The sequence below is a fragment of the Blastomonas natatoria genome (genome assembly GCF_003201955.1).
GTDB classification, from domain to species: Bacteria; Pseudomonadota; Alphaproteobacteria; order Sphingomonadales; family Sphingomonadaceae; genus Blastomonas; species Blastomonas natatoria.
In genome coordinates this window covers 115081-228915 of sequence record NZ_QJJM01000008.1, presented here as the reverse complement: position 1 = coordinate 228915, position 113835 = coordinate 115081, and the positions used below count along the sequence as shown (strand labels likewise).

Genomic DNA, 113835 nt, shown 5'->3' with positions numbered 1-113835 from the left:
TCTCTCCCTATGAATGGGTCGACGACATGGGCGAATTTGCCACCCGCGAGGATATCGATGTCGTCGTCGAGCTGATCGGCGGCGCGGATGGCCCGGCCCTGACGCTCGCCAAGGAATGCCTGAGCGGCGGCAAGGCGTTCGTCACCGCGAACAAGGCGATGGTCGCGCATCACGGGCTCGATCTTGCCCAGCGCGCAGAGCAGGCTGGCCTGGCATTCAAGTACGAGGCGGCGGTCGCAGGCGGCATCCCGGTGATCAAGGGCCTGCGCGAGGGTGCGGCGGCGAACCGCTTGAGCCGCGTCTATGGCATTCTCAACGGCACCTGCAATTTCATCCTGTCGGCCATGGAAAAGACCGGTCAGGATTTTGCCGAGGTGCTCGCCGAGGCCCAGGCGCGCGGCTTTGCCGAGGCGGACCCAAGCTTCGACATCGATGGCGTCGATGCTGCGCACAAGCTGTCGATCCTTGCGGCGCTCGCCTTCGGCACCGAGCTCGATTTCGACGGCATCGAGCGCAGCGGCATCCGCAAGATCCTTTCCGCCGACATCGCCCAGGCAGCGGCCTTGGGTTATCGCATCCGCCTGATCGGCATGGCAGAGCTCGACGGGTCGAATGGCGATGCGCGGCTGTTTCAGCGCGTCCACCCCTATCTGGTGCCGATGCACCATCCGCTGGCGCATGTCGAAGGATCGACCAATGCGGTCGTGGCCGAGGGCAATTTCTCAGGAAGGCTGCTCTTCCAGGGTGCAGGCGCTGGCGATGGCCCCACCGCCAGCGCCGTCGTCGCCGACCTGATCGATATTGCGCGCGGCGAGATCGGCCCCGCCTTCTCGATGCCGGTGCGCGAACTCGACAAGGTCGCGCGCGCCGAAACCGGCCACCGTATCGGCAAGTGCTATCTGCGCTTCGAAGTTGCCGATAGGCCCGGCGTGCTCGCCGAGATCACCGCAGCCATGCGCGATGCGGGCGTCTCGATCGAAAGCCTGATCCAGAAGGGCCGCAGTCCCGATGGCAGCGTGCTTGTTGCCATGGTAACGCATGAAGGCCCGGAAAGTGCAGTCGCGGCAACCTTGTCCGCGCTCAAGGGTTCCCCCAGCTTGCACGCCGATCCGCTGGTCGTGCATATTCTCGGAGACTGATCCATGCCTTCAGGCCTTGCCGCGCTGCTCGATGACGTTGCCGCGCTGACCCGTCTTGCCGCCGTGTCGATCGATGACGTCGGCGCAGCAGCAGCCAAGGCGGGCACCAAGGCGGCGGGCGTGGTGGTCGATGACGCGGCGGTGACCCCGCAATATGTCACCGATTTCACACCCGATCGCGAACTGCCGGTCATATGGCGGATCGCCAAGGGATCGCTGTTCAACAAGTTCGTCATTTTGCTGCCCATCGGGCTGCTGTTGAGCGCGTTCCTTCCCTGGGCGATCACGCCGATCCTGATGGCGGGCGGAGCCTTCCTATGCTTCGAGGGCGCGGAAAAGGTCATCCACAAGCTCAGCCACAAACAGGATACTGCCGAAGTCGTCGAACAGGTGCAGGACATGTTCGCGCTGGAAAACGAGCGGGTGAAGGGCGCGGTGCGCACCGACCTCATCCTGTCCGCCGAGATCATGGCCATTGCGCTCGCCGAGGTCGCCGACCGATCCATCCCGATGCAGGCCGGAGTGCTGGCTGTGGTCGGTCTGCTCATCACCGCAGCGGTTTATGGCGCGGTCGGGCTGATCGTGAAGATGGACGATTTCGGCCTGCACCTCGCCAGAAGGCCGTCTGCAGCCCTGCAGGGTTTTGGCCGCGGACTGGTCAAGGCCATGCCGATCGTAATGTCGGCTCTGGGAATCATCGGCACGGCCGCGATGATCTGGGTGGGTGGCCAGATCGTCGTGCATGGCCTTGCGGTCTTCGGCGTCGCCGGCCCCGAGCATCTGATCCACGACATAGCGGTGGCCGCAGGAGAGGCTGTCCCCGCGATCGGCGGGTTGGTCGAGTGGCTGGTCGGCGCGATCGGTGCCGGCATTGTCGGCCTGATCCTGGGCGGTATCATCGCAGCCATCTACAATGCGGTGAAGGGCAAGAAGGCCGCCTGACGAGGCTAGACAGCCCTAGACCATGGCGCAGGGCCGGGCATAGACGTTGACCGGCGTACCGGCATGGGCGCCCTGACCGATGGGTATGAAGCCCAGCTTTGCGGCGACTTTCTCCGAGGCGCCATGACCTGGCTCGATGATGCAGCGTACTGCAGGTGCTTTCAGCACGGTATCGCTCCATGTCAGCACCGCGCGCATCGCTTCGGTCACCAGTCCCTGGCCCCAGTGATCGGGGGCCACCGCCCAGCCGGCCTCGGGCATGCCCTCCAGAAAGGCGATGCCGCGTTCGAAATTGGCCAGACCGCCGACCCCGACCAGCGCATCGGTACGACGGTCGGCAAACAGCCAGTAGCCGAAACCGCACAGCGCCCACAGACCATGCATGCCGATGAAACGGGTCCAGCTTTCGTTGCGGGTGCGCGGTGTGCCGCCGATAAAGGCGGTCACCCTCTCGTCGGCCCACATGCTGGCATAAGCCTCGAAATCGGCCAGCACCGGCGCGCGCAACCGCAGGCGCTCGGTCTCGATCACCGGAATGTCGGTCATTGCGGAGCCCCCTTGTCCGTCTCGCGCGTCTTTTCCGCTGCCTCGGCCTCGCGCGCCCTGGCCAGATATTCCTCATCCACTTCCGGAAGCTTGGAAAAGTCGATCATATAGGCCTTGGGCGGCGGGCACGGAGGGACGATGCAGCCCAGCCCCATGGTCGCCTTTCCCTTGAAGATACCATCGCCAGCAACATCCGGCGCCGGAGGTGGTCCGCCGGTAGCCAGTCGGCCCTCGGTGTCGGCTGGAACGCGGAACTTCGCCCCGGCATCGGCCTCGCCGCAAACCACGATATCGCGCCCTGCAGCACTCGGTTGGCAGCGCTTGGCGCGTTCCTCCTTGCCGGTCCACTCATCGGCCTTGCGAATCAGCTGCTTTACCTTAGCGTCAACCGGGTCAGGTTCGCGCTGTTCCGGCTCGGGCAAGCGGGTGTCGTCCTGCGCATCCTGACCGAGCGCAGGGGATGCGAAAACCCCCGAAATGGCGAGCGCGGCGGCCACCAACAGCATTCTCGACAATGCAATAATGCTCCCTTATGGACCGGGCGCAACGCACCAGGCCGAGAATGCAACTGGTGCCCTACAGAAGAAGGATGACCCGCCTGCCATGTCCAGCGCAAGCCTGAAAGCGACGCCCAGCTCAGAAACCCCGCAGCTCGACCGCGTGCTCGTGCTCGAAATGGTCCGCGTGACCGAAGCTGCAGCCATTGCCGCATCCAACCTGATCGGCAGGGGCGATGAAAAGGCGGCGGACGCAGCGGCTGTCGAAGCGATGCGTGCAGCGCTCAACGGTCTGGATATCGACGGCACCGTTGTGATCGGCGAAGGCGAACGTGACGAGGCGCCTATGCTCTATATCGGCGAGAAAGTGGGCCTCGGCAATGAAGGTGCACCTCGCATCGACATCGCGCTCGATCCGCTGGAAGGCACCACCATCACCGCCAAGGCCGGCCCCAATGCCCTCGCAGTGCTGGCCATCGCCGAAAATGGCTGCCTGCTGAACGCACCTGACGTGTACATGGACAAGATCGCCGTCGGCCCCGGCTATCCCGAAGGCGTGATCGACCTTAACAAGACCCCGACCGAAAATGTCCAGGCGGTCGCCGCCGCCAAGGGTGTCAAGCCGGGCGAGATTATCGTGTGCGTGCTCGACCGCCCCCGCCATGCCGATCTGATCGCCGAGCTGCGCGGGCTAGGCTGCGGCATCATGCTGATCCCCGATGGCGACGTGGCCGGCGTGATCGCCACCACCAACCCCGAGACCACCATCGACCTGTACATGGGCTCGGGCGGTGCACCGGAAGGCGTGCTCGCCGCAGCAGCGCTGCGCTGCGTCGGCGGCCAGTTTAAGGGACGCCTGCTGTTCCGCAACGACGACGAGCGCGCCCGGGCTCGCAAATGGGGCATCGAGGACCTCAATGCGGTCTATGACCTGACCGACCTCGCCAAGGGCGACTGTATCTTCGCTGCGACGGGGGTTACCGATGGCTCGCTGTTGCAGGGCGTCAAGCGCCGCCGCGACGGCATCATGACCACCGAAACCGTGGTGATGCGTTCGGCCAGCGGCACCGTGCGCTGGGTCAAGGGCGAGCACCGCATTCACCGCTGATCGCCGCAAGGGATCAGGCGCGGGCTCCGATCATCCAGACAACCCGCGCCGCCCCCTTGTGTGCCCACTCATGAACGGGGCAAGGCCCATGCGCTTTTCCATCGATGGTTTCGACCTTGAACGGTTCGTAGCCGATACTCTGGCCGAAGACCTCGGTCCCGATGCCTGCGATGTCACGTCGCAGAGCGTGATCCCTGCCGATGCACGGTTCGATGGCGTCATGGACGCGCGCCATGCCATCGTGGTGGCAGGCCTGCCGATCGCAGCGGCGTTCTTCCGCGCACTCGATCCAGAGTGCACGATCGAATTGCTTGTCGGCGAAGGCGACCGGGTCGAAGCAGGGACCGACCTGCTGGCGGTGTCGGGCAAGGCGCGGGCCCTGCTGACAGCAGAGCGCTCCGCGCTCAACACCGTCCAGCATCTGAGCGGCATTGCCACGCTCACCCGCCAGTATGTCGATGCGATCGCGGGCACCGGCGCGGTGCTGCTCGACACCCGCAAGACCATTCCCGGCCTGCGCAGCCTCGAGAAATACGCAACACGCATGGGCGGCGCGAAGAATCACCGCATGGGTCTGTGGGATGCGGCGATGATCAAGGACAATCATGTTGCGGTGGCGGGCGATATCGGCGAGGCGGTGCGCCGCGCAGTTGCTGCGGGCATCGGCCAGATCATCGTCGAGGTCGATCATGTCGAGCAGATCGAACCGGCGCTGGCCGCCGGCGCCACCCATTTGCTGCTGGATAACATGACACCCCCGGTTTTGCGCGGCGCAGTGACGCTTGTCGGCGGACGCGTGCCGTGCGAAGCCTCGGGCGGCGTGACGCTCGAGACGATCCGTGCCATCGCCGAGACCGGGGTCGACTATATCTCGGTCGGCCGCATCACCCAGTCTGCGCCCGCCGCCGATATCGGGCTCGATTTCAAGGCAGCCTGATGCGCCGCGCCGTCGCCCTGATCGCCCTGGGCGTCGCGGCGGCTCCCGCACCGCTGCTGGCCCAGGCCTATCAGTGCCGCATGCCCGAAAAGCTCGCGCTGCTGCCGCAGGAAAAACGCGGGCGCGATGCGGTGAAGCGCGTGGTGCCGGTGGCGGGCTATACGCTGGCACTGAGCTGGTCGCCTGAATTCTGCCGAGGGCGGGAGGAGGATCGCGGCCAGGCGCTGCAATGCAGCCGCCGCTTCGGAGAATTCGGTTTCGTGCTGCACGGCCTTTGGCCTGAGGGCAAGACGGCAGTCTATCCGCAATATTGCGCGACCCCGCCCTCGCCCGTGCCGCTGTCGGTGGTGCGCCAGAACCTGTGCGCCATGCCATCGCAGCGGCTGATCCAGCATCAGTGGGACAAGCATGGCAGCTGCATGACGCGTGATCCGGCACGCTATTTCCAGACCGCACGGCAACTTTACCAGTCGGTGAAGCTGCCCGATATGGAACGGCTGTCGCGCAGGCCGCTGACGCAAGGCATGCTGAGGCGCGAGATCGCCAGACTCAACCCCGGCATGCCCGCAAGCGCCATTGCGATCAGGGCGAACGGCCGCGGCTGGCTGCAGGAGGTGCGGCTGTGCCTGGGAATGGAGTATCGCCCGCGCGCCTGCCCGGCGCATGTGCGCCAGCAAAGGGGAGATACGCCGCTCAAGATCTGGCGCGGCCTTTGATCGGTCAGCCGGGCTGCACCAGCACCTCGTCCGCCTGCAGCGCCTTGCGCCCCCAGACGAGCACGAACATGCACAGTCCGATGATGATCGCGAACGATTCGAGCGGCGCGATATTGTAGAGCCACACTCCGATCGCAGGCGCGACGATATAGGCGGCACCGTTGACCGAAGCCACGATGCCGGCGACCTGACCCTGTTCGGCCCGCGTCACGGCCAGTGAGGCGCCTGCCGTAAAGCCCGGACGGAAAAGGCCAAACCCCAGCGAGGCAATGGCAAAACCCAGCGTGATGGCATTGAGGCTCTCCGAAAACGCGACCATCGTGCATCCGCCAGCGGCCAGCGCAACGCCCCAGAGCGTCGAATTGCGCGGGCCCATCTTGAGATAGGGGATGAGCCCCCATTGCGCGAGCAGGGTGGCGAATGCGCCCGCCATCAGCACCAGCCCGGTCGGACCGGCAGCCAGCTCGGGCGTCGCGCGCAGATCGAGCCGGTCGAGCAGCATGAAGCCGACCAGCCCCAGGATCATCGCATTGGCATGGCCGCCGACCAGACCCGCAATCAGCCAGGGGCGCAGCCGGGCATCGCGCCACGACAGACGCTGTGTCAGGGGTGCCGGTGCTTCGCGTTCGGCGTCGTGCTGGTCGGCATCATAGACCTCGCCCGCTGCACCCGAGCTCATCGGCTCGGACACCAGCCGCCCGCGCGCGGCATAGCTGGGGGTATCGTCGGGCAAGCGCAGCTTGAGTGTGACCACCACCAGCAGGCCGAAGGCCGCAAAGACGAAGAACGGGCTGGGCAGGCCCAGAAACGGCAGGATGATCAGCGGCGCGAGCGCGGGCCCGATCACCGTGCCCAGGCCGAACGAAGACGAGATCATCGACAGCGCCTGGGTGCGCTCGGCCCGGCTGGTGCGCGCGGCGACATAGGCCTGGACCGCCGGCGGCCCGGCCGATCCCAGCCCGCCATACAGGCTGCGGAACAGTGCGAAGATCAGCATCGTCCACAGCGCGGAGAGATAGCCGTGCAGCCCCGCCATGAGCGTCAGCCCGCACAGCGCAAAGGACGAGATGAAGCCGATCAGCCCGAGATTCATCAGCGCCTTGCGCCCGCGCCGGTCGGACATGCGCGCCCAGCGCGGCGCGCAGACCATCCACAGCAGGGCCGACCAGCTATAGGCCAGGCTCACCCAGAAATCGGCGACGCCCAGCCGTGTACCGATGGCAGGCATGACCGATTGCATCGCGGTATTGCCCGCTGCCGTCACCAGCATCACGGTGAACAGCAGCGCCATGCGGTCGGCAGGCAGTTTCTGGGTGGCTTCGATCGCCGGTTCGGGGGTCTGGTGCACGTTCATGGCCAGGCATAGCCCCGTTCGATCTTCGCCACATGCAGCGTGTAATGCTCGTACCAGCGGTCCCGCCCCGCCTCGCGCGCGGCGCGATGTTCGGGATTGTCGCGCCAGGCCCTGGCGCTGCCATCATCGGCCCAATAGCTCACGGTCATGCCGAAACCGCCCTGCACGCCTGCATGGTCCATGCCCAGATAGCCCGGCTGGCGCGCCGCCAGCGCGTCCATCGCATCGGCCATCATGCCATAGCCCTCGGCATCGCGCCCACTATGCTGCGCAGCAAAGATGACCGCGATTGCGCCGACAGGATGAATTCGGGAATCCGCTTTTCCGCTCATGGCCGATGGTCTAGGCGCTGACGGCACGGTTGCAAAGTACTGCTATGCAACACTGACACACATGATTGCTTTGGCCGCATCAATCTGCAATTGTGGCACTTCGTTGACAGCCATTTCGAGGGGTTTTGCATGCATTCGACGGACCTGGCCCAGCTGCCCTTGCGGCAGCGGCTAAAAGCACGCGCAGAGCGGGTTTTCGGGGCTTGGGGCGTGTTTGCGAGGGAATTCTTCAAGCACCCGCGCATGGTGGGCTCGATCGTCCCCTCCTCCGACCGCACCATCCGCAAGATGCTGGGCCCGGTGGACTGGCAGAACGTGCAGCTGTTCGTCGAATATGGCCCCGGCGTCGGCACCTTCTGCCGCGCGGTGCTCGACCGTCTGCCGCGCAACGCGACCTATATCGCGATCGACACCAACCCGGATTTCATCCGCTATCTGCGCAAGACCATTCCCGACAGCCGCTTCGTCGCGGTCCACGGATCGGCAGCGGACGTCGAGGCGATCATCGCCGCGCATGGCTTCGACCATGCCGATTACGTGCTCTCGGGCCTGCCGCTTTCCACCCTGCCCGATGGCGTTGCCGATGCGATCGCGCAAGGCACCTATCGCGCGCTGCGCCCCGGCGGTGCCTTCCTGGTCTATCAGTTCACCCGCTTCACCAACCAGCTGATCCGCCCCTATTTCGACCGTGTCGATCGCGGCTTCGAAAGCTGGAACGTGCCCCCCTGCTACCTGTTCTGGGGCTGGAAGGCGGGCGGCGAGAGCGAGCAGCAGCTGACCTATCATTGACTCTGCGGCCCGTAGCCGCTAGGGGCCGCCTTTCCCTCATATTCGCACAGAGTCTGGAGCCCGTTCATGGCGCGCGTTACCGTTGAAGATTGCATCGACAAGGTCACCAACCGGTTCGACCTGGTTCTGCTCGCCGCGCAGCGCGCGCGCGAGATCAGCGGCGGTGCCGAACTGACCATCGACCGCGACCGCGACAAGAACCCGGTCGTAGCGCTGCGCGAAATTGCCGACGAGACGATTTTCCCTGAAGACCTCAAGGAAAGCCTGACCCAGTCGATGCAGAAGGTCCAGGTCGACGACGACGACGATGCCGACGAAATCGGCTCGCTCAGCCTGTCGGCAGAGGCGCTCCGCCTCACCGCCTCGGCCCCGGCCCGCACCAGCAGCATGGGCGGCGATTTCGACGCCTGATCTGGCTGGGACAACAGTTGCAAAAGCCGCGCGATCCGGAGGGTTCGCGCGGTTTTTTTTGGCGCAACGCACCACCCCCGCTGAGAAAACACCCGTCACCCTGAACTTGTTTCAGGGTCCATTTCTCCACACGCAGCTTCGGCGGCTGGGGCACGATGGATCCTGAAACGAGTTCAGGATGACGAAGGGAGGTGGTGTACGCCACCTCTGCACGCCCGGGGCAGTTCAAGTCTGTCGACAGCCTTTCGCCACCCGCCCCACCCCCGCTCGTCCCTGAAACAAGTTCAGGGCAGGCTCTGAGCCGCGGGCTTCAGCCCGCGAAGTCGAAGGACCCGCGCCCACGCTGGCCAAATAGCGGGGCCTTCGACAGGCTCAGGCTGAGCGGGCGTGGGGCGGCTTTGGAACCGTGGAAGAAAAAGCCTGCCGTTCTGCAAACGACCCCGTTGCTGCCGGTTTGCGAAAGCGGTATCGCTGACCCGATGCGACCCTTCACAACCCTGTGGGCGGCTTCTCTTTTTTTGCTCTTGGCTAGCTGCCAAACTCGTGATCCGTCGCCCTCAACTTTGCAGGTTCCTCCGGCCGAACAATGCGAAGCCTCGGGAGGTTCAATGCAGCCGGTGGGATTGACTGGCTCGCCTGCTTGCGTTGTCCCCACAAGCGACGGTGGGAAGAGATGTAAAGACAGTTCCGAATGCGACGGGCGCTGCATCGTGGACGACTGGGACGGTGATCGGCCACCTTCTGTCGGAAACAAAGTTGGTGGGACTTGTGAAGCTTCAAACCTCACCTTTGGCTGCTTCGCCGAAGTCCGACGCGGAAGGATAGCCAGCCACTTTCTTTGCGTTGATTAAGTGGCAGCTTCCCAACCAATCTCAGACATTCACGCAGAGCGAGGCTTCCTCCAGAAGCGGGCATCGCCCTGAAGCAGTGCTGTCAGTGCATAGATTGATTGGCGGCACTACCCGACGCGGTCACCCCCACCCCATCCTCCCCCATCGAAGGGGGAGGGCTTTCAGGGTGGCACCATTATCAGCGCGTGAGCTTCTTGTAGCTCATCCGGGTCGGGCGGTCGGCCTCGTCACCGAGACGACGGCGCTTGTCTTCCTCGTAGCTTTCGAAATTGCCTTCGAACCATTCGACATGGCTGTTGCCCTCGAACGCCAGGATGTGCGTGCAGAGGCGATCGAGGAAGAAGCGGTCGTGGCTGATGACCACGGCGCAACCGGCAAAGCTCTCCAGCGCCTCTTCGAGCGCGCGCAGCGTTTCGACGTCGAGATCGTTGGTCGGTTCGTCGAGCAGCAGCACGTTGCCGCCCTCTTTCAGCATCTTGGCCATGTGCACGCGGTTGCGTTCACCGCCCGAGAGCTGGCCGACCTTCTTCTGCTGGTCCTGGCCCTTGAAGTTGAACGCGCCAACATAGGCGCGGGTGGGCACGTCGTGCTTGCCGAGCTTGAAGAAATCGAGCCCGTCGGACACCTCTTCCCATACGTTCTTGTTGGGATCGAGGTCATCGCGGCTCTGGTCGACATAGCCGAGCTTTACCGTGTCGCCGATCGCGATCGTGCCGCTGTCGGGCTGTTCCTTGCCAGTGATCAGCTTGAACAAGGTCGACTTGCCCGCGCCGTTCGGCCCGATAACGCCGACGATCCCGCCCGGCGGCAGCGTGAACGACAGGTCCTCGAACAACAGCTTGTCGCCATAGGCCTTGGACAGGCCGTGCGCCTCGATCACCTTGCCGCCCAGGCGTTCGGGCGTCTGGATGACGATCTGCGCCTTGCCGGGGGCGCGGTTTTCCTGCGCCTCGACCAGCTCGTCGAACGCGCGGATACGCGCCTTGGACTTGGTCTGGCGCGCCTTGGGGCTCTGCCGGATCCAGTCGAGCTCGTCCTTGATCGCCTTCTGGCGTCCCTCGTCCTCGCGCGCTTCCTGCTCGAGGCGCTTGGCCTTCTTGTCGAGATAGGTCGAGTAATTGCCTTCGTAGACGAAATACTTGCCGCGATCGAGTTCGAGGATCCAGTTCACCACATTGTCGAGGAAATAGCGATCGTGGGTGACGAGGATGACGTTGCCCGGATAATCGACCAGGTGCTTTTCGAGCCAGGCGACGCTTTCCGCGTCCAGGTGGTTGGTCGGTTCGTCGAGCAGCAGGATGCTGGGCTTTTCGAGCAGCAGACGGCAGAGCGCGACGCGGCGGCGTTCACCGCCCGACAGGTTGGTGACATCGGCATCGCCCGGCGGGCAGCGCAGCGCTTCCATCGCGATCTCGAGCTGGTTGTCGAGCGTCCACCCATCGACCGCGTCGATCTTTTCCTGCAGCGTGCCCATTTCCTCCATCAGCGCGTCGAAATCGGCGTCTGCCGGCGGATCGGCCATCAGCGCGCTGATCTCGTCGAAACGCTCGACCAGATCGGCGACGGGGCGCACGCCGTCCATCACGTTCTGCTTGACGGTCTTGTTGGGATCGAGCTCGGGCTCCTGCGCCAGATAGCCGACGGTGATCCCCTCGCCCGGCCAGGCTTCGCCGGTGAAATCCTTGTCGATCCCGGCCATCACCTTCATCAGAGTCGACTTGCCCGATCCGTTGGGGCCGACAATGCCGATCTTGGCATCGGGATAGAATTGCAGGTGGATGCCGTTGAGCACCGGCTTGTTCGCGCCGGGAAAGGTCTTGGTCAGACCCTTCATCACGAAGGAATATTGAGCAGCCATGCGGGAGTACGCCTTTATGCGGGTATGAAAGATTTGCCCCGCGCCTTAGCGGCGAGCGCGCTTTGCGGCAAGACGGCATTGGCAAAGCGGAGTGCGGTGGTTAAGCCATGCGACCATGACGAAACGCACCCTGCTGGCTCTCGCCGCCCTCGCCCTGCCCTTCCCGCTTCTCGCTCAGCATGATCCCGCTGCGATCCAGCAAAAGGCGCTGGGCGACGATACCGCCTATGGCATCGTCGAGGACCTGACGACCGAGATCGGCCCGCGTCTGGCCGGCACCGAGCGCGAGGCGGCGGCGCGCGCCTGGGCGGTCGAGCGCTTGAAGGCCATGGGATTCAGCAACGTGCGCATCGAGCCGTTCGACATGAAGACCTGGGTGCGCGGCATCGAGACGGCGGAGATTACCGGGCCGTTCACTGGCAAGATGCATATCAGCGCGCTCGGCAATTCCGCGAGCACCGGCGACACCGGGCTGGAGGCGGAGGTCGTCTATTTCCGCACGCTGGCGGATCTGCAGGCCGCACCGGCGGGGAGCCTCAGGGGCAAGATCGCGTTCGTCAGCCACAAGATGACGCGGACACAGAATGGCGCGAGCTATGGCCAGTTCGGCGGCGTGCGGCGCGCAGGCCCCAGCCTCGCCGCTCAAAAGGGTGCAGCGGCGATCGTCATCCGCTCGGTCGGCACCGATTATCACCGCAACCCGCATACCGGCGGCACCAATTTCCCCGAAGGCGTCACACCGATCCCGGCGGCGGCGATCTCGATCCCTGATGCCGAAAATCTCGAACGGATGATCGCGCGCGCGGCGAAAAAGGGGGAGGCAGTGAAAATGAAGCTGGTGCTCACCCCGCGCCAGATCGGCACCACGCAATCGGGCAATGTCATCGCCGAGGTACCGGGCAGTGACCCCAATGCGGGCATGATCCTGGTCGGCGGGCATCTCGACAGCTGGGATCTGGGCACCGGCGCGATCGATGACGGCGCGGGCGTCGCGATCAGCGCGGCAGCGGCCAAGCTGATCATGGATGCAGGAACGCCCAAGCGCACCATCCGCGTCGTCTGGTTCGGAGCAGAGGAAGTCGGCCTGTTCGGCGGCATCGCCTATGCGAAGAAGCATGGCGCGGCGGGCCACGCGCTGGCGATGGAATCGGATTTCGGCGCGGACCGCATCTGGCAGGTCGATTTCAAATTGCCCGACGGCACCGACGATCTGAAAACGCGCATCGCCAATGCGCTCGCCCCGCTCGGCATCGGGCGCAGCAACCAGCCCGCAGGCGGCGGCCCTGATGTCGGCCCGACCGTGGCCTTGGGCGTCAACGCCATCGACCTGCAGCAGGACGGCACCGACTATTTCGACCTGCACCACACGCCGGACGACACGCTCGACAAGATCGACCCGAAAAAATTGCAACAGAATGTCGCAGCCTGGGCGACGGTCCTGAGCATCGTGGCGAACGATCCTGCGGATCTGCTGCCGAAGGGCAAGGCGGGGGACTGATCGCCGACCTCGATCCCAGCCTCTGCCGTCACCCTGAACTTGTTTCAGGGCCCATTTTCTCACCACGCGGCTTCGGCTGTTGGGGCAGAATGGATCCTGAACCAAGTTCAGGATGACGGGTAAGGGGAAACCGGGGGCGTTGGCCAGCCCATCCCCCGTTACACCTTGCGACAACATTTCCTGAAAATGAGCGGCATATTCGCAACCCGTTCAGCTAGACAAGAGTATTCCTGAACATGTCCAGAGCAGCCCCCACTGCCCAGGCCATGACAGGAGTAAGAACCATGAAGACCATTTCGAAAGCCCTGATCGGCACCCTGATGCTGGCCACGACGCTTCCGGTCGCGACCGCCCCCGCCTTTGCCCAGTCGCGCGGCGAGGTGAACCGTTCCGAACGCGAGCTGCGCCAGGAGCAGCGCGAACTGCAGCGCGATCGCCGCGATCTGCAGGAAGCCCGCCGCTTTGGTGACCGCCGCGACGTGCGCGAAGAGCAGCGCGACCTTCGTGACCAGCGCCGTGACGTGCGCGATGCCCGTCGCGAATATCGCGAGGACCTGCGCGACTATCGCGACTACCGTGCCCGCAACCGCCAGGCATTCCGCGGCCCCGCCTTCCGGTCGAACTTCCGCTATCAGCAGTTCCGCCCTGGCGTCCGCATCGCGCCCAACTATTACGGCCAGCGCTATGTGGTGAACAATTATCGCAATTACCGCCTGCCGAACCCCGGCGTTCGCCAGACCTGGGTGCGGCACTATAACGACATGCTGCTGGTCAACACCCGCACAGGCCGCGTGGTTCGCGTGATCCCGAATTTCTACTGGTAACTGTCCTTTCGCCAGTAGGAAGCAAGTCCGCCCATCGTTCCCCCAAGAACGGTGGGCGGGCCCATTTGTGCCGAAGCGAAAACGGCGTCAGGGTTCGCCCGCGCCCCAGATCTGGTCCTGCCGGACCCATCCTGCGCGCTTGTCGACCGCGAATTCGCACCAGCCCTTCTCGCAGTCGCCAAGCTCGCCGACCACCCCTGGCTCGGCGCGCCACATCAGCCTGGCGGCGTCCTGAGGTTCGGCCCGGATTGCGATGACCAGGCCGGTCACGATCGCGGTGCGCTTGCGGCTGAGCATGTTGGCATGCATCCACCCGCTCCAGCCCGAAGGATCGACGATCTGCCGCCAGACGCCATAGCGCTTGATCACCTTGACCGGCAAATGCTTGCGCCGGAAAACCCACTCGATCTGATAGGTCGCCATCGGTCCGGCGCGCGCAAAGGCTTCATCCTTCTGGATTGATGCCCAATAGGGCGTCTTCACCTCTGCCTGGGCGCGGGCCGCGTCATGCCCGGCCAGCAGGGACAGGACGCCCATCCCCATCAATACCAGTCCTGAAAAGCCTTTAACCTGCATCGAACATCCCCCGTCGGCATAAATATAGCATCGCGTCCGACGATCCCTTGTAAACATTCGCTTAAGCCAAAAAACCGTTGCCAAGCAAGTGCCGCAGCTTGACCTTTGAGGCGGTTGAGGCATAGCACAGATATGCCATCCAGCCCCGCATCCAGGCCGTCTCAACCGCCGCACGAACCGGGCAGCCGCCCGCGCGTGATCGTCACGCGAAAGCTCGCCCCCGCTGTCGAAGCACGCATGGCCGAACTGTTCGACGTCACGCTCAACGTCGACGACCATGCCTTTACCCGCGACGAACTCGCAGCGGCGATGGCGGATTGCGATGTGCTGGTGCCCACCGTGACCGACGTGCTTGATGCGGAACTGATCGCAGGCGCGGGCGACCGGCTGAAGCTGCTCGCCAATTTCGGCGCGGGCGTCGACCATATCGACCTCAAGGCCGCGCGCGCCAGGGGCATCATCATCACCAACACCCCGGGCGTGTTCACCGACGACACCGCCGACATGACCATGGCGCTGATCCTCTCGGTCCCGCGCCGCCTTGCCGAGGGCGAGAAGCTGGTGCGATCGGGCCAGTGGGAAGGCTGGAGCCCTTCCGGTATGCTCGGCCACCGCATCGGCGGCAAGCAGCTGGGCATTGTCGGCATGGGGCGCATCGGTCAGGCAGTCGCACATCGCGCGCGCGGTTTCGGCCTCAACATCGTCTATCACAATCGCCGCCGCCTGCCCGAAAGCCTCGAACAGATGCTCGGCGCGACGTTCGAGCCCGATCTCGACGCGTTGATCGCTGGGTCCGACATCATCACCCTGCACTGCCCGCGCAGCCCGGAAACGCGTGGCATCATCGACGCGCGGCGTATCGGCCTGATGAAATCGAGCGCCTATCTCATCAACAGCGCGCGCGGCGAACTGGTCGACGAGGCGGCACTGATCGAGGCTCTCGAAGCAAGCCGGATCGCAGGGGCCGGGCTCGACGTCTATCCGCGTGAGCCACAAGTCGATGCGCGGCTGCTCGCGCTGAAGAATGTCGTGCTGCTGCCGCATGTCGGCAGCGCCACGTTCGAAGGGCGCGAGGTTGCCGGGCACAAGGTAATCGCCAATATCCGCTTCTGGTTCGACGGCCACAGGCCGCCGGATCAGGTTCTGGAAGGCTGGATGTAAACCCTCCGTTCGCCGCAGAAACGGGCGCGCGTTAATCGATTATTTGCCAAACTGCGGCATGAGGCGGCAGATACGCTGTCCCATTTGTGGACAGGTGGGATTTGGGAAAGTCGAGAGCATGATCGCAAGGCTGGTGCGCGTTTTCATCCTGGCAACCGCCGCCATGGCTGCGCCTGCATGGGCAGCCCCCGCCTTGGTCGATCCGTCGACGCTCGACATTTCCAACTCAGGCGATACTGCCTTCATGCTGATTTGCGGCGCGCTGGTGATGCTGTTCGCGCTGCCGGGCTTGTTGCTGATACAGGCTGGGCGCGGCACCGCGCGCGCCGCGCAGGGCGTGTTCCTGCAGGGCGGCGCGATCACTGCGCTGGTGTCGCTCCTCTGGGTCATGGTCGGCTATACCCTAGCTTTTGGCGACCCCGGCGGTGGCATCATTGGCGGCGGCAATGCCTGGATGCTGATTGCGCTCGGCAATGTCCGCTTCGGCACTGCCGTGCCTGAAAGCGCGTTTGTTCTCTTCCAGATCGCAGGGGCCATGCTCGCGGCGATGGTTGTCGCCGGGGCCTGGGCGGGCCGGGCCCGCTTCGGCTGGGCGCTGGCCTTTGGCGGACTGTGGAGCCTGATCGTCTATGCGCCGGTCGCGCACTGGATCTGGGGCGGCGGCTGGCTCTACGGCTTTGGCGTGCTCGATTATGCCGGCGGCATCGCGCTGCATTTCTGCGCAGGGGTTTCGGCGCTGGTCGCCGCCGTGGTCATCGGCCGCCGCACCGGCTGGCCAGGCGCCGCGGCCGCAACGCACAGCCCGATCATGGTACTGGCCGGTGGCATGCTGCTGTTTGCAGGCAATTTCGCACTCACCGGCGGCTGGACGCTGGCGGCGACCGACGATGCCAGCAGCGCGATCATCAACGCGCATGTCGCCGCCTGTGTCAGCGGCCTTACCTGGCTGCTGATCGAGAAACTGCGCACCCGAACTGTTACCGCGATGGGCCTGGTCAACGGGCTCATCACCGGAATGGCCGCGATTGCGTCCGCCTCGGGCCTGGTATCGCCGGGAGCTGCCATCCTGATCGGCCTGATCGCCGCACCGGCGGGCTATTTCGGCCTGCGCTTCGTCACCGAGACGCTGGCGATCGACGACAGCAACCACGCCTTCGCCCTCCACGGCATCGGCGGCCTGACAGGCGCCCTGCTCGTCGCGATATTCATCAGCGAGAGCTTCGGCGGCGTAGGCTATGGCGAAGGAAGCGGCATGATCGGCCAGCTGATGGCACAGCTGATCGGCCTGGCAGGTGTCGCAATGTGGTCGATCCTGGCGACGCTGATCATCAGCTATGGTATCGCCCTGGCCATGCCGATGCGGATCTCGCCAGCCGAGGAAGCGGGCGAAGCGATAGCCCCTGCTTACCCGCAGCCAGCAGCGACCGATCCGTCAGCAATCGAGATGCAGCCCGCCGCGCCGAAGGGCTAGCACAGCCGATCGGCGCGGGCGCAGGTCATTCCTCGCCCATTCTGAGCGCGGCGATGAACGCTTCCTGCGGGATGCTGACCGAACCATATTCGCGCATCCGCTTCTTGCCCTCTTTCTGCTTTTCCAGCAGCTTTTTCTTGCGGCTGATGTCGCCGCCATAGCATTTGGCGGTGACGTCCTTGCGCATCGCGGCGATCGTCTCGCGCGCGATCACCTTGCCGCCGATCGCCGCCTGGATCGGGATCTTGAACAGGTGGCGCGGGATCAGGTCCTTCAGCCGCTCGCACATGCCGCGTCCGCGCGATTCCGCGCTGCCACGGTGGACGATCATGCTCAGCGCATCGACCGGCTCGGCATTGACCATGATCGACATCTTGACGAGATCGCCCTCGCGATAGCCGATCTGATGATAGTCGAAGCTGGCATACCCTCGGCTGATCGACTTCAGGCGGTCGTAGAAATCGAACACCACCTCGTTGAGCGGCAGCTCATAGGTCACCTGCGCACGGCCGCCGACATAGGTGAGATTTTTCTGCAACCCGCGCCTATCCTGGCAGAGCTTGAGGATGCTGCCGAGATATTCGTCGGGGCAATAGATCACCGCCTCGATCCACGGCTCCTGGATCTCGTCGATCTTGGTCGGATCGGGCATGTCGGCCGGGTTGTGCAGCTCGATCTCGCCGTTCCCGTGGGTCAGTTTGATCTTGTACACGACCGAAGGCGCGGTGGTGATGAGGTCGAGATCGTATTCGCGCGTCAGCCGCTCCTGAATGATCTCGAGGTGCAGCAGGCCCAGGAACCCGCAGCGGAAGCCGAAGCCCAGCGCGGCGCTCGATTCCATCTCGAAGCTGAACGAGGCATCGTTGAGCCGCAGCTTTGAAATGCTGTCGCGCAGCTTGTCGAAGTCATTGGCATCGACCGGGAACAGCCCGCAGAACACCACCGGCTGCACTTCCTTGAAGCCGGGCAGCGGCGCGGGCGCGGGGTTCTTGACCGTGGTGATGGTATCGCCGACGCGGGTCTGGCTGATATCCTTGATCTGCGCGGTGATGAAGCCGATCTCGCCCGCTGCCAGCTCGGGCAGGTTCTCGATCTTGGGCCGCATGCAGCCGACCCGGTCGACCAGATGCTCGGTGCCGCCGGCCATGAACTTGATATTCTGGCCCTTCTTGATCACGCCGTTGACGACGCGCACCAGGATGACGACGCCCAGATACGGGTCGTACCAGCTGTCGACCAGCATCGCCTCGAGCGGCGCATCGCGGTCGCCCTTGGGCGCGGGGATTTTCTGGACAATCTGTTCGAGAATCTCCTCGATGCCGATGCCCGACTTGGCGCTCGCGAGCACCGCTTCGGAAGCGTCGAGGCCGATAATGTCCTCGATCTCCTTCTTCACCTTTTCCGGCTCGGCGGCGGGAAGATCGATCTTGTTGATCACCGGCAGGATCTCGTGGTCATGCTCGATCGACTGATAGACGTTCGCCAGCGTCTGCGCCTCCACGCCCTGCGCCGCATCGACGACGAGCAGCGCGCCCTCGCACGCTGCAAGCGAGCGCGAGACCTCATAGGCGAAGTCGACATGGCCCGGCGTGTCCATCAGGTTCAGCTCATAGAGCTGGCCGTCCTTGGCCGTGTAGTTCAACCGCACCGTCTGCGCCTTGATGGTGATGCCGCGCTCTTTCTCGATATCCATGTTGTCGAGCACCTGCGCAGACATCTCGCGCTCGGAAAGACCGCCGGTCCATTGGATCAGCCGGTCGGCAAGCGTCGATTTGCCATGGTCGATATGCGCGATGATGGAGAAATTGCGGATGTGCTTGAGGTCGGTCATGCCGCGCGATTAGCAGGGGTCTGCGCACCTGTCAGCAGGGAATAGAGGCCCTGCAAAACCGACATGGATCAAGAACCAAATCCGCGCTGGCGCGTAGGCCGCGCATGACCAAGACCTGGCTTATCGTCAACGAAGCGAGCGGCAGCTATGACGCAGCCGTGATCGCCGATATCGTCACCTGGTTCGCGCAAAGCGACCAGCCCGTGGATTGCATCGTCCGCTGCCCTGATGAGGACTTGCCCGACCCCGGCAAGCTGGTGGCCAATGGTGTCGATCTGCTCGCCATCTATGCAGGCGACGGCACCACCAACAGCGCCCTGAAAACGGCATCGGGCTGGGATGGCGCTGTTCTGATCCTGCCTGGTGGCACGATGAACCTGCTCGCGCGCGCATTGCACGGGGAGCAGTCGTGCCAGTCGATCATCGGCGAGGCGGCAAGAAACCGCCGGACGGTCCAGCTGAACACGGTCGAGATCGGCGAGAGCACCGCTTATGTCGGCGTGATTGCGGGGCCGACCACCAGCCTGGCGCAGGTGCGCGAAAATGCGCGCCATGCCCGCTTGTCAGAATTGGTGCTGGAGGCCATTCCCGCCGCGATCAGCGACAGCCTGGCCGGGCCGCAGGTGGGGATAAAGGGCCATGATGACCGCTTCCCCGCCATCTTTGCGGCCCCGCGCGATGACAGCATGGCCTTATGCGGCTTCACCGCATCGACCATCGGTGAGGTGCTGAGCCACGCGGGCGCCTGGCTGAACGGCGACTTCCGCGACGGCCCGCGCGTCGATCTGGGCAGCGCATCCACCGCAACGCTGGTGAGCGAGGCGGACGAGATCGGACTGCTTATCGATGGGGAACAAGCCAAAGCGGTGCCGGGTGACGTGCTGCGCCTCGCCCGGGCGCCGCACCATTTTGTCGAAACCCGCCCGTCGGCTGCGCCATGACGCTGCTGTTCCACGCCAGCGACCTTCATTTCGGTGCGGAAGACAGCGCGGCGCTCGCGTGGTTCGCGCAGGAAGTGTCCCGGCAGCAGCCCGATGCCGTCATCATCACCGGCGACCTGACCATGCGAGCGCGGTCGGCCGAATTCGCTGCCGCCCAGACATGGCTGTCAGCGCTTGGCCGGCCGGTGCTGATCGAGCCGGGCAACCACGATCTGCCCTATTTCAATCCGGTGCGCCGCATCTGGCGGCCCTATGGCCGGGTCATGCGGCTACAGGAACAGTTGCATGAAGGCGTGATGCTCGACAATGTCCATCTGGTTTCGCTGCGGACCACCGCGCGCGCGCAGCTGCGGCTCAACTGGTCCAAGGGCCGGGTGGGCAAGCGCGCGCTGCATGAAGCGTTGCTGGCGCTGCAGGATGCCGACCATGCCACCAGGCTGCGGATCGTGCTGACGCACCACCCGCTGATCGAGGCGGAGACCCAGTCCAGCGGTCGCACAAGGGGTGGACGCACCGCGCTGGAGGCGATCCGCGGGGCGGGCGCCAATGCAGTGCTCTCCGGTCACGTCCATGACCCGTTCGACCTGAGCGTCGAGACACCTGCGGGCGAGATCCGACTGATCGGCGCAGGCACGCTGTCCGAGCGGGTTCGCGCCACCCGCCCCTCCTTCAACCGGCTGCAGGTGTCGGAGGGCAGCCTGGACGCGCAAGTCTGCGCGATGGAGTGAATCGGATCATTAACGCGGCATAATCTGCGGATTCTTACAATTCGCCGATCCTCTGCTACCCTATTCTTCGGGTGCAGGGGGGATTCGCGAAACATGATGAGAAAGCCGTTCAATCCGTTCGAGTCCGCAATCTGGAAGCGGCTGGCGGAAACCATGCTGGTCGAGCCGTCAAAGATGGCGATCACCCCTGCCCAGGTCGTCGAAAACCTGCAGCGCGTGTTCGGCAACATGGAAGGCGACAAGCCAAGGGAAATGGCACTTTCGGTCATCGGTACCTGGCTCGTGCTGGGCGGTCCGATCTGGCATTTCGCGCCGCGCAGCTTTCGCATCTGGCGGATCGAGCGGCGGCTGAAATACAGCCGCATCGACATTTTCCAGGACATGGCCCGCATCCGGGGCATCGTCTATGCAGGCTATTACGGGCACTGGATAGATCAGGACGACGCGAATATCTCCGACGCTGCGGCCGAGGATGCCAATCGCGCCAACCCGGTGTTCAACGCGATCGGCTTTACCCTGCCCCGTCACCGCAGCCGCGCTGGCACGCCCGATGATCCCGAAATCGCCGAATATACCGGCAACGATCTGCCCTATACGGTGTTCGTCGGCGAGGATGCGATTCCCGACAGCGTCGAGGTGGTGGTGATCGGATCGGGTGCTGGCGGAGCGGTTGCCGCATCGAACCTTGCCGATCAGGGTTATGAGGTGCTGGTCGTCGAGGCCGGGCCGTATCTGCCCAGCGCGCGGATGACGCCCAACGAGGCGCACATGTCGTCCACGCTGTTCAAGGACGGTGCGATCCAAACGACGCACAACCGCGATATCATCGTATTTCAGGGACGCACCGTCGGCGGATCGACCGTGGTCAACAACGGCATCTGCCTACGCCTGGCGCGCGAGGGCGAAACGCATCCGGACGCGCATGACGTGCTCGCGCACTGGCGCAGCATCGGCGCGCCAGTGGACGAGCAGGCGCTCGAAGCCGCCTATTGCCGGGTCGAGACGCGGCTCGGCGTGCACGAGATCGACCGGCGGCTGGGGCGCAACAACGGCACGCGGCTGCTCGCCGGATGGGATGCCTATGCTGCAGGCTCGCATGACCCGCTCGACACGCGCGCGGTCACCGGCTGGTTCCGCAAGAACTGGGGACAGAAGCACGAACCCAATGCCTGCGTGTCGTGCGGCTATTGCAACACCGGCTGCCCTTATGGTCGCAAGAAGGCGATGCCCGAAAGCTTCCTGCGTCACGCGACGCTGCACGCCCCGCGCAAGGCGCGCATTCTGGCGCATGCCGCCGTGTCGCACATCGGCTGGTCCGGGCGCGACGATCAGGGGCGCAGGATAGCCTCATCGGTGCAGGTGGTGCTGCCAGATGGCCGCGCAAAGACGATCCGCGTGACCAAGGGCGTGGTGGTCGCGGCGGGCACGATCGCGTCAAGCAACATCCTGTCGGCGAGCGGCATCGAGGGCACCGGGCGCGACATCTCGCTCAACATCGCCTGCCCGGTCCCCGCGCTGATGCAGGGTCCGGTCAACGCCTGGGACGAGGACCAGATGGCGACCTTTGTCGACCGCGCCGATTTCCTGATCGAGAGCCATTTCCAGCCGCCGATGAGCATGGCCTCGCTGGTTCCCGGCTGGTTCGACGAGCATTTCCGCCGGATGCTGAACTATAACCGCCTCGCTTCGGCGGGCGTGCTGTTCCCGGCGGATCGGCGCGGCACGATCCGGAAGGGCAAGCTCGCCTTCGAGCTCGAGCAGAGCGATCTCGCCGTGCTCCGCCGCGCGCTGGCGACGCTCACCAAGGTGCATTTCCGCGGCGGCGCCGAGGAAGTCTATCCCGCCTTGCTCCATGGCGAGACGCTCTCCCGCGGGATGAGCGATGCGGAGATCGACCGGTTCTTCGAGGAGCATATCGAGGAACCCGACGATGTGGTGCTATCCTCCAGCCATCCGCATGGCGGCAACGGAATCAACAGCGATCCGCGCAAGGGCGTGGTCGATCTCGACCAGCGCGTTCACGGGGTTACCAATGTGCTGGTCACCGACGCGAGCGTGATGCCCAGCTGCATCCGCGTCAACGCGCAGCTGACGACGATGGCCATGGCAGACAGGGTCACCTGCGGAAAAAGGGTATTCGGCTGATCAGTCCTTGCCGCAAACGCCGGTCTGCGGCGCGCTGATGGCGCGCCTCGGCCTGAGGCTGCTCTAGCGGGACGCAAGCTTGCGTGCGAAGAACACGGTGACCGCCTGGCTCACCGATTCCCCGATGCGCTTGCGATAGCTGGCGGAGTTGAGCAGCGCGATGTCATCGGCGTTGCTGACATAGCCGGTTTCCAGCAGCACCGAGGGCACGTCAGGCGCCTTGAGCACCATCAGCGAGGCAAAGCGATGGGAGTCGGTGCGAAAGTTCATCTTTGCATCGCCCTCGCGCCGCAGCAGGCGGGCAAAGTCGGCGGACAGGTTCATCGTCTCGCGCTGGGTAAGATCGATCAGGATCGACGATACGTCGGAGGGCGCATCGGCAAGGTTCACGCCGTTCAATATGTCCGCCTTGTTCTCGCGCGCAGCCAGCCGGGCCGCCTCGCGGTCAGAGGCGACCTCGGACAGCGTGTAGATGGTCGCCCCCCGCGCCGTCTGCGACGCGGCGGCATCGGCATGGACCGAGATGAACAGGTCCGCGCCCAGACGTCGCGCAATCCCATAGCGTTCCTGAAGCACGAGGAAGGTGTCGCTGTCGCGGGTCAGCGCCACGCGCACCCGGCCGGTCTTGAGCAGTTCGTCGCGGATGGCGCGGGCGATCTGCAACGTGACCTTGCTCTCGCGGGTGCCGTCGTGCGGGCTGATCGCACCGGGATCATGCCCGCCATGCCCGGCATCGATGACCACCAGCGGTCGGCCGTCATCCTTGGGCCCCTCGATCCTGGGCAGTGGCGGCGCCTTGCTGGGCTTGGGCAGCGGAATGCGAACGCTGTACCGGCGCGGTGGCGGCTCTGCGCGAAATCCGGCGGGCGGCACGAAGGACTGGCGCGGCGCGCTCAGCACACCGGTCAGTTCCGACGATCCCAGTTCCTTGACCGACAGGGTGAGACTGCGGCCGTCCTCAGAGAAAGAGCCTCCGCTGACCATCGCCGGGCGATCGAGATCCAGCACGATACGCGCGGTATCGCTATCGAATTGTGCCATGCGCACCGTGCGGAACAGGCCCTGCTGGACCAGCGCATCGGACCGCGCGGTGGCCCCCTTGATATCGATCGCGATGCGGTCCGGTCCGCTAAGGACAAAGCTGCTGGCACCCTCGATGGCGTCGTTGAAATGCAGCACCACCTGATTGGCGCGGATCTCCACATTGGAAACCTCCCCCGCGTGGACGGGCGCGGCGCATGCCATCGACGCGCAGATGGAGGAGAGCCAGAGCATGGCCATGTTATGCCCCCGGCGCGAATGTCCGGTCCAGTGCATTTTCATGATTCCCGGATTCCTGCCTGATCACTTGATGAAGGCAGGATTAGGGTTAAGCGGGAAAAACCCTGTGAAACGACCTGGTTAACAGGAATTTCAGCATGAATCGGAAGAGCGCGGACCGCAATGGAAACGGCATTGCGCGCCCGCTATCTGCAGTAACGGCAGACGAAAGTGCCGATTGAGCTTTTTGTTGCTGTATTGCGTCAGCGATGCTAGCAAAGCTTTGCGGCTCATGGGCTTTACCAGCCATCGCCCGCACTCACTGACAGCATTTCGGCGCAATCTGCCGGGAATGCTGTATCACCAGGTTGACGCTTTATGGGTTTGAATACCGCCTTTTCCGCCACCCCGCTTCCGGGCGGTTGGCTGCGGAAAAGCGACGCGGCCAGTGCGCTTGACGCCCTGCAAACCCGTTCAGCAGACACAATCCTTATCGAAAAAACCCGTTTGCGCACCGCCCCCATTATCGGGAGCGGCAGCGCCATAACAGACAGAAGCGCTGCGACCCGGCCGGTTCCGCCCGGTGCGCGCGCACGGAGAATATTGAATGACAACGCGCATGTTGATCGATGCGCGCCACCAGGAAGAAACCCGGGTGGCGGTGCTCAAGGGAAACCGGATTGAGGAATTCGACTTTGAATCTGCCGAACACAAGCAGATCAAGGGCAATATCTATCTCGCCAAGGTTACCAGGGTAGAACCCTCGCTGCAGGCTGCTTTCGTCGATTACGGCGGTAACCGGCACGGCTTCCTCGCCTTTTCGGAAATCCATCCCGATTACTACCAGATCCCTCGCGAGGACAAGCTGGCGCTGCTGGCCGAAGAAGCGCGGCACGCCAAGGAAGAAGCCGATGCGCTGGCCGCAGAAGAAGAGGCGGATGATGCCGCTGGTCGTGGCGGTGAGGAAGGCAGCTATGATGACGGTCTGTCCGAAGACGGGCTGATCGAGGCCGACGACGAACCGATCGTTGCGGAAACCCTTTCCGGCGACAGCGAAGGCGATCCCGACAGCGAAGACAGCGAGAGCGACGGCGAAGCCGAGGAATCGCGCGAATCCAGCGGCAACGGCCGCGGCAATGGCCGGCGTCGCCGCCGCGATGGCAGGGGCGGCAAGGCCAAGGCCAGCGACGAGGCGCGCACCAACCGCATGGCCCTGCGTCGCCGCTACAAGATCCAGGACGTGATCCAGCGTCGTCAGGTGATGCTGGTGCAGGTCGTCAAGGAAGAGCGCGGCAACAAGGGTGCGGCGCTGACCACCTATCTGTCGCTCGCGGGTCGCTATTGCGTGCTCATGCCCAACAGCGCGCATGGTGGCGGCATCAGCCGCAAGATCAGCAACGCGTCCGACCGCAAGCGCCTCAAGTCGATCATAGCCGAGATGAAGCTTCCCGCGACCATGGGCTGCATCGTGCGCACCGCCGGCCTTTCGCGCACCAAGCCCGAGATCAAGCGCGACTTCGACTATCTCGCACGGCTGTGGGACGAAATCCGCGAAAAGACGCTCAAGGCTTCGGCCCCGGCGATCATCCATTCGGACAGCGACCTCATCAAGCGCGCGATCCGCGACATCTACAATCGCGACATCGAGGAAGTGCTGGTCGAGGGCGAGGCGGGCTATCGCGCTGCCAAGGATTTCATGAAGCTGCTGATGCCCAGCCATGCGCGCCGGGTGAAGAGCTATTCGGACCCGGTACCGCTGTTCCAGCGCTATGGCACCGAGGATCAGCTTTCGGCGATGTACGAGCCGGTCGTGCAGCTGAAATCGGGCGGCTATCTGGTCATCAACCCGACCGAGGCCCTGGTGTCGATCGACATCAATTCCGGCCGCTCCACCAAGGAGCACGGTATCGAGGCGACGGCACTCAACACCAATCTGGAAGCGGCGCGCGAGATCGCCCGGCAGCTGCGCCTGCGCGACATGGCGGGCCTGGTCGTCATCGATTTCATCGACATGGAATATGGCTCGAACATCCGCAAGGTCGAGAAGGCCATGCGCGATGCGCTGAAGAGCGACCGGGCGCGCATCCAGGTCGGCCGCATCTCGGGCTTCGGCCTGATGGAGATGAGCCGCCAGCGCCTGCGCACCGGCGTGCTCGAGGCATCGACCCGCACCTGCCCGCATTGCGACGGCACCGGTCTGGTCCGCACCGCATCGTCGGCGGGTCTCTCGGCACTGCGCCTGCTGGAGGAAGAGGCCGCGCGCGGCCATGGCAGCATCATCACGCTGCGCACCAGCCAGGAAGCATCGATCTACGTCCTCAACAACAAGCGCCGCGACATTGCCGAGATCGAGGAGCGGTTCGGCGTGCGCATCGAGATTCTGCCCAATGGGGAGAATGAAGGCGCGAAGATGGAAGTGACCGCCAGCGGCCCGCGTCCAGAAAAGGTCGTCACCTTCCAGCCGATCATCGATGAAGACGATGACGATATCGAAGACGACATCGACGAGATCGAGGAAGAGGAAGAAGTCACCGAAAAGCGCGGTGGTCGCGGAAATCGTGGCGAGCGCGGTGAGCGGAGCGAACGCCCAGCCGAGCAGCGCAGCAGCGAGGAAGGCGAAGGAGGCGGCCGAGCCAAACGTCGACGTCGCCGCCGCGGCAAGCGCGGACGGCGCGACGGTGACGTGACGCAGGGCGAAATCGGCAGCGAGTCCGAAGCAGAAACCGGTGTTCAGTTCGAGGAGCCGGACGCAGCGGCAGACGCCGACGCTCCGGTCGAGGTCGAGGTCGAGGCGAGCGAAGCCGTCGAGGCTGCCGAAGATGGCGGCGAGGCCAAGCCGAAGCGTGCGCGTCGCGGTCGCCGTGGCGGACGCAATCGCAAGAATGGCGAGGCTGGTGAAGACGGCGCCGAAACCGCTGGTGACGAAGCACCGGCGGAAGCTCCAACCGAGCCGGTGAGCGAGGAAGCCGCCGCGCCTGCCGAAACCGCGGCAGAGCCCGAAGCCGAGCCGGTGGCCGAAAAACCCAAGCGCAAGCGGGCTTCGCGGGCAAAAAAGCCGGTTGCCGAAGCGGAGGGCGAGGCCCCCGCAGAAGCGCCCGCTTCCGAAGTGGAGCCTGCTGCAGAGGCCGAGCCTGCGGCCAAGCCCAAGGCCAAGCGCGCGCCGCGCAAAAAGGCTGCACCCAAGGCCGAAGCGACCGATACGGTAGCAGCGGAACCTGCAGCCGAACCCGTGGCAGAAGCTGCCGCAGCCGACACGGCCAAGGCCGCCGAAGCACCCGCCGAAAGCACCGAACCGCCGCGTCGCGGCTGGTGGCAGCGCACTTTCGGCAACTAAAGGGTCTCAAGTCGCAACAAAAAGGGGTGCCCCGCCAGACCGGCCGGGCACCCCTTTTTCGTCTTGGTCCGAGCTGCCAGGCTCAACCGGCAGCGATCGCCGCCTCGAACGCGTCACCGATCACGGCCATGTCAGCATCGAGCTGTGCTTCGGCTGCATCCCCCATGCCCGCCAGCGCCACCATCTGTGGCATCGAGATGCCGATGCGCAGCGTGCCGCGCACCTTTCCGGCCATATCCGGTCCCTGGAAGCGGGCGCATTTGACCGGCTGGCCCAGCCGCACGCCCGATTGCATCATCTTGAGCTGGATCGCGGTCGCTCCATCGAAATCGATCGCGCGCCCCTCCCCACTGAGGTCCACGGTGGTCAGCGTGCGCATCTCGATCGGATGGGCGCCAGCGGACTCGCGATCGGCAAAGGGATAAGGCGTCACGCGCGTCCCGCCGATGCGATCGACCAGCGCCAGTGATGCGGTGCGGAACTGCTCGACGACCCGAGCGATCGTATGGAAATCGAGCGCCTGGAAACGCTCAAGCTCGAACAGCGCCGCAGCCAGCCGCAGTGTCAGCCCGGCATTGCCACTGTCGGGCAGGGACACATCGCTGGCCCAGCTTTCGGGAAGCTCGGCGCGGCGGAAGATCGTCGCCATCCCTTCACCGAGCGGCGCGATGCGCTGCGCTGTCGCGCGCGGCACCAGCGCAAAGCCGGAAAAGGGCGGACCACCCATGAACTTGGAACCGGTCAGCAGCACGACGGCACCGCGCATCAGATAGGCACCGATGGCCGGGCTAGTGATCCGTGCCTGGCAGGCATCGACGACAAACCCGACCGAATCGCCATATTGCGTGATCAGCGCATCGATATCGTCGAGATGCGGCAGGATGAGACCGGTCTTGGAGCCGTGCACCACATGCAGCAGCGGAAATTTGCCCGCCAGCAAGGCGCGCTCGATCTCGCTGCGCATGGCAGCAACGATGACCGCGCTATCGAACGCTTCCCCGAATCCGTTGCGTACCGATATCTCGGACAGCGATACCGGCGACAAGCCGGGAACGGGCTGGGCCTTGGCGGTCGGCAGGCTCAGCGCGGTCTGCGCGGCAAAATACTGGCCCGCAGCGCTGAGGATGCAGCCGCTGCCCACCTCATCTGCACCCAGCAGCACGTTGTGGATGCCGTTGGGCGCTCGTCCGGAAAAAGCATGCAGCGCAATATATTCCAGGTCTGTGCCCGAGGCGGAAAACGCGATCTCGGTACCCTGCGGCAACCCATAGGCCGATGCGATGCGGGAGCGAAGCACCGACAGATGGCCGGCATAATCGGTTCCGGGCATGTCCGGCGTCATCTCGTGATCAGCGACGAACTGGCAAAGATGGCTGAACGCGGGCTGCGAAATGTCATTGGCCGTCGACGACGCATATGTCACCGTATGGCGCGGAAACGGAGAGCTGAAATATTTGTTCGTGCCGTCCTCGTGTGCAGGGACGATGCGCTCGTCTCCACCCAGGGTGAGAAGGTGGCTGACGGCCTTGTGCAAATCCTGTTGCATCAAACTTTTCTTTCGCTGCGCCCCCGAAGCGGATAAGGGCGCGCCTATAGGGTTGCTGGCCATAATGGCAAGCTGCTTTGGCCTCGACCCGTCATTTAGCCCGAATGCCCCTGCGGACCATTGCCGCTACGGACACCAACGAAAGTACGCTCTGCCGTGACCCAATATCCTGCCCCGCAGACCATCGATGCCAAGACCCGCGCAACGTTGAAAGTACTGTTCCTTGCAAAGCACGCGCTGGGGGACGGATCGCTGCACCCCGAAGATGGCAACCATGCCGTCTACCACAATGAGGTCCGCACGATCCTCGAGGGCCTTTTCGACAATCTTGTGGTGGGCAACCAGTACGCGATGCTGTTCGACCCGCCCGAGGTGGATTTCGTTTTCTCGCTCCTGAACCGCGGCGGCTTCGTCAATTCCGAGATGCTCGTCCCGCTGCTGTGCAACCGCAAGGGCCTGCCCTATCTCGGCGGCAGCCCGATCCTGCGTGGCCTTTCGGACGACAAGCATCTCTCCAAGCTCGTTGCGCGCGCGCGCGGCATTCCGACCGCAGACTGGGCGATCTATCGCAAGGGCGGCCCGGTCGACGAGAAATTCTGCCCGATGGCCGAGCGCATGGTGATCAAGCCCAATGCCTCATCCGCAAGCTGGGGCGTGCGCGACGCTGGCGACTGGGCGGCTGTGAAGGACGCCGTCGCCGCCATCCACGAGGAAGGCCATGACGCGATTGTCGAGCCGTTCCTGACCGGCAGCGATGTCGAAGTGCCGGTGGTGACGATGCACGGCCGTCCGCTGACCCTGCCGATGATGCTGTTCGAACAGGCTGACCCCACGCATCTGCGCACCTACTGGGAAAAGCGTGATCTGGTCGAACGCGCCAGCAAGTACGAGCTGGTCGATTTCGAAGGCTCGCCGTTCGAGGCCGAGATCGCCGCGCACACCGCCAATCTGGCGCAGGAATTCGTGCCCTTCGATTACGGACGCTACGAATTCCGCCTGGACGAGGAAAAGGGCGAGCTCAACTTCCTCGAGGTCAATCTCAACTGCAACCTGTGGAGCCAGAAGGTCTTCGGCCGCTCCGCCGTCCGCGCCGGCTGGACCCAGGAACAGCTGATCGAGACGATCGTCGCGGAGAGCCTGCGCAGCCACGGGTTGATGGATTGAAAATCCTTTTCGCTTAAGGGCGCCATATGCAATTGAGCCTCGGCGCCAAAATGACTATCTAGGCTCCGGACGCATTGAAGGACGAGGGATTTTCCATGGCTACGTTTACGCTCCCGGCGAACAGCAAGATCACTGGCAAGGGCCAGGCGTTCAGCGCGAAGACTGGTGGGCGGCTGAAACGTTTCAAGGTTTATCGCTACGATCCCGACAGCGGCGAGAATCCCCGCTATGACACGTTCGACATCGATCTGGACGATTGCGGGCCGATGGTGCTCGACGCGCTGATCAAGATGAAGTCGGAACAGGATTCGACGCTGACCTTCCGCCGTTCGTGCCGCGAAGGCATCTGCGGATCGTGTTCGATGAACATCAACGGCCGCAATGGACTGGCCTGCACTACCGCGATCGAGGATTGCAAGGGCGAGGTGCGCATCACCCCGCTGCCGCACATGGACGTTATCAAGGACCTGGTCCCAGATTTCAGCCATTTCTACGCGCAATATGCCTCGATCCGCCCCTGGCTGCAGACGGTGACGCCGGTGCCTTCGGGCAAGGAGCGGCTGCAGTCGCCCGAGGATCGCGCCAAGCTCGACGGGCTGTACGAGTGCATCCTTTGTGCCTGCTGCTCGACCAGCTGCCCCAGCTATTGGTGGAATTCGGACAAGTTCCTCGGTCCCGCCATCCTGCTGCAGGCCTATCGCTGGCTGGCCGACAGTCGCGACGAGATGACTGGCGAGCGACTCGATGAGCTGGAAGATCCGTTCCGCCTCTATCGCTGCCACACCATCATGAACTGCGCCAATGTCTGCCCCAAGGGCCTGAACCCGGCGCGTGCCATTGCCGAAATCAAGAAAATGGAGGTCGAACGGCACGTCTGATCGGCCCGTTAGCTGACAGACCCGTTCGATACCCCCGCAGAGGTGGACGCAACCGCTCTCGACATGCCCGATGATTTCGCGTTCGGCCCGGACCCTGACCGTCCGGGCTGGATGCGCTGGGCACTGCGTGAACAGAACCGCTACAACAGCACGCTCGGGCCCATGTGGGTGATGAAGCGCGATGACGGCATCGTCGTGGTGCGGACCGAGCCTGGGCACCTGCAGGGCAACCTTGCCAATAACGTGCATGGCGGCGCGATCCTGACCCAGGTCGATATCGCGCTGTTCGTCTGCGCGCGGCTCCATGGCGCGCTGCGTCACGGCCCCGGCGTGACTCTGGATCTGAACAGCCATTTTGTCGGCGCCGGCAAGGTCGGCCTGCCGCTCGATGCCGAGGTGGAAGTCATCCGCGAAACCGGACGGCTGATGTTCCTGCGCGGGCTGGTGGTGCAAGCAGGCGAGACCGTCTGCGCATTTACCGGCACCATCCGCAAGACCCCTGCCCCGCGCGAGCAACGCAATTGACCTGCACGCTTGCCCGCTATGACAGATTGGTCAGCGCGGGCGAATTGCGGCCCGACGAGGATCAGCGAGCGGCAGCCGTGCGGTTGCAGGCGATGCAGGATGCGCTGGAGGCCGTCCCGCCCCGCGGATCGCTGCTCTGGCGGCTGATGGCGCGCGAGCCAAAGCCCGATCCGGTGCGCGGCCTGTACATGTTTGGCGGGGTGGGGCGCGGCAAGTCGATGCTGATGGACCTGTTCTACGAATCGGTCGACATCCACCGCAAGATCCGGGTCCATTTCCACGAGTTCATGCAGGACATTCACGCCCGGCTTCGGGTCGAGCGCGACAAGATGCAGGGTGACCCGATCCCGCCGGTCGCGCGCCAGTTCAGCGACAATTACCGGCTCATCGCGTTCGACGAGATGGTGGTCAACAACAGCGCCGACGCGATGATCATGTCGCGGCTGTTCACCGCGATCATCGAGGCCGGTGTCACCATCGTCACCACGTCCAACCGACCGCCCGACGACCTGTACAAGGACGGCCTCAATCGCGAGCATTTCCTCCCCTTCATCGCGCTGATCAAGCAGCGGCTCGATGTGCTCTCGCTCAACGGCCCGGTCGATTACCGGCTCGAGCGCCTGTCCGGCACCAGCACCTGGCATGTGCCGAACGGTCCGGAGGCGACCGCTGCGCTGCGGGCCGCGTTCTTCCGCATGACCGATTACTCGCCGGATGATGCGGCGCATGTGCCGAGCGCCGATGTGCCGATCAGCGGCGGGCGGACGATCCATGTGCCCAAGTCCTTGAAGGGCGTCGCGGTCTTCTCGTTCAAGAAGCTGTGCGGCGAGGCGCGTGGTGCACCCGATTATCTTGCCATTGCCCGGCGCTATCATACGGTGTTCCTGGTCGGCATCCCGAGGCTGGGGCCGGAAAACCGCAACGAGGCGGCGCGCTTCGTCACCCTGATCGACGCGCTGTACGAGATGAAGGTCAAGCTCATCGCCGCTGCCGACGCCGAACCGGCGGAGCTTTACGCGAGTGGCGATGGCCGGTTCGAATTCGACCGCACGATCTCGCGGCTGATGGAGATGCAGTCGGACAGCTATCTGGCGCTAGGGCACGGTTCCCGCTCGGCGGAAGATTAAACTGCTACCGTGTCGGGATGAATTCCCGCAACGCCATGCAATCCCAACATAAGTTTGCGTGTGGCAGGCTAACGTGTTTATCAGGATGACGTTTTCCGAACGGACACCAATCCATGCTGAAACGACTGGCCATCGCAACCGGATGGGCGCGCCGGACGCGCAATTCACCGGTCGCGCGGATCGCTATTGCGCTGGGTGCCTGTGTTCTTGGCGTTGGGGGGCGACTGGTCCTCGATCCCTATCTGACCGGCACGCCCTTCATCACCTTGTTCGGCGGTATCGTCATTGCTGCCTTTTTCGCCGGATTCTGGCCCGCCATGCTCACGACAGCCCTGGGGGCCATTGCGCTGGAAATCCTGATCATGCCCAGAGTCGCCATCGCACGCCCGCACGACATGGACTGGCTGCCCACCACCTTTTTCCTGCTCACCAGCCTGATGATCGCGCTGATCATCGAAAGCGTGTTCCGCGCACATGAAGACCGCCTGTCAGTGGTCGAGGAACTGGCGCGGTTGAATGCCGATCTGGACAGCCAGGTGGCCGAGCGCACCAGGCAACTCGAGCAGCAGGTGGCAGAGCGCCAGGTCGCCGAGGCACGCTTGCACCAGGCGGAAAAGATGGACGCCATCGGCCATCTTACCGGCGGTATCGCGCATGACTTCAACAACATGCTGGCGATCATCACTGGTTCGCTGGATCTCGCCAAACGCCGCATGGGAGCGCAGTCGGACGCCAGGATCGTCAGTCATATCGACAATGCGGCCAACGCCGCGGATCGCGCTGCAGCGCTGACCCACAGGCTGCTGGCTTATGCCCGCAAGCAACCGCTGGACCCTCGCAGACTGGATGTGAATGCGCTCGTCGGATCGGTGCATGCCCTGCTCGAGCGAAGCCTCGGCGAGCAGGTTATCGTCGGCCTTCATCTCGACCCTGCAGTCTGGCCGTGCCATGCCGACCAGACACAGCTGGAAACCGCGATCATCAATCTGGCGGTCAATGCCCGCGATGCCATGCCCGATGGCGGACACTTGATGATCGAAACCGGCAACATCGCATTGGACGAGAGCTATTGCGGCCAGCAAGACGATCTGACCCCTGGCGACTATGTCCAGATCGCGATCAGCGACACCGGAATTGGCATGTCCCCGGAGGTGCAGGCTCGTGCGCTAGACCCCTTCTTCACCACCAAGGATGTCGGCAAGGGCACCGGTCTGGGGTTGAGCCAGGTTTACGGCTTTCTCAAGCAGTCGGGCGGGCATCTGAACCTCTATTCGGAAGAGGGCAAGGGCACCACGGTCAAGCTCTATCTGCCGCGCGCGACTGTGCGCGAGGGCCGCGATGCAGTCGATCCGGACACGACCTTGCGTTTCGTGCCCCCGCAGAACCTGACCGTGCTGGTCGTCGAGGATGACGACGGAGTGCGCGCGATGGCGCGGGCCAGCCTGACCGAGCTTGGCTTCATCGTTCACGATGTCGACAGCCCGTTCGAAGCGTTGCAGCTGATCGAGGCCGGACTGGCCATCGACCTGCTGTTCACCGATGTGGTCATGCCGGGCATGAACGGCAGGCAGCTTGCCGAACGCTTGCGGGAGATCCGCCCGGACCTGAAGGTGCTGTACACCACGGGCTACACCCGCAACGCCATCCTGCACAACGGCGTGATCGACAACGATGTGGTGCTGCTGGTCAAGCCGTACAGCGTCGATGATCTCGCCAGGAAGATCATCGACGCCCTCGGGCCATCGCTGAACTGAGCGGTTACAGCTCGAACCGGACGCCTTGCGCCAGCGGCAGCGCACGCGAATAGTTCACCGTGCTGGTCTGGCGCCGCATATAGGCCCTCCAGCTGTCCGATCCGGACTCGCGACCGCCGCCGGTTTCCTTTTCGCCGCCGAATGCGCCGCCGATCTCTGCGCCGGATGTGCCGATGTTGACATTGGCGATGCCGCAATCGCTGCCTGCCGCCGCGACAAAGGCTTCGGCCTCGCGAAGATCGTTGGTGAAGATCGACGAGGAGAGCCCCTGCGCCGCCGCATTGTTGAGTGCGATCGCCTCGTCCAGTTCATCATAGCGCAGGCAATAGACAATGGGTGCAAAGGTCTCGCGCAGCATCGGCCCGGTCTGCGCCGGCATCTCGACCACCGCAGGGCGGACATAGACCCCCTGGCCCGGCCCCGCGATGCGTTCGCCGCCATGGATCGTCGCCCCCAGGGCCCGTGCATCCGCCAGCGCATCGCGCATTGCGGCATAGGCGGCCCCATCGATCAGCGGACCTGCCAGATTGGCAGGATCGCGCGGGTCACCGATCGGCAGCCTTGCTGCGGCGGAGATGATCCTGGGTACGAAGCTGTCAAAGACCGAACGGTGCACCAGCAGCCGCCGCAGCGACGTGCAGCGCTGGCCCGTGGTTCCCATGAAACCGAACGCGCAACCGGTAAGCGCCAGCTCCATGTCCGCGCTAGGGGCCACGATCGTGGCGTTGTTGCCCCCCAGTTCAAGCAGGCTGCGGGCGAAGCGCTTCGCGGCTGCCTGGCCTACCGTCCGCCCCATGGCGGTGCTGCCCGTGGCGGAGATCAGCGCCATTCTGGGATCGTCGACAAGTGCTGCGCCGGTGGTCGCATCGCCCAGCACGAGCTGCGCCAGATCCCGAGGGGCATCCGGACCAAAATCTCGCGCCACCCGATCGAAAAGCGCCTGCACGGCCAAGGCCGTAAGCGGTGTCTTTTCCGATGGCTTCCACACAACGCTGTTCCCGCAGACAAGTGCCAGCGCGGCGTTCCATGCCCAGACCGCAACCGGGAAATTGAACGCGGTGATGATGGCGACCGGTCCCAGCGGATGCCAGGTTTCGCTCATCCGGTGCCCGGGCCGCTCGCTGGCAATGGTCAGGCCGTGGAGCTGGCGGGAAAGTCCGACGGCAAAGTCGCAGATATCGATCATCTCCTGCACCTCACCCAGCCCTTCGGACAGCGGCTTGCCGCAGTCGAGCGTCACCAGCAGTCCGAGCTCGGTCTTGCGCGACCGCAGCGCCTCGCCGAACCGGCGAACCAGCTCGCCGCGACGGGGGGCTGGAATAATCCGCCATTGTGCAAATGCCGATTGCGACCGCTGGGCAATATCTGCAACGTCAGGCAGTCCTGCAGAATTGAACCCTCCAATGTCCATACCATCGACGGGACTAGATATGAGATTCCTGCCCTCCGGAATATTTAATCCGAAAATGGACAGAACACGATCGACATCATTTTTGCTGGGATTCATCTTTTCCTCAAATAGTCGTTACAGCAGTTAATTTTGACCTATTGGGCATCAAGTTTGACCGGTCGGACCTAGGATGCGTGTAAAGCTATGTAAAAACGTATACTGGGGACTCGCCAAACAACGCAAAAACAGGCATTTGGCGTACTTAACAATATGTAAATTCAACCGGGCCGTACGTCGGGGGAGCCAATGCGCATCGCAATCGCGGACGATGACGGAGACAGTCTAGCCTTTCTTGAAAACGTTGTCACAAGCCTGGGGCATGTGAGCGCCAAGTTTGCAGACGGTGAGAGGTTATCGGCAGCCTTGCTGCGTGACACATTCGATCTTGTCATGCTGGACTGGAACATGCCTGGCAAGTCCGGTTTTGAAGTGCTGCAGTGGATGCAGAGCACGATCGACAATCCGCCGCCCGTCGTCATGCTGACCGCGCGCACGGCCAAGCGCGATGTGACCGACGCGCTCAACGCGGGTGCGGACGACTATATCTGCAAGCCGGAGGACGAGGAGGTCATCGCCGCGCGCATCGCTGCCGTGCTGCGGCGATCCAATGGCAGTTCCTCGATGGACAAGATTGCCGAATACGGGAATTACCGGCTCGATCGCATGGCTCAGACGATCCGTCACAATGGTGCCGATATCGTGCTGACCGCCAAGGAGTTCGAACTGGCCGATCTGCTGTTCCGCAATCGCGATCGCACCTTGTCACGCGCGTACATCATGGAAACGATCTGGCGCACCAGTGCCGACCTGGCGACGCGGACGCTCGACATGCACATTTCGCGCGTCCGGTCGAAGCTCAGCCTGAAGCCCGAGAACGGCTTTCGCATTTTCACGGTTTTCGGCTATGGCTATCGCTTGGAAACGATTGATCCGGCCAAGGACCCTGCTGCCACCGAATGACTTTGCGTTATGCGCCGCCTTTCTGGCTGATATTGCTGGCTCTCATGGGTGCGGCGGTTGCGATGGCCGATCCGGTCAGGGCCGAGGTGCGCGACGATGACACGGTGATCTACACCGTGCGCAAGGGCGATACGCTGATCCAGCTTGCGCGCGATTACATGCTTCGCGAAACCGACTGGAAGGAAGTGCAGCGGCTTAACCGGGTGGCAGACCCATACAAGCTTGCGATTGCCCGCCGCCTGGCGCTGCCCATCCGCCTCTTGAAATCGCGCGCGGCGAGCGCCACCGTGGCGGCCTATCGCGGCCAGGCGCTTGCCATGTCCGGCGGCACGCCGCCTCGGCCGGTGGCGATGGGGCAGACCCTCGGTGAAGGCGCCCGGGTCAGTACGGGGCCCGCCTCTTCATTGTCGCTGGCGCTTACCGACGGCTCGGTCATCACCCTTCCTTCCAACAGCTCCCTCAGGATCGGTCGGCTGCGGCGGTTCCTGATCACCGACAGCATAGACTATGACCTGATGCTCGAGAGCGGGTCGGTCCGCAGCCGGGTCACACCGTTCCGCAACCCGGATGATCGCTTTCGTCTGCGCAATCCGATCGCCGTCTCTGCCGTGCGCGGCACCGATTTCCGGACCCATTTCGACACGACGAGCGACACGGCACGGTCCGAGCTGCTGGAAGGAGGCATCGGCCTCTCCACCGCGACCCAGTCCGAATCCGCGTTGCGCCCAGCGTTCGGCGCGGTCATCGGCAGAGGCAATGCCATCGCGATCGAACCCTTGCTGCCCGCACCGCAGGTCGCAGAGGGTGCAGGTGCCCAGCGTCTGCCGATCGTCGCCTTCACCATCGCGCCGGTTCCAGGCGCCGTCGGCTACAAGCTGCAGATCGGGCGGGACAGCAGCTTTGTCGACGTGGCTGAGGAAATCACCGGAACGCAGACCGCCTTCTTGCTGCCTGGGCTGCCTGATGGCGATTATTTTGCGCGGTTCACGGCTATTGCGAGCTCTGGCCTGGAAGGCCTGCCCGGCACGATCGCCTTTCGCCGCCGGCTGGCGACGGCGACCGAGGGGGCTGTTGCAGGCCCCAACGGCTATGTCTTCCGCTGGGTCGGCAGTGGCGAAGGTACGCAGCATTACAGGTTCCAGCTTCGCCGCGAGGGGGCGAATGAGTTTCTGGTCGATGAAGCGGCTCTGACCGGCTCGTCGATCATCCTCAGCACGCTCACGCCGGGCCGATATCTGTGGCGCGTCGGCACGACGACCCACAGCGCCTGGGGAACAGAAACCGACTGGACCGCATTCGAAAGCTTCTCGCTTGATGAGTGAACGCAGCGGGGCGGCGAGCCTGCAACGCCGCTTTCGCGCCGAATGGGCATGGGCCACCGCGCTTGCCTCTGCCATCATCCTGGCCGCGACATGGGGCGGCTGGACCCGACCCGCCGATAATCTGCTGTACGATGCCGCCATGCGCATCGTGCCGGCCGAGGCCGACCCCAGCCTGCTGATCGTCGCGATTGACGAGCCAAGCCTGGAGCGGATCGGGCGCTGGCCCTGGCCCCGCACGATACATGCTCGGCTGATCGAGCAGCTGGCTACCGCAAGACCCAGGTCGATCACGCTGGATCTTCTGCTGACCGAATCCAGCGACGATGACGCGTCACTGGCTGCCGCGATGCGTCTTGGCGCGCCGGTCGCCCTGCCCGCGCAAATCCTGGTCCCCGGCCGCAATGGTCAGGCGTTCGAAAGGCTCGATCCGGCCCCGCTGCTCGCCCGGGCAAGCTCACGCATCGGTCATGCGAATACCCGGATCGACAGCGATGGGACCGTTCGGTCTGCCGCGCTGTGCTTCCACCCGGATCGCAAGGCCCAGCCTCTTGCGCATCTCATGGCGATCGGCGCCGAAGGTCAGGCAGATTGCGGAACGCCCATGCGCTTGCGCTTCGCAGCGCAGGAGAGTTTCGCCACGATATCCTTTGCGAGCGTATTGCGCGGGGAAGTGCCTGCCGCGCTGATCGAGGGCCGCCGCGTGCTGATCGGCATGACCGCACAGGGCCTGGGCGACCGCTATCCGGTGCCGGTTGCCGAAGGCGGCACCATGCCCGGGGTAGAGATCAATGCCAATGTGCTGAACGCCCAGCTGCAGGACGGCTGGGTTCGCGAACCCTCACCGCTTGCAAGCATACTGTTCGGCCTCGCTCCGACCTGGCTGCTGATGGGCGCATTCTGGTGGATCAGGCCGCGTGCCGCAAGCCTGATCGCCGTCGGCCTCATGCTCGCCGTGCTCGGGCTCAGTATCGCGGCGCTGGCCGTCCAATGGTGGGTCGCCCCTGGCCCGGCACTGCTTGGCCTGGCTCTGGCCTATCCCTTGTGGGGCTGGCGCAGGCTGCAGGCGACCAGTGATTTCATGGCAGACGAACTGGCCCATCTGGAACAGGAAGCCGCGCCGTTGCTGGCCCGGCAGGACGCACTGGACAGCGACCATGTGACCCGGCAGGCCCGGCAGCTGGCCGGTGCGATCGACCAGCTCCGCGACCTGAAGCGCCAGGTCGGCGATGCCCTGGCGGGCCTGCCCGATCCAGCCCTGGTCAGCGATCTCAGCGGGCGCATCGTCCTGACCAACGCCGCTGCAGAGCGCACCTTTGGCCGAGCGCTCACCGGCCTCGACGCGGCAGAGGCTCTGCTCGATATTGCCGAGCCGCAGGCCCGGTCACCGCTGACGGCCTATCTCGGTAATATTGGTCAGGGCCATATCGAGTTTGAAGCACGCGATGACCGGGTCTTCGTGTTGAGACGTGCAGCCATCATCAGCGCCGATTCCAGCCCTCGCGGACAGATCGACTATCTGACCGACATCAGCCCCATTGCACGTGCGCGACGCGAACGCGAACGCGTGCTGCAGTTGCTGTCGCACGACATGCGCGCGCCGCAGGCGGCCATCCTAGCCCTGCTCGCGCAGCCGCAGCCAGACATCGACCGTGCACGGATTGCGCGCCACGCGCGGCAGACGCTCACCCTGGCAGACAATTTCGTCGATCTCGCACGCATGCAGGAGCGCCCCTTCAATCCCGAACCGGTCATCGCGTCGGACCTGGCCAGCGAGGCTGCCGACAGCCTGTGGCCGATCGCCCAGCAGCGCGGCGTGCAGATCACCATTTGCGACGACAGCGACTGCGCCTTTGTCGCCGCAGAACGCGAAAGTCTCTTCCGCGCCTTCGTCAACCTGATCGACAATGCCGTCAAATACAGCCCTGACGCAGGCGAGGTATCGGTTCGCATCGACGGCAAAGGCGAGACGGTGCATCTCGTCATAACCGATCAGGGCAAGGGAATCGACCCTGCGATCCTGCCGCATGTGTTCGAACGCTTTACCAGCGACGGCGCCGGCCAGGCTGTCAAGGGTGTCGGGTTGGGGCTGAACTATGTCGCGGCTGTCATCGATCGGCATGGGGGCAGGATTGCAGTCGCGAACAGCGCCGAAGGTGGAGCGCAGTTCACTATCGTCCTGCCAGTCGCCGGGCCTGTCTAGCGCAGCCCCTTGCGGGACAGTGCGACCCGGCCGCTACCGGCATCCAGCCCCTCGACTGCGGCCGTCACCAGGTGCGGAAGGCTGTCGTTCAGCCCCGCCTTGCAGTGGAATTCCGATGCTGCACTGGAAAAGGCCATGCTGCCGGACGGACGGTCGGTCAGGGTGAAGACGAGACGATGATCGCGCTCGGCACAGCCGCGACTGGTTCTGCGGTCGGCCGCCGGGGCCAGAATTTCCGCTGTCGTGCCCTCATCGTTGCCTGACTTGAGCGCGATAGTGGCCGGGCGGTCCGCCAGCGTGACCGCCAGCACATAATCGGCGTTCTCGATCCCGGTCTGACGCCAGCCGCGCTGACGCAGGGCGGCGGCCACCATATCGCGCGCCTGACCGTTCAGTATCGAAGCATCATCGGGCACCGGCGCCACTGCAAAGCTGGCGTTGCGGGGCAGTGCCAGCGGCCCCACGGCATCCACCCGCGTCACGACAGGTGCGGCACAGCCTGCCAGCACGATGACCGCCGCTGCAAGAACAGCAGCGCGAATCACCTGGAGGGCCAGTCCAGATTGGCGATCGCAATGACCAGCGCCAGCCCCGAGGAGAGCCCGCCGATGAAGGCATTGCGCTCTATATTGACATATTCGTCGACCGAATGCGCCCGGCCACTGCCGCCACCGCTGCCGATCGTGATGGCCGGGATGCCGAGACTCATCGGGATGTTGGCGTCGGTCGACGAAGCCTGGAGCTGCGTTTCAAATCCGTGCTCGGCCAGCACCCTGCGGCTGGTGACGACGAGCGGGTGCGTGTCCGCCGTGCCGCCTGCGGGGCGATCGCCGATCCGGGTCTTTTCTGCTGCTACCATACCCACATTGGTCGATCGCGCGTAATTTTCGGCCGTGACCGCTTCGTCGACGATCTGCAGGAAGCGCTTTTCAAGCCGGTCCAGCGCCTTCGGGTCGGGCGAGCGCATATCGACCTGCAATTCTATGCGGTCGGGTATCGAATTGACCGAAGTACCGCCCGAGACGACACTGGCGGCATAGCTGGTGCGCGGATTGGCCGGCACATCGGTCTCGTACAGACGGCGGACGGTATCGGCCATCGCGACCATCGGGTTGACGATCCCGAACGCGCCATAGCTGTGTCCGCCGGGGCCGGTGAACGCGACATTGTAACGCTTCGAGCCGACCGCCTGGTTGACGATGCGCGAGGGGTCCGATCCGTCGACCGAGACGAACGCGGCGATCCGGTCCTTGTAGCCGTTCCTGGTGAACAGGTGGCGCACGCCGCGCAGGTCACCCGGCCCTTCCTCACCCACGGTCGCAACGAACAATATGTCATGCTTCGTCTGCACCTTGGCGGCGTTCATCGCGCGGATCCAGGCGAGCAGTCCGGTCAGCCCGACCGTATCGTCGCCGACACCGGGGGCGTTCAGCGTATTGCCTTCCCGCCGCACTGTCACATCGGTGCCCTTGGGAAAGACGGTGTCGAGATGTGCAGTGATCGCGACCAGCGGGCCGCCAGCCGGGGCCGTACCACGCCTTATGCCGGTGACATTGCCCTCGGCATCGATGGTCGCCTCCGTCAGACCCAGAGCCTTGAACTGCTGGAGGAAATATGCCGCACGCGCCTGTTCGCCGAATGGCGGCGCGGGGATTTCGGTGATGGTGATCAGTTCCTTGACGATCCGATCATAATCGCCCGCCAGCGCGGTCTTGGCGGCGCCGGCATCCTGCGCGATCGCGGGTGCGAGGAGAGTGGCGCTCAACGCAAGCGTGGCAACAAAACGGCGGATGGTCATGCGTTCCCCTTTTATTTATCTTGCGCCCCTCCCTTCATGGGAGGGTCTGGGGGTGGATGAAGCTTCCAGATGCACCGCTGGTGCAGACGACCCACCCCTTGCCCCTCCCTGGCCAGGGAGGGGAACAGATAGGTCTAATCCCGTGTCAGCAGGAAATAGACCACATAGAACCACGAGAAAAAGCCGTGGATGATCGCCCAGAGCACCGACTTGTGCGCGGTATAGCTGATCGCGATGGCGAGCGCGCTGCCGAAGCCGACGCCATTGCGCACGACCTCCTTCTGGACGATGACCCGCCGCTCGCTCATGCTGCCTTGCGCGCCGAGGCAGAGACTTCCGCATTGAGCATCTCGGCCACCTCGAAGGCGACTTCCAGCGACTGCGCCGCGTTGAGGCGCGGGTCGCAATGCGTGTGATAGCGGTCGCCCAGGGCCTCGTCGGTGATCGCGATTGCGCCGCCGGTGCATTCGGTGACATTCTGCCCGGTCATCTCGATATGGATGCCGCCGGCATGCGTGCCCTCGGCGCGGTGCACGGCGAAGAAGCCGCGCAGTTCGGCCATGATCCGCTCGAACGGCCGCGTCTTGAAGCCGCTTTCGGACTTCACGACATTGCCGTGCATCGGGTCGCACGACCAGATGACCGGATGGCCTTCCTTCTTCACTGCGCGGACCAGCGGAGCCAAGCCCGCCTCGACCTTGTCGTGCCCGAAACGGCTGATCAGCGTCATCCGGCCCGGAATGCGCATGGGGTTCAGCGTGTCGAGCATGTTCAGCAGCGCGTCGGTGCTCAGGCTAGGCCCGCACTTGATGCCGATCGGGTTGCCGATGCCGCGCAGGAACTCGACATGCGCAGAGCCTTCGAAGCGGGTGCGGTCGCCGATCCACAGGAAATGCGCGCTGGTGTCATACCAGTCGCCGGTCAGCGAATCGCGCCGCGTCATCGCTTCCTCGAACGGCAGCAGCAGCGCCTCGTGGCTGGTGTAAAAGCTGGTGCCCTGCAACTGCGGCACGGTATCGGTGCTGATGCCGCAGGCGCGCATGAAGTCCATCGCCTCGCTGATCCGGTCTGCTGTCTCGGCATAGCGATCGGCCCAGGGGCTGCGGCCCATGAAATCGTGCATCCACTGCTGCACCTGCTGCAGGCTGGCGTAGCCGCCGCTGGCAAAGGCGCGCAGCAGGTTGAGCGTCGCCGCACTCTGCGAATAGGCGCGGACCATGCGCGATGGATCCGGCTCGCGCACGGCGGGGTCGAACTCGATTCCGTTGATATTGTCGCCGAAATAGCTGGGCAGCTCGACATCGCCCTGCTTCTCCGTGGGGGCCGAGCGCGGCTTTGCGAACTGGCCCGCCATGCGGCCGAGCTTCACCACCGGGCGCTTCGAGGCGAAGGTCATCACCACCGCCATCATCAGCAGCACGCGGAAAGTATCGCGGATGTTGTTCGGGTGGAACTCGGCGAAGCTCTCGGCGCAATCGCCGCCCTGCAGCAGGAAGGCCTCTCCCGCAGCGACGCGCGCGAGTTCCTTTTCCAGGCTGCGTGCTTCGCCTGCAAATACCAGCGGCGGATAATTCTTCAGCGTGGCTTCGGCTTCCGCCAGCGCAGCAGCATCGCGATACGCCGGGATATGCCGCGCCTCTTGGGTCCGCCAGCTATCAGGTGTCCACTTCACTGCCACGTCATTCACTCCAAGAAATCAATCCGGCAGGATAAGCCGGGCCGAGCCCCATAGCAATGTCGGGGGCAAAATGCAGCAGGCAATCGGCATTAATGTTCCAATGCGGGCCGCCAAGCCTTGCCTTTGATGTCGCAAAGACTCTAAGCGGTTGGCCATGGTTCCGCCCGACATCATCCCGTTCAGCGGCAGGTTCGAGGGGCGCACGCACTATTTCGCGCTGCGCGTCTATTTCGAGGACACCGATTTTTCCGGCATCGTCTATCACGCCAACTATCTGCGCTATCTGGAGCGCGCGCGATCGGACATGCTGAGCTGCCTCGGCATCGACCAGCGCAGCACGTTCGAAACCGGCAGTGGTGTCTATGCGGTCGCCGACATGGCGCTCAAGTTCGTCCGCCCGGCGAAAATGGACGATGCGCTGATCGTGATGAGCCAGGTCACACGGCTGCGCGCTGCGGCGTGCATCATTCATCAACGAGTCATCCGGCGCAGCCAATCTGTCGTCGAATCGTTCGAGACACTGCTGGAGGCAGAAGTTACCGCTGCCTTCATCAATCCCGAAGGGCGTCCCATCCGCCAGCCGCGCGCTTGGGTGGAGGCGTTCACCACTATCCTTGATACCGACCAGAAAGACCCGTCCCCGCTATGATCGATACCATGGGCCTGACCCCCGACGCCGTCACCCTGTCGCCGCTCAAGCTGTTCATGGAGGCCGATCTTGTCGTCAAGGCGGTGATGATCGGGCTGGCCCTCGCCAGCATCTGGACCTGGACGATCATCATCAGCTTCGGTCTGAAGATCGGCAAGATCGGCAAAGATAACGCGGCCTTCGAGCAGGATTTCTGGAAGGCGGGCGATATAGATGCATTCTACAAGGCGCGCGGGCATGAAAAGCTGCCGAGCGCGCGCGTGCTCGCCGCCGGCGTCACCGAATGGCGGCGCACCACCAAGGGTCGCGTTACCGACCGCGATGGCGCTCGCCAGCGGCTGGCGACGGCGATGCAATCGAGCGTGGGGCACGAGATCGACACGCTGTCCGACCGGCTGAACTTCCTCGCCACGGTGGGGTCTGTGGCGCCGTTCGTCGGCCTGTTCGGCACGGTCTGGGGCATCATGCGCAGCTTCACCGCAATTGCGGCAGAGCAGAACAGCTCGCTCGCAGTTGTCGCGCCCGGCATTGCCGAGGCGCTGTTCGCCACGGCAATCGGCCTGTTCGCCGCGATCCCGGCGGTCATCGCCTATAACCGCTTTTCGCACCGGCTGAACAAGCTGGAGGGCAAGCTCTTCCGCTTCTCTGATGCGTTTCATGGCGAACTCAGCCGCGAGCTGGAAAAGGACAGCTTCTGATGGGCATGTCGGTTGGACCTTCGGGCGGCGGTGGCGGGCGGCGGCGCGGCGGATCGCGTGCGCCGATGGCGGAAATCAACGTCACGCCGTTTGTTGATGTGATGCTGGTGCTGCTGATCATCTTCATGGTCACCGCGCCGCTGCTGGTCGCGGGCGTGCCGATCGACCTGCCCGACAGCCGCGCCAATGCGCTGGAACAGGAAAAGGAGCCGGTGCAGATCTCGCTCGATGCCGAGGGACAGGCGTTCATCGATGACGCCCAGGTCAGCATGGACGATCTGCCCGCTCAGCTCGAGGCTCTGCGCAAGCAGCGCGGCGAGGACAATGGCGATGCGCCGCAGGTGATGCTGCGCGCCGACCGCTCGCTCGACTATGGTAAGGTCATGCTGGTGATGGGCGAGTTGAACCGTGCCGGCCTCAACCGCGTATCTCTGGTCACCACCGGTTCATCCGACCGTCCATAACCGGTTGAAGACGAAAGGCTGACGAGCACAGGAATGGAGAAGAGCGAGCGTCTTGGGCTTTCGGTAGCGGTGGTCGGCCATGTCGCGCTGTTCGCCGCGCTGTCGCTGGGTATCGCCAGCCGCAGCGAACTGAAGATGCCGGTCAAGCCGATCGAGGTTCAGCTGACCGACGAGGTCGGGCTGAAGTCCGAATCCCCCACGCCCAATGTCGAGGCGGCAACCGCGACCGCGCCGGAGATCGCGCCGCAGGTCGAGAAAGCCGCGCCTGCTGAGGCCAGCGAGCCCGAGCCTGCGCCTCCACCCCCGGTCAAGCGGCCCGAGCCGCCCGCGGCCAAGGCGATCGAGCGCCCCTCCCCGCCCAAGCCCAGGGCGGCGGAAAAGCCGCGCCCCGCGCCGGTGCCCAAGCCCGCGCGCAGCACCCCGCCGCCACCCGCCAAGCCGCAGCCCAAGGCCGCCGAAAAGCCCAAGCCCAAACCGCCCGCCGACACGTCCGAGCGTCGTCGCCCGGATCGTCCCAAGACAACGCCGGCGGCAAAGCCCTCCACCTCGTCGCCCGCCAAGGCCAGCCCCAACGCGGCCGCGCGCGCGCCGCGTATCGGCAAGGATTTTCTGGAAGGGGTCACCGACAAGCCCTCGACCAGCCGCGCGCAGACGCCGCCTGCTGCCACGATCGGCCCGGCGGTCGTCGCCTCGTTGCAGCGCGAACTGCTGCGCCAGGTCAAGCCGCACTGGGTGCCGCCGACCGGTGCTGACGCGGAACTCTTGCGCACGCGGGTCGTCGTGAAGCTCGATGAAAGCGGCAATATCGTCGGCACCCCTCAGGCCACCACCACCGGGGTCAATGCCAGCAACCGTGCGCAGGAAGCGCTGCACAAGGAACGCGCCATCGCCGCCGTGCGCCGCGCCGCCCCGTTCAAGTTCCCCGCGCAATATTATGCGGAATGGCAGACCATCGAGCCAACCTTCTATCTGGGATTGTAAGCTATGCGAATTCCTAACCCCTCCCGCACCCCTTCCCCGTTTGTCCCGAGCGAAGTCGAGGGACGTGATCGGAACGGTAGCGCATACGTCCCTCGACACGCTCGGGACAAACGGAAGTGGGTGCTGGGATTGTCTGCTGCGATTGCAGCGCTGCTCACCACCACCCCCGCCCACGCCCAGCTCGCGGTGGATGTGGACAATGCCGGCAACGCAGACCTGGTCATCGCGGTCCCCGCACTTCCCACCCCGCAAAGCGAGAATACGCTCGCAGGCACCACCGAGGACCTGGGCAACCGCATCAGCGACGTCATCGCCTCGGACCTCGACCGCTCGGGCCTGTTCAAGCCGATCGGCCGCAATGCGGTGAAGCGCATCACAGTGGATGAGGTGACCGCGCCAACCTTCCCCTATTGGCAGGGCCGCAGCGCCGCCGCGCTGATCCAGGGCTTCGTCAAGTCCAACGGCGACGGCAAGATCACAGTCGGCTGCTATCTCTACGACGTAGCGCTGGGTAGCGAGCTCACCCGCCAGGGCTTTGTCGTCGAACCGGCGGACTGGCGCCGCGCCGCGCACAAATGCGCCGACAGCATCTATTCGCGCCTGTCGGGCGAGAGCCCGTTCTTTGACAGCCGCATCGCCTATATTGCCGAGACCGGCCCCAAGGGGAACCGCACCAAGCGCCTCGCCATCATGGATTCGGATGGCGCCAACCACCGCTTCATTACCAACGGCCAGTCGACCGCGCTGACCCCGCGCTTTTCGCCCGACTACAAGCAGATCGCGTATCTGAGCTATGTCGACGGCAATCCGCGCATCTATGTCTATGACGTCGGCACCGGCCGTCAGCGGCTGGTGACGCAGAGCCGCAACCCCACCTTCGCGCCGCGCTGGTCGCCCGACGGCCGCTATCTGCTCTATTCAATGGCGATCGGCGGCAATACCGATATCTACAAGATCCCGGCCGAGGGCGGCACGCCGGTGCGCCTCACCGACGGTCCAGGCATCGATGTCGGCGGCAGCTTCTCGCCCGATGGCAGCCAGATCGTATTCGAAAGCGATCGCAGCGGCGGCCAGCAGCTCTATGTGATGAACGCCGACGGATCGAACCAGCGCCGCATCAGCTTTGGCGGCGGGCGCTATGCGACGCCCGAATGGAGCCCGCGCGGCGATTTGATCGCGTTCACTAAGATGCAGGGCAATTTCCGCATCGGCGTCATGAGCCCATCGGGCGGCGGCGAGCGGCTGCTGACCAACAGCTGGCAGGACGAGGCCCCGACCTGGGCGCCCAACGGCCGCGTGATCCAGTTCTTCCGCACCGGGCGCGGAGCGGTCAGCTCTACGGTGTGGCAGGTGGACCTGACCGGCGCCAACGAACGCCGCCTGCCCACCCCGGTGGATGGCTCTGACCCGGCCTGGGGTCCGATTCTTCCCTGATGGAGCCTTTTGCGGCTTCCAAGGGTTTACCCTTGCGATGAATGGAGTCAGACTTCCTTCAGGTTAACATTGGTTATGTTTCATCATGGGGCCCGACCGGCATTCTGCCAGACACCCCGCAAATTCCCCACAGGGCCAAGTCTGTGTCGTCTGTATGGCCCCACACAAGAAGGAGACGATCGATGAGAACTGTCCGCAACACGCTTGTCCTGGCCACCGCCGTCATCGCATTGGGCGCCTGCGCCAAGAAGGCCCCGCCCGAGCTGCCCCCCGCGCCGGGTCCGGCTGTCGACAATTCGGTCGGACAGGACAATTCGGGCGTCAGCAACGTGCCCGTGCCCGGTAGCCAGGCCGATTTCCTGGCCAAGGTCCGCTCCGACCGCATCCTGTTCGATCTCGATCGTTACAATGTCGATGCCGACGACCAGATGACGCTGCAGAGCCAGGCGCAGTGGCTGGCACAATATCCCAACAAGCAGGCGATCATCGAAGGCCATGCCGACGAGCGCGGCACGCGCGATTACAACCTCGCACTCGGTGAACGCCGCGCCAATGCCGCCAAGAACTATCTGGTGTCGCTGGGCGTCAGCGAATCGCGCCTGCGCGTGGTCAGCTATGGCAAGGAACGCCCCGCCGCGATGGGTTCGGATGAAGCAAGCTGGGCGCAGAACCGCCGCGCGGTGACGGTGACGATCGACTGATCGTCCGCATCAATCCTGAAATGCCAAAGGGCCAGCCGTGCGGAACGGCTGGCCCTTTTTCTTATTCGCCGACAGGGAGATCGAGTCCGCGCTTGCCATGCTCGGGCGTGTCGTGCGGTGCATGGGGAAGCTCCATTTCCGCTGGCTCGGGCACTTCCAGCATGCCTTCCCATTTGGTGATGACGCTGGTGGCGACCGCGTTGCCGACGACATTGGTCGCGGTGCGGCCCATGTCGAGGAACTGGTCGATGGCGAGGATGATCGCCACGCCCTCGACCGGCAGGCCGAATTGCGCCAGCGTACCGGTGATCACCACCAGGCTGGCGCGCGGCACGGCGGCGATGCCCTTGGAAGAGACCATCAGCGTGAGCAGGATCAGGATCTGCGTGGTGATCGACAGTTCGATGCCATAGGCCTGCGCGATGAACAGCGTCGCAAAGCTCATGTACATCATCGACCCGTCGAGGTTGAAGCTGTAGCCCAGGGGCAGCATGAAGCCCGAGATGCGGCGCGGCACGCCGAAGCGGTCGAGCTGTTCGAACATCTTGGGCAGCGCGGCCTCGGACGAGGCGGTCGAGAATGCGATGAGCAGCGGTTCGCGGATATAGCGGATCAGCTGCCAGATCTTGGCCCGCAGGAAAATCCAGCCCATCGTCAGCAGGATGATCCACAGCAGCACCAGCGAGAGGTAGAATTCCACGAGCAGCTCGAAATAGGTGCCCAGGATCGCCAGCCCGCTTCCTGCCACGACCTTGGCAATGGCGCCGAATACCGCAACCGGTGCAAAACGCATCACATAGCCCGTGATCTGCAGCATCATTTCGGCCAGGGCTTCGGACCCGCGCACCAGGGCCGCGCCCTTCTCGCCGATCGCCGACAATGCCACGCCGGCGAAGATGGAAAACACCAGAATCTGCAGGATGTTGTTGGTGGCCAGCGCCTCGAGCGCGTTCTTGGGAAAGATCGACAGCGTGAACTCCCAGGCGTCGAGCTTCTTGACTTCGCCCACCATCTTGGCGGCTTCGGCTGCTTCAGGGATCGGTGCGCCGATGCCGGGCTGGAACAGGTTGACCATCAGCAGGCCCAGCGCGATCGAAATGAAGCTCGCAGTGATGAACCAGGTCAGTGCGCGCACGCCGATTCGGCCCAGGGCGCTGCTGTCGCCCATATGCGCGATGCCGACGACGATGGTCGAGAGTACCAGCGGCGCGACCAGCAGCTTGATGAGATTGAGGAAGATGTCCGAGAGCAGCTTGAACGTCTTGGTGATATATTCGAACATCGGACTGTCCGCCGCGACGCCGACATGGACGGCATAACCGACCGCCACGCCGAGCACCATGCCGGCGAAAATATACCAGGTAAGTTTGCGGTCCATGATCCTGCCCTTATGCTCCCTGGGAAGCGTCCTACCGGGCTAACGGAAATGCGCAAGCCCGTGCATGGCCTGGCGCCCCCGCTGCTGGCGGGAGGGCCAGCCGCCAAGGGCTATTTCAGGTCCCTCTGCAACCGTGCAACCAGGCTCGGCGTGGAGGGCGTGGTGATATCGGAGACGAACCACTTGTCGTTGCTCAGTACCAGATCGACTGCATAGCGCACCTTGCCGAAATTGCGCATTTCGACCATTACCCTTGCGCCCGACCGGCCCTTGGCCATCACGGCGCTGCGCAGCAGCCGATAATCGGCGCTGGTGTCCTGACAGTCGCAGAACGGCACGGAATCGATCGCGCAGATCCCGCCGGCCTTTCGGGCGCAGGCATCATCCCTGGCGATCAGGGCTTTCAGCGTCGGGGCGTAACGGACCGTGCGGTAATCGAAACTGCCCGGCAACCGCTTGTAGATGGTTTCGACATAGCGCTGCGCTTCAGCCAATTGCGACGGTGTTGCAGCCAGTACCGGGCTGGCGTGTGCGGCGGAAACAAGGGCCAAGGCGCAGGCCGCAAGGCGGTAGCCGATCATCAGGCACATCCCCAGGGTTCAATCGTGCCTTGGGAACGGGAATGGACCTCATGTCTTCGATACAGCATGTCCCGCCCCCAGGACGGTTAACATAGTATATCGGCTGGCGCCCAACCGCAACGGAATGGCACACTGTTCTGCCCGGGCCGAAGGAGCGCTTCGCCCGATGGCGAAGCCGACAGGCGAGACCCGTGACGCGACGCGCTTGCCCGGACCTCGACGCAAAACGGGGGCCGACATTGCTGTCGGCCCCCACTGCGCCTGATATGGCTATCCGGATCACTGATCCGACGCCCATGAAAGCGGTTTCCCGCCTCAAGATGGTCTGTCCGCCGCGCCGCAAGCGGTGGGGCTGACATATCCGGTCCAGGCTGTCGATGGTTCGCGCCAGCATCGCTGCTTCGGCTTCCCCTTCGATCCCGATCACCCTTTCAGGCGTCCGGCTTCGCGCGAGGCTTGGGTTCGCCAGTCCGAAGACCTTTTCCCCAAGTCCGCGCTCTGCCTGACACCTCTGGCTTGCGCCCTCCGGTCCAGACCACCCGGCTCCAGCAACATCACTCCGAAAAGCGATGCGCGTTAACCGTCTGTCCTGAGCCTTAAGGCCCTGCCCTGAGGCATCGCACCGGCTGACCGCTCCATCCAGGTCTTGCGACCTGCATCTTGCCTGTTCGCCGGTCATCGTCCGTCCATCCGAACCTTTTCAGATCGCCCCCTGCACTCCCTTGCATCGCTACTCCGGAGCCCTTGGGACCATCTCTTCCAGCCTGTGCATAACACCGGCCTTGCTTCCGCACCGCTCCCCGTTGCCAGTTCCTGGTCCGGGCGGTCTCTCCGGCTCTCAAACCTGCGCTCTACATCTCTGTATTCGCTTGGTTTTTCCTTCCTTCAGCTCGCCGTTCGTCTGTCCTTCCGACCTCTTGAAGGTGTCACGAGACCCGAGTCGCGACCAGCGAAAATGCAGAAGTTATCCACAGACCGCGCAGCTTACCTGTGGATAAAATGGTGGATAGCAAGGGATTAAGGTCGCCCGGTTCGATTGTTTCATTGGGGTGTAACAATCAAGATTTCAGAGGGTACGCCAAGCCGCACGAATCGCGCGTACGTCCCTCGACTTCGCTCGGGAATGCCGGAAGGATTGAGGCGCGACTGAGCAAAATCCGTTTGTCCCGAGCGAAGTCGAGGGACGCACGCGCCAACCTGTCAGCCGATAGCCCCCATCGGCACGACCGCGAGCACGACCAGACACGCGACTACGATACTGGTTACCCGGCTGCGCATGGCGCCATAAGCCGCATCGGTTGCTCCGACACGCACCGCCTGCCTGTCCAGCCACCACAGCACGCCAAAGCCCAGCGCGAAGAGCAGGGCCGCCTCGTTGAACGGCACGAACCACAAAGCCGCACAGGTGCCCAGCACCACTGCATTGCTCGCGATGAACAGATTGGGCGCCACCTGCTCGGGCGCGACCACCTGGATGCCCCAGAGCGTGCCCGCCATGAACATCAGGATGGCAAACGCCCAATAGCAGGTGAGGTTCGCCGCGTTGACGTCGCCAAAGCCGACGACATGGCTCAGCGCTCCTGCGATGAACGGCAGCGCGCCCGAATAGGTCAGGCCCTGCACCAGCAGGCGTTGATCCTCCGCTCCGCGCGCCGCCATCGACCGACCTCAGCCCTGACGGCGGCCCAGCAGCCGCAGGCGCAGCGCGTTGAGCTTGATGAAGCCTTCCGCGTCCTTCTGGTCATAGGCGCCGGCATCGTCCTCGAACGTCACCACCTTCTCGCTGTACAGCGAATAGGGCGACTTGCGGCCCACGACCCAGGCATTGCCCTTGTACAGCTTGAGCCGCACCGTGCCGGTAACATGGCTCTGGCTATGGTCGATCGCCGCCTGCAGCATCTCGCGCTCGGGGCTGAACCAAAGGCCATTGTAGATCAGCTCGGCATAGCGCGGGGCGAGTTCGTCCTTGAGGTGCGCCGCGCCGCGATCGAGCGTCAGCTGCTCGATGCCGCGATGCGCGATGTGGTAGATGGTGCCGCCCGGCGTTTCGTACATGCCGCGCGACTTCATGCCGACGAAGCGGTTCTCGACCAGATCGAGCCGCCCGATGCCGTGCGTCTTGCCCAGATCATTGAGCTTCGCGAGCAGCGTCGCCGGGCTCATGCCCTCGCCGTTCAGCGCGACGCCATCGCCACGCTCGAAATCGATGGTGATATATTCCGGTGTATCCGGCCCCTCTTCGGGATGATTGGTGCGCGAATAGACATAGTCGGGCACTTCATCCCAGGGATCTTCGAGCACCTTGCCCTCGGACGATGTGTGCAGCAGGTTCGCGTCGGTCGAGAACGGCGCTTCGCCGCGCTTGTCCTTCGACACCGGAATCTGGTGCGCCTCGGCAAATTCTATCAGCTTCGTGCGGCTGGTCAGATCCCATTCGCGCCAGGGAGCGATGACCTTCACATCGGGCTCGAGCGCATAATAACCGAGCTCGAAGCGCACCTGATCGTTGCCCTTGCCGGTCGCGCCATGGCTGACCGCGTCGGCGCCGACCATTTTCGCGATCTCGATCTGGCGCTTGGCGATCAGCGGCCGCGCGATCGAGGTGCCGAGCAGATAGGTGCCTTCGTACAGCGCATTGGCGCGCATCATCGGGAACACGTAATCGCGCACGAATTCCTCGCGCAGGTCGTCGATGAAGATGTGCTCCGGCTTCACGCCCATCATCTGCGCCTTGGCGCGCGCGGGCTCCAGCTCCTCGCCCTGACCAAGATCGGCGGTGAAGGTGACAACCTCGCAACCATAGGTCTGCTGCAGCCATTTCAGAATGACGCTGGTATCCAGACCGCCCGAAAAGGCCAGAACGACGCGCTTGACACCTTGAGCCATGAAGCCACTTTCCTGCTGAACGAGATTGCGCGCCGCCTAACAGCGCGGGGGCATGGGGGCAAGGGTCATCACACCCAACCGGCGGTCTGCGCAGCGATCCACACGCCCAGCCCGGCGAACATCAGCGCCGCGCCGATCTGCAGCGCGCGGATCGGCAGGATGCGCTCTATGCGGTGGCCCAGCAGCACCGCAGGTACATTGGCGACCATCATGCCCAGCGTCGTCCCTGCGGTGACCGCGACGACATTCTGGTAATGCGCGCCCATCGCGACGGTGGCGATCTGGGTCTTGTCGCCCATCTCGACCAGGAAGAAGGCGATCAGCGTGGTGACGAACACGCCCGCCCCGCGCCTTTTGGGCTCGTCATTCTCGTCGAACTTGTCGGGGATCAGCGCCCACATACCCATGACAATGAACCCGCCTGCAATGGCGAAGCGGAAGGCGGGGCTGTCGAGCAGGCCAGCGACCTGCTGCCCGACCAGCGCCGCAAGAAAATGATTGGCGAGCGTCGCGGCGAATATCCCTGCGATGATCGGCACAGGCTTGCGCATGCGCGCAGCGAGCAGGATTGCGAGAAGCTGGGTCTTGTCGCCCATTTCGGCGAGCGCGACCAGCGACAGCGAGGCAAGAAAGGCTTCCATCCGACGAGACTTTCAGGGCCGGGCAGCGAGCGTACACAATGGCACCATCGCCCCTGCCCGGCCGGACAATGGGTTCAGGTGTCATCGGTCTTGCCGGAAGCCGGACCCCAAAGGTCCGGAAACCCGCGCGCCATGGCCTCTCGGCCAAGTGTGTTGACGCACGGACCGGCATGGCGCCGGTTGGCTACTCCCCATCAGACGTGCTAGCCTTTAGGCGGTCGCCAGAGGGGATGCAAGATGGGGCAAGTGAACAAGACCGTGGCGACCGATGTCGATGTCGCTGCCTATATCGCGGCGCTTGAGCCCGAGCGCCGGCGCGAGGAAACGAGTGCGCTGGTCGCGCTGTACGAGCGCATCACCGGCGAACCCGCGAAGATGTGGGGGCCGAGCATGATCGGCTTTGGCGAATATCATTATACCTATGACAGCGGGCGCAGCGGCACATCGATGCGATCGGGCTTTGCCCCGCGCAAGGGCAAGCACAGCATCTACCTGATGTGCGACACCGGCGACGAAGCCGCAGCGCAGAACCAGGAAGCCCTGCTGGGCCGGCTGGGCAAGCACAAGATGGAAAAATCGTGCCTGTGCATCAACCGGCTCGATCAGGTGGACATGGATGTGCTCGAGGAGATCATCGCGAACAACGTCGCCGAGATGAACCGGCTCTACCCGCCCGCATGAAAATCCCGCCCGAAGACCTGTTCCACGGCCCGGTCAAGCGCAGCATCCAGATTGCGGGGCACATGACCTCGATCAGCCTGGAGCCACTGTTCTGGGATCTGCTGAAAGCCGCTGCAGAGGCACGCGGCCTGCCACTCAACGCCCTCGTTGCGCGGATCGATGTCGAGCGGATTGCGGTGGAGCAGCCGCCCAATCTGGCGAGCGCGATCCGGCTGTGGCTGGTCAGCGATGTGCTGGCCCAGGCATCGACCTCACACGACTGACCGTTCTCCGGCAAAGGCCGGAGCCCAGGAGTCGGATTGTGCCATCCCCCTCTGGATTCCGGCTTTCGCCGGAAAACGTGGCGCGATGATCAATCGCCGCCGACGCGTTCGATGTCCGCGCCGACCGCCTGGAGCTTCTCTTCCAGCCGCTCATAACCGCGGTCGAGATGATAGACGCGGTTGACCTCGGTCTCGCCTTCAGCCGCCAGACCCGCGATGATCAGGCTCATCGAGGCGCGAAGGTCGGTTGCCATCACCGGCGCGCCGACCATGCGCTCGACGCCGTGCACCACCGCCGTGCGGCCCTTGACCTCGATATGCGCGCCCATGCGGTTCAATTCGGGCACATGCATGTAGCGGTTCTCGAAGATCGTCTCGGTCAGCACGCTGGCGCCGTCGGCCAGACACAGCATCGCCATGAACTGCGCCTGCATGTCGGTGGCAAAGCCGGGGAACGGCGCGGTCGACAGCGTCAGCGCCTGCAGCTTGCCATTGGGACGCACCGCAATGCCATCGGCAATTTCCTCGCAATGCACGCCTGCCTGGCGCAGCGCAGCGATGGTCGCCTCCATCTCGTCGAGCTTGGCGCCAATAAGGTCGAGCGCGCTGCCGGTGATCGCGGCGGCACAGGCATAGCTGCCCGCCTCGATACGGTCGGCCATCACGCGATAGGTCGCGCCGTGCAGCCGGTCCTTGCCGTGGATGACCAGGGTCGATCCGCCGATGCCCTCGATATTCGCGCCCATCGCGACGAGCAGATTGCACAGATCGACAATCTCGGGCTCGCGCGCGGCATTGCGCAGCGTCGACGTGCCCTTGCAGAGCACGGCGGTCATCAGCGCGTTCTCGGTTGCGCCGACCGACACCACGGGGAAACCGAAATCGCCGCCGGGAAGGCCTCCCTTGGGCGCGCGCGCGGTAACATAGCCCGCGGTGATCTCGATCTCTGCGCCCAGCGCTTCCAGCGCCTTCAGGTGCAGGTCGATCGGACGGTTGCCAATCGCGCAACCGCCGGGAAGCGAGACGGTCGCCTCGCCCGCGCGCGCCAGCAGCGGGCCCAGCACCAGGATCGAGGCGCGCATCTTGCGCACGATGTCATAGGGCGCGACGGTCGAGGTCACCCTGCCTGCGCGCAGCGTCATCACCCGGCCGAAATCCTCTGGCCGAGCACCCTCGATCATCGTCGAGACGCCGAGCTGGTTGAGCAGATGGCCGAAACTGTCGACATCGGCCAGCCGCGGAAGATTGCGCAGCGTCAGCGGCTCATCGGTCAGCAGCGCGCAAGGCAGCAGCGTCAGCGCGCTGTTCTTGGCTCCGGAAATGGGAATACGGCCCGAAAGCGGCTTGCCGCCGCGAATGATGATCTTGTCCATCGCCGCTGTTTAGCGTCTGGACGGGCAGGTGCAAGAGGGCGCGGGCGTCCTGCCCTTACCGGAGGCGCAACGCTGCTGCGATCGAATATCGCACCACCCCATTGCCTCATCGCCAGCCGCTTCACGCTTGTATAAATACAGGAATGGACGCACCATTATTTTTTCTTTTCTACGCGGGGGTAGAATGATGAAATATACAGCCAAATGCACCGTCGGCCTGCTCGCGCTGATGACTGCTGGTTGCGCAAGTCTCGGCATCAAGTCCGTGCCGTGGCCGACTTACACGGCGGTGGTCGACAATCTCGACGTGAAGTTTGCGCGCAGCAACCCGCCAATCGACCCGGCACTTGCCCCCGGGCTGCACACCAGGGACATGGCTGCCGATGGCAAGCTGATCGGCCTTGCCGTCTCGGGCGGCGGCGCCAGGGCGGCCAGCTATACGCTCGGCATTCTTGCCGAACTGCAGAAATTGCCTGCAGGATCGCAGGGCAGTGCGCTGGACCAAATCGACTTCATCTCCTCGAACTCGGGCGGAAGTTGGGCGGTCGCAACATGGCTGGCGCAGGCTTCGGTCAACGGCGGGGCGTACAATCTGGCTGACAACAAGCTCACAATTCTGAAACAATTCAAAACGTCGACCAGGAATAGAGTAACCTGCCTCAGCGCCATGCTCGCAGAAACGGCCATTGGCACCGGCAATTTCGGCGATGTCTACAAGGCCGGCGCGTCCAAGAAATTGCCCGCCGTTTTCTTCAACGCTGCGCTGCTTCCCGCTCAGGCGCCGTTTGTCTTCACCGAAGGTTTTTTGAAACATTATCAGGTGGAGAGCATCACGACCTGCAAGCAGAGCGGCAAAACCCCTGCCCGTTCGCTGCAGCAAGTGCCGATCGCAGTGGCGGCCGCGTCCAGCGGATCGGTGCCCGGCTTTTATGCTGCATTTGCCGAGACCCGGCTCTGCCAGAAGCAGAGCCCATGGCAGGGATCGTCATTCTGCCGCAGCAGGGCGGTTCCCGAACCTGTCGCCTACATGCGTATTGCCGATGGCGGCATCTACGACAATATCGGCTACAAAACCGGCTACGAGATCATGCACAGCCAGAAAAACGACGCGAACGTTACCCATCGCGGCATGATCATCGTCAATTCCAATACATCGATTGACGAGAAGATCGTGAAGAAGAGCGATCGAACGAGCAATTTCCTGGCCTCGATGGCCACCAATGGCCTGTTTGCTGTTCAGGACGCGACCTTCGACAGGATGCGGCATCCGCTGTTCGACGCGGTGGGCGTATCCGATATTGCCTTGCTCGATTTCTTCAGTGTTTCAGGATTCGGCAGGTCGCTGGAGGACGTCAGGATGCTCCAAGGCCTGAAATTTCTCGCCTTTTACGCTGCCAGAAATGTGAGTTGCCTGAAAGCGGACGGCCAGCTGGACAAGGGAGACCAGTCCGACTGGCCACGCGATGAGGAAATACCCGGAGTATCCGCCAGCCTGCAACGGCTGACAAACCGGCAGGGGGATTGTTATTCGGAAAATTTCTATCGGGCCGGCAATCGCAACAAGACGACCTATCAGTTCAACTGGGTGCTATCGAACGCGATGTGGGAACTGGGCCAGCTGACCGTCCGCAACAACTGCCCCGCGATCCTGAAAGCCACCGGCACGCCCGACGCCGATATTGCACCGGCTTGCGCAAAGCTGATCGCTTAGACCTTCTCGAGCGTGCATTGCAGCGGGTGCTGGTTCTGCCGCGCGAAATCCATCACCTGATTCACCTTGGTCTCGGCGACCTCGTAGGTGAAGATGCCGCAGACGCCGACGCCCTTCTGGTGGACGTGGAGCATCACGCGGGTCGCCTCGTCCATGTTCATGCTGAAGAAGCGCTTGAGCACTAGCACCACGAATTCCATCGGGGTGTAATCGTCGTTCAGCATCAGCACCTTGTACTGGCTCGGCTTTTTCGACTTGGCGCGGGTCTTGACCGCGATGCCGATATCCGGCGGGCCATCATCGTCTTCGCGATCGGGCCCGGCGCGCACGACCGAGCCTGTATCGCCTGCCATCAAGGCGGCGGGGCGCCGGAGCGACGCAATGGGGGTGATCGTGCTGTGCATAGATGTTCCCGAATATCGTATTTCTGAGGCGTCAGGCAAGGGGCTGCGCGCAAAATGCGCCGCGCTGCCCGCTCGCCCTGCCCCGGCTTCATAGGCTCGATTCGGTTACTCTGGTGTTTCGCACCGCTTTCCGTTAGGGGCGCGGCCATGCATTTTCTCGATCAAGCCAAGATTTTCATACGTTCCGGTTCGGGCGGTCAGGGCGCAGTGTCCTTCCGCCGCGAAAAATATGTCGAATATGGCGGCCCCGATGGCGGCAATGGCGGCAAGGGCGGCGACATCATCTTCGAAGCGGTCAGCGGCCTCAACACGCTGATCGACTTTCGCTATACCCAGCACTTCAAGGCGAAGCGCGGCACCGGCGGCATGGGCCGCAACCGCACCGGCGCGGGCGGCGACGATCTGGTCATCAAGGTACCCGTCGGCACGCAGATCCTGTCCGAGGACAAGGAAGATGTGCTTGCTGATTTCACCCATGCCGGGCAGCGCATCACGCTGCTGCGCGGCGGCGATGGCGGGCGCGGGAACCTCAGCTATGCCACCAGCACCAACCGCGCGCCACGCCAGCACGGGCCGGGCTGGCCGGGCGAGGAAATGTGGGTGTGGCTGCGGCTCAAGCTGATGGCCGATGCGGGGCTTGTCGGCCTGCCCAATGCGGGCAAATCCACCTTCATCAACCAGGTGACCAACGCGCATGCCAAGGTGGGCGATTATCCGTTCACGACGCTGCGCCCGCAGCTGGGCGTGGTGAGACACCGCAACCGCGAATTCGTTCTCGCCGACATTCCCGGCCTGATCGAGGGCGCGGCGGAAGGCGCAGGGATCGGCGACCGGTTCCTCGGGCATATCGAGCGCTGCCAGGTGCTGATCCATCTGATCGACGCGAATGGCGACGACCCGCTGGAAGCGATGCGGATTGTCGATGGCGAGCTGGAAAATTACGGCGCTGGCCTCGATGAAAAGCCCAAGCTGGTTGCGCTCAACAAGGGCGATCTGCTCGACGACGAGCTGATGCAGCATTTTGCGAGCGAACTTGTGGCAGCGGGCGCGGACCGGGTGTTCCCGATATCAGGCGCGACCGGCAAGGGCATCCCCGAGCTGTTCGACGCGCTGCTCGAATATCTGCCACACGTGACCGCGACCGAGCAGCCCGAAGGGGTCGATCCCGACCGGGATGACGAGCCGGGCACATGGTCGCCGGTTTGAGCGGGAGGCACTGGTTGCAGAACTCGGCTCGCACAAATCTGATCGTCACCCCCGCGAACGCGGGGGTCCCGCTTTGTGCGCGAAAGTCAGAGAGCAAGCGGGATTCCCGCTTTCGCGGGAATGACGAGGATGGGTTCACTGGGAAATGACCCCCTCCCCCCTCTCCCCTGCCACCTGCCCGGTCCTCGTCGTCAAGGTCGGCTCGGCGTTGCTAGTCGCGCCCGAGGGCAAGGTGCGGCGCGAATGGCTGGCCTCGCTGGTCGCCGATATCGCCGCGCGGATCAAGGCAGGCCAGCGCATCGTCATCGTCTCTTCGGGCGCGATCGCGCTTGGTGCGCGGCGGCTTGGCCTGCCCAAGGGCGGGCGTGCGAGTCTTGAGGATGCACAGGCGTCCGCCGCGACCGGACAGATCGCGCTCAGCCAGTGCTGGGCCGAACTTCTAGGCGAACACGGCATCACCGCCGCGCAGATGCTGGTGACGCTCGACGACCTCGAGGATCGCCGCCGTTTCCTCAACGCCTCGGCAACGCTGCGCCGCCTGATCGCGCTCGATGTCGTGCCGGTGATCAACGAGAATGATTCGGTCGCAACCGAGGAAATCCGCTTCGGCGACAATGACCGGCTCGCCGCGCGCATCGCCCAGGCGGCCGGCGCAGGCGGCGTGGTGCTGCTCTCGGACGTCGACGGGCTCTACACCGCCAATCCGAAGAACGATCCCGACGCCCGGCTGGTCGAGAACGTCGCGCGCATCGATGCGCGCATTCGCAGCATGGCCGATGGCGGCTCGGCCTCGGGCATGGGATCGGGGGGAATGCTGTCCAAGCTGGAGGCCGCGCGAATCGCCACCAGCGCGGGCGCGCATCTCGCCATCGCCAACGGCACCCACGACCACCCCTTGCAGCGCCTGGACGAGAGCGGGCGCTGCACCGTGTTCACCGCCGGCAAGCAGGGCAAGGGCCGCAAGCTCTGGCTGGCCGGACGCATGACCGTGCGCGGACGGATCATCGTCGATGCGGGCGCAGCAGAGGCGCTCGCCAAGGGATCGAGCCTGCTGCCAGCGGGTGCCACGGCGATCGAAGGCCGGTTCACCCGCGGCGACGTGATCGAGGTGGCGAATGGGTCGGGCGAGATCATTGCCCGCGGCCTCAGCGAATATGATGCTGCCGATGCTGCGCGCATCATCGGCCTGCGCAGCGATGCGATTGCGCCAGTGCTGGGCTATGCACCGCGCAGCGCACTCGTCCATCGCGACCAGATGGTGCTGCTATGAGCGTGATCGCGATGACCGGCGGCACCGGCTTTGTCGGCGGCGTGACGATCGACCAGGCGCTCGCGGCGGGGCACAGCGTCCGCGCGCTCGCCCGCAAGCCGCAGCGCGAGCGCGACGGCGTCATCTGGGTGCGGGGCGCGCTCGACGATCCTGCCAGCCTTGCGCAGCTCTGCGAAGGCGCGGATGTCGTGCTGCACATTGCAGGCGTGGTCAGCGCGCCCGATCGGGCTGGCTTCATCGCAGGCAACATTACCGGTACCGAGAACGTGCTCGCTGCGGCAAAAACGGCGGACGTCGATCGCTTCGTTCATGTGTCGTCGCTGGCAGCGCGCGAGCGCGCCCTGTCCAATTATTGCTGGTCCAAGGCCGAGGCCGAGGACAGGGTCACCGCTTCCGACCGCGAATGGATCATGGTGCGCCCACCGGCGGTCTATGGTCCTGGCGATACCGAGATGCTCGACCTGTTCCGCCTGGCCGCAAAAGGCTTGGTGCTGTTGCCGCCGAGCGGACGCATGTCGGTGATCCACGTTGCCGATCTGGCGGCGCTGCTGGTTCGGCTCGCGGGCGGCGCAGGCGAGCCGCGAGCGATCTACGAGGCGGATGACGGCACCCCGCAGGGCTGGAGCCATGAGGACTTTGCCGATGCGCTGGGCCGCGCAGTGGGGCGCAAGGTGCGCACTGCACGGGCGCCAAAGCCGGCCCTGTTCATGGCAGCGCGCGCCGACCGGTTGCTGCGCGGCAAGAAGGCCAAGCTGACCCCTGATCGCGCACGCTATATCGCGCACAGCGACTGGACGTCCGACCCGCTGCGTCGTCCGCCGCGCGACCTTTGGCGGCCTGAAATCGCGACGCCCAAAGGTCTGGTCGATACTGCGCGCTGGTACCGCGCGCAGGGCTGGCTCAAGCTCTGATGATGGGGTGGCCCAGCACCATCTCGATCAGGAACAACGCGAAGGTGATGGTCAGTCCGATCAGGAACAGCCGATAGGCGAGGCCGAGATAGCGATATTTCTTGTGCTGCAGCACCATGCCGTTCTGGTGGACATCGCGCAGCATGGTGCGGAAGATCGTCTCGTCCATGTGCAGCTGGTCGATCACCAGATCGGCAAAATCATCTTCGGTCATCTGCGAGAAATTGCCGAAGAACATGAAGTTGGTCGATCCCGGCGGCACGTCGCCCTTGGGCTTGGGGGTCCCGCGCACCGAAGGCAGGATGGCGAACACCGCGCACATGGCCGAAAGAAACGCGAACAGCGCCAGCACCATGAGCGGCAGGCTGACATTGCCGCCACGCGCCTGGCCTACCGCGATGGTGAACACCACGAAGGTAGCGCCCATCAGGATGCTCGCCTTCTGGTCGGCCATCTGGCTGAGCGCGAGATTGGTCTGTACCGAAGTACGGATCAGGTGAATGGCGTGCGGCGAGAAGGTGTGCGGCGTCTGCGGCCATGGGCTGGGGATTGCCGGACGCGGCGTTTCGATTCGTGCGTTCTTGGCCCCCTGTTCCATGACAAACGCATGACACAGCCGGACCGCGCTTGACAAGCACCGCCACACTGCCCTTCTGGCTGCAACAAGCTGCCGCGATTGTGCCGCATTCGCGGGGCATGGGCAGAGACAACCGTTACGGACGAAAGCAAGACATGACCGACACCGCCATTTACGACCGGATCGCCGCGCAGATCGAACCCTTCAACAAGAAGGGCGTCGCGCTGACTGAGAGCACCACCTTTGCCTCCGATCTGGAATGGGACAGCCTCACCGTCATGGATTTCGTCGCGGCAATCGAGGACGAATTCGACATCATCATCACCATGAACATGCAGGCCGAGATCGAAACCGTCGGCCAGCTGGTCGCCGCGGTCGAGAAGCTGACCGCCTGACCCCGCGCTATCCTGCGCATTTTCCCCAACCTTGTAGAGACCCCGAATGACCGACCTGTTTTCCAAGTTCGACGCCCTGATCGGCGAGCGCGAGGCGCTGCTGTCTACCGGCGTGCGCGATCCCTTCTCGCTGGTGATGGAATCGGTCAAATCGCCTACCGTGGCGATGTGCAACGGCAAGGAAACGATCCTGCTGGGCACCTACAATTACATGGGCATGACCTTTGACGACGATGTGCTCGAGGCGGGCAAGCAGGCGCTCGACAATTTCGGATCGGGCACCACCGGCAGCCGCGTGCTCAACGGCACCTATGCCGGGCACCGCGAATGCGAGGAAGCGCTCAAGGAATTCTATCGCATGGACCATGCCATGGTCTTTTCCACCGGATACCAGGCCAATCTCGGCATCATCTCGACCATGGCGGGCAAGGACGATTACATCATCCTCGATATCGACAGCCATGCCTCGATCTATGACGGCTGCGCACTCGGCAATGCGCAGATCGTCGCCTTCCGCCACAATGATGTCGAAGCGCTGGAAAAGCGGCTGAAGCGCCTGCCCCCCGAAGCGGGCAAGCTGGTCGTTCTCGAAGGCGTCTATTCGATGCTGGGCGACATCGCCCCGCTCAAGGAAATGGTCGCGGTATCCAAGGCCGCCGGCGCGATGGTGCTGGTCGACGAGGCGCATTCGATGGGCTTTATCGGCGAACATGGCCGCGGCGTCGCCGAGGCGGCGGGCGTGATCGACGATGTCGATTTCATCATCGGCACGTTCAGCAAGTCGGTCGGCACCGTGGGCGGCTTCTGTGTGTCCAACCACCCCAAGTTTGAGGTGCTGCGCCTGGTCTGCCGTCCCTATGTGTTCACCGCCAGCCTGCCGCCCAGCGTCGTCGCCACCGCCGCGACCAGCATCCGCAAGCTCATGCACGCAGGCAACAAGCGCGCGCACCTGTGGGAAAACTCAAAGCGCCTGCATCAGGGTCTGCGCGATCTGGGCTTTGCGCTCGGCACGCCCGAGGCGCAGAGCGGCATCATCGCGGTGATCATGCCCGATATGCTCAAGGGCGCGCAGATGTGGCAGGCGCTGCTCGAGCGCGGCCTTTACGTCAACCTCGCCCGCCCGCCGGCGACGCCCGCCGGCATGACGCTGCTCCGCTGCTCGCTCTGCGCCGAGCATTCGAGCGAGCAGGTCACGCAGATTCTTGGCATCTTCGAGGCGGCGGGCAAGGAGGTCGGGATCCTCTGATCCCGGCCCGGCCGATCAGCCCCAGATCGTCGTCAGCCAATAGAATAGCGCGCCCACCGCGGCCGAAGCCGGGATGGTGATCAGCCAGGCTATGACCACGCGCCCGGCAACGCCCCAGCGCACCGCCGAGGCGCGCCTCGCCGCGCCGACGCCGACGACGCAGCCGGTGATCGTGTGCGTCGTCGAGACGGGAATACCGAACGCGGTCGCCGCGAACAGCATCACCGATCCGCCCGACGAGGCGCAGAAGCCCTGCTGATGCGACAGCTTGGTGATGCGCGTGCCCATGGTCTCGATGATCTTCCACCCGCCCGACAGGGTGCCCAGCGCGATCGCGACATAGCAGCTCAGCACCACCCATTCGGGTACCGCGAACTCGCCATCCAGCATGCCCTGCGAATAGAGCAGCACGGTGATGATCCCCATCGTCTTCTGCGCGTCATTGGCGCCATGGCCTAGCGAATAGGCGGCGGACGAGACCAGGTGCAGCTTCTTGAACACGCCTTCGGCGCGCTTGGCGGTGGCGCGCAGGAAGATCCATGATGTCAGCACCACCAGAAGGATCGAGAGAATCATGCCGATGGTCGGCGACAGCACGATCGCCGACGCGGTCTTGAGCACGCCCGACCAGACGATGCCGTCCAGCCCCGCGCGCATCACGCCTGCCCCGATCAACCCGCCGACGAGTGCGTGGCTGGAGGATGAGGGTATACCCTTCCACCAGGTGACGACGTTCCAGAACATCGCGCCCACCAGCGCGCCGAAGATCACCTGCGGATTGACGATATCAGCGTCGATAATGCCCTTGCCGATCGTTTCGGCGACCTTCAACCCGAAGATCCAATAGGCCGCGAAGTTGAAGAACGCGGCGAACAGCACCGCATGCACCGGCTTGAGCAGCCGCGTCGAGACCACGGTCGCGATCGAGTTGGCGGCATCGTGCAGGCCGTTCAGGAAGTCGAATGCCAGCGCGAGCGCGATCAGCGCGATCAGCAGCGGCATGGCGATGATGGTGGTTTCCATGAGAAGCGCAGCGTTGCGTCAGGCGTGGTCGATGACGAGACCGTCGATCTCGTTGGCAACATCCTCGAACCGGTCGACCACGCGCTCGAGATGCATGAACAGCTCGCGCCCGACCGTGAACTGGATCGGGCTCGCTGCACCATGCTCCTTGAACAGCGCCTTGAGACCGCGCGCATGGATTTCGTCGGCATGGCCCTCCATGATGACCAGACGCTCGGTGAGCTCGTGCAGGCGATGGGCGTTCTTGTTGACATTGCGCAGCAGCGGCAGTGCCTCGACCGTGATCCGCGCGCAATCGACGATGATCGCGGCGATATCCTTCATTTCCTGCTTGAACTCGGTCACCTCATAGAGGTCGATCGCGCCTGCGGTCTTCTGCATCTCGTCGATGGCATCGTCCATCGCGCCGATCAGGCTGGTGATCGCGCTGCGGTCGAAGGGCGTCAGGAACGTGCGGCGCACGGTCTGCAGCACCTCGCGGGTGATCTGGTCGGCCTCGTGCTCGCGCTCGACCAGTTCCTGGACATGATCCGCCATGCCCGGCCCGCCGTTCAGCAGCCGCGCCAGCGCATTGGAGCCGGAGAGCAGCGTCAGCGCATGCGCCTCGAACAGTTCGAAGAAATTGCCCTGTTTGGGCAGCAGGGCCTGGACCCAGGAGAAGACCGCCATTTTCGGAGAAGCCTTTTGCGTATCTGGAAGAAAGCCGCCCTTGGCGATGCGACGGTCGGCGTCGCTCGCCCGGAAGCGGCGGATGAGTTCGGACAGTTCGGGCTCGTCGACCAGTTGCGCGGCCTCTTCGAGCGAGAACCACTGCCGGTCGCGCTGGTCCTGCTCTTCCCATTCGTCCAGAACATCAGTGACCGAGAACGGGAAAACCTCGACCGCGACGTTCAGCATCGCGCCGTTCTTGCGCTTCTTGCGATAGCGATAGCTGCCGAGCGAAGTCGGGCAGGCCGCGCCCTTGACTCCTGCCTCTTCCTCGGCCTCGTGTGCGGCGGCGGCATGCGGTTGCAGGCCATCGATCATGTTGCCCTTGGGCAGCACCCAGCGCCGCGTCTCACGCGAGGTGACAAGCAGGATCGTCACCGGCGCGCTCACATCGTCGCGCGCGGTGCGATAGGGCAATGCTGCGATCTGGCGAATGTCGGACCCCTTTGTAACAAAAGCGCCGCATATCTGTAACAATTGCCCGTGCAAAGCGATTTCTGCGGGTTTCGCGGTGGCGCGGTGCGACTACCCACGGCTTTGTTGCGCCGGGCCTCTTGCAAGGCTTCAATTGCCCGCAAATATCTGTAAGGGCGGCGCGATGGTCCTCCCCGGAAAAGGCCGACACCCATGACCGAATTGCTTGCGCTGCGCGATGCCGTGCGCGCTCACCATCGTGCCGATGAGGGCACGGTGCTCGATTATCTGATGGCGAACTACGCCCCTTCGCCCGAACTGCGCGCGCGCATCCGTGCACGCGCCGTGCGCGTCGTCGAGGATGTGCGCGCCGCCTCAGGTCCCACGCTGATGGAAAGCTTCCTCGGCACCTATGGCCTGTCGAGCGACGAGGGCCTGGCGCTGATGACCCTGGCCGAGGCATTGCTGCGCGTGCCCGATGCCGAGACGATCGACGAGTTGATCGAGGACAAGATCAGCCCGGCCAACTGGCGCGAGCATTTCGGCAAGTCGGAAAACACGCTGGTCAACGCCAGCACCTTTGCGCTTTCGATGACGCAATCGGTGCTCGAAGGGCCGTCGAGCAAGGGGCCATTGGATGCGCTGCGCGGCGCGATCAAGCGGCTGGGCGAGCCGGTCATCCGCGCCGCGGTGCGCCGCGCGATGAAGGAGCTGGGCAACCAGTTCGTGCTCGGCGAAGACATGGACGAAGCGCTCAAGCGCTCGCGCAAATGGGCGGCCGAGGGCGCTACGTTCAGCTATGACATGCTGGGCGAGGCGGCGCTCACCTTCCCCGATGCAGACCGCTATTTCGCATCGTACATGCAGGCGATCCGCGCGATTGCCGATGCCGCCAAGACCGACGACATGCGCACCAATCCGGGTCTGTCGATCAAGCTCTCGGCGCTCTATCCGCGCTACGAGATGAGCAAGGCCGACGAATGCGTCCCCGCGCTCGCCGACCGGGTGCTGGAGCTCGCCCGCGCCGCGCGCGATGCGAAGATCGGGCTGAATATCGATGCCGAGGAAGCCTATCGGCTCGGCATGTCGCTCGACATCATCAAGCTGGTGATGAACGATTCCACGCTCGCCGGATGGGACGGGCTGGGCGTCGTTGTCCAGGCCTTCGGCCGGCGCGCCAGCTTCGTCATCGACTGGCTCTATGGGCTGGCCGAATCGCTGGACCGCAAGATCATGGTCCGGCTGGTCAAGGGCGCCTATTGGGACAGCGAGATCAAGCGCGCACAGGTCGATGGCGTGCCCGACTTCCCGGTCTTCACCAGCAAGGCCGCCACCGACATCTCGTACATCTGCTGCGCCGCGCAGCTGCTGCGTCTCACCGACCGCATCTACCCGCAATTTGCCACGCACAATGCGCACAGCGTCGCGGCGATCCTGGAAATGGCGGGCAACCGCGACGATTTCGAGTTCCAGCGCCTTCACGGCATGGGAGAACCGCTGCACAACGCGCTGCTGCGCAACGAGAAGGTGCGCTCGCGCATCTACGCGCCGGTCGGCAAGCACCGCGAACTGCTCGCCTATCTGGTCCGCCGCCTGCTGGAGAACGGCGCGAACTCCTCGTTCGTCAACCAGCTCGCCAACCATGCGGTGCCCGCCGAGGCGATCGCCGCCGATCCGTTCGAACAGCTGGAGGCCGCGCGCGCCGAAGCCGATGCGAAGATCATCCGCCCCGCAGCGATCTACGCCCCATCGCGCGTCAATTCGCGCGGCTGGGACCTCGCCAACCGCGCCGATCTCAACGAATTCCTCGAATCGCGCGGCGCTTTTGCCGAGCATCAGTGGCAAGCTGCACCGATCCTCGCGGTCGAAGCGGGTTCGGGCACAGCGCCGCGCGAGGTGTTCAGTCCCGCCCAGACCGACCGGCAGGTGGGCACCGTCACCGATGCGGGAGAATCCGAGGCGAAAGCCGCCATCGCCGCCGCGCGGGTCTGGGATGCAACGGTCGCCGAGCGCGCTGCCGCGCTGACCCGCGCCGCCGATCTGTTCGAAGCGAACCATGGCGAGATATTCGCGCTGCTGGCGCGCGAGGCTGGCAAATGTGCGCCCGATGCGATCGCCGAACTGCGCGAGGCGGTGGATTTCCTGCGCTATTATGCCGCCGAGGCACTCGCCGCGCCCGCATCGAGCCCACGCGGAATCATCACCTGCATCTCGCCCTGGAACTTCCCGCTGGCGATCTTTACCGGCCAGATCGCGGCTGCCCTCGCCATGGGCAATGCCGTGCTGGCGAAGCCGGCGGAGCAATCGCCGCTGATCGCGCATCTGGGCACCCGATTGCTGCACGAGGCAGGCGTGCCGGTGAGCGCGCTGCAGCTGCTGCCGGGGCCGGGCCGCGTCATTGGCGCCGTGCTGACCAGTGATCCGGCGATCGCGGGCACCTGCTTCACCGGATCGACCGCGACCGCGCAGACGATCAACCGCGCGATGGCCGAAGGATGCGCACCCGATGCCATGCTGATCGCCGAGACCGGCGGACTCAATGCGATGATCGTCGATTCGACCGCACTGCCCGAACAGGCGGTGCGCGACATCGTGGCGTCGGCCTTCCAGTCGGCGGGGCAGCGCTGTTCGGCGCTGCGCATGCTTTATGTCCAACGCGACATTGCCGAATCGCTGAAAGAGATGCTGTTCGGCGCGATGGATGCGCTGACACTGGGCGATCCGTGGTGGCTAGCCAATGATGTCGGCCCGGTGATCGACCATCAGGCGCGCGAGAAGATTGTCGGCCATATCGAGACGGCGCGCCGTGAAGGGCGGCTGCTGAAACAGCTTGATGCGCCCGAGACCGGCTGGTTCGTCGGCCCCGCCGCGATCGCGGTGAACGGCATCGAGGATCTGGCCGAAGAGATTTTCGGCCCGGTGCTGCATGTCGCAACGTTCGAGGCGAGCGAGATCGACACACTGGTCGAGCGGATCAATGCGCGCGGCTATGGCCTGACCTTCGGGCTTCAGACACGCATCGACAGCCGCGTCGACGAGATCACAGCGCGCGTCCATGCCGGCAATATGTACGTCAACCGCAACCAGATCGGCGCGGTAGTTGGCGCACAGCCGTTCGGGGGCGAGGGACTCTCGGGCACCGGCCCCAAGGCAGGTGGCCCGCGCTATCTGCCGCGCTTTGCCGCTGCCGAAGGGATGCAGCTCGATCTGCCGCCGCTGACCCGCATTGCCGGTCGCGCCGAGGTGGAAACCGCGCTGGCCGCCCTTCCCCGCGTTACCGAACTACCGCTGGGCAGCATGACCATGCCCGGACCCACGGGCGAATCCAACGTGCTTTCGACATTCGCGCGCGGCCGCGTGCTGTGCCTGGGTCCGACAGTCGACGCAGCCATGCAGCAGGCAGACATTGCCCGAAAGCAAGGGTGCGCGACGCTGATCGTTGTTCCCGGCGCCAAGGGACCGCACAGCATCGACGGCTTTATCGAGCGCGCCGATCTGGCGCATATCGAGGGCTTCGATGCGGTCGCCATCTGGAGTTCCGCCGACGACCAGCGCGCCATCTGCAAGGCGCTGGCCGCGCGGGATGGGGCAATCCTGCCGCTGTTCACCGAGGCCGATTTCGCGCCGCGCTGCGTGCACGAACGGCATGTCTGCATCGACACGACCGCTGCCGGGGGGAATGTCTCGCTGCTGGCTTGAACTCGTTTCACGCTCATCACCGTTTTCCGGTGAAAGCCGGAAATCCAGAGCGATGTTGGCTCGTTCTCGCTCCCGGGCTCCGGCGTTCGCCGGAGAACATTTGCAGTAGAGTTTGCCCTCCCCCATCAAGGGGGAGGGCTTATCGGCTCACGCGATTACAGCCGCTCGATCTTGCGTGCGGCTTCGTCGAGGATTTCGGCGACCTGGTGCTTGAACTCTGCGTCCACCTCTCCGCTGGCGAGGCGGTGCGCCATCGCCGCCATCAGATTGCCGACCGCGCGGCCGATCTGCGGCCCCCCGGCACGCTGCTCGCGCTCCTCACCCGCTTCGGTCAACCGCGCTAACAAGGCGTCGGCCTCCTCGCGCTTTTCGGCCAGCTCCGCGACGCCCGCATCGGTGATGCGGAAGGCCTTGCGCGATCCCTCGGTTTCGACCGACGCGATCAGGCCGCTGTCCTCCAGCAGGCTGAGCGTCGGATAGACCACGCCGGGGCTCGGCGCATAATCGCCGCCGGTCATCTCCTCGATCGCCTTGATCAGGTCATAGCCGTGGCGCGGCTCCTTTTCGATCAGCGCCAGCAGCACCAGCCGCAATTCGCCGCTGTCGAACATCCGCCGACGTCCGCGCGGTCCACGACCACCGCCGCCGCGCCCGCCCCGGCCACCGCCGTCAAAGCTGAAATTGCCGAAGTCCCAATCGCCACCCCAGCCGCGACCACCGCCACGCCCGAAAGCCATGGCGATAAACGGATCCGCTCCGCCGAAACGGCCACGCGGGCCACCGCCCATCTTGAAACGCATACTCATATCGATTCTTGCTCCTGTGTATCCCGATAGCTACAAGATATATCTTATTACATCTTGGTCAAGAGGCGAAATGCGACGACCTGCCCTTTCGCGATTCCGCTCCAGCCGCTAGCGTTGAAACGATGAGCGATCTGTTCGATACCTTGCCCAGCGCTGCCGCCGCTGGCGAAGCTGCACCCGGCCCCGATGCGCCGCTCGCCGACCGGCTGCGCCCGCGATCGCTGTCTGAGATCATCGGCCAGGGTCATCTGACCGACCCCGATGGCGCGATCGGGCGGATGGTTGCGGCAGGCAAGCTCTCTTCGATGATCCTCTGGGGTCCGCCCGGCACCGGCAAGACCAGCATGGCGCGGCTGCTGGGCGAGGCGACGGGCATGCGCTTCGTCGCCATCTCTGCCGTATTCTCGGGCGTTGCAGACCTCAAAAAAGCCTTTGCCGAAGCGGAAAGGATGGCGGGCGCAGGCCAGCGCACGCTGCTGTTCGTGGACGAGATTCACCGCTTCAACCGCGCGCAGCAGGATGGCTTTCTGCCATTTGTCGAGCGCGGCACGGTGGTGCTGGTCGGCGCGACGACCGAAAACCCCTCATTCGAGCTCAACGCTGCGCTGCTCAGCCGTGCGCAGGTGCTGATCCTCCGCAGGCTGGACGAGGCGGCGTTGGGCGAACTGATCGCACGTGCCGAACGGCTGACGGGCAACACGCTCCCGCTGACCGATGACGCCCGCGCCGCGCTGATCGCCTCGGCCGATGGCGATGGCCGCTTCCTGCTCAATCAGGTCGAGACCTTGCTGTCGATCCGCGTCGAAGCACCGCTCGATCCAGCAGGGCTCGCGGCGCTGCTGCACCGCCGGATGCCCGTTTACGACAAGGATCGCGAGGGGCATTACAATCTCATCTCCGCGCTGCACAAGGCGATGCGCGGTTCCGATCCCCAGGCGACGCTCTATTATCTCGCGCGGATGCTGGTGGCGGGCGAGGAGCCGCTTTATGTCCTGCGCCGCATCACACGGTTTGCCAGCGAGGACATCGGCATGGCCGATCCGCAGGCGCTCGTGCAATGCCTCGCCGCCAAGGATGCCTATGCGTTTCTGGGTTCTCCCGAGGGGGAGCTGGCAATCGTGCAGGCGTGCCTCTATTGCGCCACCGCGCCAAAATCGAATGCCGCTTATGCCGCGCAAAAGGCCGCGTGGAAAAGCGCCAGGGCCACCGGATCACTGATGCCGCCGCAGAACATACTCAACGCGCCGACAAAGCTGATGAAGGACATTGGTTACGGCAAGGGCTATGCCTATGACCATGACGCGGCGGACGGATTTTCCGGCGCGAACTACTGGCCTGACGAGATGGAACCGGAGCGTTTCTACCAGCCGGTAGAGCGCGGCTATGAAGCCCGAATCGCGGAGCGCATGCGGGTATGGGAGGATTTGCGGAAGAACCGGGGTTAGGCGGCTTTTGAAATATTCTCGAAAAGGTCTCGCACCGCCGCGATGGCATCGCCCTTGTAGCGATAGGCGACGGTGCTCTGCCCGATCACCAGGCCCGACTGGTCACTCAACAGCCAGCGCCACTGGTCGTCGGGTCCGCGAAACAGCGAGAAGCCCGCTCGCTTTTGAAGGTCCGAAACATCGTTGAACGCCGCCCATTCGGGATCGCCCTCGATCGCGCGCTCGATATCGTCTTCGGTCATCGCATCGAGCCGCGCCCAGTCGGTTTCGTCCGATTCAAACACCGTATCCAAACTGACTCTGGTAATCTTGCCGCTCATAATGTCTTGCTCGCCGCGCGCTGATGATCCGCCTTTTACCGTTTCGTAGCGTGTATACCACAGCAATGAACTTCGCGTCATGGCCAATCATTCCCAGCGCAATGTGCCGAATCTCTGTGCCTGTCACGCTGTCTTCGTAAGGATCGATGACGCGGCGCTCCCAGATCTTTGTCGCACGGCGGAAATCGATCCCGTGCTTTTCCAGATTGATCAAGCGCTTGGCTTCGTCCCATTCAAATTCCATAACGCTGTGCCCACGCTGGAGTTCTTGATGATGCCAAAGCTCTTCCGCCCCGCCCGCCGTTGCCAGACTATCGCAGGATTTGTCCTGGCTCTAGGCATGATGAGCGCTCCCGCAACAGCGCAGCAGACGCCGCCGCCGGCCGGTCCCACCCGCGCCACCTTGGCCGAGGCGGCGGGCTACAAGGCGCAGTTCCTGTGCTCTGGCCTCTGGAACGGCAACAAGACCATCGCCGATATCGAGGCCGACGAGCTGACCGGTATTTACCCGCACATTGCGCCGATCGTGCCCGGTCTGAAGGCCGAGATCGACGAGGCGGCGCGTCAGGTGAGCGTGGGTTTTGCCGAGGACATGCCGCCACGCGTCGCGCGGCACAATCCGGTCACCGGCTGCACATCGATGCCGATCGGGTGGAAGAATGACGGCCGCCGCCTGCCCGCCGAGGACATGGAGCGTGCGCCCGCGGGCAGCCTGGATGACCGGCCCTGGCCGATGGGCGATGCCAATGCCAGCGACCCGCGCATCATGATGATCACGCCATTTGACTTGCTGATCGAGAGCGCCTTCGAGGAAAAGGCCTTTGGCGGCAAGACCAGCGGCGTCGTGATCGTCCACAGGGGGCGCATCGTGCAGGAGCGCTACAAGCAGGGGTATGATCTGCACACTGCCCAGCGCACCTGGTCGGTCGCCAAGTCGATGGCGGGCACTTTTGCGGGCTTCGTCCGGCAAAAGGGTTTCAGCATTCCCGAGACGCCGGTGCGCGAATGGAATGTCGGAGGCGATCCGCGCCGCACGATCACGGTCGATCACCTGTTGCGGATGGCCAGCGGGCTGGTGAGCGACACGCCCGGCAACCGCACCGACGCGGTGTACATGAGCGCGGGCGAGGTCCGGCAATGGACGACGCAATGGCCGATGCTGCACCAGCCGGGTTCGACTTTCCGCTATGCCAATAACGACATCCTGCTTGCCATGCTTGCCGCGCGCGACGCCGCGCCCGATCTCCACCCGCACCAGATGTTCGATGCCATCGGCATGACCCGCACCTGGGCCGAGACAGACTGGCAGGGCAATTACATCCTCTCTAGCCAGGTCTGGACCACCGCGCGCGACATGGCGCGCATGGGGCTGCTCTACCTCAATGACGGTCTATGGGACGGCAAACGCATCCTGCCCGCCGGCTGGCGCGATTATGTGACCAAGCCCGGCGGGCCGCAGCCGGACGGGCCGTTCGGCTATGGCGCGAGCTTCTGGCTGATGAACAGGAGCGAGGGGGTGCCCGCCGATGCCTTCGCCGCTTTCGGCAATCGTGGCCAGTATCTGGTGATCATCCCCAGCCGGGATCTGGCGATCGTCCGCCGCGGCTATGACAATGCCGGCGACCAGTTCGACATAGCGAAATTCACGGCCGAGGTGCTGAAGCAGGTCCGCTGACGTCCGATGCGCCGTTTCCAGCATTATGCCTGTTTCGACTGGTCGGGCCAGGCAGTGGCTCGGCCCAAGGGACTCGCGCTGGCGACCATCGCTGCCGCGCCGGGCGCGCAGCCCGTTCTGGTGCGCCCGCCAGGCGGCTGGTCTCGCGCCGCCGCACTGGAATGGCTGCTTGATCTTGCCCGGGCCGGGACCGACATTCTGATCGGCCTGGACCTGTCGCCCACCTTCCCCTTTATCGACGCGGACGGCTATTTCCCGGGCTGGGATCATAGTCCCGGGGATGCACGCGAGCTTTGGGCTCTGGTCGATCGTCTGTGCTCGGGGGACGATCACCTTGCAGCCAGCAGCTTCGTCCAGCATGCCGAAGCGCGGCGCTATTTCCGTCATGGAAAGGATGACACCGGCGACAGGTTTGGCAGCCTTGGCACAGGAAGGCTGCGCGCGGTGGAACACCACCAGCGGAAGACCAGACAGGCGAACAGCGCAAGCTGTTTCAATCTCGTCGGCGCCGCGCAGGTCGGAAAGTCGAGCCTTACCGGCATGCGCGTGCTCAACCGGCTGGCGGGACGGATACCGATCTGGCCGTTCGATCCGGTTCCACAGAACGGCCCGGTGATCGTCGAGATCTATACCAGTATTGCCGCGCGGGCAGCAGGGATTGCGGGCGGCCGCAGCAAGGTCCGCGATGCTGCGGGGCTGCACCAGGCGCTCGCCGCGCTCGACACGGCGGCGCCTGCCCCGCTGGCGGCGCACGATGATCACAGCACCGATGCCATCATCACCGCCGCCTGGTTGCGCCATGCGGCACGCGATCCGGAACTGTGGCAGACTTTCTGGCATCCTGCAGCGCTGGACGACACAATTCGGCGCACTGAAGGCTGGACCTTTGGCGTCAAATAGCGCATGGCACCCGGCGCAATCGCGATGGGTAAGCCGCTTTAGCTCAGCTGGTAGAGCAACCGCCTTGTAAGCGGTAGGTCGTTGGTTCGAATCCGACAAGCGGCACCATCTGCGATGCGCTCAGGGGCCGGGGGGCCGCAACCGCACGAAAGCTGACCTGCCGCTGATGGACCCTGCCCCCGCTGAAATTCTTCCAGAACCCGCATCGAGGATATGGCGCTTGCGCGAGGCCTTGCGCTCGCGGTTCGGGGAGCGCGCCGGCGGCATCATTCTGGCGCTTGTTGCCGAGCTCCTGTTCGTCCTCGCCCTGCTGTCGCTTTCCATCGCGCCACCCGCAGAGAAACGCGAGGAGTCGCTGATGACTGTATTCGGCGTCACTCCCGAACCGAGTGCGGAAAAGACCGAGCAGGACAGCCCGAAGCCTGCCGAAAATGCATCGCGCTCGCCCGAACCGACCGAAAGCGAGGAGAGTCCGGTCGAGACACCCAGTCCGGTGGTTTCGCCGCAACCTTCGCCCACCCCGCCACCCGTTGTGTCTCTTCCGTCGCCCATCCCGGCGCCTGCAGCACCGCCCGCCGCCCCGAAAGCCAGGGCGGTGATCAAGCCCGGCCGGGTCTATGGTCCGGCCGACAAGGGTGTTCCGGGCGATAGCGAGCGTGTCGGTTCGGGGCCCAATGGCGAGCCGCTCTTTGCCGCCGCATGGTACCGCGAACCCTATGACGACGAACTGAAAGGGTATCTGTCGACCGCGCGAGGTCCTGGCTGGGCCCTGATCGCATGTCGCACGGTTTCCGATTTCAGGGTCGAGGATTGCTACGAGATTGCGGAATCGCCGCAGGGGTCAGGCATCGCGCGTGCAGTGCTGGCGGCGGCCTGGCAGTTCAGGGTTCGACCCCCGCGTGTTGGCGGGGTGTCGAAAGTCGGCGAGTGGGTGCGTATCCGGATAGATTATGGTTTGCGGGATCGATGATCAGCTGCGGGCGAACACTCCGCAAGCCACGCGGTCACCGCTGTCGCCCGAGGGATCGGTGATCTGATCGTCGGCCTTGGCATGAACCACCAGGGCAGCACCGTCCGCATCGAGCATCTCATCCAGCTGCGCCTCGCTCAGAACCGTGTCCATCTTGCCGCTGCCGTCACTGGCCACGACCAGATTGGGCATGTCGCCGTGATGCTGGCCTTGCGGGTTGCTGAGTCCGTGCTTGGCACCCATCGGATTCCAATGGCCGCCTGCGCTTTCGAAACTGGGCCCTTCGCATTTGCCCGTCGTGTGAACATGAATGCCGTGCTCGCCCGCACTCATGCCACTGGCGCTGATCGTCAGCTTTATCCCGTCATCGCCCTGTGTAGCCGTGACCATGCCTGCGTCAGCACCGTCAGCCGTCTTGAGCATCGCCGTTGCCATGGCAGGGGCCGTTTCCGCGGACATATAGGCGCGATCGGCTTCCTCCTGAGGTGCCGGTTCGGGTGTTTCATTCCCGCACGCAGCCAGCGCAAGGCTGCAGGCAAGGGCTGACACGGTGAAAAACTGGTGAGGCAAGGTCATGATAGGCTCCTGTCTTTCATCATTTACCCGGAAGGGCACGCCAGGGTTCCGCCGATGCGACAGGCGGCCAATCAGCCAGCGGAAAGTCCGTTTGACTTTGCTGCCGCTTGCCGATTGTCTGGCGGCAAGTGCCCCAAGATGCACAGGAGTGGATTCCGAATGAGCCTGACCATTGCCAGTAGCCCGCCAACCGAACTCAACCAATCACTCGGATTCGTCCGGATTGTCGAGCTTGATCCGGAAGGCCGAGCGGCCATCGAATATCAGGCCGGCATGCACATGTGCCATTCGGGCGGCGTCGTCCAGGGCGGCTTCGTGACCGGCTGGATCGATGCTGCGATGGCCCATGCCGCCATGGCGATGACCGGGCCGGACATCGTGCCGATGTCGCTCGAACTGAAAGTGAGCTTCTTTGCGCCAGCGCGGCCCGGGCTGGTCATGGCCAGGGCGTGGGTTGAACGGCGCGGACGCAGCACCTGCTTTTTCGAGGGGCAATTGCTCGACGACCAGGGCAAGGTGCTGGCAAAGGCCAGTTCGACGCTGATGCTTGCCGACCGAAGCCGGGTCGAGCAGGCCTCCAGCGCAGCACTGGGGAGCGGCTGACGCTTCAGTTCTTCGGGGCTGCGGCCTGCACGTCCTTGAGGAATCCGCGAATCCGCTTTGCGTTGACGCCCAGATCGCTGCGCCCGACACGCGAGACGCTGCGCACATCGACTTCGCTGGTCAGTCCCCCCGGACCCGGCTGGACCCGCACCACGACATCGTCCTTGAACTTGAACAGCGAGACCGTGTCGGTCGCCTCCAGCCGTCCTTCCCCGGGCTTGGACAGGGCAATGTCCCATCCGCGCTCGCGCGCCACCTCGGTCGCCAGGGTGACCGTGCGATCGACCGGCAGCCTGATGACGACGGTCTTCAGATCGCCATAGGCGCCTCGATGCAGCACCTTCCAGCGCTCCTTGGCGTCCATCCCGGAATATTTCGGATCGCCGCGCCCCGGAATGTCGGCAAAATCGTCAGGCCGCAGCTTGAGCACCTGGAACTGCGGCGGATTGTCGAGATTGGTGGTTATATCGTGAATGGCCGGAACGCTGCGTCCGACATTGATCCAGTATCCCATGAATCCAAGATAGGCGAGCGAACAGACGAGCCCCATGACGGTGAGTTCGCGGATGCGCTTGCCCTTCTTGCGATAGAGCAGCAGCACGATCAGCGAGAAGGCAAGGCCGACCAGCGCAACCACCAGGGCAGCCGCAACAACGCTGACACCGGTCAGCTTGGCCCACCAGTCCTGCCCGGCACCGACGGCGCCGATCAGCGCCATGATGATCGAGCCCGCGCCGAGCAACAGACACAGGCGTGCCAGCCAGATCGATCCGTGCGGTTTTGCGGTTTCGTCCATGAACTCCCCCTGTTGCCTGCAAGCCACACATAGAAAAGCCCTGTCGCTTTGGCAAACCCTTAGCGCCGGGACCTCCAGTTGCGAATAGCGCTCGACTCGCCGCCCCCCCGCCCCTAAGGGCGCCAACGTATACGCACATGCCCCCTTTAGCCGTCTGGAACGATGACTGAATTCGACATTATCCCGCTGGATCAGGTGGATAAAGCCTGGGTTGAAGAGCTGCTCGACCTGGTGTTCGGGCCGGATCGCCACAGCCGCACCATCTACAAGGTCCGCGAGGGTCTGTCCTGCCTGCCGGGGCTGAGCTTTGCCGCGATCGATGGCGATGGCTATCTGGTCGGCACCATCCAGTGCTGGCCCGTGGCGCTGACCGATCCGGACGGGCTGGCCTATCCGATGATCCTGGTCGGCCCGGTCGGCGTCGCGCCCGATCATCAGGATCAAGGCATCGGCCGTGCCCTGATGGCAGCCGTATTCGGCGCGATGGGCGTGGGCGAGAAGATGCCGCTCGTCCTGCTCGGCGATCCCGAATATTACGGGACACGCTTCGGCTTTTCCGCCGAGCGGACCGGCGGATGGACGCTTCCCGGGCCGTATGAGCAGCACAGGCTGCTTGCCCTGGCACGGCCGGATTCGCTGATGCCGGAACGCGGGCTGCTGGGCCCCTGGCGTCTGACCTGAGGCGCGCGGTAGCCGCATCGCCCTTTGCATCGGCAGCCACCCATGCTTATCTGACGCCCGATGCCCTACGATCCGCCCCCTGAACTGCAGGACCTTTCGCTCGCCGATATTGCGGGGCTGGTCGCCGCGCGCAAGCTGCCGCCGGTCGAGCAATGGAGCCCGGCGCACGAAAGCGACAGCCAGATGCGGATCGCTGCCGATGGCCGCTGGTATCACCAGGGCGGTCTGATCTCGCGCCCGGCAATGGTCCGGCTGTTCGCCAGCGTGTTGCGCCGCGAAGAGGACGGGCGTCATGCGCTCGTCACTCCGTTTGAACGGCAATGGATCGCGGTCGAGGATGCGCCGCTGCTGGCCGTCGAGCTGAAATCGGAAGGGACCGGCGACCAGCGTCGCCTCGCCTTCCGGCTCAACACCGACGAACTGGTGGTCGCCGGTCCCGATCGCCCGATCATCATGCGCGGCGATGCGGACGAGCCGCGCCCGTATCTCGGCCTTTGGCGGGGGCTCGAAGCCCGGATCGAACGCGCGGTCTATTATGATTTGGTCGAGCTGGCGCTGGAGGAAACCGAAGCGCCCGAGGCCGGCCTGCCCATCTGGAGCGACGGTGCGTGCTTCCGGCTCGACACGATAGAGGTCGCATGAGCCTGTATGATCGCCTGGCCGAGGCGCTTGCCGCAAGCCAGGGCATGACATCGATCGACGAAGCGCACATCCGTCCGGATCGGGGCGTGCATGTTCCCGCTGCCGTGCTGATTGCGGTGACCGACAGGCCGCAGCCCGGCGTCATCCTGACCCAGCGACCCGATTATCTGCGCAGTCATCCGGGCCAGGTGGCGTTTCCCGGCGGCAAGATCGACCCCGAAGACGAGGACGCGATTGCCGCTGCGCTGCGCGAGGCAGACGAGGAACTTGGCCTCGCGCCGGGTCACGTCCGCGTGGTCGGGACGGCAGATGTCTACCGGAGCGGCAGCGGCTTTGCGATCACCCCGGTGCTGGGCGTGATCCCGCCGGATCTCAGCTATTCACCCAATCCCGGCGAGGTGGCCGACTGGTTCGAGGTCCCTCTCGATTTCGTGCTCGATCGTTCCAATCACCATGCGCATTCAACCTTCTGGAAAGGAGCTGAGCGCAACTATATCGAAATTCTATGGGGGCAGAGGCGCATCTGGGGTGTGACCGCAGGCATCATCGCCAACCTGTCGCGCCGGCTGGAAGGGGTTCTGGCATGACACGCATCGCCGCCGCCTGGAGCCAGCGCGAAGATCTGAAGGCCATGCTGGCCGCGCTCGACCCCGATGGTGGCCAGTGCCGCTATGTCGGCGGCGCCGTGCGCGACGCGCTGCTCGGCATCGAGGCAACCGATATCGACATCGCCACCCGGCTTCTGCCCGAAGAGGTGATCGCCCGGCTGGAGCAGGCCGGATTGCGTGCCGTGCCGACCGGGCTGGCGCATGGCACGGTCACGGCCGTGCTGCCCGGCGGGCCGGTAGAGATCACCACGCTGCGCCGTGATGTCACCACCGATGGCCGCCATGCCGAAGTCGCTTTCACCGATGATTGGCGCGAGGATGCGGCGCGGCGCGACTTCACCATCAACGCGCTGTTCGCGGACCCGGCCACGCTGGACGTGACCGACTTTTTCAACGGCCTTGCCGATCTCGAGGCGCGGCTGGTCCGCTTCATCGGCGATGCAGGCGAACGAATTCTCGAGGATCATCTGCGGATCCTGCGCTATTTCCGTTTCCATGCCCGGTTCGGCGGCGCAGTCGATGCCGATGCGATGGCGGCCTGTACCCGGCACGCGCAACGCCTGAAAGCCCTGTCACGCGAACGCATAGCGCGCGAATTGCTGCTGCTGCTGGGCAGCGCCGATCCGCTGAGGTCCGTGCGGCTGATGGAGCAATGCGGGATCTGGCCGGTTATCCTGCCGGAAATGGCGCAGGACGGTCTGGACCGGCTTGCGGACCTGCTGTCGCGTGAGCAAACTGTGGGGGCGGAACGCAATGCGCTGCTGCGGCTCGCTGCCCTTCTGCCCGAGGACCCGCTGCTTTCCGATACCGTCGCAGCGCGGCTGCGGCTCTCCAAGGCGCAGCGCCTTGCCATGGCGCGCTATGCGACGCCATGGCCTGCTGGCGGGACCGCGCGGCAGATCGCGGCGCAGGTTCAGCCCGAAGACCTGATCGCGCCCTGGTTGCTGCTGCGCGCGCCCGAGACGTTGCTGCAAGGCGGCTGGCAGAGCCTTCAGGGCTGGCAGGTACCCGCATTTCCGCTGGGTGGGCGCGACATAATCGCGCTGGGCATCAATGCAGGCCCCGATGTCGCCAGAGCTCTTGGCGAGATCAGGCGCCGCTGGATCGCCGAAGATTTTCCTGACAGCGCAAGGCTTGGCGAGATTGCCAGCGAGGTGGTGGTCCAGGCGGGCTGATCAGCCCATGCGCTCCATCATGAATTCATAGGCGCGCGAAGCAGGCACCGGCGGCGAATAGAAATAGCCCTGGCCATACGAACAGCCGAGTGCCGCCAGAGTATGCGCAATCTCGAGCGTCTCGATGCCTTCTGCCGTGGTTTCCATGTTCAGCGCCGAGGCCAGCGAAAGGATGGCGCGGACGATCGCCACCTTGTCGCGCTCCTGCAGCATGTGCGTGACAAAGCTGCGGTCGATCTTGAGCACGTCGATGGGCAGTTGCTGCAGATAGGCAAGGTTCGAATAGCCGGTGCCGAAATCGTCCATCGCGAGCGACACGTCGAGCGCGCGCAGTGCATTCATTACCTTGACCGCGCGGGCGGGGTCGCTGACCACGACAGACTCGGTCAGTTCCAGCATGATCCGCTCAGGCCTGGTCCTGTTGGCACGCAGAATGCCGGAGACCATGCTGGGAATGTCATCGCGCGCGAACTGCGCGGCCGACACGTTGACACTGATCTTGAGCGGCAGTTCCTCGCCGGCCTTCTGGTCCCATTCGCCCAGCACCTTGCACGCCCGATCCAGCGCCCAACGGCCGAGCGGAAGGATGAGCCCGCATTCCTCGGCCACGGGGATGAACTCCGCCGGAGAGATCATGCCGTAATCGGGATCCTTCCAGCGCGCCAGTGCCTCGAAGCCGGTGACGAAGCCGTTGCTCAGGTCGATCAGCGGCTGAAAATACAGCTCGAGCCGGTCGAGCTCGATCGCCTTGCGCAGTTCGGTTTCCAGCGTGAAGCGGCGCCGCGCCTTGTCGAGCTCCTCGGGCGTATAGATTTCCGCCTGACGGGTCTGCTTGGCGCGCTTCAGGGCAATCTGCGCCTGGCGGATGTAGTTCGCGCAGTCGGTCTGTCCCTGCTTGCTCAGCGCGATACCGATAGCGCCATCGATCTGAATCTCGAGATCGGACAGTCGATAGGGATCGGCAAAGATGCTGCGGATGCGGTTGGTGATCCGCATCAGTTCGCGTTCGCTGGTGCCGCGCAGGGGGACGAACAGCGCGAACTCGTTGCCGCCGATGCGGGCGACCACATCGGTCTTGCGCATGCGGCCCATCAGCCGGCGCGCCACGGTGATAATGAGTTCATCGCCCACGATGCTGCCGGCGCATTCGTTGATCTGACTGAACCGCGCAATATCGAGCGTGAAGATTGCAAAGGCGCCCAGATTGCCGCGCCCGCTGACCGGCGCATCCGCGAGCCGGTTTTCGACTTCGTCCTCGAAACCCGCCCGGTTGGGAAGACCGGTCAGGCTGTCGCGCATCGTCTCGCGGCGGAAACTGTCGTGCGTCTCTATCTCGCTGGTACGGTCGATCAAACTGACCAGAAAATGCGGCCATTCCATTCCGCGCAAGTCCATGCGCGCAACGGTGACATCATAACGGCGCGGCTTGATGGGGTCTTGCGACATCCACGGTTTCACGGCCTTGCCGCTGTCATTGCGATAGGCGACCGAAATCAGCTCGGTCAGCAACCTCAGGTCCAGCCCGTTGGGCTCGCCCGGCGCAAGACCGCGCTCGCTGAAGGCCGGATTGGTCGCCATGAACTCCAGGTCCTCGCCTGCACGCATCACGACAGCCGCCGGGATGGGCAGCGGATCGAGCGCAGCCATCAACATCGGATGCGCACGCGGTGCGGACAGCGCACTGGGGCGATCCGGAGCGTTCCTGCTACGCGATTTCGAAGACGGGGTCGGGCTTACCATGGTTAGCACCAGCTAACCGGAAAACATGTAAAATTCACTTAAAACGCAGGCAAAAATATTTGCATTCGGTTGCAATTCAACCGTCGAACCTGTTGTTCCTGGGGAAGCCGTTGGGGGGAAGGCGCCCGGCAGCGCCACGTGCCACGCGCCAGAGCCCCATGTCCTTTTCGGTGCGGGTGCGGCCGCTGTCTCCGCCCATGGCCCAGCTGAGCCCGTCTTCCAGCCGGAATGTCGTCGCATCGGAGAGCGATCCGTCGCGGTAGCGCTGCAGCTGCACGCCCTGGCCGCGCGCCATGACCGGAAGCTCGGCGATCGGGAAGACCACCAGCTTGCGGTTCTCGCCGACCACCGCGACATGATCCGCGCTCGGCGGGACCCGGCGAATCACCATCAGTCTCACGCCCGCCTTGAGGTTCACAACCTGCCGGCCCTTGCGGGTTTCGGCGATCAGTTCGGCCATCTCCGCCAGGAACCCTCGACCGTTCGACGCGGCAAGCAACAGCCTGCCCTGCGCATCATAGGGCATCAGCGCGATGATCTGCGCATCGGCATCCATGTCGAGCATGCCGCGCACCGGTTCGCCGAAACCGCGCGCGCCGGGCAGCTTTTCCGCGCCCAAGGTGTAGAAACGGCCATTGTCGAGCGCGATCAGCAGCTTGTCGGTCGATTGCGCGTGGAAGGCAAAGCCGGGGCCATCGCCTTCCTTGAACTTGGTGAGCTCCGCCGCCGACAGGTCCGCATGGCCCTTCATCGCCTTGATCCAGCCGCGCCGCGACATGATCACTGTCACCGGCTCACGCTCGATCATCGCTTCCAGCGGAATTTCGCGCGCCGGCGCGGCTTCCTCGATCGCCGTACGGCGTACACCCAACCTGCCCAGCTCGGTATTACCAGTATACAGCGCGCGCAGCGCCTTCAGGTTCTTGGTCAGCCGCTTCTTCTGCAGGCCCGGGTCGGCGAGCAGCTCTTCCAGTTCGGCCTGTTCGGCGAGCAGCGCATCATGCTCGCGCCGCAGCTCCATTTCCTCCAGCTTGCGCAGAGATCGCAACCGCATGTTGAGGATCGCCTCGGCCTGACGGTCGGTCAGCTCGAACTCGGCCATCATCACGGGCTTGGGCTCATCCTGGGTGCGGATGATCTCGATCACCCGGTCGAGGTTGAGATAGGCGATGATATAGCCGCGTAGCAGCTCGAGCCGCGCCGCGATCTTCTCCAGCCGGTGGCGGCTGCGGTTGACCAGAATGACGATCTGGTGGCGCAGCCAGGATTCGAGCAGCGGCTTGATGCCCATCACGCCCGGCGTGCGCGTCTCGTCGAGCACGTTCAAGTTGAGCGGGAAGCGGATTTCGAGATCGGTCAGCCGGTACAGGCTGTCTTTCAGCACATCGACATCGACATTGCGGCTCTTGGGCTCGATGACCAGCCGGATGGTCTCGTCCGATTCATCGCGGACATCGGCGAGGATCGGCAGCTTCTTCTCCGCGATCAGCGTCGCGATCTGCTCGATCAGCTTGCCCTTCTGCACCTGATAGGGAATTTCGCTAATGATCAGCTGCCAGGTGCCGCCGGGCAGTTTCTCGATGCCGGTCGGCTCCCAGTTGCCTTGCGCATCCTTGCCGGTCGAATAGCGCGCGCGCAGCCGGAACGCGCCGCGTCCGGTGCGATAGGCCTGGGAAATGCTCTCCGCGCTGTCGACCAGCACACCGCCGGTGGCGAAATCCGGCCCCAGGAACACCGCCATGATGTCCTCGTGGCTGGCTTCGGGCCGCTTGATCAGCAGCATCGCCGCATCGATGATCTCGAGCACGTTGTGCGACGGGATCGAGGTCGCCATGCCCACCGCGATGCCGCTGGCGCCATTGGCGAGCAGGTTCGGGAACAGGCCCGGAAAGACCTCGGGCTCTTCCTCCTCGCCATTATAGGTGGGCTTGAACGCGACCGTGCCTTCGTCCAGCCCGGCCATCAGCTCGATCGCGGTGCGCGTCAGCCGCGCCTCGGTATAGCGATAGGCGGCAGCGTTATCGCCATCGATATTGCCGAAATTGCCCTGCCCGTCGACCAGCGGATAGCGCAGCACGAAATCCTGCGCGAGGCGGACCATCGCGTCATAGACCGAGGCATCGCCATGCGGGTGGTATTTGCCGATGACATCGCCGACAACGCGCGCGCTCTTCTTGTAGCTGCTCGCCGGGTCCAGCTTCAATTGCCGCATCGCCCAGAGCAGGCGGCGGTGGACGGGCTTGAGGCCATCGCGCAGATCGGGCAGCGAGCGCGCGGTGATGGTGGAGAGCGCATAGACGAGATAGCGATCCGACAGCGCACGGTCGAACGAGGTGTTCTCGATTTCGGGAATGTCGTCGCCGGAACCGGCGCTCGCCTCGTCTGCCATGCGTTGCGCCTAGCAGTCGAAACTAGCGAAAGCGAGAGGGGGCACCCGGATTTCTGGGGAAAATTTGTGTCCAAAATGCCGGTGCCATCGGCAATCAGAACGCGCCGTGTCGCCCCTGACCCGCCGCAAAGCTGGCAGCACCGCTCAGTGTCTCGCCGCTGGCGATCGTCTCACGGCCCAGCCGTGCCTCCAACGCAATCGCATCGGCCTCGGCAAGCGACCATTGCGCCAGCGCACTTGCCCGGTCGCCCCGAAGGCACTTCTGCGGAAAGGCGGCGATCTGCGTAGCCAGTTCCACCGCGAGTTCCAGAGCACCGCCATGACGGCTGACGCGGTTCGCAAGGCCGATCTCCTGCGCCTCGGCCTCCCCCAGTTCACGCCCCGTCAGCATAAGGTCCATTGCGCGGGAGTGCCCGATCAGGCGCGGGAGACGGATCGTGCCCATATCGACCAATGGCACGCCAAAGCGACGGCAGAACACGCCCATGCGCGCGGTTTCCGCCATGACGCGCATGTCGCACCAAAGCGCCAGCTCCATGCCGCCTGCGACGGCATATCCCTCGACAGCGGCGATGACAGGCTTGGTCATCTGCATCCGCGTCGGCCCCATGGGTCCCATGCCGCCCTCGGTCACGGGACGCTTGTCACCCTCGCTCAAGGCTTTCAGGTCCGCGCCCGCACAAAAATGCCCGCCCGCCCCGTGCAGGATCGCGACATGCACGCTATCGTCGGCGTCGATCCTCTCGAACGCCTCGAACAGGGCGAGCGCGGTCGCCGCGTCCACGGCATTGCGCCGTTCGGGCCTGTTGATGGTGACAATCGCCACCTGCTGCTTGTGATCGATCTTGACGTTCATGGGCTGCGCCTCCGGCTCCTCGTCAGACATAAACACTGCATCTGTCCGGTTTCCTGACAGTAAACAGGATGCTCAGGACAGCACAATTGCGCCAGCCCCCCCAAGTCGCTATAGGGGCGCTGAGAGACGCCCCGGCCCTGCGCGCAATCGGTTGCCGCACCGGGGCGTCCTGCTTTCTATCGGAGATACGTGCCATGACCCGCCGCCGCCAGATTTACGAAGGCAAGGCCAAGATCCTCTATGAGGGCCCCGAGCCGGGCACGCTGATCCAGTATTTCAAGGACGATGCCACCGCCTTCAACGCCCAGAAAAAGGGCACGATCAACGGCAAGGGCGTCATCAACAACCGCATCAGCGAATATGTGTTCACGCGGCTGGCGCATATTGGCATCCCGACGCACTTCATCCGCCGCCTGAACATGCGCGAGCAGCTGGTGCGCCAGGTGGAGATCGTGCCGATCGAGGTCGTGGTGCGCAATGTCGCTGCCGGATCGATCTGCAAGCGCCTGGGGTTGGAAGAAGGCCAGCCGCTGCCGCATACCCTCATTGAATATTGCTACAAGGACGACAGCTTGGGCGATCCGCTGGTCGCCGAAGAGCATATCGCATGCTTCGGCTGGGCCAGCCAGGAAGAGATGCAGGACATCTCGTCCATGGCGATCCGCATCAACGATTTCATGTGCGGCATGTTCGCGGCGATCGGCATCCGCCTGATCGACTTCAAGCTCGAATTCGGCCGCCAGTTCGACGGCGATTTCTCGCGCATCATCCTGGCCGACGAGATCAGCCCCGATGGCTGCCGCCTGTGGGATATTGAGACCGGCGAGAAGCTCGACAAGGACCGGTTCCGCCGCGATCTGGGCGGCGAGGTCGAGGCCTATCAGGAGGTCGCGCGCCGTCTGGGCCTGCTCAACGAAGGCGGCGACAACGAGGTGCTCGACCTCGACAGCCACCGCCGCCGCAAGGGCAAGTAACCCGCCGGTTTTGCCCTCGAAAGCTTGACGCGTCCGTCATCTTGCGCGGGTGAAAAGCCCGTGCAACATTTCCGCCACACAACAGCAAAAGTGGGTGGAGATGGATCGAGGCGGAAGGCTTTCCATAACCGTGGCGAAATCGGCGCTGGTCGGCATGGCCGCTGCCGCGCTTGCGCTGCTACCGGCCCCGCTTCTCGCGCAGAGCACCGCGCCACCATCACCTGAAATCACCACCCCCGCGCCCGTTCGCGACGAAGCCGCGATCGCCGCCGCCTGGGGCTATGCCGCGAGCGACCTGACGCCCGATCCTGCCGTACGGCTGGGCGTGCTGCCCAATGGCATGCGCTATGCCATCCGCAAGAACGCGACCCCGCCGGGCACCGCCGTGATGCGGCTGCTGATCGATGTCGGATCGACGGCGGAGAGCGAGGACGAACGCGGCCTTGCGCATTTCATCGAGCATATGGCGTTCAACGGCACCACCAATGTGCCCGAGGGCGAGATGATCAAGATTCTCGAACGGCTGGGGCTCGAATTCGGCGCGGATACCAATGCGTTCACCAGCTATGACCAGACCGGCTATCTGCTCGACCTGCCCAATGTCAAGGCCGAGACGGTCGATACCGCGCTCTATCTGCTGCGCGAGACCGCGAGTGAGATCCGCTTCGATCCTGCCTCGATCGACCGCGAGCGCGGGGTGATCCTGTCGGAACTGCGCACCCGCGCCAATTACGCGCAGCGCAACCGCGAATCGCTGTTCGAATTCACCGTGCCCGAAACGCGCATCGCCACGCGCTCACCGATCGGCGACCGATCCGTCATCGAGACTGCACCGGCGGAACGCTTCCGCAATTTCTACGAGCGCTATTACACGCCGGGCCGCAGCACTCTGGTCGTGGTCGGCGATGTCGACGTCGCCGAGATGGAAGCCAAGATCCAGGCGAGCTTCGGCAACTGGGAGGCGAAGCATGGCGAAGCGCCCGACGTGCCGCTTGGCCGGATCGACGTTACGCGCACCGACAAGGCGAACATCTTCACCCACCCCGCGATCGACGAGGTGACCACCGTCATCCGCTTCTCCCCCTATGTCGAAGAGCCCGACAGCAAGGCGACGCGGCGCGCGAAGCTGACCCGCGCGCTGGCCTATAACATCGTCGGCCGACGGCTGGGCCGGATCGCGCGGCAGGAGAACGCACCATTTGTCGGCGCGTCGGTCGGACGATCGGATGTTTACAGGATCGCCAACCAGTCGGTGCTGAACGTCGCGACCCGCGATGGCGAGTGGCAGCGCGGGCTGGAAGCGGCCGAGCGCGAGCTGCGCGCGGCGCTGCGCTATGGCTTTACCAGGGAGGAACTGGCAGAGCAGCTGGCCAATTTCACCACCGGTTACGAAAATGCGGTGCGCGGCCAGGAAACGCGGAGCAACGACCAGCTCGCCGACCAGATCATGGGCATGGCCAAGGACGGGATGATCGTCACCACGCCCGAAAGCCAGCTCGATCGCTTCACCGCGCTGCGTGACGCGCTGACGCCCAAGATGCTGCTCAAGGCGCTGCGCGAGGATTTCGGCACGCTCGACAAGCCGCTGATCCATCTCGCCACCAAGGTCGATCCGGCGGGCGGTGGCGACGCGGTGCGGACGGCGTTTGCCGAGGCGCAGAAGGTCAAGGTCGCCAAGCCGAAGGCGCGCGATGCGCAGGCCTTTGCCTATCAGGATTTCGGCTCGCCGGGCGAAGTGGTGGCCGACAGTCGAATCGAGGATCTGGGCATCCGCACCATCCGCTTTGCCAACAACGTGCGGCTGAACCTCAAGAAGACCGATTTCGACAGGAACCGGGTGCTCGTCTCGCTGCGCATCGATGGCGGCGATCTGCTCGCCTCGCGCGACAATCCCGAAGCGACCAGCCTGATGAACATCTTCGTGCGCGGCGGGCTGGAGGCGCACAGCCTCGACGACCTCTATTCGATCTTCGCGGGCCGCGCGGTGTCGCTCAATTTCGGCTCGGGCGAGGATTATCTCGGCGGCTATCTCGCGACTACGCCCGAGGATCTGAAGCTGCAGATGCAGGTGCTGACCGCCTTCACCACGCATCCCGGCTATCGCAGCGAGGCGATCAACCAGTATCGCAGCTATCTGCCCAATTTCTATGCCCGGCTGAATGCGACACCCGAAGGCGCGATCGGCAGCCAGATCGGTGCCATCCTGTCGGACAACGATCCGCGCTTCTCGCTTGCGCAAAAGGAAGTGTTCGAGAAGCTGACCTTTGACGATCTCAAGGCCGCGATCGGCGATCGGCTGGAAAAGGGCGCGATCGAAATCGGGCTGGTCGGCGATTTCGACGAGGAACAGGCGATCGCTGCCGTCGCCGCGACCTTCGGCGCATTGCCCGAGCGCGAAGCGGAGTTTCGCGACTATGACGAGGCACGCACCCGGCAGTTTACCCAGAACCGTGCCCCCCGCGTACTGCATCACAAGGGCGAGGCCGACCAGGCGATCGTGGAATTCTACTGGCCGACAACCGATGATCGCGATTATCGCGAGGACGTGCGCTTGCGCCTGCTGGCCGAGCTGCTGCAGATCAAGGTGACCGACCAGATCCGCGAAGAGCTGGGCGCAGCCTATTCTCCGGTGGCGCGCTCGTTCACCTCCTCCATCTATCCCGGCTATGGCTATATCCAGATCACCACCAATGTCGCGAGCAGCGATGTCCACAAGGTATCCGATGCGGTGCGCCATATTGCCGCAGAGCTTTCCGCCGCAGCGCCGCTGGCAGGATCGCCATCCATCCCCTCCCCCATAGCCGATGACGAGCTGGCCAGGGCGCGGACCCCGATCCTGGAAAACATCGCGAACAGCGTCAAAAGCAACAGCGCCTGGCTCGGTATCGTCGATTCGGCGCAGAGCAAGCCTGCGCGCCTTGATCGCTTCCGCAGCGGCGGCACTGCCTTCGGCAAGGTCAGCGCGGAAGAGCTGCTCGCCATGGCCCGCACCTATCTGGCACCTGACCGGGCGCTGCAGGTCCAGGCGCTTTACGAGGATGGCCCCAGCCCGACCGAGCTGGCCGCTCGTGCGGCTCCGGTGGCAGCCAACGCCACGCCGAACTGACGAGGCGCTCAGCCCCGGGCGCGATAGCCGCCGATGATGCCGAAGATAAACGCCATGAACAGCGCCAGCTGGACATGGCCCTGCGGATCGCTCCAGCCCAGCAAGGTGTGGCCGAAGCCGAACAACATCGCAATCGCCAGACCTGCCATGTTTCCCCCTTTGCCGTGCTGAACAAACGCTATGCGCAATGCGTTGACAGCGTTTTGTCGAGGACGGTTAACGCGCGTGCATCGTCCGGACGCGCCCTCGAGCTTTCGTCCCCCCTTGCCCCGGCGTGGCCGGGCGCTATAGGGCAGGCCATAGATTTTGCCAGGAGGACGCCGATGAAGGCCCGCATCCATGTGACCCTGAAAGACGGCGTGCTCGATCCGCAGGGCCGTGCGATCCACCATGCCCTGGAAGGGCTGGGCTTTGGCGGAGTGGAAGATGTCCGCGCAGGCCGCCTGATCGAACTGACTCTGGCCGATGGCACCAGCGACGAGGACATCGACGCGATGTGCCGCAAGCTGCTGGCGAACATGGTGATCGAAAACTATCGGGTCGAGAAGGTCGCATGAAGTCGGCGGTCATCACCTTTCCCGGATCGAACTGCGACCGCGATCTGGCGGTGGCGATCGAGCGGGTTACCGGTCATGCGCCGATCCGGCTGTGGCATGGCGAACAGACGCTTCCGCAAGGTCTCGATCTGATCGGCGTTCCGGGCGGCTTTTCCTATGGCGATTATCTGCGTTCCGGCGCGATGGCTGCACGCTCTCCGGTCATCGGGGCCGTGGTCGAGGCAGCCGAGCGCGGCGTCGCGGTTCTCGGCATCTGCAACGGGTTCCAGATCCTTACCGAATCCGGCCTGCTGCCCGGCGCGCTGATGCGCAATGCCGGTATTCGCTTCGTCTGCCGCACGGTCGAGTTGACCGTCGAAAACAGCGAGAGCCGGTTCACCAGTCTCTATACTCAGGGCGAGGCGATCCGCATTCCGGTCGCGCATCATGACGGCAATTATTTCGCTGACGATGCCACGCTCGACCGGATCGAGGGCGAAGGCCAGGTCGCCTTCCGTTATGCCGAGCCGGTCAACGGATCGGCGCGCAACATCGCCGGCGTTCTCAACGCCAAGGGCAATGTGCTGGGCATGATGCCGCACCCCGAGCGCGTGGTGGAACCGCAGCATGGCAACACCGATGGCGCGCGCCTGTTCGAAGGACTGGCCCGGTCGGTGCTCGAACGCACCTGATCTATCCGTATAGCGTGGTCTGCTGGCCGCCGAAAAGGCTGGCAACATCGTCGGCGGTCATCGGGCGTCCGTAATAATAGCCCTGGATCTTCTTGCATCCGAGGTCGCGAATGACCCGCACCTCGTGCTCGGTCTCCGCGCCTTCCGCCGTCGTCGACATGCCGAGGCTTTCCGCCATGGCCACCACCGCACGGATGATCGCGATGCTTTCCTGCATCCCGTTGGCCGCACCCTGCACGAAGCTGCGGTCGACCTTGATCGTGGTGAAGCGGGTCTTGCTGAGATAGCCGAGCGCCGAATAGCCCGTTCCGAAATCATCGAGTGACAGGCCGACGCCCAGCGCCAGAATCTGGTCGAGCGTCTCACCGGCGCGCGAGCCTTCGCGCAGGAACACGCTTTCGGTCACCTCAAGCTCCAGCCGCTGCGGCGCAAGGCCGGTTTCGGACAGAGCCTCGACCACGGTTTCGACAAAATCCGGTTCGTAAAGCTGTTCTGCCGATACGTTGACGGCCACGCGGACGTCAGCGGGCCAGGTGACTGCCTCACGGCACGCACGGTGCAGCACCCAGTTGCCGATGGGCACGACAAGACGCGCGTCCTCGGCCAGAGGAATGAACCGGGACGGGGAAACCTGGCCGAATTCCGGGTTAGACCAGCGGATCAGGGCTTCGAACGCGATCAGGGATTCGCTGGCGGCATCCACCACCGGCTGGAAGGCGAGCGAGAATTCGTCCTTCTCCAACGCCTTGCGCAGGGCGATCTCCATGACCCGGCGCTCTTCGGCATGGCTGTGCAGCTGGGGCTCGTAGACATTGTGGCGACCGCCGCCCTCGTCCTTCGATCGATACAGCGCCAGGTCGGCGCTGCGCATCAGCGTTTCAACGGTGCGGCCATCACGGGTGCCACAGGCCGATCCGACGCTAGCGCCGATGAACAGGGTGTGCTGATCGACCTCATAAGGCCGCGAGAGCACGTCGATGATCCTGTTTGCAAGATCAGAGATACGCTGACCGTCACCGGTATCGCGCATGACGACCGCGAACTCGTCGCCGCCGAGCCTTCCGCACAACTCGTCCTTGCCCATCAGCGAACGCAACCGCAGCGAAACCTGGGCGAGCAACCGGTCGCCGACCAGGTGCCCCAGCGTATCATTGACCGACTTGAACCGGTCGAGATCGATCATCAGGAAACCGCAACGGCAATGCCATTGCTCGCATTCCTTGAGCGCGCGGTCGAGCGCCTCGGTGAGCTGCAGGCGGTTGGGAAGGCCGGTAAGCGTATCGAACCGTGCGAGGCGTGCGATCTTTTCGGCATTCTCGCGGCTTTCGGTCACATCGGAGCCGACCCCGCGAAAACCGATGAATGCCCCGCTATCGTCAAAGCGCGGCGAGGCAGAGAGCTGCCACCAGCATGTCCGCTCGTCGCCCTGCACCTTGACCACCAGATTGGAAAAGCTTTCACGCTTGGTCAGCTTGTCCGAAAGGATATGCAGGCTGGGAGGCAGGTTGCCGCTTTCCCAATGCTTTCCGGCAATCAGCTGGGTGAACGGCATGCCTTCGATCTCGCTGGCCTCGCGTCCGGCGGCAAAGGCAAAGCGTGGGCTGACCGCAGTGATGCGGCGGCTGGCATCTATCTGCCAGAGCCAGTCGGCATCCCCTTCCTCGAACTCGCGCAGCAAGAGGCTGACGACCTCGTCCTTCTCGGCCAGTCCGTGCTCGGACATCTTGAACATCAGATAGGCCCGGGCGTTTTCAAAGCCGGACAGCGCCAGCAGAATCGAGAAACAGACGATCGCGCCGACAGTCACGAGGTTATCGCTTTGCCAATAGGCAAAGATCGACGCTCCCATCAGCACGAGATTGAGCACGAACGCGCCCAGCGGCAGTGCATTGAGCAACAGGGTTCCGCCCACCACCAGGGCAGCGAGGATGGTCCAGACCGTGGTCTGCTCTATTTCGCCGGCTTGGGGAGCAAAGGCGACGATCGGAACACACCAGACCAGGGCGATGGCGCCCGTCGCCGCAACCAGCTGGAGCACGAAGCGCCGCGCAACATGGTCGTGATTGACCATGCCGCTACGCCTATACAGAATCGAGGGAAAATAGAGCGATGCGCCCAGCAGCGCCATCCAGCCGGCGAGCTGCCAGGCAGGGACAAAACCGATGAAGAGCTGGCAGACCAGAAGACCGAGAACGAGGTTGGTCACGACCCGCAGGATCGCGTAGCGGGCAAGACCGGCATACTGAATCGCACGCAAATGGTCCCAGTCCCCCTCGGCAGGGTCGCGCAGGCCAAGAATGGCCATGACCGGCAGATCACGCACGGAAGAAGGTTTGCTTCGGGTCTTGCTCACCAGCGCGACATAGCGAAACAAAGTTAGCGAAGCGTAACCGGTCGCAAAGCTTTCACTGCACTTGCTGTGGATATCCGGTGGTTTGTGGCACCTTGCCTGCAACTGGCGCTTGTGGCCAGCTTGCAGGCGATGGCGGACTGGCCCGCCGCCCCCTGGGGGGCGGCGGCATCTTCAATCAGATGACGGCCAGAATGATGGTCGCGCTGCTCACGAAAGCGGCGGCCAGATTGAATGCAATACGCATGACGAACTCCTGACGAACGATGGAATTTGCCGCGCAGACATCCTGCTCTCTATGCAGGGCTAAATAGGTCATAAACACTGTCGTACAAGTGCAATTGATTCGCATGCACTTGCATAATACGCAATTATCTTTCGGACAAGGCTGCCCGGGCCGCCTCCCAGTTGCGACCATCGAAATCGACAATTTCTGTTTCTATTTCATAGCCTTGATCGAGACACCTGAAGTCTATCGACCAGGAATCGGGATGTGACCTTGGCTGGTAGAAACTGCGTATGCCGCATGTCTTGCAAAACAGATGCTCTGCCACGCCCGTGCCGAACCGATAACTGGTGAGAAGATCCCGGCCGGACAGCAGGCGAAAATCGGCATGGGGCACGATCAGGTGCAGGAAACCGGTCCTGGCGCACATCGAGCAGTTGCACGACAGCAGCCGGACATGACGCGGTACGTCCGCCTCGAAACGTACCGCGCCGCAATGGCAGCCGCCGCCTGTTGCGACCCTGCCCTCGTCAGCCGGGTCCACGCCGCTCATCCGGATGCTTCGACAAGCATGCGAGCCCTCATGTCGTCTGGCCACGGCACGGCGCTGGCCTTGACCAGATCCATGCAGACCAGGGTGGCAGATGCCCGCATGCGGACCTCGTCTGCGCAGCGGATGACATAGCGGATCGCGCAGGACGATCGGCCGACCTTGTCGACGATCAGGTCGATCGAAAGCCTGTCGCCCAATCGGCTGGGAACAGCGAAGTCCGCTTCGAGATGGACCGTCGGAACACCGATATGGCGATCGAGATGCATCTGCCTGAAATCGACGCCGACAATATCGGCAAAATATTGCTCTACCGCCGCGTTGAGCATCTCGAAATAGCGGGGATAGAAGACGATCCCGGCCGCATCGACATGGGCAAAGCGCACGGGCAGTTCCAGCACCTGCATCAGCACTCCTCCGATTGATCGAGCGAGGTCCGCACTACCGCGAGCAGCGCGTACAGCTGGTCGCGATCGGCGGCCCTGACGCCTGCAAACATTTGCTCGATCCAGCCGTGATGCTCGCGCGCGACCATGTCAAAATGGGCGCGTCCCTGATCGGTCATCGACACGATCGAGCTTCGCCGATCATGCTCGGGCTTGCTGACAGAGACATGGCCAAGCCGGGCAAGCTGCTGAACGACGGCGGTGACATTGCCATTGGACACCAGCAGCCGCTGCGACAATTCGCTCATTGCAAGACCGGCCGGCTCGCGTTCCAGCGCGGCGAGAACGTCAAAGCGCGGCAGCGTCGTGTCGAACTGTTCGGCCAGCCGTCGCCGCAACCGCTTTTCGGCAATCGTCGTGCAACTGAGCAGCCGCAACCAGAGCCTGAGACTGGGGTTGGCAGCCGAACCGCCGGGGCTGCGAACGGGGCCCTCTTCGTCTGTCTGGATTGCCGTCGCCATCAGGCCAGGACCGTAGCCGGGCGCATGGTGCGGAGCAACTGTTCCTGCCCGAGCCTGTAGGCGTCATGCGCGCGCAGACCCTTGTAGCCGGCAGCAGCGGCCGCATGCAGCGTCCAGGCCGGATCAGCGAGATGCGGCCTTCCAAGCGCGACGAGATCGGCACGGCCGGCCACCAGGATCGAGTTGATCTGATCTGCGTCGGTGATGTTGCCTGCGGTGATGGTCGGGCAACCGGCCTCGTTACGGACCTGATCGGAAAGCGGCGCCTGATACATCCGGCCGTAGACAGGCCTTGCGGCAGGCGTTGTCTCGCCCGACGAGACATCGACGATATCGGCTCCGGCGGCGCGGAAAGCCTGTGCGATCTCAACGGCGTCGTCGCCGGTGATACCGCCCGGTGCCCAGTCATGCGCCGAGATGCGCACGGACAGCGGCTTGTCCTGCGGCCAGACGGCGCGCACCGCCTCGACGACCGAAACCGGGAACACCAGCCGCGCTGCCAGTTCACCGCCAAGGGCATCGTCGCGATGGTTGGTCAGCGGGCTGATGAAGCCGGACAGCAGATAGCCATGGCCTGCCTGGATCTCGATCAGATCGAACCCCGCCCGGTCGGCGCGGCGGGCAGCATCGACAAAAGCTGCGCGGATCGCATCCATGCCCGTTTCATCGAGTGCCGACGGTGTTGCATGGCCGGGAGCCCAGGGTTCCGCGCTGGCAGCCACCAGCGGCCAAGCCCCTTCGGCCAAGGGCTTTTCGCCCTTTGAAGGCACCGATACCGCCCCGCGCGCACCGGCATGGCCGATCTGCACCCCGATTGCACAACCTGCGGCATGTGCGAAATTGACGATCGGCGACCAGCCATCGGCTTGCTCGTCGGTCCACAGGCCAGGGCAGGCAGGCGTGATCCGGCCTTCGGGCGAAACCGCGCACATCTCGGTCATCACCAGTCCCGCGCCGCCCAGCGCGCGTGCTCCATAATGGACCAGATGGAACGCCCCCACCCGCCCCTGGTCATCGGCCTGATAGGTCAGGACAGGCGCGACGACCACGCGATTGGCGAGCGTCAGCCCGCGCAGGCGGAACGGCGTGAACATCGGCGGCGCTGCGGAATCGCCGCCCGATTGCGAAGCAAACCAGCTTTCGACCTCGGTCAACCATTGCGGATCACGCAACGCCAGGTTCGCATGGCTGACCCGCTGCGACCGGGTCATCAGCGAATAGCCGAACTGGATCGGCGGAAAGTCGATATAGCGGTCCAGCGTCTCGAACCATTCGGTCGAATTGCGCGCCGCATTCTGGATCTTGAGCACCTCGACCCGGCGTTCCTGCTCATATTCGCCCAGCGCACTGGCCAGAGCCGGGCGCTCGTCCAGCCCGGGCCGGTCGAGCACGGCGGCGAGCTTGATCGCATCTTCCAGCGCCAGCTTGGTGCCCGATCCGATCGAGAAATGCGCGGTGTGTGCGGCATCGCCGAGCAGCACGACATTGTCGAACGACCAGCGGTGACACAGCACCCGGCGGAAGTTGATCCAGGCGGCAGAACCGCGCAGATGCGTGGCGTTGCTGATCAGCGGGTGGCCCTGAAGATGCCGGGCGAACAGCTTCTCGCATGCCGCGCGCGCCTCGTCCGGCTCCATCCTGTCGAAGCCGAGCCCGGCCCAGGTGCTTTCCGAACATTCGACAATGAAGGTCGAGTGCGTGTCGTCGAACCGATAGGCATGGGCCCAGACCCAACCGGCTTCGGTCTTTTCGAAGATGAACTCGAACGCCTCGAACAGCCGGGTGGTGCCGAGCCAGATGAACTTGTTCGCACGCACCTGGATGTCGACATCGAACCGCTCGGCATAGAGCTCGCGCACGCGGCTGTTGACGCCATCGGCCGCGACGATCAGGTCATAATCGCCCCAGGCCTCGACCTCCGGACTGAACTCGGTCTCGAACACCAGGTTCACGCCCAACTCGCGTGCGCGTTCCTGCAGGATGATCAGCAGTCGCTTGCGGCCGATACCGATAAAGCCATGTCCGCGCGAGCGGATGCGCTCATCGCCGATCACGACATCGACATCGTCCCAATGCGCGAAGCTGTCCGCGATCGTCGCGGCGCTGACCGGATCGTTGGCGCGCAGATTGCCCAACGTCTGGTCGGAAAAGACCACACCCCAGCCGAACGTGTCGCCCGCCTTGTTGCGCTCGAACACCGTGATGTCATGCGCCGGATCGCGCAGCTTCATCGAGATTGCGAAGTAGAGACCGGCAGGTCCGCCTCCCAGGCACGCAATACGCATGGCCATTATACCGCGACGATATTGTGGCGAAGGCTGCCGATGCCTTCGACCGCGCACTCGACGACATCGCCCGGCCACAGGAATTCCTGCGGCGTCCGGCCTGCGCCGACACCTTCTGGCGTGCCGGTCGCGATAATGTCACCCGGCTCCAGCGTGATGCCGACCGAGATGTCGGCGATCAGCTCATCGACCTTGAACAGCATCTTGGCGGTGTTCGACCGCTGCTTCTCGACGCCGTTGACGGTCAGCCACAGGTCGAGCGTTTGCGGATCGGGAATTTCGTCGGCGGTGACGATCATCGGCCCCATCGGGGCATAGCCGTCCTGCCCCTTGGAATAGATCCACTGCCCGGCACGGCGGCAGTCGCGCGCGCTGAAATCGATCAGCACGGTATAGCCGAACACATGAGCCAGCGCATCCTCGCGGGCAACGCGCTTGGCGCGCGTTCCGATGATCGCTGCCAGTTCGACCTCCCAGTCGAGCTGCTGCGTAACGCCCGCATCATGCGGGATCGGATCGCCGGGTCCGCAGACGCTGGTCGGCGGCTTGGAAAAGATCACCGGCTGGCGCGGCAGATCGGGCGACGTATCCAGCGCTGCTGCGGATTCGGCGACATGGTCGATATAGTTGAGGCCGATGCCGAAGACATTCTTGCGCGGACGAGGAATCGGCGCGAGCAGCTTCACATTGGCAAGCGGCAGCGCCGTGCCAAGAGGAAAGTCGCCGTCCAGCTCCGCCAGCAACGCGGTTGCTATGCGCACGGCCTCCGGTCCCAGATCGATGAACTCGAGCATCGAGCTGGGCAGCGGCACACCGGTGGCTTCGCCGAGCAGCCCCAGATCGACCACAAGCCGATCGACTACCGCACCCAGCCGGGCAGACGCTTCGACATCGGCGCGAAAGGTCACAAGACGCATGAATGAAATCCTTCGAACAGGGGGAGAAAAGGAAAGGGAAAGTCAGACGGCAATCGGCTGGTGCCCGCCATTTTCGGCCAGCGCTTCCTGCCGGTAGAGGCCGAGCGCGCGCATCACCGGCAGGTCATGGAACGAGAACAGGCACGCATCCTCGCTCTCCGAGGCGTTGCAATGCTCGTGGAACATCCAGCTCGGCACGACGAAGATGTCGCGCTCCTGCCAGTCAAAGCGCTGACCGTTGATGATCGAATATCCAGAGCCCTTGGCGCACTGATAGACGAAATTGCCGACCTCGCGGTGCGCGCGGGTGCGCTCGCCGGGGCGCAGCATCTGGATCGACGCACCGATCGTGGACATGACAGCACCGCCGGTCAGCGGGTTCATGTAATCCATGTGCACGCCATCATAGGGGCTGCCATCGGTGACCCTGGCATAGCGCTGGAGCGCCTCATAGGTTGGCTCCCATTCGTATTTGAACAACGGCGAGTAGCGCTTCGACCAGTCCTGACCTGCCGGGCGCAGCCCCGCGCCGGCCCAGGTCGCGGTCGAATCGTCGACCGGATAGGTCACGGCCTGGTTGAGGTCCGGATGCACCTCGTAGAAATTGGCGTCGAGCGCGTTCATCAGCGGAATGTCGAGCCCGTCCTGCCAGATGCAGGGGGTGCCGCCTTCCGCCACGCCATGTTCATGCCAGGTGCCGTTGGGCGTCAGCACGAAATCGTTGCGGCCTAGCGTCATCTTGTGTCCGTCGACATTGGTGAAGGCGCCCTCGCCCTCCATGATGAAGCGCAGCGCCGAGGCCGAATGACGATGGCTCGATGCACATTCTCCGGGCGCCATCACCTGCAGCCCCGAATAGAGCCAGCCCACCGCGGCCACGACATCCTGCCGCGCCGGATTGGCGAGGTAGACCACGCGCCGCCCGGCCTGTTCGGGAGTCACCAGTTCGAGCGCGCGCATCACCCGGTCGCGCAGGTCATTGTAACGCCAGATGATCGGCACCGATGGCGAAGCGGGCTCCCATGGCTCGATCTTGTTGGCGACCGTCCACAGCGCGCCGGTTCCCAGCTCCTCGAGTTCGCGGTAATAGCGGATCAGTTCGGGCGTGTCGGTGACATTGGCCCTGCCGGCCACGTCTTCGCGATATTGGTCATAGGTCGATGCCATGCCGAATCCTTTCGCCTAGATATTTGAAGGTTAAAACTTTAAGCTTGAAACGTCAACGGGCAGAGCTATGGTCGGCCCGGAAAAGAAAGGTCAGCGCGATGGCGAGATACAAGGCAGCGGTGGTTCAGGCGGCATCGGACCCGTTCGATCCGGCAGCATCGGCTGCCAAGGCGGCATCGCTGATCCGCGAAGCGGCTGCGGCGGGCGCACGGCTGGCGGTGTTCCCCGAAGCCTTTATCGGCGGCTATCCCAAAGGCGCATCGTTCGGCACGCCGGTCGGCATGCGCAAGCCCGAGGGGCGCGGGGATTTCCAGCGCTACCATGAAGCGGCAATCGCCCTTGACGGCCCGGAGGTCGCGCTGATCGCCGACGCAACTGCGGAAACCGGGCTGTTCGTGGTGATCGGCGTGATCGAGCGCGACGGAGGTACGCTCTATTGCACTGCGCTGTTTTTCGACGGCGCTAACGGCCTGGTGGCCAAGCACCGCAAGCTGATGCCGACCGGAGCAGAACGGCTGATCTGGGGCTTTGGCGACGGGTCGACCATGCCGGTGCTCGATACGCCGCTGGGCAAGGTCGGTGCAGTGATCTGCTGGGAAAACTACATGCCGGCGATGCGCATGGCCATGTACGCCAAGGGCATATCGATCTGGTGTGCGCCCACCGCCGACGATCGCGACGGCTGGCTCGCCTCGATGCGGCACATTGCGCTGGAGGGTCGCACCTTCGTTCTTTCCGCCTGCCAGCACATCACGCGAAGCGCGTTTCCCGACGACTATGATTGCGCTTTGGGCAACGATCCCGAAACGGTCCTGATGCGTGGGGGCAGTTGCATCATCGCTCCGCTCGGCGACGTGCTCGCCGGGCCCGATTATGCAGGCGAGACCATTCTCTATGCCGAGATCGACACCGAGGAAGTGGTGCGGGGCAAGTATGACTTCGATGTCACCGGTCATTATGCGCGGCCCGACATCTTCAGCCTGACGGTGGACGAACGCGCCAAGCCGCCGGTCGTGCGCACGCTGGAGGGTTGAGGCAGTGGAGTTCGATCTGCGCGCGCTCGAAGTCGCCAAGCGCTACAAGCTGCTCGCCTCTTCCATCACTCCGCGTCCGATCGCCTGGGTCACCAGCCGCTCGGCCGACGGCATTCACAATGCTGCACCCTACAGCTTTTTCAACATGATGGGGTCCGATCCGCCGACGGTCGTGCTGGGCCTGATGCTGCGGCCCGAGGGCGGGCTGAAGGACAGCGCGGTCAATATCACCACCACCGGCGAATTCGTCATCAACCTGGTATGCGAGGCCGATGCCGAGGCGATGAACCTCACCTGCATCGACGCTCCGCCGGAGGTGGACGAATGCGCGCTGGCGGGGCTCGACCTGCTGCCTTCGCGCCTTGTTGCACCGCCGCGCATCGCCAGCGCGCCTGCCAGCTTCGAATGCCGGGTCCTTGAGACCGTCTATCCCGGCGGAGAGGGCGGACAGGTGATCATCATCGGTGAAGTCCTGGTGGCGCATATTGCCGACCGGTTCGTGCTCGATCGCGATCGCTGCCATGTCGATACGCTCGCCATGGGGCTCATCGGCCGTGTCCACGGGGCGGGCTGGTATGTACGGATGACCGATCTGTTCCAGATGGACAGGCCGGTCTGGCCCAAGGATGCGCCGGGCTCAGAAGCCTGAGCCGGCGGCCCCTCCCCCGCCCGCGATCCAGCGGTCGATCTTCGCCTCCAGAACCGCCAGCGGCAGCGCGCCGGTGCCCAGCACCTGATCGTGATAGTCGCGAATGTCGAAACGGCTGCCGAGCGCCTTGCGGGCACGTTCGCGCAGCACCGCGATTCGAATCTCGCCGATCTTGTAAGCACAGGCCTGACCGGGCATCGCAATGTACCGGTCGATCTCCACCGCGACATCCTTGGGCGCCATCGAAGTGTTGGCCAGCATGTAATCGATCGCCTTCTGGCGCTGCCAGTTCTTCGCGTGCAACCCGGTATCGACCACCAGCCGTACGGCGCGCAGCATCTCCATGTCGAGATGCCCGAACCACTGGAGCGGATCGGTAAACATGCCGAGGTCGCGGCCGAGCGATTCGGCATAAAGCCCCCAGCCTTCCGAATAGGCGGTGGACGATCCGAAGCGAAGAATCGGTGGCAGCGCCTCGTTCTCGCGCGCCAGCGTGATCTGGAAATGATGGCCGGGAATGCCCTCGTGCAGCGTCAGCGTCTCGAGCGTCGGGATCGGCCGCGTGCCGAGCATCGCCATGTTGAAATAGAGCGTCCCCGGCGACACCCCGTCTGCTGGCCCGGGCCGGTAATAGCCCGTCCCGCGCTGGTCGCCGAGTGCCGGCAGCGGCCCGACGCGGAACGGTGCCTTGGGCCGCCGCGCGAACAGCTTGGGGATGGCCGGCCAGATCTTCGCCTCGATCGCGGCAAAACGCGCGAGCAGCTCTTCGGGCGTCTTGCAATAATATCGGGGGTCGGTGCGGATATGCTCGAACAGCCCGGCAAGGTCGCCGTCAAAGCCGATATCCTTGCGCGCCTGCTCCATCTCGCCGCGAATGCGCGCGACCTCCGACAGTCCGAGCGCGTGGATTTCGTCGGCACCCAGCGTGGTCGTCGTGTGCCGTGCCAGTTCGGCGGCATAGAGCCTGTCGCCATCGGGCATGGCGCCTCGCCCCGGCAGCGCAAGTGCCCTGGGTGCATAATCCTGCGTCAGGAAATCGCGCCACAGCTGATAGCCGGGCAGGATGCGCCGGGTGATCATCGTCCGATAGGCTGCTGTCAGACGCTCGCCGTCACTCGCGGTGATCGCATCCGGCAGACGCCGGATTGCCGCAAAGAACGGCGTGTCATCGGGCGCGAGCGCCAGCATGGCATCGACCTGGCGGAGCACATTGCCGACCACGACCTGCGATTGCACATGGCCCGACGCCAGACCTTCGCGCAGCCGCACGACCGCCGTTTGCAGATAATCGCCAAAGCCCGCAAGCCGCTCCAGGCCACGCTCGTAATCGGCGAGCGACTCGAAACGCGCGCCGCCACCCGATACGAAATCGGCCACTTCGACATGCGGACCGAACGAGGGATCGAGCGCCAGCTGCCGCTTGATGGCAAACAGTCCGCTGTCGAACAGGTTGAGCACCTCGCGCGTCCGATAGGCAAACACGTCATAGGCAATGGCGTCCTGTGGCGACAGCGCCTTGCGATCAATCTGCTGGAGCGCGGCAAGCTGCGCCCGCTTGTTGGCCTCCAGCGTCGCGCCGTAATAGTCGCCCAGCGGATCGACATAGGCAGGCCCGCTGCTTTCCCCGCGTCGTTCGTCCGACAGCGGGTCGAGCAGCGCATCGGCGGCATCGGCCTGTTCCAGCAGCGCGCGCAGCCTCGCGCCCTCGGCCCCTGCCTGGGCGCTGAGCGGCACGCTCGCCAGGGCGCCGAAGGCCAGTCCGCCCGCCAACGTTGCCCTGCGCGTAACCCGAAAGCCGTTCATCGCCATTTTTCAATCTCCCTGCCGCTCTGATCCTCAACAACCGGGAGCGAGTTTCAAGTGTTCAAATTGCGCTGGCAGGCGGCCAAAAACCACCCAAATATCTGACTAACACATTGGATAGAAACAATTTAATTTCGCCGAAGCGCTCTCCAAGTCACATATGTTGCGCCCAACGCAACGATTCCAATGGTTTTGCTGCATTGCACGAATGCGTCATTTGCGTGACGTTGCACGTATTCGAGGGGACAGCGGGGATAGTGCACATGCGTTACCGGCGGTGGATGATAGCGGCATTGGCAACGGCGGCGACGCTGATGCCGATCGCAGCAACGACCGATGCCTTGGCCCGCGAGGGCAAGATCATGGTCGACCAGGAGGTCAGCACCGAAGTCATCGCGCTGGTCGGCGGCAATGTCGTCGATGTCGATACCGGCAAGGTCACGATGAACGCGACGGTGCTTGTCAGCGGCGGACGCATCAGCGCTGTCGGGCCAGCCGCTGCCATCACCATTCCGGCAGATGCCAGGCAGGTATCGATGACAGGCCGATGGCTGATCCCGGGCCTTATGAACATGCACACGCATTACGGCCTCAAGCTGCCGGGGGCAGCGGGCGCCGCACTGGTGAACGAGACCGACCCGCAACAAGTGCTGCGCATGGCAGGCAATGCGCGCAAGTCGCTGCTCGCCGGGGTCACCACCACGCGCTCCACCGGCGAGGATCATGGCAATGACTTCGCGCTGCGCGCCGGGATCGAGCGCGGTGACGTGATCGGCCCGCGCATCCTGACCGCAGGCGAGATCATCGTGCCCACCGGCGGCCATGGCTCGCTCGAAGCCGATGGCCCCTATGGCCTGGCAACAGCGGTGCGCAAGCAGATCAAATATGGCGCCGACTGGATCAAGATCGCCATCTCGGGCGGCATTTCGGACACGCATGGTGCCATCGGCGCCGCGCCGATGACCGACGAGGAACTGTCCACGCTCATCGAGGTCGCGCATCGCAACGGCATTCCGGTGACCGCGCATAACGGCTCGGCCCAGGCGGCGCAGCAGGCGCTGAAGTTCGACATCGATTGCTTCGAACACGGCTATTATCTCGATGATGCCGCGCTTCAGCTGATGAAGAAAAAGGGTGTCTGGCTGGTGCCTACCATCGTCGTCAGCCAGCCGGGTGCGAAGGAATTCTACAAGAAGATCGGATCGCCAGCCTGGTATCTCGCACGCGTCGATAGCACCGGCAAGGAACACTGGGCGATGCTGGAAAAGGCGATCCGCCTGGGCGTCAACATCGCGCTGGGTACCGACCAGTTTCCGTTCGAACCCAATGACGGCACCACTGCTACCGTGGCCGAGGCCGAGCTCTATGTGAAGGCGGGTATGACCCCGCTCCAGGCGCTGCGCTCGGGAACTACCGAGACCGCAAGGATGCTCAAGATCGACGACATGACCGGGCGCATCAAGCCAGGCCTCGCCGCCGACATCGTCGCGGTCAACGCCAATCCGGTGGAGAATATTTCGGCGCTGCGCACCATCGATTTCGTGATGAAGGACGGCCGCATCTATCGCGACGACAAGACCGGCCTCATCGCCCAATAAAGGGGAATTCCAAGATGACCATGATGACCAGACTGATCGCCGGGGCCGCGCTGGCGCTTGTGCCCGCTCTGCCCGTACTGGCTCCCGCAGCGATTGCCGCGCCCGTCGCATCGGACGATCCCGTATCGCAGATGTTCGTCTGGTGGAACGAGGCGTTCAAGACGCCCGGCGCCTTCAGCCCCGAGAATTTTCGCAAGCACTTCACCGAGGATGCGACGCTGGTGCTTGAGGGCAAGACCGTGATCAACGGCGTCGAAGGCTGGGCGAAGCATTTCCAGAAGATTCAGGCCGGCGGCGGCGATGTCGAGATCGTGGTGCCGTTCAAGGACATGTTCCGCGTCGGCGACCGGGTCTACACCTATCACGTCATCCGGTCGCGTCGCAGCGGCAAGACCGCCTGCTCTCTGGCGGCAGGCCATGGCGTGATCCGCGACGGCAAGATCGCGTCGATCGTGCTGGTCCGTTCCGAACTTGATGCCGCAAAGGGTCCGCTCGATCCGCAATGCTGGACCAGCTGATCGCGCACACGCTTTCGGCGGAGCGACCATAAAGGCGCCCGCCAAATTCCAGGGGAATGAAAAACCATGTCGTCGGCACCTGCTGGCGGCAGAAAAGGGGATATTGCCATGACGATTGCCACCACTACCGCCCGTCTGCGCATGGGAACCGGCCTGATCGCGCTTGCCCTTTGCAGCATGTCGGCACCGGCGCTGGCGCAGGACGCCGACCAGGCCGACACGATCGAAGCCGCATCCGAGAACGAGATCATCGTTACCGCGCAGCGCCGGTCGCAGTCGATCCAGGATGTGCCGATCGCGATTACTGCCGTCACCGCCGAGACGCTGAAGGACCAGAACGTCCAGAGCGTCGAAGACTATTTCGCGCTGACCCCCAATGTCAGCTTCCAGACCAACGGATCGCGCGACCGCAAGGACCTTTCGATCCGCGGCATCTCCAACCAGCTCAACCCCTATGCCGATGTCCGCCAGTCGAGCTACGCCTTCTATATCGACGAGTTCAACGTCGCGGCGGGCACCAGCAACCCGCAGATCGTCGATCTCGAGCGGATCGAGGTGCTGCGCGGGCCGCAAGGCACCTATTTCGGCCGCAATGCGGTGGGCGGCGCGATCAACGTCATCACCAAGAAGCCGGTGCAGAACTGGGAGGGCGAGCTCGAAGCCGCCTATTCCAATTACGATACCTTCCGCGCGCAGGGCGTGCTCAACATCCCGGTCATCCCCGATCTGCTCGCGGTGCGCGCTTCGGCGCAATATGAGAAGAGCGACGGCTATATCCGCAACATCAATCCCATCGGCGGCGGCAACGACAGCAAGTTCTACACCGCGCGCGTGCAGGCACGGCTGACGCCGACCGACCGGCTGACCTGGGATTTCGCCTATAGCTATTCGAACGAGGAAGTCGGCATGCGCAACGGCGTACCGACCGGAGCGGTCACCGGCACCTGGGCGAGCGTCTATTATGGCGTCAACTACAACGCCACGGGCCGCACCACCACGATCACCGGCGCACCCGACGGCGTCGGCTTCTTCCCTCAGAATGACGACGAGGTGAACTTCAACCGCCCGCAAAGCGTCGGCAGCACCTATCAGTATTTCAGCTCGCGCGCGGTGTGGGATTTCGACGTGGCGACCTTGACCGGCGTGGTCGGCCATCTGACCTCGGACGTCTTCAACTTCGGTGATGTCGATGGCGGCAGCCCCGACTTTTTCTACGAGGACTTCTTTCTGAAGCGCAAATCGACCAGCGGTGAATTGCGTCTGCAGTCGAATGGCAAGAATTTCCTCGACTGGAGCGTCGGCGCGTTTCTGGGCCGGGATACCGGCACCACCGACCAGTCGACCTTCCACGGTCGCAACAGCCCGCTCTGCCCGGCGGCCCGTGCAGGCAATTGCGAGGGCCTGGAGGTAACCGGCTTCGATTCCGACAGCACCACGCGCTATTTCGCCATTTTCGGCGACGCGACGCTGCACTTCACTCCCGAACTCACCCTTGTCCTGGGTGGCCGCTATTCATGGGAAAAGACCCGCAATATCGCCGAGAACCGCTCCAACCTGACGCTGACCGGCATCAACGACCGCGTGGCCGATTTCGAGGATTTCTCGCCCAAGGCAACCTTGAGCTACAAGCCCAACAATTCTCTGATGGTCTATGCGACCGCCTCGCGCGGCTTCAAGTCGGGCGGCACGCAGACATCGAACAACGTCAACCTTTCGAACGATTTCGACCCCGAAACGCTGTGGAACTACGAGGTCGGGACCAAGTTCGACCTGTTCGACAATCGCGTGCGGGTCGACATTGCCGGCTTCTACATGGACTGGAAGAACGTCCAGCAGACCATCCGCTTCCAGTTCATCGATCCGGGCACGGGGCTGCTGCGTGGCGTGAGCGGCATCGCGAATGCAGCGAGTGCGGAAAGCTATGGCATCGAGGGAAGCTTCGACGCCAAGATCACCGACAACTGGAAGCTCGGCGGCCAGATCGGCTATAACAACACCAAGTTCAAGAGCTATCCCAACGCGCTGATCGACGGCATCGTCATCGACATCTCGGGTCGGCCGCTTGTCAACGCGCCGAAATGGACTTTCGGCGCCCAGACCCAGTATACCCAGCCATTGCGTGAGGGGCTGGATGCGTTTGTGCGCGCCGAGTGGAACTATCGCAGCTCGATGCTGTCGACCCCGCTTGCCTATCGCTACAACGGCTTCCCCTTCATCTCGCCCAGCTATCACAATGTGAACCTGCGCGCTGGCATCGAGGGCGAGAAGTGGCGTGCCACGGTGTTCGTCGAGAACCTGTTCGACGCAAAATATTTTGCCAACGCCTATGAAAAGGCCTTTTACTCGGGCGTGCAGGTTGAGCCTTCGTTCCAGAGCTATGGCATCATCCTGAGCTACAAGTTCTGAAACGAATACAAGGGGTCAAGGGGTGTTGGCATGACGTTGGACCGGCGCAGCCTGTTGCTTTCCGGCATGGCAGGCGCGGTCGCGACCGCCCTGCCAACCTCTCTCGCCCTTGCCGCCAAGCAGCCGGGCAACCCGGACGAAGGCTTCGCCCGGCTGCTGCGCCGTCACGCACACGCCTTTCTGCACCGCTCGCCCGAAGAGGCGACGGGCATGGGCTATGATACCGGCGCCAATTCCTCCCTGCGGGGGCGACTGGACGACCGATCGCAGGCGGCGCGCGAGGCGGACAAGGCAGCGATTGCAATCGCATTGGCCGAACTGGACGAGATCGATGTTCTTGCGCTTTCCAGGCCCGCCCAGATCGATCATGCGGTCGCAAGCTTTGTCTATCAGACCCTCGCCGATACGCTCGGCCGCTATGGCTATGTCGATGCCAATCTGAGGCCCAGCCCCTATATCGTCAGCCAGATGAACGGTGCCTATTACTGGCTCCCGGACTTCATCGGCAGCACGCATCCGATCGAGAACGATTCCGATATTTCGGCCTGGTATGACCGGCTGGCCGCGCTCGCGATCGCGCTCGATCAGGAGACCGACCGGATCCGGATCGATGTTGCCGCTGGTGTCATCCCGCCCGGATTCGTCATCGACCGCACGGTGCGGCAGATCGAGGCCTTGCGCGATGCACCGCCGCGCACGTCATCGCTGATGGCCAGGGCGATTGCCCGCGCAGCCGCCGCCGGGCTGGGCGACATCGCTACCAGGGGCGAGGCCATTTTCAGGCAACAGATCGCCCCCGCGCTCGACCGGCAGGCCAATGCCCTCAAGGCCCTGCGCGCGCAATCGGTCGAGACTGCGGGATGCTGGCGCTTGCCCGATGGCGATGCCTATTATGCCAGCGCACTACGCGCCAACACGACCTCGACGGTCACGCCGGAGGAACTGCACCGCCAGGGCCTCGACCAGTGCGCCGCGCTGATCGCCGAGATCGATGCCGGACTGAAGGCGCAGGGGCTGACCAAGGGATCGGTGGGTGATCGGATCAAGGCGCTCAATGCGGATCCGCGCTTCACCGTCAGCGACGACGATGCCGGTCGGGCTCAGTTGCTCAAGGCAGCAGAAGCCAGTCTCGATAGCGTCCGTGAACGACTTTCGGGAGCGTTCAGCGCGGTAGAGATCGACCCTCTGGTCGTCCGGCGCATTCCGGTTGCGATCGAGAATGGCGCGCCCGGGGCCTTTTATTCCGAGGGCACGGCGGGCCAGCCGGGCACCTATTCGCTCAATCTCAAGAATCCCGGCGAACACCCCTTGTGGCGCCTGCCGACGCTCACGCATCACGAGGGCATTCCCGGGCACCATTACCAGGCATCGGTGCTGCGCCATGGCAGCGCATTGCCGCTGTTCCGCAAGATCGTGCGCTTTTCCGCCTATACCGAAGGCTGGGCGCTCTATGCGCAGCAGGTGGCGGACGAGCTGGGCGTGTTCGAAGGCGATCCGTTCGGGCGCATCGGCTACCTCCAGTCCGAGCTGTTCCGCGCCGCGCGCATCGTCGTCGATACCGGCCTGCACCACAAGCGCTGGAGCCGCGAGGAAGCGGTGCAGTGGATGGTCGACAATGCGGGCGAAAGCCCCGAAAGCACCGATCGCGAGGTCGTGCGCTATGCGGTCTATCCCGGCCAGGCGTGCAGCTTCAAGGTTGGCGCCAACCGCATCGTCGCCGCACGAGAGGCGGCGCGTGCACGGCTGGGCGCGAAGTTCGACATCCACGGCTATCACGATCTGGTGCTGCGCTCGGGCCCGGTGCCGATGGCGGTGCTCGAAGAGGCGGCAAGCCAATGGATGACATGAGCGCCCCACCCCATCATCCGGCGCTGGCGCGCCGCTGGCATCTCGCACTGCTGCTGCTCCCCTTTCTGTGGCAGGTGGGTGCAGTGCCGCTGGTCAATGACATCGCCTGGCGGCCCTTCGGCCTGCCCTTCCCGATAGTCTGGCAGATGGCGGGCGTGCTGTTTGCGAGCGCCGTCATCGCGCTGGTCCGCGCGATCGATCTGAAGCGCGAGCAGCGCCGATGATCCTCGGCGTCACGCTGCTCGTCGTCCTTGGCACGATCATCGGAGCGGTGCTCTATGGCCGCGCGCAGAGCAAGGCGAGGTCGGTCGAGGACTGGGCGCTGGGCGGACGCCGCATGGGGACGCTGATCTTCTGGTTCCTCAATGCGGGCGAGATCTACACGACCTTCGCCGTGCTCGGCATATCGGGCTTTGCCTGGGCCTATGGCGCGCCGGCCTATCTTGCCTTCTGCTCGGTCTCGCTGTCTGCAGCGATCGGATACTGGCTGATGCCGAAGATCTGGGCAGCGGGACGTGCCCGCGCACTGGTCACCCAGGCCGATTTCTTTGCCGATCACTATCGCGCGCGCTGGCTGGGCGTGGTCGTCGCGATCGTCGGCATTGCCGCACTGGTCGTCTATGTGCAGATCCAGATCACCGCACTCGGCCTGATCCTGCGCATGACGCTCGGCACCGATGTCTCCCCCGCCATGGCGGCGGTGCTTGCGGCTGCAGCGATGCTGGCCTTCGTGTTCCTCGCCGGCCTGCGCTCGGCCGCCTTTGCCGCGGGCGTTAAGGACGTGCTGATGCTGGTGCTGGTCATCGCGCTCAGCGCCACCGTGGCGGGCATTGTCGGTGCCAGCTCGATGGCGGACGTCTATGCCCGCGCGCAGGACGCGTTTCCCGGCATCGGCAAGCTGCCGGGGCTGAAGGCCGATAGCGGGCTTTCGACCACCTGGCTGATGACCTCCGCGCTCAATGTCGCGCTCGCCAACTGGATCTTCCCGCACATGTTCCAGCTGAGCTATTCGGCGGCGACCGAGGATGCAATCCGCCGCAACGCGATCTTCCAGCCGATCTATTCGCTGTCCTATTTCTTCATCATCCTGCTGGGCCTTGCCGCGCTGCTCGCGGGCACGATCCCCCCCGATGGCGATATCAACGCGGTGCTGCTGCAGTTCGTGTCCGATCGCTATCCCCCCTGGCTCGTCGGGCTGCTCGCGGGCACGGCGTGCCTGCTGGCGCTGGTCCCCGGATCGGTGCTGTTGCTCACCGCCGGATCGATCTTTGCGCGCAATGTGGTCGCGCCGCTCTATCCGGCCATGAGCGATCGTGCAGGCCTGCTCGCCTCGCGGCTGTCGATGGTGGGGGCGGCGGCCATCGCGGTCTATCTGACGCTGGGCGGCAACCGATCGCTGGTCGAGATCGGGCTGTCGGCCTATGGTGCGATCGGCCTGCTCGCGCCGGGCGTGTTCCTCGCCTTCCTCTGGCCGCGCACCAGCGCAGTCGCGGTCGCGGGCGGGCTGGTCGCGGGCTATGCGCTGCTCGTCACTCCTCCGGGCGAGGCCTGGATCGCCGCCACCTTCGTCGAATGGGAGCCGGGCCTGGTCGCGATGGGCGCTGCTTTGATCGTCACTGTCGCGATCAGCCTCGTCGCCCCGCGCCGCGCCGGTGCGCCCGACACCCTGCCCCTCACCCCGCCCCTCGCCTCGCAAGGAGAAGCCGCCTGATGACCGACGCGCCCGCCTTTCTCGCTGCCGACCATGTGTCTTTCACCGTGCCCGATCTCGACGCGGCGATCGCCTTCTACATCGACACGTTCGGCGCGCGCGAGCTGTTCCGCATGGGTCCGCTCGCGGCGAGCGAGATCCCGGCCATGCCCGACGGCCGCGACTGGATGGAGGCGCATGTCGGGGTCGCCGGGGCCACGCTGACGCTGGCGATGCTCGAACTGGTCGGCAACCTGAACCTGCAACTCGTGCAATATGACGCGCCGGCGGATCGCAACAAAGTGCCGCCGCGCAACTGCGACGCCGGCGGCCATCACCTCGCGCTGCGCGTCGACGATGTCGAGAAGGCCGCCGCCTATCTGGCGGAGAAGGGCTGTACCGTGCAAGCCATCATCGAGATTTCCGAAGGGCCGCTGGCGGGGAAGAAGAACCTCTATGTCCGCGATCCCTTCGGCCACAGCCTCGAAATCGTCGATTGAAGGAGCCTGCCCATGCCCAACACCCGCCTCAACCCGCCTTCGCTCTATGAAAGCACCGGCTTCGGCTTTTCGCACGCCACGGTGCAGGAGGGCGGCAGGACCATCCACCTCGCCGGCCAGGTCGCCTGGGACAAGGACTGCAACGTTGTGGGTCCCGGCGATCTCGCCGCACAGACGCGCCAGGCACTCGCCAATCTCAAGGCCGTGCTGGAGGCCGCAGGGGCTAGCCCGGCCGATGTCGTGCGGCTGCGTACCTATATTGTCGATCACAGCCCCGACAAGCTGGGCGTGGTGCTCCCGGAGATCGGTGCATTCTACGATGGCGGCGTGCCTGCGCCCAACACGCTGATCGGCGTCGCGGCGCTCGCCATGCCCGATTTCCTGATCGAGATCGAAGCCACCGCCGCTATCGACTGAGCGCCTGGCTCAGTCGATCAGATCGGCAATCGCCACTGGGCGCGCCGGGAAGCGGGCGGTAAAGCCGCTTCCCGGTGCCGCGCCATGTTCGGCGAGCAGTGCGCGCACGGCATGCTCGCACGAGCGGCCCTGGCACACGCCCATGCCTGCGCGCGAAACGAGCTTGAGCGCGCTCGCATCCTCAGGGCCAGCGGTCGCACTGATCGCGCGGATCAGCGCGCCGCGGGTCACATCCTCGCAGCGGCAAAGGATCGTGGCATCGTCGGCAAGCCCGGCGATCGCCTCGCGCGGATCTGCAATGCGGGCCAGCAGATCGGCAAAGCGCTGCAAACTGCCAAGCTCGCGCCGGATCGGCGCCGCGCGGCCTTCAGCCTCGCTCTCGCTCAGCAGCCCATCTGACAGCAGCACCCCGATGGCCGCCAGCCGCCCCTCGCGCAGCGCGACCTCCGCCCCTGCCACGCCGGTCGTCTCGCCCGCAGCGCCAAGGCCCGCAATGCTCGTGCACTGCCAGCGATCGACCTTGGCCGCAAAACCGCCAGTGCGCGCGCAGCGCTGCATCGCGCAGCCTGCCTGACGCAGCAGATCGGCCTGGGGCAGAAAGCCGTAACAGGTGGCGAGCACATCGCAGGCGATCGTGGTGCCATCGGCGAATTCCGCCGCCTCGAGCCGCTCGCTGCCTCTCGCACGGACCAGCCGCTGCCCGAAGCGCACGGGAACGCCTGCGCGCCTGAGATTTGCGAAGGCGGCAGCGGCATCGCGGAACGGACGCGGATGGCCGAGCGGCAGCAGCGGATCGCGCAGCACCTGCCCTGCCATGGCAGCCATGGATTGCGCGAAATGCACGGCCGCAACCTCCGCACCGGCCTTGCGCAGCTGGTCAGCGACCAGCAGTTGCAGCGGGTGCGTGCCCGAAAGCACGAACCGCGATCCGGGCACGATCTGCTGGCTCTTGATGAAGGCCTGAACGCCGCCTGCGCTCATTACGCCCGGCAGGGTCCAACCGGGAAAGGCGACCGGCATGTCATAGCATCCGGCCGCAACCAGCACATGGCGTGCCTCCAGAATCTGCCGCCCATCCCTGCCCGATGCGAGCAGGCGCAACCCGTCCGGCCGAGGGAACAGCCCCAGCACCGACACTCCGCCGCGCCAGTCGAGCCCGTCCAGCGCTTCGGCGCGGTGGAGCTGCGCCTTCAGATCGCGATAGGTGACGCCGGGCAGCCAGTCGCGCACCTTCAGGCTGCGCGGCGGCTGACGCAGGATCTGCCCGCCCATGCGAGGCTGTTCGTCGAGCATGACAACGCTGAGGCCCGCCGCGCACGCGATCTCGGCCGCTGCCTGTCCGGCGGGACCGCCACCGACGATCGCAAGATCGAACATTCCGCTCATCCGCGCTGCACCTTCATGCCAGGCTCGACCGGAATGAGGCAGGCCCGCAGCCGCCTTGCCGGTCGCCCCGGCACCTCTACCGTGACGAAGCATTCGCCGCAGGTCCCCATGTTGCAGAACATGCCGCGCGCCTTTCCTTCCAGGTCGTT

General features: G+C 64.2%; 105 protein-coding genes, 1 tRNA gene and 1 riboswitch (2 of these 107 cut by a window edge). Of the genes, 62 read left to right on the top strand and 44 right to left on the bottom strand.

Annotated elements, in window-relative coordinates; genetic code table 11:
* Both C7451_RS12100 and C7451_RS12095 read left to right on the top strand, forming a co-directional pair.
* Positions 1 to 1139, top strand: partial view of a homoserine dehydrogenase gene (locus tag C7451_RS12100; RefSeq protein ID WP_110299217.1) — the 3' portion only. 166 nt of this gene lie to the left of the window's left edge; the window shows 1139 of its 1305 coding nt (coding positions 167–1305); its start codon lies beyond the left edge, outside the window; it ends in the stop codon at positions 1137 to 1139.
* A 3-nt stretch (positions 1140 to 1142) separates the two neighbouring features.
* The gene (locus tag C7451_RS12095) at positions 1143 to 2081 is read left to right on the top strand and encodes a DUF808 domain-containing protein (RefSeq protein WP_110299216.1); all 939 of its coding nucleotides are present in this window, start codon (positions 1143 to 1145) and stop codon (positions 2079 to 2081) included.
* A gap of 15 nt (positions 2082 to 2096) precedes the next feature.
* Here C7451_RS12095 and C7451_RS12090 read toward each other — a convergent pair whose 3' ends face one another.
* Positions 2097 to 2627 carry a GNAT family N-acetyltransferase gene (locus C7451_RS12090; RefSeq protein WP_110299215.1) on the bottom strand — a complete coding sequence of 177 codons (531 nt, stop codon included), beginning with the start codon at positions 2625 to 2627 and terminating at the stop codon, positions 2097 to 2099.
* Positions 2624 to 3133 (bottom strand): hypothetical protein, encoded by a 510-nt coding sequence (locus C7451_RS12085; protein ID WP_110299214.1) that lies wholly within the window; start codon positions 3131 to 3133, stop codon positions 2624 to 2626. The genes C7451_RS12090 and C7451_RS12085 overlap by 4 nt, the downstream gene beginning before the upstream one ends.
* A gap of 97 nt (positions 3134 to 3230) precedes the next feature.
* On the opposite strand from C7451_RS12085, the gene glpX reads away from it, so the two are divergent.
* From glpX to C7451_RS12070, 3 genes are all read left to right on the top strand, one after another.
* Positions 3231 to 4232 (top strand): class II fructose-bisphosphatase, encoded by a 1002-nt coding sequence (gene glpX / locus C7451_RS12080; protein WP_110299258.1) that lies wholly within the window; start codon positions 3231 to 3233, stop codon positions 4230 to 4232.
* Between the two features lie 88 nt (positions 4233 to 4320).
* Positions 4321 to 5169 (top strand): carboxylating nicotinate-nucleotide diphosphorylase, encoded by an 849-nt coding sequence (nadC, locus tag C7451_RS12075; protein WP_110299213.1) that lies wholly within the window; start codon positions 4321 to 4323, stop codon positions 5167 to 5169.
* Positions 5169 to 5885, top strand: coding sequence for a ribonuclease T2 (locus tag C7451_RS12070; RefSeq protein ID WP_110299212.1), 717 nt, complete (start codon positions 5169 to 5171; stop codon positions 5883 to 5885). Before nadC ends, C7451_RS12070 begins: the two co-directional genes overlap by 1 nt.
* Positions 5886 to 5889: 4 nt before the next feature.
* Here the strand turns inward: C7451_RS12070 and C7451_RS12065 are convergent, their stop codons facing one another.
* Entirely contained in the window at positions 5890 to 7239 is a 1350-nt protein-coding gene (locus C7451_RS12065) for an MFS transporter (RefSeq protein WP_110299211.1), read from the bottom strand.
* Positions 7236 to 7571, bottom strand: coding sequence for an antibiotic biosynthesis monooxygenase family protein (locus C7451_RS12060; RefSeq protein WP_110299209.1), 336 nt, complete (start codon positions 7569 to 7571; stop codon positions 7236 to 7238). Before C7451_RS12060 ends, C7451_RS12065 begins: the two co-directional genes overlap by 4 nt.
* Positions 7572 to 7700: 129 nt before the next feature.
* Between C7451_RS12060 and C7451_RS12055 the strand changes: the two genes are divergently transcribed.
* Complete coding sequence (locus tag C7451_RS12055) at positions 7701 to 8360, top strand: class I SAM-dependent methyltransferase (protein ID WP_110299208.1); 660 nt, start codon at positions 7701 to 7703, stop codon at positions 8358 to 8360.
* A gap of 66 nt (positions 8361 to 8426) precedes the next feature.
* A complete protein-coding gene (gene rpoZ / locus C7451_RS12050; protein WP_110299207.1) occupies positions 8427 to 8771 on the top strand; it encodes a DNA-directed RNA polymerase subunit omega in 345 nt (114 codons plus the stop codon).
* Between the two features lie 1029 nt (positions 8772 to 9800).
* Here rpoZ and ettA read toward each other — a convergent pair.
* Positions 9801 to 11480 carry an energy-dependent translational throttle protein EttA gene (gene ettA, locus C7451_RS12045; protein ID WP_110299205.1) on the bottom strand — a complete coding sequence of 560 codons (1680 nt, stop codon included), beginning with the start codon at positions 11478 to 11480 and terminating at the stop codon, positions 9801 to 9803.
* Positions 11481 to 11595: 115 nt separating this feature from the next.
* Here ettA and C7451_RS12040 point away from each other — a divergent pair, with 115 nt between their 5' ends.
* Positions 11596 to 12978: a M20/M25/M40 family metallo-hydrolase gene (locus C7451_RS12040; protein WP_110299204.1), complete on the top strand. Its 1383-nt coding sequence runs from the start codon at positions 11596 to 11598 to the stop codon at positions 12976 to 12978.
* Positions 12979 to 13262: 284 nt separating this feature from the next.
* Complete coding sequence (locus C7451_RS12035) at positions 13263 to 13802, top strand: RcnB family protein (protein ID WP_244181851.1); 540 nt, start codon at positions 13263 to 13265, stop codon at positions 13800 to 13802.
* 87 nt (positions 13803 to 13889) lie between these two features.
* Here C7451_RS12035 and C7451_RS12030 read toward each other — a convergent pair whose 3' ends face one another.
* On the bottom strand, positions 13890 to 14345 hold the full coding sequence (locus tag C7451_RS12030; RefSeq protein ID WP_244181849.1) for an SH3 domain-containing protein: 456 nt from the start codon (positions 14343 to 14345) through the stop codon (positions 13890 to 13892).
* A gap of 165 nt (positions 14346 to 14510) precedes the next feature.
* Here C7451_RS12030 and C7451_RS12025 point away from each other — a divergent pair, with 165 nt between their 5' ends.
* A complete protein-coding gene (locus tag C7451_RS12025; RefSeq protein WP_110299202.1) occupies positions 14511 to 15539 on the top strand; it encodes a 2-hydroxyacid dehydrogenase in 1029 nt (342 codons plus the stop codon).
* 118 nt (positions 15540 to 15657) lie between these two features.
* Positions 15658 to 17010 (top strand): ammonium transporter, encoded by a 1353-nt coding sequence (locus C7451_RS12020; protein WP_110299201.1) that lies wholly within the window; start codon positions 15658 to 15660, stop codon positions 17008 to 17010.
* A gap of 25 nt (positions 17011 to 17035) precedes the next feature.
* On the opposite strand, the gene lepA is transcribed toward C7451_RS12020, so the two are convergent.
* Entirely contained in the window at positions 17036 to 18841 is a 1806-nt protein-coding gene (gene lepA / locus C7451_RS12015; protein WP_110299200.1) for a translation elongation factor 4, read from the bottom strand.
* Between the two features lie 104 nt (positions 18842 to 18945).
* Between lepA and C7451_RS12010 the strand changes: the two genes are divergently transcribed.
* From C7451_RS12010 to C7451_RS12000, 3 genes are all read left to right on the top strand, one after another.
* Complete coding sequence (locus tag C7451_RS12010; protein WP_110299198.1) at positions 18946 to 19782, top strand: diacylglycerol/lipid kinase family protein; 837 nt, start codon at positions 18946 to 18948, stop codon at positions 19780 to 19782.
* Positions 19779 to 20510 carry a metallophosphoesterase family protein gene (locus C7451_RS12005; protein ID WP_110299197.1) on the top strand — a complete coding sequence of 244 codons (732 nt, stop codon included), beginning with the start codon at positions 19779 to 19781 and terminating at the stop codon, positions 20508 to 20510. The genes C7451_RS12010 and C7451_RS12005 overlap by 4 nt, the downstream gene beginning before the upstream one ends.
* A 93-nt stretch (positions 20511 to 20603) precedes the next feature.
* The gene (locus C7451_RS12000) at positions 20604 to 22655 is read left to right on the top strand and encodes a GMC family oxidoreductase N-terminal domain-containing protein (RefSeq protein WP_110299195.1); all 2052 of its coding nucleotides are present in this window, start codon (positions 20604 to 20606) and stop codon (positions 22653 to 22655) included.
* Between the two features lie 63 nt (positions 22656 to 22718).
* On the opposite strand, the gene C7451_RS11995 is transcribed toward C7451_RS12000, so the two are convergent.
* Positions 22719 to 23978, bottom strand: a complete 1260-nt coding sequence (locus C7451_RS11995) for an N-acetylmuramoyl-L-alanine amidase (protein ID WP_110299194.1) — start codon at positions 23976 to 23978, stop codon at positions 22719 to 22721.
* 544 nt (positions 23979 to 24522) lie between these two features.
* Here C7451_RS11995 and C7451_RS11990 point away from each other — a divergent pair.
* A complete protein-coding gene (locus C7451_RS11990) occupies positions 24523 to 27249 on the top strand; it encodes an Rne/Rng family ribonuclease (RefSeq protein WP_167398521.1) in 2727 nt (908 codons plus the stop codon).
* Between the two features lie 82 nt (positions 27250 to 27331).
* Here C7451_RS11990 and C7451_RS11985 read toward each other — a convergent pair whose 3' ends face one another.
* Positions 27332 to 28795 carry a hypothetical protein gene (locus C7451_RS11985; RefSeq protein WP_110299192.1) on the bottom strand — a complete coding sequence of 488 codons (1464 nt, stop codon included), beginning with the start codon at positions 28793 to 28795 and terminating at the stop codon, positions 27332 to 27334.
* A gap of 156 nt (positions 28796 to 28951) precedes the next feature.
* Here C7451_RS11985 and C7451_RS11980 point away from each other — a divergent pair, with 156 nt between their 5' ends.
* The 5 genes from C7451_RS11980 (at position 28952) to C7451_RS11960 (ending at position 34243) form a co-directional block, all read left to right on the top strand.
* Positions 28952 to 29959: a D-alanine--D-alanine ligase family protein gene (locus C7451_RS11980; RefSeq protein ID WP_110299191.1), complete on the top strand. Its 1008-nt coding sequence runs from the start codon at positions 28952 to 28954 to the stop codon at positions 29957 to 29959.
* A gap of 95 nt (positions 29960 to 30054) precedes the next feature.
* Entirely contained in the window at positions 30055 to 30837 is a 783-nt protein-coding gene (locus C7451_RS11975) for a succinate dehydrogenase iron-sulfur subunit (protein ID WP_023837976.1), read from the top strand.
* Between the two features lie 42 nt (positions 30838 to 30879).
* Complete coding sequence (locus tag C7451_RS11970; protein WP_244181848.1) at positions 30880 to 31362, top strand: PaaI family thioesterase; 483 nt, start codon at positions 30880 to 30882, stop codon at positions 31360 to 31362.
* Complete coding sequence (gene zapE / locus C7451_RS11965) at positions 31359 to 32489, top strand: cell division protein ZapE (protein ID WP_110299190.1); 1131 nt, start codon at positions 31359 to 31361, stop codon at positions 32487 to 32489. Before C7451_RS11970 ends, zapE begins: the two co-directional genes overlap by 4 nt.
* A gap of 113 nt (positions 32490 to 32602) precedes the next feature.
* Positions 32603 to 34243, top strand: a complete 1641-nt coding sequence (locus C7451_RS11960; RefSeq protein WP_110299189.1) for an ATP-binding protein — start codon at positions 32603 to 32605, stop codon at positions 34241 to 34243.
* A gap of 4 nt (positions 34244 to 34247) precedes the next feature.
* Here C7451_RS11960 and amaB read toward each other — a convergent pair whose 3' ends face one another.
* Positions 34248 to 35750, bottom strand: a complete 1503-nt coding sequence (gene amaB, locus C7451_RS11955; RefSeq protein ID WP_110299188.1) for an L-piperidine-6-carboxylate dehydrogenase — start codon at positions 35748 to 35750, stop codon at positions 34248 to 34250.
* A gap of 189 nt (positions 35751 to 35939) precedes the next feature.
* Here amaB and C7451_RS11950 point away from each other — a divergent pair, with 189 nt between their 5' ends.
* The 3 genes from C7451_RS11950 to C7451_RS11940 are packed head-to-tail and all read left to right on the top strand — an operon-like array spanning position 35940 to position 40175.
* Positions 35940 to 36653: a response regulator transcription factor gene (locus C7451_RS11950; protein WP_110299187.1), complete on the top strand. Its 714-nt coding sequence runs from the start codon at positions 35940 to 35942 to the stop codon at positions 36651 to 36653.
* The gene (locus tag C7451_RS11945; RefSeq protein WP_110299186.1) at positions 36650 to 37975 is read left to right on the top strand and encodes a FecR domain-containing protein; all 1326 of its coding nucleotides are present in this window, start codon (positions 36650 to 36652) and stop codon (positions 37973 to 37975) included. The genes C7451_RS11950 and C7451_RS11945 overlap by 4 nt, the downstream gene beginning before the upstream one ends.
* Positions 37968 to 40175 (top strand): CHASE2 domain-containing protein, encoded by a 2208-nt coding sequence (locus tag C7451_RS11940; RefSeq protein ID WP_110299185.1) that lies wholly within the window; start codon positions 37968 to 37970, stop codon positions 40173 to 40175. Before C7451_RS11945 ends, C7451_RS11940 begins: the two co-directional genes overlap by 8 nt.
* On the opposite strand, the gene C7451_RS11935 is transcribed toward C7451_RS11940, so the two are convergent.
* The 4 genes from C7451_RS11935 to C7451_RS11925 all read right to left on the bottom strand — a co-directional run bounded on the left by C7451_RS11935 (position 40172) and on the right by C7451_RS11925 (position 43651).
* Positions 40172 to 40720 carry a DUF4136 domain-containing protein gene (locus tag C7451_RS11935; RefSeq protein ID WP_110299184.1) on the bottom strand — a complete coding sequence of 183 codons (549 nt, stop codon included), beginning with the start codon at positions 40718 to 40720 and terminating at the stop codon, positions 40172 to 40174. The two genes, C7451_RS11940 and C7451_RS11935, sit on opposite strands and share 4 nt — an antisense overlap.
* Positions 40717 to 41973 (bottom strand): M20/M25/M40 family metallo-hydrolase, encoded by a 1257-nt coding sequence (locus C7451_RS11930; RefSeq protein ID WP_110299183.1) that lies wholly within the window; start codon positions 41971 to 41973, stop codon positions 40717 to 40719. The genes C7451_RS11935 and C7451_RS11930 overlap by 4 nt, the downstream gene beginning before the upstream one ends.
* Before the next feature lie 134 nt (positions 41974 to 42107).
* Positions 42108 to 42281: a hypothetical protein gene (locus C7451_RS19980; protein WP_167348196.1), complete on the bottom strand. Its 174-nt coding sequence runs from the start codon at positions 42279 to 42281 to the stop codon at positions 42108 to 42110.
* Entirely contained in the window at positions 42278 to 43651 is a 1374-nt protein-coding gene (locus tag C7451_RS11925; RefSeq protein WP_110299255.1) for a class II 3-deoxy-7-phosphoheptulonate synthase, read from the bottom strand. Before C7451_RS11925 ends, C7451_RS19980 begins: the two co-directional genes overlap by 4 nt.
* A gap of 154 nt (positions 43652 to 43805) precedes the next feature.
* On the opposite strand from C7451_RS11925, the gene C7451_RS11920 reads away from it, so the two are divergent.
* From C7451_RS11920 to pal, 6 genes are all read left to right on the top strand, one after another.
* Complete coding sequence (locus C7451_RS11920) at positions 43806 to 44300, top strand: YbgC/FadM family acyl-CoA thioesterase (RefSeq protein ID WP_110299182.1); 495 nt, start codon at positions 43806 to 43808, stop codon at positions 44298 to 44300.
* Positions 44297 to 44998: a protein TolQ gene (gene tolQ, locus C7451_RS11915; protein ID WP_110299181.1), complete on the top strand. Its 702-nt coding sequence runs from the start codon at positions 44297 to 44299 to the stop codon at positions 44996 to 44998. Before C7451_RS11920 ends, tolQ begins: the two co-directional genes overlap by 4 nt.
* Positions 44998 to 45462 (top strand): protein TolR, encoded by a 465-nt coding sequence (gene tolR, locus C7451_RS11910; RefSeq protein WP_110299180.1) that lies wholly within the window; start codon positions 44998 to 45000, stop codon positions 45460 to 45462. Before tolQ ends, tolR begins: the two co-directional genes overlap by 1 nt.
* A 33-nt stretch (positions 45463 to 45495) precedes the next feature.
* Positions 45496 to 46443 carry a cell envelope biogenesis protein TolA gene (locus tag C7451_RS11905; protein WP_110299179.1) on the top strand — a complete coding sequence of 316 codons (948 nt, stop codon included), beginning with the start codon at positions 45496 to 45498 and terminating at the stop codon, positions 46441 to 46443.
* 120 nt (positions 46444 to 46563) lie between these two features.
* Positions 46564 to 47877: a Tol-Pal system beta propeller repeat protein TolB gene (gene tolB / locus C7451_RS11900; protein ID WP_110299178.1), complete on the top strand. Its 1314-nt coding sequence runs from the start codon at positions 46564 to 46566 to the stop codon at positions 47875 to 47877.
* A gap of 182 nt (positions 47878 to 48059) precedes the next feature.
* Positions 48060 to 48578 carry a peptidoglycan-associated lipoprotein Pal gene (gene pal, locus C7451_RS11895; RefSeq protein WP_110299177.1) on the top strand — a complete coding sequence of 173 codons (519 nt, stop codon included), beginning with the start codon at positions 48060 to 48062 and terminating at the stop codon, positions 48576 to 48578.
* A 61-nt stretch (positions 48579 to 48639) separates the two neighbouring features.
* On the opposite strand, the gene C7451_RS11890 is transcribed toward pal, so the two are convergent.
* From C7451_RS11890 to C7451_RS11870, 5 genes are all read right to left on the bottom strand, one after another.
* Positions 48640 to 49956, bottom strand: a complete 1317-nt coding sequence (locus tag C7451_RS11890; protein ID WP_110299176.1) for a dicarboxylate/amino acid:cation symporter — start codon at positions 49954 to 49956, stop codon at positions 48640 to 48642.
* A 110-nt stretch (positions 49957 to 50066) separates the two neighbouring features.
* Positions 50067 to 50537, bottom strand: a complete 471-nt coding sequence (locus tag C7451_RS11885; RefSeq protein ID WP_146215358.1) for a hypothetical protein — start codon at positions 50535 to 50537, stop codon at positions 50067 to 50069.
* Positions 50538 to 51737: 1200 nt separating this feature from the next.
* A complete protein-coding gene (locus C7451_RS11880; protein ID WP_110299174.1) occupies positions 51738 to 52196 on the bottom strand; it encodes a DUF3429 domain-containing protein in 459 nt (152 codons plus the stop codon).
* A gap of 9 nt (positions 52197 to 52205) precedes the next feature.
* Complete coding sequence (locus C7451_RS11875) at positions 52206 to 53423, bottom strand: argininosuccinate synthase (RefSeq protein ID WP_110299173.1); 1218 nt, start codon at positions 53421 to 53423, stop codon at positions 52206 to 52208.
* 68 nt (positions 53424 to 53491) lie between these two features.
* Complete coding sequence (locus C7451_RS11870) at positions 53492 to 54064, bottom strand: TMEM165/GDT1 family protein (RefSeq protein ID WP_110299172.1); 573 nt, start codon at positions 54062 to 54064, stop codon at positions 53492 to 53494.
* Positions 54065 to 54085: 21 nt separating this feature from the next.
* Positions 54086 to 54263, bottom strand: a riboswitch (yybP-ykoY riboswitch).
* A gap of 38 nt (positions 54264 to 54301) precedes the next feature.
* Between C7451_RS11870 and C7451_RS11865 the strand changes: the two genes are divergently transcribed.
* Positions 54302 to 54745 (top strand): DUF1801 domain-containing protein, encoded by a 444-nt coding sequence (locus tag C7451_RS11865; RefSeq protein ID WP_110299171.1) that lies wholly within the window; start codon positions 54302 to 54304, stop codon positions 54743 to 54745.
* Positions 54742 to 55008, top strand: coding sequence for a ribbon-helix-helix domain-containing protein (locus C7451_RS11860; RefSeq protein ID WP_110299170.1), 267 nt, complete (start codon positions 54742 to 54744; stop codon positions 55006 to 55008). The genes C7451_RS11865 and C7451_RS11860 overlap by 4 nt, the downstream gene beginning before the upstream one ends.
* Before the next feature lie 89 nt (positions 55009 to 55097).
* Here the strand turns inward: C7451_RS11860 and murA are convergent, their stop codons facing one another.
* On the bottom strand, positions 55098 to 56381 hold the full coding sequence (gene murA, locus C7451_RS11855) for a UDP-N-acetylglucosamine 1-carboxyvinyltransferase (protein WP_110299169.1): 1284 nt from the start codon (positions 56379 to 56381) through the stop codon (positions 55098 to 55100).
* A gap of 28 nt (positions 56382 to 56409) precedes the next feature.
* On the opposite strand from murA, the gene C7451_RS11850 reads away from it, so the two are divergent.
* Positions 56410 to 58092, top strand: coding sequence for a patatin-like phospholipase family protein (locus tag C7451_RS11850; protein WP_146215357.1), 1683 nt, complete (start codon positions 56410 to 56412; stop codon positions 58090 to 58092).
* On the opposite strand, the gene clpS is transcribed toward C7451_RS11850, so the two are convergent.
* Positions 58089 to 58445 carry an ATP-dependent Clp protease adapter ClpS gene (clpS, locus tag C7451_RS11845; protein WP_110299254.1) on the bottom strand — a complete coding sequence of 119 codons (357 nt, stop codon included), beginning with the start codon at positions 58443 to 58445 and terminating at the stop codon, positions 58089 to 58091. The genes C7451_RS11850 and clpS overlap by 4 nt on opposite strands.
* A gap of 198 nt (positions 58446 to 58643) precedes the next feature.
* Here clpS and obgE point away from each other — a divergent pair, with 198 nt between their 5' ends.
* The 3 genes from obgE to C7451_RS11830 all read left to right on the top strand — a co-directional run bounded on the left by obgE (position 58644) and on the right by C7451_RS11830 (position 61883).
* Complete coding sequence (obgE, locus tag C7451_RS11840; RefSeq protein WP_110299167.1) at positions 58644 to 59702, top strand: GTPase ObgE; 1059 nt, start codon at positions 58644 to 58646, stop codon at positions 59700 to 59702.
* Positions 59703 to 59847: 145 nt separating this feature from the next.
* Positions 59848 to 60972 carry a glutamate 5-kinase gene (gene proB, locus C7451_RS11835; RefSeq protein WP_110299166.1) on the top strand — a complete coding sequence of 375 codons (1125 nt, stop codon included), beginning with the start codon at positions 59848 to 59850 and terminating at the stop codon, positions 60970 to 60972.
* Entirely contained in the window at positions 60969 to 61883 is a 915-nt protein-coding gene (locus tag C7451_RS11830) for an NAD-dependent epimerase/dehydratase family protein (protein WP_110299165.1), read from the top strand. The genes proB and C7451_RS11830 overlap by 4 nt, the downstream gene beginning before the upstream one ends.
* Here C7451_RS11830 and C7451_RS11825 read toward each other — a convergent pair.
* Positions 61873 to 62481, bottom strand: coding sequence for a Pycsar system effector family protein (locus C7451_RS11825; protein ID WP_208625204.1), 609 nt, complete (start codon positions 62479 to 62481; stop codon positions 61873 to 61875). The two genes, C7451_RS11830 and C7451_RS11825, sit on opposite strands and share 11 nt — an antisense overlap.
* 134 nt (positions 62482 to 62615) lie before the next feature.
* Between C7451_RS11825 and C7451_RS11820 the strand changes: the two genes are divergently transcribed.
* Both C7451_RS11820 and spt read left to right on the top strand, forming a co-directional pair.
* On the top strand, positions 62616 to 62855 hold the full coding sequence (locus tag C7451_RS11820) for an acyl carrier protein (protein ID WP_023836291.1): 240 nt from the start codon (positions 62616 to 62618) through the stop codon (positions 62853 to 62855).
* 46 nt (positions 62856 to 62901) lie between these two features.
* A complete protein-coding gene (spt, locus tag C7451_RS11815) occupies positions 62902 to 64101 on the top strand; it encodes a serine palmitoyltransferase (RefSeq protein ID WP_110299164.1) in 1200 nt (399 codons plus the stop codon).
* A 15-nt stretch (positions 64102 to 64116) separates the two neighbouring features.
* Here the strand turns inward: spt and C7451_RS11810 are convergent, their stop codons facing one another.
* Positions 64117 to 65124, bottom strand: a complete 1008-nt coding sequence (locus C7451_RS11810; RefSeq protein ID WP_110299163.1) for an inorganic phosphate transporter — start codon at positions 65122 to 65124, stop codon at positions 64117 to 64119.
* Positions 65125 to 65142: 18 nt separating this feature from the next.
* Positions 65143 to 66249, bottom strand: a complete 1107-nt coding sequence (locus tag C7451_RS11805; protein ID WP_279629493.1) for a DUF47 family protein — start codon at positions 66247 to 66249, stop codon at positions 65143 to 65145.
* 210 nt (positions 66250 to 66459) lie between these two features.
* On the opposite strand from C7451_RS11805, the gene putA reads away from it, so the two are divergent.
* Positions 66460 to 69945: a bifunctional proline dehydrogenase/L-glutamate gamma-semialdehyde dehydrogenase PutA gene (gene putA, locus C7451_RS11800; protein WP_110299162.1), complete on the top strand. Its 3486-nt coding sequence runs from the start codon at positions 66460 to 66462 to the stop codon at positions 69943 to 69945.
* A gap of 155 nt (positions 69946 to 70100) precedes the next feature.
* Here putA and C7451_RS11795 read toward each other — a convergent pair whose 3' ends face one another.
* The gene (locus C7451_RS11795) at positions 70101 to 70745 is read right to left on the bottom strand and encodes a PadR family transcriptional regulator (protein WP_110299251.1); all 645 of its coding nucleotides are present in this window, start codon (positions 70743 to 70745) and stop codon (positions 70101 to 70103) included.
* Positions 70746 to 70873: 128 nt separating this feature from the next.
* On the opposite strand from C7451_RS11795, the gene C7451_RS11790 reads away from it, so the two are divergent.
* Positions 70874 to 72196, top strand: coding sequence for a replication-associated recombination protein A (locus C7451_RS11790; protein ID WP_110299161.1), 1323 nt, complete (start codon positions 70874 to 70876; stop codon positions 72194 to 72196).
* On the opposite strand, the gene C7451_RS11785 is transcribed toward C7451_RS11790, so the two are convergent.
* Positions 72193 to 72489, bottom strand: coding sequence for a hypothetical protein (locus tag C7451_RS11785; protein WP_146215356.1), 297 nt, complete (start codon positions 72487 to 72489; stop codon positions 72193 to 72195). The two genes, C7451_RS11790 and C7451_RS11785, sit on opposite strands and share 4 nt — an antisense overlap.
* A complete protein-coding gene (locus C7451_RS11780) occupies positions 72473 to 72760 on the bottom strand; it encodes a BrnT family toxin (protein WP_110299159.1) in 288 nt (95 codons plus the stop codon). Before C7451_RS11780 ends, C7451_RS11785 begins: the two co-directional genes overlap by 17 nt.
* Positions 72761 to 72856: 96 nt before the next feature.
* Here C7451_RS11780 and C7451_RS11775 point away from each other — a divergent pair, with 96 nt between their 5' ends.
* The 4 genes from C7451_RS11775 to C7451_RS11760 all read left to right on the top strand — a co-directional run bounded on the left by C7451_RS11775 (position 72857) and on the right by C7451_RS11760 (position 76061).
* Positions 72857 to 74191, top strand: coding sequence for a serine hydrolase domain-containing protein (locus tag C7451_RS11775; RefSeq protein ID WP_244181843.1), 1335 nt, complete (start codon positions 72857 to 72859; stop codon positions 74189 to 74191).
* 6 nt (positions 74192 to 74197) lie between these two features.
* A complete protein-coding gene (locus C7451_RS11770) occupies positions 74198 to 75091 on the top strand; it encodes a hypothetical protein (protein ID WP_110299158.1) in 894 nt (297 codons plus the stop codon).
* Positions 75092 to 75123: 32 nt separating this feature from the next.
* Positions 75124 to 75199: transfer RNA gene (locus tag C7451_RS11765), tRNA-Thr, on the top strand.
* Between the two features lie 112 nt (positions 75200 to 75311).
* Positions 75312 to 76061 carry a hypothetical protein gene (locus C7451_RS11760; RefSeq protein ID WP_244181840.1) on the top strand — a complete coding sequence of 250 codons (750 nt, stop codon included), beginning with the start codon at positions 75312 to 75314 and terminating at the stop codon, positions 76059 to 76061.
* Here C7451_RS11760 and C7451_RS11755 read toward each other — a convergent pair whose 3' ends face one another.
* Positions 76062 to 76637 (bottom strand): superoxide dismutase family protein, encoded by a 576-nt coding sequence (locus C7451_RS11755; protein WP_110299156.1) that lies wholly within the window; start codon positions 76635 to 76637, stop codon positions 76062 to 76064. It abuts the gene before it with no gap.
* Between the two features lie 159 nt (positions 76638 to 76796).
* Here C7451_RS11755 and C7451_RS11750 point away from each other — a divergent pair, with 159 nt between their 5' ends.
* Complete coding sequence (locus C7451_RS11750; RefSeq protein WP_110299155.1) at positions 76797 to 77240, top strand: PaaI family thioesterase; 444 nt, start codon at positions 76797 to 76799, stop codon at positions 77238 to 77240.
* A gap of 4 nt (positions 77241 to 77244) precedes the next feature.
* Here C7451_RS11750 and C7451_RS11745 read toward each other — a convergent pair whose 3' ends face one another.
* Entirely contained in the window at positions 77245 to 78036 is a 792-nt protein-coding gene (locus C7451_RS11745) for a DUF1499 domain-containing protein (protein WP_110299154.1), read from the bottom strand.
* A 162-nt stretch (positions 78037 to 78198) separates the two neighbouring features.
* On the opposite strand from C7451_RS11745, the gene C7451_RS11740 reads away from it, so the two are divergent.
* From C7451_RS11740 to C7451_RS11725, 4 genes are read left to right on the top strand one after another with little or no spacing between them, the layout of a single operon-like run.
* Positions 78199 to 78717: a GNAT family N-acetyltransferase gene (locus C7451_RS11740; protein ID WP_110299153.1), complete on the top strand. Its 519-nt coding sequence runs from the start codon at positions 78199 to 78201 to the stop codon at positions 78715 to 78717.
* A gap of 60 nt (positions 78718 to 78777) precedes the next feature.
* Positions 78778 to 79359, top strand: a complete 582-nt coding sequence (locus tag C7451_RS11735; RefSeq protein ID WP_110299152.1) for a DUF1285 domain-containing protein — start codon at positions 78778 to 78780, stop codon at positions 79357 to 79359.
* Positions 79356 to 79946: a CoA pyrophosphatase gene (locus C7451_RS11730; protein WP_110299151.1), complete on the top strand. Its 591-nt coding sequence runs from the start codon at positions 79356 to 79358 to the stop codon at positions 79944 to 79946. Before C7451_RS11735 ends, C7451_RS11730 begins: the two co-directional genes overlap by 4 nt.
* The gene (locus tag C7451_RS11725) at positions 79943 to 81142 is read left to right on the top strand and encodes a CCA tRNA nucleotidyltransferase (protein ID WP_110299150.1); all 1200 of its coding nucleotides are present in this window, start codon (positions 79943 to 79945) and stop codon (positions 81140 to 81142) included. Before C7451_RS11730 ends, C7451_RS11725 begins: the two co-directional genes overlap by 4 nt.
* Here the strand turns inward: C7451_RS11725 and C7451_RS11720 are convergent, their stop codons facing one another.
* The 3 genes from C7451_RS11720 to C7451_RS11710 all read right to left on the bottom strand — a co-directional run bounded on the left by C7451_RS11720 (position 81143) and on the right by C7451_RS11710 (position 86127).
* Positions 81143 to 82795: a putative bifunctional diguanylate cyclase/phosphodiesterase gene (locus C7451_RS11720; protein ID WP_167398520.1), complete on the bottom strand. Its 1653-nt coding sequence runs from the start codon at positions 82793 to 82795 to the stop codon at positions 81143 to 81145.
* Between the two features lie 163 nt (positions 82796 to 82958).
* Positions 82959 to 85271 (bottom strand): DNA topoisomerase IV subunit A, encoded by a 2313-nt coding sequence (gene parC / locus C7451_RS11715; protein ID WP_110299148.1) that lies wholly within the window; start codon positions 85269 to 85271, stop codon positions 82959 to 82961.
* A gap of 94 nt (positions 85272 to 85365) precedes the next feature.
* On the bottom strand, positions 85366 to 86127 hold the full coding sequence (locus tag C7451_RS11710) for a crotonase/enoyl-CoA hydratase family protein (protein WP_110299249.1): 762 nt from the start codon (positions 86125 to 86127) through the stop codon (positions 85366 to 85368).
* A 194-nt stretch (positions 86128 to 86321) separates the two neighbouring features.
* On the opposite strand from C7451_RS11710, the gene purC reads away from it, so the two are divergent.
* Together purC and C7451_RS11700 are read left to right on the top strand one after the other, a co-directional pair.
* Positions 86322 to 87101 (top strand): phosphoribosylaminoimidazolesuccinocarboxamide synthase, encoded by a 780-nt coding sequence (purC, locus tag C7451_RS11705; RefSeq protein WP_023836390.1) that lies wholly within the window; start codon positions 86322 to 86324, stop codon positions 87099 to 87101.
* Between the two features lie 130 nt (positions 87102 to 87231).
* Positions 87232 to 90207, top strand: coding sequence for a M16 family metallopeptidase (locus C7451_RS11700; protein WP_167398519.1), 2976 nt, complete (start codon positions 87232 to 87234; stop codon positions 90205 to 90207).
* Between the two features lie 8 nt (positions 90208 to 90215).
* Here C7451_RS11700 and C7451_RS19975 read toward each other — a convergent pair whose 3' ends face one another.
* Positions 90216 to 90356, bottom strand: coding sequence for a hypothetical protein (locus C7451_RS19975; protein WP_167398518.1), 141 nt, complete (start codon positions 90354 to 90356; stop codon positions 90216 to 90218).
* A 174-nt stretch (positions 90357 to 90530) separates the two neighbouring features.
* On the opposite strand from C7451_RS19975, the gene purS reads away from it, so the two are divergent.
* Positions 90531 to 90764 (top strand): phosphoribosylformylglycinamidine synthase subunit PurS, encoded by a 234-nt coding sequence (purS, locus tag C7451_RS11695; protein ID WP_110299146.1) that lies wholly within the window; start codon positions 90531 to 90533, stop codon positions 90762 to 90764.
* Positions 90761 to 91435 carry a phosphoribosylformylglycinamidine synthase subunit PurQ gene (gene purQ, locus C7451_RS11690; RefSeq protein ID WP_110299145.1) on the top strand — a complete coding sequence of 225 codons (675 nt, stop codon included), beginning with the start codon at positions 90761 to 90763 and terminating at the stop codon, positions 91433 to 91435. The genes purS and purQ overlap by 4 nt, the downstream gene beginning before the upstream one ends.
* Before the next feature lies 1 nt (position 91436).
* On the opposite strand, the gene C7451_RS11685 is transcribed toward purQ, so the two are convergent.
* The 8 genes from C7451_RS11685 to C7451_RS11655 all read right to left on the bottom strand — a co-directional run bounded on the left by C7451_RS11685 (position 91437) and on the right by C7451_RS11655 (position 99837).
* Positions 91437 to 93758: a putative bifunctional diguanylate cyclase/phosphodiesterase gene (locus tag C7451_RS11685; protein ID WP_341866626.1), complete on the bottom strand. Its 2322-nt coding sequence runs from the start codon at positions 93756 to 93758 to the stop codon at positions 91437 to 91439.
* 205 nt (positions 93759 to 93963) lie between these two features.
* Positions 93964 to 94104, bottom strand: a complete 141-nt coding sequence (locus tag C7451_RS19970) for a hypothetical protein (RefSeq protein WP_167398517.1) — start codon at positions 94102 to 94104, stop codon at positions 93964 to 93966.
* A gap of 52 nt (positions 94105 to 94156) precedes the next feature.
* The gene (locus C7451_RS11680; protein WP_110299143.1) at positions 94157 to 94564 is read right to left on the bottom strand and encodes a GFA family protein; all 408 of its coding nucleotides are present in this window, start codon (positions 94562 to 94564) and stop codon (positions 94157 to 94159) included.
* The gene (locus tag C7451_RS11675) at positions 94561 to 94968 is read right to left on the bottom strand and encodes an acyl-CoA thioesterase (RefSeq protein WP_110299142.1); all 408 of its coding nucleotides are present in this window, start codon (positions 94966 to 94968) and stop codon (positions 94561 to 94563) included. Before C7451_RS11675 ends, C7451_RS11680 begins: the two co-directional genes overlap by 4 nt.
* A complete protein-coding gene (locus C7451_RS11670) occupies positions 94968 to 95468 on the bottom strand; it encodes a MarR family winged helix-turn-helix transcriptional regulator (RefSeq protein WP_110299141.1) in 501 nt (166 codons plus the stop codon). Before C7451_RS11670 ends, C7451_RS11675 begins: the two co-directional genes overlap by 1 nt.
* On the bottom strand, positions 95468 to 97759 hold the full coding sequence (locus C7451_RS11665; protein ID WP_244181838.1) for a bifunctional salicylyl-CoA 5-hydroxylase/oxidoreductase: 2292 nt from the start codon (positions 97757 to 97759) through the stop codon (positions 95468 to 95470). The genes C7451_RS11670 and C7451_RS11665 overlap by 1 nt, the downstream gene beginning before the upstream one ends.
* Positions 97759 to 98670 carry a fumarylacetoacetate hydrolase family protein gene (locus C7451_RS11660; RefSeq protein ID WP_110299140.1) on the bottom strand — a complete coding sequence of 304 codons (912 nt, stop codon included), beginning with the start codon at positions 98668 to 98670 and terminating at the stop codon, positions 97759 to 97761. The genes C7451_RS11665 and C7451_RS11660 overlap by 1 nt, the downstream gene beginning before the upstream one ends.
* Positions 98671 to 98712: 42 nt before the next feature.
* Complete coding sequence (locus C7451_RS11655) at positions 98713 to 99837, bottom strand: cupin domain-containing protein (RefSeq protein WP_110299139.1); 1125 nt, start codon at positions 99835 to 99837, stop codon at positions 98713 to 98715.
* Between the two features lie 98 nt (positions 99838 to 99935).
* Between C7451_RS11655 and C7451_RS11650 the strand changes: the two genes are divergently transcribed.
* Both C7451_RS11650 and C7451_RS11645 read left to right on the top strand, forming a co-directional pair.
* On the top strand, positions 99936 to 100871 hold the full coding sequence (locus C7451_RS11650; RefSeq protein ID WP_110299138.1) for a carbon-nitrogen hydrolase family protein: 936 nt from the start codon (positions 99936 to 99938) through the stop codon (positions 100869 to 100871).
* Between the two features lie 4 nt (positions 100872 to 100875).
* Positions 100876 to 101520 carry a flavin reductase family protein gene (locus C7451_RS11645; protein ID WP_110299137.1) on the top strand — a complete coding sequence of 215 codons (645 nt, stop codon included), beginning with the start codon at positions 100876 to 100878 and terminating at the stop codon, positions 101518 to 101520.
* Here C7451_RS11645 and C7451_RS11640 read toward each other — a convergent pair.
* Positions 101509 to 103329 carry a DUF885 domain-containing protein gene (locus tag C7451_RS11640; protein WP_110299136.1) on the bottom strand — a complete coding sequence of 607 codons (1821 nt, stop codon included), beginning with the start codon at positions 103327 to 103329 and terminating at the stop codon, positions 101509 to 101511. The genes C7451_RS11645 and C7451_RS11640 overlap by 12 nt on opposite strands.
* Before the next feature lie 257 nt (positions 103330 to 103586).
* Between C7451_RS11640 and C7451_RS11635 the strand changes: the two genes are divergently transcribed.
* The 8 genes from C7451_RS11635 (at position 103587) to C7451_RS11600 (ending at position 112300) form a co-directional block, all read left to right on the top strand.
* Entirely contained in the window at positions 103587 to 104921 is a 1335-nt protein-coding gene (locus C7451_RS11635; protein WP_244181836.1) for an amidohydrolase family protein, read from the top strand.
* A gap of 14 nt (positions 104922 to 104935) precedes the next feature.
* Positions 104936 to 105439: a nuclear transport factor 2-like protein gene (locus C7451_RS11630; protein ID WP_244181834.1), complete on the top strand. Its 504-nt coding sequence runs from the start codon at positions 104936 to 104938 to the stop codon at positions 105437 to 105439.
* 108 nt (positions 105440 to 105547) lie between these two features.
* The gene (locus C7451_RS11625; protein WP_167398516.1) at positions 105548 to 107845 is read left to right on the top strand and encodes a TonB-dependent receptor; all 2298 of its coding nucleotides are present in this window, start codon (positions 105548 to 105550) and stop codon (positions 107843 to 107845) included.
* Positions 107846 to 107875: 30 nt separating this feature from the next.
* Positions 107876 to 109693: a DUF885 domain-containing protein gene (locus C7451_RS11620; protein WP_110299134.1), complete on the top strand. Its 1818-nt coding sequence runs from the start codon at positions 107876 to 107878 to the stop codon at positions 109691 to 109693.
* Positions 109690 to 109917 carry a DUF3311 domain-containing protein gene (locus C7451_RS11615; protein ID WP_110299133.1) on the top strand — a complete coding sequence of 76 codons (228 nt, stop codon included), beginning with the start codon at positions 109690 to 109692 and terminating at the stop codon, positions 109915 to 109917. The genes C7451_RS11620 and C7451_RS11615 overlap by 4 nt, the downstream gene beginning before the upstream one ends.
* Positions 109914 to 111404: a sodium:solute symporter family protein gene (locus tag C7451_RS11610; protein ID WP_110299132.1), complete on the top strand. Its 1491-nt coding sequence runs from the start codon at positions 109914 to 109916 to the stop codon at positions 111402 to 111404. Before C7451_RS11615 ends, C7451_RS11610 begins: the two co-directional genes overlap by 4 nt.
* Positions 111404 to 111883 carry a VOC family protein gene (locus C7451_RS11605; protein ID WP_110299131.1) on the top strand — a complete coding sequence of 160 codons (480 nt, stop codon included), beginning with the start codon at positions 111404 to 111406 and terminating at the stop codon, positions 111881 to 111883. Before C7451_RS11610 ends, C7451_RS11605 begins: the two co-directional genes overlap by 1 nt.
* Before the next feature lie 12 nt (positions 111884 to 111895).
* Complete coding sequence (locus C7451_RS11600) at positions 111896 to 112300, top strand: RidA family protein (RefSeq protein ID WP_110299130.1); 405 nt, start codon at positions 111896 to 111898, stop codon at positions 112298 to 112300.
* A gap of 9 nt (positions 112301 to 112309) precedes the next feature.
* Here the strand turns inward: C7451_RS11600 and C7451_RS11595 are convergent, their stop codons facing one another.
* On the bottom strand, positions 112310 to 113686 hold the full coding sequence (locus C7451_RS11595) for an FAD/NAD(P)-dependent oxidoreductase (RefSeq protein ID WP_167398515.1): 1377 nt from the start codon (positions 113684 to 113686) through the stop codon (positions 112310 to 112312).
* Positions 113683 to 113835 carry the 3' portion of a (2Fe-2S)-binding protein gene (locus C7451_RS11590; protein WP_110299245.1) on the bottom strand. The gene runs 129 nt beyond the window's last position, so the window shows 153 of its 282 coding nt (coding positions 130–282); its start codon lies beyond the right edge, outside the window; its stop codon occupies positions 113683 to 113685. Before C7451_RS11590 ends, C7451_RS11595 begins: the two co-directional genes overlap by 4 nt.

Excerpts from the sequence above, each read along its gene's own strand:
- C7451_RS12095 (WP_110299216.1), top strand. The coding sequence starts at position 1,143 with ATGCCTTCAGGCCTTGCCGCGCTGCTCGATGACGTTGCCGCGCTGACC.
- C7451_RS12090 (WP_110299215.1), bottom strand. The coding sequence starts at position 2,627 with ATGACCGACATTCCGGTGATCGAGACCGAGCGCCTGCGGTTGCGCGCG.
- C7451_RS12085 (WP_110299214.1), bottom strand. The coding sequence starts at position 3,133 with ATGCTGTTGGTGGCCGCCGCGCTCGCCATTTCGGGGGTTTTCGCATCC.
- glpX (WP_110299258.1), top strand. The coding sequence starts at position 3,231 with ATGTCCAGCGCAAGCCTGAAAGCGACGCCCAGCTCAGAAACCCCGCAG.
- nadC (WP_110299213.1), top strand. The coding sequence starts at position 4,321 with ATGCGCTTTTCCATCGATGGTTTCGACCTTGAACGGTTCGTAGCCGAT.
- C7451_RS12070 (WP_110299212.1), top strand. The coding sequence starts at position 5,169 with ATGCGCCGCGCCGTCGCCCTGATCGCCCTGGGCGTCGCGGCGGCTCCC.
- C7451_RS12065 (WP_110299211.1), bottom strand. The coding sequence starts at position 7,239 with ATGAACGTGCACCAGACCCCCGAACCGGCGATCGAAGCCACCCAGAAA.
- C7451_RS12060 (WP_110299209.1), bottom strand. The coding sequence starts at position 7,571 with ATGAGCGGAAAAGCGGATTCCCGAATTCATCCTGTCGGCGCAATCGCG.
- C7451_RS12055 (WP_110299208.1), top strand. The coding sequence starts at position 7,701 with ATGCATTCGACGGACCTGGCCCAGCTGCCCTTGCGGCAGCGGCTAAAA.
- rpoZ (WP_110299207.1), top strand. The coding sequence starts at position 8,427 with ATGGCGCGCGTTACCGTTGAAGATTGCATCGACAAGGTCACCAACCGG.
- ettA (WP_110299205.1), bottom strand. The coding sequence starts at position 11,480 with ATGGCTGCTCAATATTCCTTCGTGATGAAGGGTCTGACCAAGACCTTT.
- C7451_RS12040 (WP_110299204.1), top strand. The coding sequence starts at position 11,596 with ATGACGAAACGCACCCTGCTGGCTCTCGCCGCCCTCGCCCTGCCCTTC.
- C7451_RS12035 (WP_244181851.1), top strand. The coding sequence starts at position 13,263 with ATGAAGACCATTTCGAAAGCCCTGATCGGCACCCTGATGCTGGCCACG.
- C7451_RS12030 (WP_244181849.1), bottom strand. The coding sequence starts at position 14,345 with ATGGGGATGGGCGTCCTGTCCCTGCTGGCCGGGCATGACGCGGCCCGC.
- C7451_RS12025 (WP_110299202.1), top strand. The coding sequence starts at position 14,511 with ATGCCATCCAGCCCCGCATCCAGGCCGTCTCAACCGCCGCACGAACCG.
- C7451_RS12020 (WP_110299201.1), top strand. The coding sequence starts at position 15,658 with ATGATCGCAAGGCTGGTGCGCGTTTTCATCCTGGCAACCGCCGCCATG.
- lepA (WP_110299200.1), bottom strand. The coding sequence starts at position 18,841 with ATGACCGACCTCAAGCACATCCGCAATTTCTCCATCATCGCGCATATC.
- C7451_RS12010 (WP_110299198.1), top strand. The coding sequence starts at position 18,946 with ATGACCAAGACCTGGCTTATCGTCAACGAAGCGAGCGGCAGCTATGAC.
- C7451_RS12005 (WP_110299197.1), top strand. The coding sequence starts at position 19,779 with ATGACGCTGCTGTTCCACGCCAGCGACCTTCATTTCGGTGCGGAAGAC.
- C7451_RS12000 (WP_110299195.1), top strand. The coding sequence starts at position 20,604 with ATGATGAGAAAGCCGTTCAATCCGTTCGAGTCCGCAATCTGGAAGCGG.
- C7451_RS11995 (WP_110299194.1), bottom strand. The coding sequence starts at position 23,978 with ATGAAAATGCACTGGACCGGACATTCGCGCCGGGGGCATAACATGGCC.
- C7451_RS11990 (WP_167398521.1), top strand. The coding sequence starts at position 24,523 with ATGACAACGCGCATGTTGATCGATGCGCGCCACCAGGAAGAAACCCGG.
- C7451_RS11985 (WP_110299192.1), bottom strand. The coding sequence starts at position 28,795 with ATGCAACAGGATTTGCACAAGGCCGTCAGCCACCTTCTCACCCTGGGT.
- C7451_RS11975 (WP_023837976.1), top strand. The coding sequence starts at position 30,055 with ATGGCTACGTTTACGCTCCCGGCGAACAGCAAGATCACTGGCAAGGGC.
- C7451_RS11960 (WP_110299189.1), top strand. The coding sequence starts at position 32,603 with ATGCTGAAACGACTGGCCATCGCAACCGGATGGGCGCGCCGGACGCGC.
- amaB (WP_110299188.1), bottom strand. The coding sequence starts at position 35,750 with ATGAATCCCAGCAAAAATGATGTCGATCGTGTTCTGTCCATTTTCGGA.
- C7451_RS11950 (WP_110299187.1), top strand. The coding sequence starts at position 35,940 with ATGCGCATCGCAATCGCGGACGATGACGGAGACAGTCTAGCCTTTCTT.
- C7451_RS11945 (WP_110299186.1), top strand. The coding sequence starts at position 36,650 with ATGACTTTGCGTTATGCGCCGCCTTTCTGGCTGATATTGCTGGCTCTC.
- C7451_RS11940 (WP_110299185.1), top strand. The coding sequence starts at position 37,968 with ATGAGTGAACGCAGCGGGGCGGCGAGCCTGCAACGCCGCTTTCGCGCC.
- C7451_RS11930 (WP_110299183.1), bottom strand. The coding sequence starts at position 41,973 with ATGACCATCCGCCGTTTTGTTGCCACGCTTGCGTTGAGCGCCACTCTC.
- C7451_RS19980 (WP_167348196.1), bottom strand. The coding sequence starts at position 42,281 with ATGAGCGAGCGGCGGGTCATCGTCCAGAAGGAGGTCGTGCGCAATGGC.
- C7451_RS11920 (WP_110299182.1), top strand. The coding sequence starts at position 43,806 with ATGGTTCCGCCCGACATCATCCCGTTCAGCGGCAGGTTCGAGGGGCGC.
- tolQ (WP_110299181.1), top strand. The coding sequence starts at position 44,297 with ATGATCGATACCATGGGCCTGACCCCCGACGCCGTCACCCTGTCGCCG.
- tolR (WP_110299180.1), top strand. The coding sequence starts at position 44,998 with ATGGGCATGTCGGTTGGACCTTCGGGCGGCGGTGGCGGGCGGCGGCGC.
- C7451_RS11905 (WP_110299179.1), top strand. The coding sequence starts at position 45,496 with ATGGAGAAGAGCGAGCGTCTTGGGCTTTCGGTAGCGGTGGTCGGCCAT.
- pal (WP_110299177.1), top strand. The coding sequence starts at position 48,060 with ATGAGAACTGTCCGCAACACGCTTGTCCTGGCCACCGCCGTCATCGCA.
- C7451_RS11890 (WP_110299176.1), bottom strand. The coding sequence starts at position 49,956 with ATGGACCGCAAACTTACCTGGTATATTTTCGCCGGCATGGTGCTCGGC.
- C7451_RS11885 (WP_146215358.1), bottom strand. The coding sequence starts at position 50,537 with ATGATCGGCTACCGCCTTGCGGCCTGCGCCTTGGCCCTTGTTTCCGCC.
- C7451_RS11880 (WP_110299174.1), bottom strand. The coding sequence starts at position 52,196 with ATGGCGGCGCGCGGAGCGGAGGATCAACGCCTGCTGGTGCAGGGCCTG.
- C7451_RS11875 (WP_110299173.1), bottom strand. The coding sequence starts at position 53,423 with ATGGCTCAAGGTGTCAAGCGCGTCGTTCTGGCCTTTTCGGGCGGTCTG.
- C7451_RS11870 (WP_110299172.1), bottom strand. The coding sequence starts at position 54,064 with ATGGAAGCCTTTCTTGCCTCGCTGTCGCTGGTCGCGCTCGCCGAAATG.
- C7451_RS11865 (WP_110299171.1), top strand. The coding sequence starts at position 54,302 with ATGGGGCAAGTGAACAAGACCGTGGCGACCGATGTCGATGTCGCTGCC.
- C7451_RS11860 (WP_110299170.1), top strand. The coding sequence starts at position 54,742 with ATGAAAATCCCGCCCGAAGACCTGTTCCACGGCCCGGTCAAGCGCAGC.
- murA (WP_110299169.1), bottom strand. The coding sequence starts at position 56,381 with ATGGACAAGATCATCATTCGCGGCGGCAAGCCGCTTTCGGGCCGTATT.
- clpS (WP_110299254.1), bottom strand. The coding sequence starts at position 58,445 with ATGGCAGGCGATACAGGCTCGGTCGTGCGCGCCGGGCCCGATCGCGAA.
- obgE (WP_110299167.1), top strand. The coding sequence starts at position 58,644 with ATGCATTTTCTCGATCAAGCCAAGATTTTCATACGTTCCGGTTCGGGC.
- proB (WP_110299166.1), top strand. The coding sequence starts at position 59,848 with ATGACCCCCTCCCCCCTCTCCCCTGCCACCTGCCCGGTCCTCGTCGTC.
- C7451_RS11830 (WP_110299165.1), top strand. The coding sequence starts at position 60,969 with ATGAGCGTGATCGCGATGACCGGCGGCACCGGCTTTGTCGGCGGCGTG.
- C7451_RS11825 (WP_208625204.1), bottom strand. The coding sequence starts at position 62,481 with ATGGAACAGGGGGCCAAGAACGCACGAATCGAAACGCCGCGTCCGGCA.
- C7451_RS11820 (WP_023836291.1), top strand. The coding sequence starts at position 62,616 with ATGACCGACACCGCCATTTACGACCGGATCGCCGCGCAGATCGAACCC.
- spt (WP_110299164.1), top strand. The coding sequence starts at position 62,902 with ATGACCGACCTGTTTTCCAAGTTCGACGCCCTGATCGGCGAGCGCGAG.
- C7451_RS11810 (WP_110299163.1), bottom strand. The coding sequence starts at position 65,124 with ATGGAAACCACCATCATCGCCATGCCGCTGCTGATCGCGCTGATCGCG.
- putA (WP_110299162.1), top strand. The coding sequence starts at position 66,460 with ATGACCGAATTGCTTGCGCTGCGCGATGCCGTGCGCGCTCACCATCGT.
- C7451_RS11795 (WP_110299251.1), bottom strand. The coding sequence starts at position 70,745 with ATGCGTTTCAAGATGGGCGGTGGCCCGCGTGGCCGTTTCGGCGGAGCG.
- C7451_RS11790 (WP_110299161.1), top strand. The coding sequence starts at position 70,874 with ATGAGCGATCTGTTCGATACCTTGCCCAGCGCTGCCGCCGCTGGCGAA.
- C7451_RS11780 (WP_110299159.1), bottom strand. The coding sequence starts at position 72,760 with ATGGAATTTGAATGGGACGAAGCCAAGCGCTTGATCAATCTGGAAAAG.
- C7451_RS11775 (WP_244181843.1), top strand. The coding sequence starts at position 72,857 with ATGATGAGCGCTCCCGCAACAGCGCAGCAGACGCCGCCGCCGGCCGGT.
- C7451_RS11770 (WP_110299158.1), top strand. The coding sequence starts at position 74,198 with ATGCGCCGTTTCCAGCATTATGCCTGTTTCGACTGGTCGGGCCAGGCA.
- C7451_RS11755 (WP_110299156.1), bottom strand. The coding sequence starts at position 76,637 with ATGACCTTGCCTCACCAGTTTTTCACCGTGTCAGCCCTTGCCTGCAGC.
- C7451_RS11750 (WP_110299155.1), top strand. The coding sequence starts at position 76,797 with ATGAGCCTGACCATTGCCAGTAGCCCGCCAACCGAACTCAACCAATCA.
- C7451_RS11745 (WP_110299154.1), bottom strand. The coding sequence starts at position 78,036 with ATGGACGAAACCGCAAAACCGCACGGATCGATCTGGCTGGCACGCCTG.
- C7451_RS11740 (WP_110299153.1), top strand. The coding sequence starts at position 78,199 with ATGACTGAATTCGACATTATCCCGCTGGATCAGGTGGATAAAGCCTGG.
- C7451_RS11735 (WP_110299152.1), top strand. The coding sequence starts at position 78,778 with ATGCCCTACGATCCGCCCCCTGAACTGCAGGACCTTTCGCTCGCCGAT.
- C7451_RS11730 (WP_110299151.1), top strand. The coding sequence starts at position 79,356 with ATGAGCCTGTATGATCGCCTGGCCGAGGCGCTTGCCGCAAGCCAGGGC.
- C7451_RS11725 (WP_110299150.1), top strand. The coding sequence starts at position 79,943 with ATGACACGCATCGCCGCCGCCTGGAGCCAGCGCGAAGATCTGAAGGCC.
- C7451_RS11720 (WP_167398520.1), bottom strand. The coding sequence starts at position 82,795 with ATGTTGATGGCTGCGCTCGATCCGCTGCCCATCCCGGCGGCTGTCGTG.
- parC (WP_110299148.1), bottom strand. The coding sequence starts at position 85,271 with ATGGCAGACGAGGCGAGCGCCGGTTCCGGCGACGACATTCCCGAAATC.
- C7451_RS11710 (WP_110299249.1), bottom strand. The coding sequence starts at position 86,127 with ATGAACGTCAAGATCGATCACAAGCAGCAGGTGGCGATTGTCACCATC.
- purC (WP_023836390.1), top strand. The coding sequence starts at position 86,322 with ATGACCCGCCGCCGCCAGATTTACGAAGGCAAGGCCAAGATCCTCTAT.
- C7451_RS19975 (WP_167398518.1), bottom strand. The coding sequence starts at position 90,356 with ATGGCAGGTCTGGCGATTGCGATGTTGTTCGGCTTCGGCCACACCTTG.
- purS (WP_110299146.1), top strand. The coding sequence starts at position 90,531 with ATGAAGGCCCGCATCCATGTGACCCTGAAAGACGGCGTGCTCGATCCG.
- purQ (WP_110299145.1), top strand. The coding sequence starts at position 90,761 with ATGAAGTCGGCGGTCATCACCTTTCCCGGATCGAACTGCGACCGCGAT.
- C7451_RS19970 (WP_167398517.1), bottom strand. The coding sequence starts at position 94,104 with ATGACCTATTTAGCCCTGCATAGAGAGCAGGATGTCTGCGCGGCAAAT.
- C7451_RS11680 (WP_110299143.1), bottom strand. The coding sequence starts at position 94,564 with ATGAGCGGCGTGGACCCGGCTGACGAGGGCAGGGTCGCAACAGGCGGC.
- C7451_RS11675 (WP_110299142.1), bottom strand. The coding sequence starts at position 94,968 with ATGCAGGTGCTGGAACTGCCCGTGCGCTTTGCCCATGTCGATGCGGCC.
- C7451_RS11670 (WP_110299141.1), bottom strand. The coding sequence starts at position 95,468 with ATGGCGACGGCAATCCAGACAGACGAAGAGGGCCCCGTTCGCAGCCCC.
- C7451_RS11665 (WP_244181838.1), bottom strand. The coding sequence starts at position 97,759 with ATGGCCATGCGTATTGCGTGCCTGGGAGGCGGACCTGCCGGTCTCTAC.
- C7451_RS11660 (WP_110299140.1), bottom strand. The coding sequence starts at position 98,670 with ATGCGTCTTGTGACCTTTCGCGCCGATGTCGAAGCGTCTGCCCGGCTG.
- C7451_RS11655 (WP_110299139.1), bottom strand. The coding sequence starts at position 99,837 with ATGGCATCGACCTATGACCAATATCGCGAAGACGTGGCCGGCAGGGCC.
- C7451_RS11650 (WP_110299138.1), top strand. The coding sequence starts at position 99,936 with ATGGCGAGATACAAGGCAGCGGTGGTTCAGGCGGCATCGGACCCGTTC.
- C7451_RS11640 (WP_110299136.1), bottom strand. The coding sequence starts at position 103,329 with ATGGCGATGAACGGCTTTCGGGTTACGCGCAGGGCAACGTTGGCGGGC.
- C7451_RS11635 (WP_244181836.1), top strand. The coding sequence starts at position 103,587 with ATGCGTTACCGGCGGTGGATGATAGCGGCATTGGCAACGGCGGCGACG.
- C7451_RS11630 (WP_244181834.1), top strand. The coding sequence starts at position 104,936 with ATGACCATGATGACCAGACTGATCGCCGGGGCCGCGCTGGCGCTTGTG.
- C7451_RS11625 (WP_167398516.1), top strand. The coding sequence starts at position 105,548 with ATGACGATTGCCACCACTACCGCCCGTCTGCGCATGGGAACCGGCCTG.
- C7451_RS11620 (WP_110299134.1), top strand. The coding sequence starts at position 107,876 with ATGACGTTGGACCGGCGCAGCCTGTTGCTTTCCGGCATGGCAGGCGCG.
- C7451_RS11615 (WP_110299133.1), top strand. The coding sequence starts at position 109,690 with ATGAGCGCCCCACCCCATCATCCGGCGCTGGCGCGCCGCTGGCATCTC.
- C7451_RS11610 (WP_110299132.1), top strand. The coding sequence starts at position 109,914 with ATGATCCTCGGCGTCACGCTGCTCGTCGTCCTTGGCACGATCATCGGA.
- C7451_RS11605 (WP_110299131.1), top strand. The coding sequence starts at position 111,404 with ATGACCGACGCGCCCGCCTTTCTCGCTGCCGACCATGTGTCTTTCACC.
- C7451_RS11600 (WP_110299130.1), top strand. The coding sequence starts at position 111,896 with ATGCCCAACACCCGCCTCAACCCGCCTTCGCTCTATGAAAGCACCGGC.
- C7451_RS11595 (WP_167398515.1), bottom strand. The coding sequence starts at position 113,686 with ATGAGCGGAATGTTCGATCTTGCGATCGTCGGTGGCGGTCCCGCCGGA.